Genomic DNA, 113,409 nt, shown 5'->3' with positions numbered 1-113,409 from the left:
AACCATAATATAAGGCTTTACTCCCAGTTTCCCGAGGCTATTCCTTTCCATAGGGCAGGTTACCCACGCGTTACTCACCCGTTCGCCACTTTCCAGTTCTAATTTCACCCGAAGGATCATTCAAAACTTTCTCGTTCGACTTGCATGTGTTAAGCATACCGCCAGCGTTCGTCCTGAGCCAGGATCAAACTCTCAATAAAAAGTTTATCGTTAGCCTTTCGGCTTCTTGATCTGGTTCATTTGATGATTTTTTGAAGTGTTCATCGCACTTGCGTTTTATCCTTTGCTGATTTTCATCAGCTGGAATTTCAGGTTTTATGGTACTATTCTCTTTTCTATGACCCTTTTTTTCTTTCGACAATCATCTGATTGCTGCGTTGCCCGTTTTTTCTTGCTCGGTCACATGCATCGGCATGGTCCCTCACGCGTTTAAACGCGCGCTTTGCACTCTGCTGATTCTCTTCAGAAAATTTAAAGTTTTTGTTCGGCTTTCTCAAGCGAACTTCTTTAGTATACCGCGTTACCTTTGTTCTGTCAAGCACTTTTTAAAATTTATTTTTTAAATTCCTCAAGCGCCGGACTGAAAGCCCTGCGGTGCTGTACTCTCCAAGACAGCTTACTTAGTATACCCCGGACCTTACCCTTTGTCAAGCGCTTTTTAACATTTATTTTAATCTTTTTTGATTTTATTTTAACCTGGACGTTTTACATGATTCTGTTATTAAAAAAGGACCGGCGATTCTGCCAGTCCTTTGGTCTTTTCATTAATCATCCAATGGCTTCATGGTCGGGAAAAGGATGACGTCACGGATGCTGTGCTGTCCTGTAAACAACATAACCAGACGGTCAATACCGATTCCAAGGCCTCCTGTGGGCGGAAGGCCCACTTCCAGCGCATTGATAAAGTCTGCATCATACGGGTGCGCTTCATCATCGCCATCAGCCTTTTTCTGCACCTGCGCCTCAAAACGGCCTTTCTGATCAATGGGGTCATTGAGCTCAGAGAACGCATTGGCACATTCGGCACCGTTGATAAACAGCTCGAAACGCTGAGTATATCTCGGATCGGTGGGTTCACGTTTAGATAAAGGTGAAATTTCTACCGGGTGCATGGTTACAAAGGTAGGCTGAATCAGCTTATCTTCCACATATTCATCAAAAACTTCGGCAATGATTTCGCCGATGGAGTGTTTATCTTCTACGTCTACATGCAGCTTTTTCGCCGCTTCCTGTGCTTCTGCCAGATCGGTCATAACATCAAAATTAACTCCGGTGTGTTCTTCCACCAGATCTACCATTCTTGCACGTTTGAAAGGCGCTGCCAATGAAATATCATGGCCTTCGTATTCCACGGTATCCGTGCCAAGGATTTCTTTTGCCAAAAATCCATACAACGCTTCTACCATATTCATTACATCATCATAATCCGCATAGGCTTCATATGTTTCAAGCAGGGTGAACTCCGGATTATGGGTCGCGTCCATGCCTTCGTTACGGAACACACGGCTCAGTTCATATACTTTATCAAAGCCGCCGACAATCAGGCGCTTAAGGGGTAATTCCAGAGCGATACGCATATAGAGCGGAATATCCAGAGCGTTATGATGGGTCACAAAGGGACGGGCGTTCGCACCGCCTGCCAGATTGTATAAAACCGGTGTTTCCACTTCGATAAAGCCGCGGTTGTCTAAAAACTCACGGATCTTGCGGATGATTTGAGAACGCAGGATAAAAACATTTTTAACTTCAGGATTTACAATCAAATCGACATAGCGCTGGCGATAGCGCAGCTCAGTATCCTTTAACCCGTGATATTTTTCGGGTAAAATCTGAAGAGATTTGCTAAGCAGCGTCAGCTCTTTTACGCGAACTGAAATTTGTCCCTTCTGTGTTTTGAACACCTCGCCTTTTATACCGACAATATCGCCGATGTCATAGGTTTTGATTTCATCATAGTTTTCCAGCAAATCCTTTTTTAAGAACATCTGGATTTTTCCGGTGCTGTCCTGAAGGTCATAGAAGCCGACCTTTCCCTGACCTCTTTTAGACATGATACGGCCCGCCATAGAAACTGGCTTTTCTTCATAGGCCTCAAAGTTTTCATTGACATCATCTGCGTATGCAGTCACGTCATAACGTGTCATCTCGAAGGGGTTCTTTCCTTCCTCCTGAAGCTTCTTCAGCTTTTCACGTCTGACAGCTAGTACTTCACTTAAATTTTCTTCGCTCACTGGGCTCTCCTATCTTCTGATATCTAAAATTTCATACTGAACTTCACCGTCCGGAATCGGGATGGTCACAACCTGCCCGACTTTGGCCCCAATCAAGCCTCTGCCGACAGGTGATTCGTTCGATAATTTATTCTGTGCAATATCGGATTCTGCTGAACCGACAATTTTATATTCTTCGGTGTCGCCAAACTCAAGATCCTTCACTTTTACAATGCTGCCGACACCGACATCCTCGGTATGAATGTCATTATCATCAATGACCTTGACCTTTTTAATTTTGGCTTCAAGTTCAGAAATTTCGCCTTCCACAAAGCCCTGTTCGGATTTCGCTTCATCGTATTCGGCATTTTCACTCAAATCGCCATATTCTCTGGCTGTTTTAATACGCGCCGCAACTTCGTAACGTTTAACGGTTTTTAAGTACTCTAAACGTTTCTTTAAATTATCAAGACCCTCCTGGGTCATTACTAATTCTTCATTCAAATGATCAGTCATTTTTGTTTCCCCTTTATTTTGTACAGAATGTATTTAATTCCATACGTATTACTTAAAATCATGTTTGATATTATAATTTTTTTAGACGATTCTGTCAAGTCAACCATTTGATTTTACGTCTTTTGTATACAATTTTACGGATATTATCGAAAAACCACCTGAAACAGGTGGCTTTCGGACTGTTTGATTTTATATTTCACTAAATTGTATTGATGTCTACCAGGTCAATATCGGCCATTGTTTTATTGGATTCCAGGCAATTGAGCAGCGCTCTGGCGGTGTCGAGAGAAGTTAGCAGACTGATGGAGCTTTCAACAGCCTTTCTTCGCATCTTAACCTCATCCTGTTCTGGCTGACGACCTTTTGTAGAGGTGGAGATAACATAGGTTACCTGACCGCTTTCTAAAAGATCGCCAATGTTAGGCGCTTTCTCTGCCATACGCTTAACAACCTTTGCCGGCACATTGTTTTCATTGAGTACCAGCGCAGTGCCGACAGTCGCGAAGATCTTAAAGCCCATTTCATGGAAACGGCGTCCGATATCCACAATTTCGTCTTTATCGCGGTCACGCACGGTCAGAAGCACCCCGCCGGTGCGCTCCATTTTATATCCGGCAGCTACGAGCCCTTTGTAGACAGCATCCTCGAATTTCTTTCCAACGCCCAGAACCTCACCGGTTGATTTCATTTCTGGTCCAAGCTGGGTATCGACATCCTGGAGCTTCGCAAAGCTGAATACCGGTACCTTGACCGCCACGCAGTCTTTAACCGGATGAAGCCCGGAGGTGTAGCCCATTTCCTTTAAGGTTGACCCCATCATAATCCGGGTTGCAAGGTTAACCATTGGAATATCGGTCACCTTGGAAATATATGGTACGGTTCTTGAAGAGCGCGGATTTACCTCGATGACATAAACTTCTCCCTCATAGACAACGTACTGGATATTTACAAGGCCGATAACATGAAGCTCTTTGGCGAGCTTGCCTGTATAGTCAATGATTGTATCCTTAATTTCCTGAGACAATGTCTGCGGCGGATAAACCGAGATGGAGTCCCCGGAGTGAACACCTGCTTTTTCAATGTGTTCCATGATCCCCGGGATCAGGTAGTCTGTTCCGTCACAGATCGCATCGACCTCTACCTCTGTGCCCATGAGGTACTTATCGATCAGCACAGGATTTTCAAGCTCATGTTCCGTAATAATGTTCATGTACTCCATAACATCGGCTTCTTCATAGGCGATGATCATATTCTGACCGCCGAGAACATAGGACGGACGCAGGAGCACAGGGAAGCCCAGCCGTTCTGCCACTTTTACAGCTTCTTCGGTTGTATAGACGGTTTCTCCCTTTGGTCTCGGGATAGCGCAGCGTTCCAGCAGATCATCGAAGAGTTCGCGGTCTTCAGCGGCGTCGATGTATTTTGGGTCTGTCCCCAGGATGCCAACGTTAATTTCATCCAAATGTTTTGTCAGCTTAATGGCTGTCTGTCCACCGAACTGGACGATGGCGCCGTCAGGCTTTTCCGTCTCTACGATTGAGCGCACATCCTCTGCTGTCAACGGCTCAAAATACAGACGGTCTGAGGTGTCAAAATCTGTCGATACGGTTTCTGGATTGTTGTTGACGATAATCGCCTCATAGCCCAGTTCTTTTAACGCCCAGGCGCAATGGACTGAGCAGTAGTCAAACTCAATCCCCTGGCCGATACGGATCGGACCAGAGCCAAATACAAGGATCTTCTTTTTATCATTTTTGTGCTCATCCAGGAAAATTTCCGCTTCGTTTTCCTTATCCATCGTAGAATAGAAATAAGGTGTTTCAGCCTTAAATTCTCCAGCGCAGGTGTCAACCATTTTAAAGGAAGCATACTGTCTGCCTGTCGGGATCTTTTCACCAGTCAGGCGCTCAATGGTGGAATCCATAAAGCCCAGCTCACGGGCCACCGCCAGACGTTCCATACCACGTTCATCGCTCAGGCCCTTTTCGCGGAGGTCGCGTTCCATCACTGCCAGGTGGCGGAGCTTGTCGAGGAACCACATATCAATCTGGGTGGCTTCCCAGATTTTTTCCATATCCAGCCCGCGGTACAGGGCTTCATAGACAACGAAGCAGCGTTCATCATCCTTGCGGCCAACCGCTTCCATAATTTCATCATCCGGGGCCTCACGGTATTTTTCGACGCTCAGGGTATCAAAGCCCAGCTCAACCGAACGAACGGCCTTCATCATCGCCTGTTCAAAGCTGTTACCGATGGACATGATTTCACCGGTTGCCTTCATCTGTGTACCCAAGGTACGCTTAGCGTAAACAAATTTATCGAAGGGCCATCTCGGGAATTTAACAACAATATAGTCGATGACTGGTTCAAAACAGGCTGGTGTTTTACCTGTGATGTCATTTATAATTTCATCCAGTGAGAAGCCCACAGCGATAAGCGATGCGATCTTGGCAATCGGGTAACCGGTTGCCTTTGAAGCCAGCGCTGAAGAACGGGATACTCTCGGATTCACCTCGATAACTGCGTAATTGAAGTTTTCCGGGTCCAGTGCGAACTGGCAGTTACAGCCGCCCTCTACACCCAGAGCAGAAATGATCTTAAGGGCAGAGGTTCTGAGCATCTGGTATTCCTTGTCGCTCAATGTCTGGCATGGCGCTACAACGATGGAGTCGCCTGTGTGGATGCCGACTGGATCAAAGTTTTCCATGGAGCAGACCGTGATAACATTCCCCTTGCTGTCACGCATGACTTCAAATTCGATTTCCTTCCAGCCTGAAATACCACGTTCAACCAAAATCTGGGTAATCGGTGATAAGCGCAGGCCGTGGGTGGCAATTTCATGAAGCTGTTCAGGATTATCGGCAATCCCGCCGCCGGTTCCGCCTAATGTAAAGGCCGGACGGACAATGACAGGGTAGCCCATGGTAGAGGCAAAATCCAGGGCATCATCAACTGTTGTAACAACTTTTGAAGGAATAACCGGTTCTCCGATCTCCTTCATCATATCTTTAAATTCCTGGCGGTCCTCTGCCTTGTCGATGGTCTCGACGTTAGCTCCCAGCAACTTAACGTTATGTTCATCTAAAAAGCCTTCCCTTGCAAGCTGCATGGATAAGGTCAGACCGGTCTGTCCGCCAAGGGTAGAGAGGATACTGTCTGGTTTTTCCAGAAGAATAACCCGTTTAACAACGTCCAGCGTCAATGGCTCGATATAGATTTTATCGGCCATTGCCTTATCGGTCATGATGGTGGCCGGGTTTGAGTTGATGAGAATAACCTCAAGGCCAACTGCCTTCAAGGCTTTACAGGCCTGAGTACCGGCATAGTCAAATTCTGCCGCCTGGCCAATCACGATCGGGCCAGACCCGATGACAAGTACACGCTTAATATCATTTCTTAAAGGCATCCCTGTTGTCCCCTTTCCATTAAATCCGAAAAACGTTCAAATAAATATCCTGTATCATTGGGGCCTGCGCTGGCCTCTGGATGAAACTGCACTGTAAAGGCAGGTATATTTTTATAGGCAATCCCCTCGCAGCTGCCGTCATTCATATTGACATGAGAGATCGTTCCCACATCCTCTGGAATACTTTCAACGGCATAGCCATGGTTCTGGCTGGTAATAAAGACCCGGTCCTTGGATAAATCCTTAACCGGCTGGTTCAGCCCGCGGTGTCCGTATTTCATTTTGCGGGTTGTCCCACCCATTGCCAGCGCCAGCAGCTGATGTCCCAGACAGATGCCAAAAATCGGTTTTCCATATGCGATAAAGTCCTGAATGTTTTTAATGATTTCCACATTGTCTTCAGGGTTGCCAGGTCCGTTACTCAGCATGATACCGTCCGGATTCAGTCTTCGGATGTCATCGACTGTCGAGCTGGCCGGCATAACCGTCACATTACAGCCCTGCTGCAAAAGCATTCTGAGGATATTATGCTTGTAGCCATAATCCATAAGTGCGACATGGTTCGCGCGGTTTTCACGGGTATAGAACCATCCCTTTTTCTTCTGAGTTACAACCTGTACTGGATTGACAACCTTGTAACTCCGGATCTGTTCCAGCAGCTCCTCTCTTTTCTCGTATACATCCTCGGTGGTGATGGCGCCGTTCATGGTACCAAACTCGCGGATCTTGCGTGTCAGCGCGCGGGTATCAATATCCCAGATACCGATTTTCCCCTGCTTTACAAGAAAGTCATTGATAGTGGCTGTGGTTCTGAAGTTTGATGGCTCTTCGCACCATTCCTTTACAATGTAGCCATTTACCCAGCTCTTTTCAGACTCCATGTCGTCGTTATTGACCCCATAATTTCCAATAAGCGGATAGGTCTGAAGCACGATCTGTCCATAATAGGACGGGTCTGTCAGGACTTCCTGATATCCGGTCATTCCGGTTGTAAAGACAATTTCCCCAATGGTGGTGCCTTCGCAGCCGAAATTGTAGCCTTCGAAAACCGTTCCGTCCGACAGCAAAATGCAGGCGCGCTTGTCACGTTTAAAATAAGACATTTTCTCCTCCTCTATTTTTCCTTCAACTTTTATACTTACAAAAAGAGAATAATGCAGGCAGCATTATCCTCTTTAAAATATTTCGTTTCCCTAAACAGCTAACTCTTCGCGATCTGGGCCAACGCCGACGTAACCAACAGTGGTTCCGACCAGCTCTTCAATTGTCTTAATATATTTTTTCGCATTTTCCGGCAGGTCTTCAAGCCTCCGGATTTCTTTGGTGGAACACATCCAGCCCGGCAGTGTTTCATAAACCGGTTTTACACGTTCCAGCTCTTCGGTGTTCGGGAAATAGTCAATGACCTCACCATCCAGCTCATAGGCGACACACACCTTAATTTCTGGAAGGTTATCCAGCTTATCAATTTTACACAATGCCAGCGTATCAAATCCGTTGATTAAATTTGTATATTTAAGCACCGGGATATCCAACCAGCCCAAACGTCTGGAACGTCCGGTTCTGGCCCCGAACTCATCATCCGGTTTGTCGCCTTTTCCCCGGATCAGGTCAATGTCCCCTTCAAATTCCTCTGTCGGGAAAGGTCCTGCTCCTACAGCGCTGGAAAAAGCCTTGGCCACACCGATGACATGATCAATTTTTTTAGCCGAAAAACCGCCGCTTACAGCCGCATAAGCCGCTGTTGGATTAGACGATGTCACATAGGGATAAATCCCCAGATCAATATCTTTCATGGCAGCCAGCTGGCCTTCAAATAATATATTCTTATCAGCGTCAATATAGCTGTGCAGGTAACGGATCGGGTCCACAATCATGGATGCAAAGCGCTCTGCCCATTTCTCACATTTTTCATAGAGAAAATCGACCGTATAATCCTCAGCGCCATAGGCCCTCATCTGATTGTTAATCACCGGAAGAATGGCCTCCAGCTTCTTTCTTGCAGAATTTAAATTGAGTAAATCCTCAAAACGCAGGTTTTTGCGCAAAGCCTTATAGGAATAAGCCTGGCCAATCCCGCGTTTGGTGGTGCCGATACCACCGGCTACTTCCATCAGCTCATCCAGTTTCTGATGATACGGCATTAAAATATGCGCCTTACCGGAAATTTTCAGTCCGCTCATTCTGACACCGGCATCTTCAATCTGTTTGATTTCATCTTCCAGAACATCCGGATTCACCACGGTACCGGTACCGATCAAGCACTCGCCACCTTTATTAAAGATACCGCTTGGAATCAAATGCAGCTTGAACACACCGTGCTCGTTGATAACCGTATGTCCGGCGTTATCACCGCCCTGGAAACGGACGATTAGATCACAGTCCCTTGACAGGTAGTCAATCATCTTGCCCTTACCTTCGTCGCCCCACTGTGCTCCAACTAATACAGAAATTGACATTGTATCATTCCTTCCTCAATATAAGAAGCAGCTCCTTATATCATTCGATTCATTTGCATATTCATACATAATTTATGCATCTCTTTTGAGACCGCACATATTATACCACATAATTTTTTCCTTGTCTCTAAAAACCTCTCAAAATCTGAGCCTTAAGACAATTTTGAAAACATTTAATATGGCCGGAAGACCATTTGCCCACGATTTTTTTGAAAACGGGCACTGCATAGTTATTTATGAACCGGCCGGGCCGGCGGTTCCATCTGGCTACCTATTTATATGTGTCATAAAATATGCGCCATAAAAAAGGAGGCTGTGGTTTCACAGCCTCTTACACGTTGTCTCTTCCCCTCTACTCCACCGGATCGTGGCTTAAAAGAAACAATGTCAGGATTTCTTCCGCATAGCAGACGCGACAGGAGCGAATGAGCAAAAGCTATCCATTATCCGTCCGTCCTTTCGGAAAATAAAAACTGCGCATGGCAGCTACCCACACACAGTTAAGAAAGTTCAAGAAAAAACTCAACAATAACACAAAATTAAGAACAGCTATTGAATAAAGAAAGAAAATAGCATATAATTAACTTTGCGGTACTCCTCAGGAGGTGTGGTGCCCAGACACCGCATTGCCGTATTGTGGTAGTGACACAGTACGGATGCCGCAATTTTTATTTCTATATCCTTTATTATAGAATAGATTGAAATAATATGCAATTCTTATTTGTTTTTTCAGGCTAATAGTTTTTTTCGTATGCTATTTTGTCTTTCAGCGTTTTACTGTTTTTGATTCCCTCCTCTCCTCAACGCCAGATTTCGCAGTGGTCAAACTGCTGATCCGGGTACTCGATGACCCCAAGCCCCAGCGCCCGGGCCGCGGCGGCCACCTCGTCATAGGGCACGCCGGGACAGTACAGGTCGGCCGCATGACCGGACAGGTGCCAGGAGGCCGCAATGCCGCCCACCTCCGCATTGCGCCTTTCACAGCGAACGCCTGAGGTGATGATGATGGGCTGGTCAAAATAACACCGCAGCGCCTCGATTTTCTCTAAAAGTTCTTGGTCCATGGCTGCGGGCCAGCCGTCACAGTAGCCCGCGCAGTCACAGGCATACTCGTCCATGAGAAAGTGGGCCGAGGCCCAGGGGCCGTCGGTGAGGATGGGGTCCTCGGGCAGCGGGTGGTCGATGACGGCCCCGTCCTGAGGCGTTTCCTGTGGCTCCGGCGCTGGTACGGCTGTTTCTGGCCCCTGCGGCTCTGTTTCCGAAGCTGATGGCTGCGGCGCTTTATCCGGTACCTCCTCCAGCGCAAAGCCCAGCCCTGTGAGAAAAACGCAGGAAATCAGGATCAGAATTGAGAGGATTAATCTTCGGCTGATGGTTTTATAAAAATTTTTCATTTGGGTTCTCCCTTCTTGAATGTGTGGATGGCGGATCCTCAACGATCCACTAAAAAAAGGGGGCTTTCGCCCCCTTTTTACTCAACGGCTACGTCGGTAGTGGTGGTGTCCACGCGCTTGGCGCCGGACAGCTTGGTGAGGGCGAAGCCCTCGGGCTGGAAGATGTTGTCGGCTACGATGCCGGCCGCCGCTGTTTTTATCTCCGCATCGGTGATGCCCTCTCGGTAGTCTGGGATGGTCATTCGGTACTCTTTACCGCTTTCGGTGGTAAAAATCAGGTTCAGGTCTTTTTTTGTGGTTATTGCCATGGTTTATCTCCTTTTCTTATCCTTGCTTTTATCTGTTTTCGGCTGCTGTGTGCTTTCTTTTTTACTCGGTTTTTGTAATGTCGCTGGCGGTGATGCGCTCACAGCCCTCGCCAATGGGCTCCTGCATGGAAATGATGTGCCCGTAGGCACTGTCCAGCTGTTCCTTGGTGGCGTCATGCCTGACGTCGCCGTAGGTTTTGCTTCCGCGTTCAATTTTTCCTTCTTTTTCGCCATAGTTTACCTTTACTTTGAGTTTTGTGTCCTTCAGGTTTTCTTCGACTGCCATGTGTATTTCTCCTTTTTGGGGTTGTATTTTGTGTGGCGTTTTGCCCTACACTATATACATACTTTTTTTTTTGAAAATATCAACGCTTTTCACAAAACTTTTTTTATTTTTTTTAAGGCGCGGTCGCGGCGCTGGTTTACCGCCTGGGGACTGATGCCTTCTGTTTCGGCGATTTCGGTCTGGGTCATGCCCTCGTAGTAGTGCTTTTCCAGCACGCTGCGGTAGCTGGGACTTAAGCGGCTCAGCCCCCTGGCGAGCTTTTTCCGGCTCGCGCTTTTTTCCTCGCGCTGGATATAATCGGCCTCGAGGTTTGTCGCTTTATCGGGCAGCACCTCGGCATAGGTCAGGCCCTGTCTCCCCGGCACCTGATCGTCAAGGGTTGTATCGGGTTTGACGGAATGGTTAAACTGGCCGTGCTGCCACTTTCTGTAATACTGGCGCAGGTGCGCCTGGATAAAAGCGTTAAAGCTGGCGCCACGCCTGGGGTCAAACTTTTTCAGGCCCTCCATAAAGGCGATGACGCCGTCCTGAAAGGCGTCCTCGAACTGGTCGTCATGGATCCCTGAGCGGCTGAGGGTGCTTAGTATCAGCGGCCTGAAGGCCATGACCAGCAGCTGTCCCGCGGTACTGCCGCTTTCTCTTTCCGGGCTGCCGTCCGGATATTCTTGCCCGTTTTTACAGGTTTTTACCAAATCGTCAATCACCTTGTAGTTACTCAAATAAGCCTCCTATTCGTCCTCATAGACGTCTGTAATCTCAAGCACAATGCCGGGAAAGCGGTCTTCGACGGCGGCGCTGAGGTCGTTAAACAGGTCCTCGGCCTCCTCGGCGCTGCGGGCGTAAAAGCCGGCTTTCATAAGGCATTCGGCCTCGACCATGTAGCTTCTTTTTCTGCGGACCAGACCGGGTCCGGTGCCGTATCGGTTCATGTGGTTTCTCCTTTCTGCTTTGCCTCTCTCGCGGCCCACATGGCGTTAAAGGCGGCCACACTGTCACCGGGATACAGGGCCTGGATGGCGGCTTTCTCGGATTCGGTGAGCGGCGGGAGCAGGTTAAAGCCGTGGATGCTGTGGGTATTGGGCGGCTCCTCCTGATTATAATAGAACAGAGATGCCTGTTTAGGGTTTATATTATTTATATACGGTTGCGCCCCGTGTCCGCTTTCTGTAGCGGTTTGTGTCCATACGAGCGTCGGCTCCTGACGCTCTCCGGCGGCGATGCTGGCCGGGGCCAGGCCTTTGTCAAAGGGGATCAGGCGGTATTGTCCCGCCCGGTTTCCCGCGTCGGGAGTGTACGTCACGCGCTGCTTCCGGATCAGCGTCTGCCTTTGTGTCCAGAGGGCCTGGCGGTTTTTAAGGCCCAGGGCGTCCTGAAACAGCTTGTTGGGCACCCGGAATTCCACCGGCCAGTACCAGAAGCCGTCGGCGCCCTTTATGGCGGCGCGGTTATTAAAGTACATGAGGTAATGCCAGAAGGCCTGGAGCAGAGGGCTCAGGCGCTGCTGCTCCATCCAGCGGAAAAAGGCGAGCAACTCGGTCAGGTAGTTCATGCGGACGCCGCCTCCTTTTTAAGCCTGTCCGCAAAATAGACACAGCCGGCCGGCGTCAGATAAAGCCTGCGCCCCGGACAGGCTGCTGTCTGGTTTCCGATTCTGAGGATTCCCATGGCCGCCGCCCTTTGGCTCACCTGGTTTAAGGTGCCGGGCGCGTTCTTTCTCAGGTAGCCTCTGGCGCGCAGCCAGCGGAAAAAATCGTGCTTGCTTATGATGATGCCCTCTGCCTTCATCCTTCTTAAAAAGGCGCTGGTCTCGGTAAGCGGCTCCATGCCCAGATACCACTGCCCGGGGTTTCTTTCCGGATTGGCGGCCAGGTGGATATCCACCACGATGTGCCCGGCGGCCCCACCAAGTGTGAGCTGTGCCGGGGCCTGGAATTTTTGGGCGCACGAAGCACACCTGCCTGCCCCTGCTTTTTTTGCCGTATCCCTGTTTCTTTCGCGCATTTGTTTACGATTCATTGTAAACCTCCTGTAAATTAAAATGATTTTGTTTCCGGTACGCTCGGTACCGCTCTTTATCTTACAGGTATCATTCTAAAACAAATTTTTTACTTTTACAAAGCGCGAAAATAGAATTTGATAGTTATTTATTTAACAATATAGATTTTCAAAATAGCGCTTCCGCCACCGGTAAACTGTGGAGTATTCGCCATAAAAGGGCACCTCGTGCCAGGGGCGGCCACGTCTGGGCAGCAGCCGGCCCGGGCTGCGCAGCTCCTCTCTGGTAAAAAGGGTATGCAGCACTTCGGCCACGGTGTATAGGAGCACGCGCATCCAGCGCAGGATAAAAAAGGGGAACACCCGCTGGTTACGGTCACATTCCAGGCAGGTTTTGCTGCATACCCAGAAAAGATAGAGGGTTCCGTCCCCGGTTTCGACCTCCTTATAAAAGCCATTGACGATTTTAAGCCGGCCGTCTTTTTCCTTTATGGAAAGGGTTTTTTCCGCAAGCTTACCGCCGCAGTGAATGCAGACATGCTTTTTATGGCCGTGATAAATCCACTCTTTCACAGGCTTTTCGCCGTTCCTGCTCCGGTATCCGGTATCGACCTCCTCAAAATCCCCGGGGTGCTTCGCGATGTACTTTGCCAGTGCCTTTGCCGTAATTCTCTTTTTCATCCTGGACTCCTCTCCATAAGACCAAACAAAAAAACACCAAAAGCTCCAATGAGCCTTCAGTGTTTTTTATTCAGGGTGACAACAATTGTCCCTGTTTTTTATTTAATTGTCCTGTTTCCCTATGAACCGCGCCAACTGTTCGGGGAATAATTTTCTTCTTTCAGTACAATTATAACCGTTTTCAATCAATAATGCAATCCTTTTCTGTCGTGCGTAAAAAAGGCTCTCAAGCGTTCTGTAACACGCTTGAGGGCCTTTTGGCGCTAGCTGTCCGCCTGGCAGCGCAGCAGCGTCCTGATGGTGTTTTCCTGGATTTCCTGAACCATTTCGTCGAACATGGCAAAGCCTTCTTTGGTATATTCCTTTACGGGGTCGTTCTGCCCGTAGCTTCTGAGGCCGATTCCCTGCTTTAGCTGGTCCATGTTGTCGATATGGTCCATCCAGGCCATGTCCACGGCTTTTAAAAGCACCTCTCTCTCAAGGGCGTCCCGTGTTTCCCGGCCGATTTTGGCCGAAAGTTTTTCAAGATGGCTGCTGAAAAGACTGCCGAGAGCCTGCTCCAGCGCCTCCCGGCTCTTTAGCGTATCGACAAACTTAAAATCGGTCTCTGGAAAAAAGGATTTGCCCAGGGCCTCCTTCAGTCCCTGGATATCCCAGTGGTCAGCGATGGGATCGCTCATGAAGATGTCCAGCACTGAGGCGAAGATACGCTGCCCCATGGCGAGGATCTGGTCGTGTATATTCTCGCCGTCCAGAACCTGCTGGCGCTGCTTGTAGATGATCTCACGCTGCCGGTTCATCACATTGTCATATTTCAGAACGTTTTTACGGTCGTCAAAATTCTTGCTTTCCATTTTTTTCTGGGCGTTTTCAATGCCCTTTGTCAGGATTTTGCTGGTGATGGCCTCGCCCTCCTGAAGGTCGATGACCTCGCTGAGCTTTTTCATCCGCTCATCGCCGAAGATCCTCAGCAGCGGGTCCTCCAGGGATAAATAAAAGCGGGACTCTCCCGGATCACCCTGACGGCCCGAACGCCCTCTCAGCTGATTGTCGATGCGGCGGCTCTCATGTCTTTCTGTCCCGATCACGTATAAGCCTCCCAGCGCCTGAACCCCTTCGCCCAGGCCAATGTCTGTGCCGCGGCCGGCCATGTTGGTCGAGATGGTGACCGCGCCGGCCTGGCCGGCCTTTGAGATGATCTCAGCCTCCTGCTCATGGTATTTGGCATTGAGCACGGTGTGCTCAATCCCTTCTCTCTGAAGATAGCCGCTGAGGGCCTCGGACTTTTCGATGGACACGGTGCCGATGAGAACCGGCTGGCCCTTTTCATGACGCTTAAGGACGTCCCGGGTCACTGCCTCAAATTTCGCCGCCTCGGTCGCGTAAACCGCGTCCTCATGATCGGTCCGGATCATGGGCTTATTGGTGGGGATGGTGACCACGTTCAGATTGTAAATAGAGGAGAACTCGTCCTCCTCTGTTTTGGCTGTGCCGGTCATGCCCGCGAGCTTATCAAACATACGGAAGTAGTTCTGAAAGGTGACGGTGGCAATGGTCTGTGTCTCGGCGTTGACCGGGACATTTTCCTTGGCCTCGATGGCCTGATGCAGCCCGTCTGAGAACCGGCGGCCCGGCATGGTGCGGCCTGTAAACGCGTCCACAATCACCACTTCCCCGCCGGCCACGATATAATCCCTGTCCCGCTGCATCAGCTTATGGGCGTAAAGCGCCTTGTTAATACAGTGAAAAAGCTCCATGTTGACAATATCGGCAAGGTTGTCCACGCTGAAGAACATCTCTGCCCGCTGGATTCCTTTCTCGGTCAGCTGGACGGCTTTCAGCTTTTCGTCCTTCTCGTAATCCTCTGGCCCCAGCAGCTTGACAAAGCGGTTGGCCAGGCGGTAGAGTTTGCTCTCGGGGCCGCCCGGCCCCGCGATAATAAGGGGCGTCCGGGCCTCGTCGATGAGCACGCTGTCCACCTCGTCGATGATGGCATAATGGAGGCTCCGCTGAACCTGGCTGTCGAGGCTGAGTGCCATGTTGTCCCGCAGATAGTCAAAGCCGAACTCATTGTTTGTTCCGTAGACCACATCAGCCGCATAGGCGGCTTTCTTTTCCTCCGGCGTCTGCCCGCTGACGACAAGGCCGACCCGCAGGCCCAGAAACTCGTGGATCTTCCCCATGAGCTCCCGGTCCCGCCTGGCCAGATAATCGTTGACGGTCACCACGAAAACGCCCTTGCCCTCCAGGGCATTGAGGTAGGTGGGCAGGGCCGCCACCAGGGTTTTGCCCTCACCGGTTTTCATCTCGGCAATATTGCCCTCGTGCAGGACGAGCCCGCCGATGAGCTGAACCGGAAAAGGCTTCAGGCCGATGGCCCTGTACGCCGCCTCCCTGACCACCGCAAAGGCCTCGGCGGTCAAATGATCCAGCGGCTCTCCGTCCTTAAGCCTTTTCCGGAACAACGCGGTCTTATCTCTGAGGGCGCTGTCGCTGAGCGCGGCCATTGCGTCCTCCAGGGCCAGGATCCTGTCCGCTGTTTTCTGAAGCCTTTTTACATCACGCCTGGATGGGTCGAAAATCTGATTTAAAGCTGCCAAAATACGTCTCCTTTGTCAATTGTGATTCTTTTTACCGGTCAGTCTACATACTCGGTTTTATATTGAAATTCTTTGCAGTAGTCGTCAACCTTTGAGTTTCTTTTGCAGTGTACCACCGTGTTGCCTCTGTTAAAAAGCCAGTCGCCCATGACCTCGGGATCATGGAGCAGCACCACCTTTTTCAGCCGCGGGCAGCCGTGAAAGGCCCACTTCTCAATGCGCCTGACGCTTTCGGGAATATGGATGCTCTCGAGAAACTTGCACTTTAAAAACGCGCTGTCCCCGATGGTCACCAGCCCCTCTGGCAGGGCCAGGGATTGAAAGCAACAGCCGACAAAGGCTTCCCGGCCGATGATTTTCAGCTCTGGCGGCAGGGTGACCTGCTGCAGCTGCTTGCAGCCATAAAAGGTGCGGAAGGCGATCATCTCGATCTGCCTGGGAATGACCACCGTCTGGAGGCTGTCGCAGTCGATAAAAGCGTTCTCGCCAATTTCCTCAAGGGCTTCTGGCAGCTCAATGGTCTTGAGGGCCCGGCACAGCTTAAAGGTTCTTGGCCGGATTACCCGCAGCTTTTTGGGAAGATTGATCTCACGCAGCTTGCGGCACTCCATAAAGGCTGCCTCGCCGATTTCCCGCACACTGCCCGGCATCTTGACCGCCACCAGCTGTGTACAGCCCCGGAATGCGTTTTCTCCGATGGACATCACCGAGGGCGCAAGCTCCAGCCGGTGGATTTTTGTGATATTCATGCAGGCCTTTGACCCGATGGTGCGGTACTCACCGCCAATGACCAGATGCCTGACCTTATTCTGCCTGGCAATGGCCGTTGTGTAGACGCCCCGGTTTTGGCTGTTCGGCTCAGGGGGCCGCTGTCGGGCACTGCGCTCCCTTTGGTTTGTGCTTTTGATGTTTTCTGCCATTTCATTTCCTTCCTCTGTGTAATGTATATTTTTTATGCCGCTGCGCTGTCTCCAACACCGTACAGCGGCCATGAAAGCGCCTGACACAGGCATGGGGATATTTTTTTAAGATTTACCGGCTGATCCGTTCTCGATCAGGCCGTATTTTACCTTGATCCGTTCCAGCTTTTCAATCAATGGCCTGGCTCCAAAAAACAGGAAAATGACCGTTGAGCAGGCGTAAATCAGATTAAAGGGCGCACCTGAAAAATATAAGGGCAGCGCCGACCACCAGGTCACCTCACTCTGGTACATAAGCACACTGGCCGTATCCATTAAAAAGCCGTAGATAAAGAAAGTGGACATAAACCCAAAGAGGCAGAGGGGCCCCTTTTTCATCGTTAATCTTCCTTTTTTAAACAAAAGCCCTGCCAGAAACCCGATGATGCCCGTGGCAAACATCTGCCAGGGGGTCCAGGGGCCCTGTGTCAGAAAAAAATTGGAGGCAAACATGGACACTGCCCCCACCAAAAATCCGGATTCGGCGCCAAAACATACCCCTGCCACAATAACGACGGCGATGACAGGCTTAAACTGCGGCAGCATAAAAAACGCCGCGCGCCCCGCCACCGCAATGGCCGCTAAAAGTGCCAATATGACCAGCTCCCGGGCCTGGGGCCTCCGGCCCTCAAATACCATCACAAAGGGCACCATGGAATAAACCATGATCATCATACTGATAAAGAAATACTTGCGGTCCCCGATGCGGATACCGATAAAAATCGTGAGGGGAATGAGCACAAAGATCATCAGCAGCGCCGCCCATGTCCGTTTTGACAGCTTCCTGCTCTCTGGCTTTTCCACCAGGCTGCCATCGGCTGGCGGCACCCAGAGCTCGCGGTCACTCCGGACTGGGGCCGCATCCTCTCTTTTTTTTACCTCATACTTTTCTTTTGGCTTGCCGCCCTCCAGAAAATCATCCAGAAACCGGTCTAAAGATTCATTTGGCAGCATGTGATCACATCCTTCACGGTAATGGCATTGTCAAACAAATGCCGGGACAAGCGGTTGGCCGAGGTCGTATAAAAGCTGTTTCCCGAAAAAAAGGCTCTCGGGGTGTTGGCGGTCACAATACTGCCCTCAAAGAACAGGCCGCAGGTGTCGGCGTATTGGGCGCAGAATTCCACATCGTGGGAAACCATCACGATGGTCACCCCATGCTCCTGGAGGCGCTTGAGAATTTCGGCCAGCTCCCGCTTAAAGTGGTTGTCCAGCCCCTTTGTCGGCTCATCCATCAAAAGAATACGCGGTTTTAACAGCATAATTTTCGCAAGGGCCAGTCTTTGCTGCTCACCGCCAGAGAGATCATAAGGATGCTGCTGCATAAGATGTCCGATGTGCATCAGTTCCGCCATTCCCTCAACCGCTGTGCGTTTGTCCATGTCGCTGTCAAATTCGGAGCGCCTGCGCTCATTGGTACCGCCAATGGCCTCAAACAGGTCCAGCTCCACTGTCTTTTTGACAAAAAGGCTCTGGGGATTCTGGGGCAGAACGCCCAGAAAGCCATGAAACAGCTCCTTATCCGAATATTTTCGAACTTCCCTCCCTTCAAGCTTTACCTTTCCCCGGTATGGCCGGTTAATACCTGAGATCAAGGACAGGGTGGTGGTTTTGCCGGTGCCGTTGCCGCCTACCAGGGCATACAGCTGGCCCCGCTTGATCTCCAGTGACAGGTCGCGTACCACATCGGGAAGATTTTTATCATACCGGAACCAGACATCTCTCAGCTCGACAACGGTCTCCGCTTCTTTAAAATGGTCTGCCTCAATGGGAATACTCTTTTTCTCGACAGGCTTTCCCTCAAACAGCTCCGACAGCCACTGCCTTCCCTCCCGCACAGTCAGCGGGCAGGGCATTTCATTATCGATTCCAGCATAAATCTGCATGGGCGCAGGCATGGACAAAAACATATCATGCCCCATACCCCGCAGTTCTTTTCCGATTTCCCGCGGAAGCCCCTGAGCGATAACCGAACCCTGGTCCATGACAATGACCTTATCCGCGGCTGGAAAAATATCCTCAAGCCGGTGCTCTGTCATGATAATAGTAGTGCCCAGGTCACGGTTAATCTTTTTGACAGTTTCCAAAAAATCAGAAGCCGCAATGGGGTCAAGCTGCGAGGTAGGCTCGTCCAGAATCAGCAGCGACGGGTGCATGGCCATGATGGCCGCCAGGTTTAACAGCTGCTTCTGCCCGCCGGACAGCTCGTTCACATTCCGCCGGAACCATGCCTGAATCCCAAAATAAGAGGCCATTTCCGCCACTCTCAAGCGAATAGTCGGCGTGTCATAGCCCAGGCTCTCAAGCCCAAAGGCCAGCTCATGCCACACCTTATCCGTCACAATCTGATTGTCTGGATTTTGCAGCACAAAACCAATTTCCGAGCTCTGTGTCCGGATATCCACCTCAGAAAGCGCGCGCCCTTTAAAAAGAATCTCCCCTGTCCGTGTTCCGTGGGGCGTGAGCACTGTTTTAAAATGCCGCAGCAGCGTACTTTTGCCACAGCCGCTCTTGCCGCACAAAACGACAAAATCCCCGTCATTTATCTCCAAATTGATGCTGCAAAGCGCCGGATTCTCCATCTCCGGATAGGTGAACATCAAATCCCTTATTTCTACTTCTGCCATATCTTTTTAAGCAGCTCTGCTGCTCAAGCCTCCTTTATTTTTTGTACAGTGCTGATACCTTGGTCTTTAGCCCCGCTTCACGGGCCATTTTCAGAGTGACGGAATTTTCCGGGCACTCCAGAACCGTCCGCGACGCAAAGCTCTGAGGCGAAAAATACGTGACGCCGGCACCAGCCTTTACATACTTAATCTTCTTACAGTTTGTAAAAGCATTTTTTTCAATAATTGACACACATTGCGGCAGACAGAACGAAGCCAGCGCCTGGCAGCCGTAAAAGGCATATTCGTTGATCCTCAAAAGCCCGCCGGGCCAGTTGACCTGCTCCAACCGTTCACAATTTTGAAAGCACCCCTGGTCAATGAGTCTGATAGTTTTCGGCAGGTCCACTGCCTTTAAGCGCCTGCAGTCCCGGAAAGCCCGGGCCGGCAGAACAGTGAGCCCCTCTGGCAGCCGGATTCTTTCCAGGCTCCGGCAGTTCGCAAAGCAGCTGTGCTCCAGATGCCTCAGGCTGTCCGGAAGCACCACCTCCTCCAGCGCGTCACAGTTAAAGAACGCGCCCGCCCCGATTGTCTCTGTTCCCTCTGCGATCACGATTTTGCGAAGCCGGCTCTGGCCGGCATACTGAAAGCTTTCAACCTGCTTTCCGATATGCCGCACCGACGGCTCCACCAGCGCGCCGGGCGGGGGAACGCTAACCACCTGACGGTAGTGCGTGAGCCTTAAGGCTTTCCAGGCTCCGGCATCGGATACCGCGTAGCCCATGCTTTTGAAAAAAGCGATCATTCCCTCCTCCTCTGGCTGGCAAAGCAGCGTGACCGCCTGCATAAGAAAGGGTCTGAGCGCCATGCCGCGGTGCAGATAAAGCGCCTTGACGGCACTGCCTGCAAAAACCTGATTGTCCAGCTCAGCCTTTCCAAGAAAATCGACACGTCTCAGGCGCTTTGTGTCCCGGAAGCTGAAACGCTCAATACACGCCACATTTTCCGGAATAATCAATTCTTCCACAGGGCATCCCTTAAAAGCGCCCTCACTCACGGTTTTCAGACTTTTGGGAAAAGTAACCTCCCCCAGGCTCTTACAATCTGCAAAGGCTTTTTGCCCAATGCACTCCACGCCCTCGCCGATGAGTACTTTTCTGATTTTTTCACGGCCGCAATAGCCTCTTGGCGGTATCTCCCGGATGCCAAAGACCAGGAGAAATGTATCCTTGGGGTAAGTCTCGAATTCGAGTACTGCTGTTTCAGGGCAATGGTACAGATAGAGCGCGAAGCCGTCCTGTTTTCGGCATAATTTAAATCCCCGGGCTTCCATCAGAAGCCGGGAATCCTGATTCCAACGACAAACAACCCGTGCGTTTGAAGGGAAAGCGGCCGGTCCGAATGCAGGGACCCCGCCTTGAAATATTATTTTTGTTAAATGCGCGCAGCCCGCAAAGGCATAGCTGCCGATGGCCAAAAGGGATTTTGGCAAAACCAGACGGCGCAGCCTGCCGCAGTGCAGAAAGGCTCCGTCCCGGATCTGCTCGAGCCCCTCCGGCAGAAACAGCTCTCTAAGCCCGGCGCCGTCAAAGCAGTGGCTCTTCAGGCACTTCACCGTGCCTTTAAAACTCAGCTTTTCCAATCTCTCGCAGCGGTAAAAGGCGTAGACCCCGATAGCTTCAATTTTCCCGCCAAATTCAATGGCTGCCAGAGACCGGCAGTTCCAGAACGCGCCATCCTCAACGCACCGTACAGATCTGAGACCTGTCACAGTTCTGAGCTTAAGGCAATTTTTAAACAGCTCCTTTGAAATAATCCTGAGTCCAGAGGGAAGCCGTACATATTCCAACGACTTACAGCCGTAAAAGGCTTCATCTCCAATGGACTCCACCCCATCGGGCAGCATAATCTCCTCAAGTCTCTCACAACCCCAGAAGGCCCGCTCATCAATATGTAAAAGCGTTTTGGGCAGGACAATCCTTGTAATATTTTTCATGTCTTTAAAGGCCGATACCTCAATATCCGTAAAGCCTTTTGGAATAACGACCTCACCACTCAAATGGTTGTTGAGCACATAGCTTCTCTGCAAAACAGCCCGGGGCGAGCTCCGCCCAAAGCCAATCTCCACTGTCTGCCGGATCAAATAACCTCAACTCCTTCGTGCCGCGCCTCTGCTTCAGGAATGCGTCTCTTAAGCCACCACCACTTGAACTCAGCCACACCGTCGATAATGACCGGCATCATACAAAAGATAAAATAAAACAGATAGGTAAAAAAGCTGCCCAGTGACAATGGCTGAAGCCCGGACATCTTAATCTGCGGGTTATACTGCGCAAAGGCAAAGCCGTGATACACCCCGGCAATCACACAGGCCAGGACGGCCAGCATAACGACAGAAGCCACTGCGTCGCGGCGGTCAAAGCGGTAAATGGAGAAAGCAGTTCTGCCCTTAAGCCCATATCCCCGCGCCTTCATGCTGTCTGCTGTCTCGATGGCGTTTTCCAGCGCCCAAGTAATCATGATTGACAAAATAGTCACCCCGTGCCGGGCCCGCTCAAAGATACTCCCATTGCTCAGATCCCGCCCGATACATTTCTGTCCATTGCTGATCACCTTGATCTCCGCGATAAACTTCGGCACAAAGCGCAGTACCATCGAAAGGATCAGGGACAGGGCGGGAATGATGCGCCCGAATAAAAAGATAAACTTATCCGAGGTCATCACCTTGCTGTAGCAGGAAAACCAGATGAAAACCGTAATCAGCGTTATGCCCATGAATATCCCGTAGACAATGGATTCCATCGTGATGGGGTTGCCGTTGTTAAGATAGAAAAGAATCGTAACGCCATAGTGGTTAAACAGGGGGTTGATCAGCATCACGATGATGATCACCGGCAGGCAGAGCAAGGCGGACTTCAGCGCTTTAAGCCATCCCTTCAGGATGCCTGAATAGACAAAGGCCGCAAAGAGCGATATCAGTAAAAACACTGGGTGAAGGATAAACATGCTAAAAAGAAGCACCGCGACAAAATAACCGAAATTAATGACCGGATGATAACCGGAAAAAGAATCTTCCATATCGATCTCCCCTCGATTGTTATAAGATAATCCTTGGCGGAAGCAGAGGTGGCCAGCTTCCGCCGCGTGCCATCACATCCTTTGTTCTTATTTGTGTAATAATTAAGAACGATGGTTTCTGAATGAAGCGGTGCAGGCGCGCGCCCGAATGCTGCCCGTACGATTTCACCGCTTCACCCAACATAGAAAAGATAGGGATGACAAGACACTTAAAAGAGCCGTTGTATGCGAAAGCTCCTCTAAGCGCCTTTTTAAAAGTTTGCAAAGAAGCCCTTAAAAAAGCGCTCAGCTAAAAGCTGGCGACAGAGGGGCAGACTGTCCCCTCCGTCACCTGTTTTATGGTTTTACCACATGCTGTTATCGCCAACGTCACGGCCAAGATCACAGGTATAAACCCAATTGATCACATCGCCGTTTTCGACGGTATACTGGCTGCACCCATAGTTCGGGAACCAGCCGTTGACGTTATACATCCAGCCAGAGAGCTCGCCGCAGTCAAACTCATAGAGCTGATTGATACCTTCCACGTAGGCCGAATTATAAGCCGGCGTAAAGCTGGATTCCATATGAATCCCCTTGTCACGGCATACCCGCTGCAGCACATCATGGACACTTTCTCCCTCATTAAACTGAACCGTCGTTGGTTTTAAAATCCAACCATCTGAAGGCACAAAGCTTTCTTTACCGCTTTTTAGATTGCCCATGTTGTTAAGAATGGTCGAACAGCTGATGGAAATGGTACAGCTGCTGCCGCTTGAGCTTCCAGAACCAGTATTTCCGCTGTCACCCGGTGTTGTTCCGTCAGGATTTCCAGCCGTCGTTGTGGGAACCGGCGCGATGGTTTTCCCGGCTACGATATAATAATCCCCGCCAGTTTCCACGATGTTCACTGTCATCTTTGTGGTTTCTGCGCTGTTGTCAAAGGTCACATTACTCATTTTTGCCGGCTGCCCGTTGTTCAGCTTGCAGAAAACAGCCGAATCTGCATCCCATTTTTCCGGCAGCGTAATGGTGAGCTGCGGCACGGTGATGAGCCCCTTGTTGCCCGTCAGGGTGATGCCGAGGCCATAGGCGGCATCGCCGGCCGCTGCCTTGACATTGTTGAGTGTATTCCCCTCTGTCGTAAAATCGACCTTGAGGTTCTGATCCTCCGGATTGTGAATATCCTTGCCGTTAAAGCTCCAGCTGTACTGGATTCCGCTCATGGTGCTGCCATCAAAGGTCACCACCTTGTCCTGCCCCTGGATGGAGCGGAACTGCGCGGCTGTCACAACGCCATTTTCCGGCAGCGGGTTTGTATCTGCCAGCTGAACTACCTCTTCATCAGAGCCGCCCTCTGTCAGCCCGCTGATGGGGTCCTTGCACCCTGCCAGCGTGAGCACGGCCAGCAAAAGCATTGCCAATAATAAAACACCCTTTTTCTGAATACCTCTTTTCATTTTTTCTCCCTTTCTTTTATTGTTTTCGGCCTTTAATGATACAGGCCGAATTTAATCTTTACCCGCTCCAGCTTCTCAATCATCACCGGCCCAAGCAGCGCTCCAAAGAAGGCGGTGCCCAGACCATGTACCGCGTCGTAGGGCGCGCCGGAAATATAGAGCAGCTTCATGGAGCCCCAGTCAAGGCCCACGCCAGAGCCGGAAACACTGGATGACATGACCAGCGCGGCGATGTTCATGATACCGCCGTAGATGATAAAGGTGGCCAGAAAGCCAAAGACCGCCAGCGTCAGCCGGTCCACGGGCAGGCGGCGGCGCTGGAGCAGCACCCCGGCCAGCAGGCCAATGGCCCCAAAGCCGTAAAGCCACCAGCCCACAAAGGGCCCCTGGGCGTCTGAGACAATCCAGATGCCAAAGCCCAGCGCCAGCGATACCACGATACAGATGAGCGGCCCCATGACCACCTTAAAATCGACTTCCTTTTTTGAGAACTCCTGATCCCTGTTAAAGCAGAGCCCGCCGAGAAAGCCCAGAAGCCCCCAGCAAAACATCTGCCAGGGCGTCCAAGGTCCCTGACTGGCAAACATATTGATGACCAGCCTTGCCATAGCTCCTGTCAAAAAGCCTTCCTCAGGCCCCAGGCATATTCCTGCAATGATCACCAGCGCTGTTCCCGCCTGAAATGGTCCCAGCATGAAAAACGCCAGATTCCCGCAGGCCGCAATAGCAGCCATCACAGCAATCACAACAATCTCCCGCGCGTCGGGCCGGCGCCCCTCAAACCGCATGACAAAGGGAATGGCTGTGTAGAGAATAATCAGCAGACTGATAAACAGGTATCTCCGGTCATCCAGAAACCGGATGCCAAACCAGATGGTCAGGGGGATCAGCAGAAAGATGATCATCGCTGAGACAAGGGTCCGTTTTCTTTTTGCCGTTTGTGTGCGGATATCCGCAGCTGCTTTATCCATCATGGCTTCTTAACCAGCTTCGGCCAGAGCGCGCATCCGGTAATATACAGTGCCGCCATGGCAGCCGCCGTACATCCCAGGACAACCGCGGCCTTTTTCAGCTGCTCCTTACCCGACGGCGTTTTGGACACACTTCTGCTGTATGGCAGCATGGCCCCGTCAAAATCCCAGGGCTTAAATTCATCCTCAGCCTTACTGGCCGTCTTTCCAGAGGCTCTGGCGGTCATACCGTCGCTGCCTGCTTTACTGCCTTTCTGCATTCCCAAACGCCCTTCAACAGGCGCCGCCTCTCTGACAGGCTCCGAGGTGCCGGTCAGGGCCATGAGGTGCCCCCGGTCATTCCGGTAATAGATGGTTCCGTCCGCGTCACAGTTGAGACTGGTGGTGGTATATTCCTGCTCATCACCCGGGGCGCGGTAGATCACCTCGGCCTGCGGCGTGGTATTACCTGCCCAGTCCTTTACCCGGACAATGGCGCCGTCGTGGTTGTTTACCGTGATATAGAGGTAAACTGTCTGCTGGCCGTCAGCCGTATAAGCTGTTGTAAGCAGTGGTGAGGCCTTGGACGGGCCGCCGATATCTGTCTGATAGATCATGCTGAGAGAACCCGCGTCCAGAACCGCCAGCTTTCCATTTTCCGTATTGCCCTGGTCAATGACCGTGGCCTTGTTATAATCCTCCTCATGGCCCGAGCCATTCGCCTTCTGAGTGGTGACATACACACGGCCATTGTAAACCACCGGCGATGTGGTTGACGCTGCCGGAAGTTCGGCAACTTTAGCTCCTGTGTAGTGCCCGTCACTGGTAACACCGAGCTTAAAGACCTTCCCGCCGCCAGTGATCCCATTGGCGGTGGCGCCGCCGCCCGCTGTAAAATAAAGGGCGCTGGTTCCGGCGTCATAGGCGATACACGAACGGATAACGCCGCCAGTGGCGTACCGGTCAATGAGCGCCCCCGTCGATTTGTTACGGGACTGCACCACGCCTGAGTCCCCGCCGAAGATTACCGCGTCGCCAACCACCGTGGCGCCGCTCCAGTAATAGCCGCCGTCATCGTCCGAAACCCACCGCGCACGCCGGATACCATTAGTCTGGTAAATCTCGCCGTTACTCGTGGTGTCTATACAGAAAAAGGTTCCCTTGTTCGTCGAGCCGCTCCAGGTACCTGAGTAGATAAAACCATCGGCATAGGTAACCTGGCAGTTGCTCTGCCCGCCAAAGCTTTCGGTGCGCCAGAGCGAATCCAGGGTATCGGCGTTAAAGGCCTCAATGGTACCCTCTTCCTCTGGCACGAAGATCATGCCGTCGCCGTAGGTGGCATAGGAGAAAAACTCGACTTTTTTCGCGAGCTTTGCCTCTTTGACAATAGCGCCGGTGTTTTTATCCAGCTTGTAGAGCTTGTTGTTCTGGGTAGCGACAAAAATATAGTTGTCCACCACCAGCGGGGTGCCGGCAGTCATCTGCTTGCCCCCTGTGTTGATGTCGCTGTTTATCCACTTTTCGGTCAGGTTGTTTCCCGCGTTTGGCAGGCTGGCGTCCACAATGGCCATGTTGCTGTTGTTCTTCCTGAAGGTTGGCCAGTAGCTCTCAAAATCCACATAGCGGTTCATCTTTACCGTCACCGTACACTGGTTTTTAATGCCGCACACCTCAGCGGTAATCACTGCTGTCCCCTTAACATGCCCGGTGACAATGCCCTTATCGTCCACACTGGCCACGGACGGGTCTGAGGAGGTATAGGTCAGTCTGTTTTTATCCGTTGTATCATAGGGCTTAAAGCTCAACACGCTCAGTTCAAAGCTGGGATTTGCAATATCCAGTAAAAGCGTTTTTTCTGTATCACTCAGTATAAAGCTTTCAATGGCAATGCGGCTGTCGGATACCACTGTAAAGGTCGAAAAAGCGTCTGTCGAAAAGCTGAAGCGCTTATTCTGAGCATCGTAGGTGACCAGAGCATTCCCCTTTTCATCTACAAAACCGATGCGCTCGCCGTTATGCAGGAGGGTCAGCTGGCCGTGCTCGCCAAGCCCCGGCGCCGTGTAACCGCCGGAGGGCATCGTGATTTTAAAGCTCTTGCCCTGGGTATCATATTCCGGTATGGCGTCCGCGCTTTCGGCAGCGGCAAAGTCCCTCAGCCTGATTTCATACTGGCTCTCAACGGCCGGCTCCAGATACCGGGCGTCCGCCTCGAGGGCAGCCCGCTGCTCTGCTGTGACCTCAACCGCCTGCGCCACCACCTGCACGGTCCAGGGCAGGGTCAGGGAACGCCCTTTAACGGTAACGCCGTTATCCGATGCGTTGGTCACCGTTAAGGCACCCGTCACCTTTTTCATTTTCTTTTCAACCTGATCATAGATTTCCTGATCCTTGGTCAAGAAGCCATCGTAATCGCCTATGGCATTCAGCGCTTTTTCGGCTTGAACCAGATCAAAAAGACTTTGGTCGTCGGGTTTTCCACCGCTGTCGATGACGGCCTGAACCGCATCTGCCGCAGGCTCGCATATCGCCACCACCCGAGACAGCACCTTGCTGTAGCCGCTGTTAATGGCGACCTGTATATTGGCATCCTGTTCTGGTGTTAAAAGCGACTGCTGCGCGCTTGTCAGGTTATTATAGGCATTCTCAACCACTTTAACCTCATCCAGAGACGGGCTGGCATTGGTGTTCAGAATCGCCGCCAGCCGAACCACTTCCTTGGCCGCGGCAATGTCCTCATCGGTAATGTCCGGCGGATCGACCGGGTCGTCCTCTGTGACAGTAACCCGGCAGTCCGCGGTAAAGCTGCCCACCTGCGCCGTGATCACAGCCTTACCCTTGGCCACCGCTGTAATACGGCCATTTCCGTCCACTGCCGCCACCTGTTCGTTGTCCGAACGCCAGGTAACGGTTTTGTCATCCGTCGTATCTGCCGGGCTATAGCTGACCTTGAGCGCAGTGGTCTTACCCTTGCCCAGGCTTACTTCAGATTGATTCAGGCTGATGCTCTGCAGCGGCTTTTCGGCGCTCTCTTCACTTACAGTGACCTCACAGCTGGCGGTGAAATCGCCGAGGGTGGCGGTGATGGTGGCGGTGCCGACGCCAGTAGCATACACAATTCCTCCATCAACATATACTATGCTTTCATCACTACTGCTCCATACTACCCCTTGTTCTACCCTGCAATCTTCAGGATCATAGATCACCTGAAGTTCTCCCTCCGTTTCATATTGGAGATTCATTTTTTCCTGGTTCAGTCTAATTCCCTGTAAATTCCGTGCATCTACAGCTGTTTTTAAATACGCAAGAGCACTGTCTACGCTTGATTGATCCAATGTTAAATCCTGGATAATCTTCATAGCATTATCATAAGCATCCTGAATGTGTTGGATAGATAAAAGCACATCTTTATCTGCCCGTCCGTTAAACTCTGCAATGTACTTCGTTAACGCATCTCTGTTTGCAATAAATATTCCACTGCCATCATATTTATCACCCACATCTTTCCCTGTTCCCCAGAGCGTAAATTGATATCGGACAACGTCGCCATCCTTTGGAATATAATATCCCATTCCCTGTTGTGGAAATGTATTATTTACCATGTACATCCAACCAGATTTTTCAGAATAAGAGAATTCTCCAAGCCCTGGGTAATGTTTATTGCCGTCATTTTGCTCATTTGTTACCCGGTAACCACTCATTTCCTGAATATACATAGGTATATCCAAGACACCAGCATCTGCATTTTTTATAACTGCCAGGTAAAAACCATATGAGGAATTTTCTTTTGTCTCGTAAGCATCTGGTCCGCCCAAAACACGGTCCAATAAATCTGCCCCTGTATCCCCCGCATAGATCGGAACTTCCTCCGGCTCAATAAAATATCCTTGCCCCAGAGTAAAACGCTCAACACTTACTGTTACTGTTCCAACCGGCGCGTCCGCTTTTACGGTGGCCGTATTTACAAAACACGACAGTATTAATACGATGCATCCAATTGTAAAAGCTTTAAATATATTCCTTTTTATGTTTTCCATTTTCTCTCCTCATACAACAATTCTTTATAGTAAGGGTATTCGTTACTGCTCCCTGTTACCAGGAAGCAGGGGCTTACACCCTTTATTTATTTGCTATGCATTAAATCTTTTCCTGTAAGCAATTAGCCCCGCTATTGCCAAAATAAGGAAACCAACTGCTACCGCCACGCTACTGTTGCCGTCCTGAACAATGCCTGTATTCGCGTTGTTTCCAGAAGCATTCGTACCTGTCGCATTATTCACAGTGTCAGCCTTATTATCACCGCTTGGATTAGTCCCCGGATTTTGTTCTTCCGGTTTCATCATACCAACCACCGCAAATTCAGAAAAGCTCTTAACCTGAAGGGTAAGCTTATTATCCTTTGGTGTTACAGCAGTCCAAATAAACATACCGGTTTCTTCATCCTTATGACCAATATAATACAAATCATAACCCATCTGTTTTTCAGTGAGAGGAATTGTCAATGTAAAGGTGCCATCTGCATTTTCAATCACCTCAGGCTTAATGTCTGCAAGGAATAAAATATCCGCTTTCTTAGCATCTGAGAACTCAGAAGCGCTGTCAATTGCTTTTTGTGCTTCTGATAATGCTTCTTTATCTGCCATCTTGTCCGTTACAATAATCTTTTCACCTGCTGGTAAACCGTTAACTGTTACACCAGTCTTTTCATCCGTGGCGATGGTCACCAGCTTAGAGACGGCGGCATTCAAATTCGTGGCCACTGTATCTACCTGCTGCTGTGTGCTGTCATTCAGGTTTCCGGCAACCTTTTCGGCTGCGGCTAAGGCTTCCTTTACAACGGCAAAGCTGTCCGCGGTGTAATGACTTTCATCTAATTTTTTAGCTGTTTCAACCGCTTTGGTCAGGTCTTCGGTTTTTGTTGCCTTTTCCATTAAACCCTTTGTCGCATTCTGCAAGTCGGTCAATACCTTGTCCGCTTCTGCTGCCGGCACCTGGCCTTCTGCCAGCCGACCTGCCATGGCATCCGCATTTTTGAGGGCTTCCGCTACCGCTTTCCAGCTGCTGGTGGTGTAAGCTTCTTCCTTGAAGGCTTCGCGCACCTGCGCAACCGCTGCGTTAAAGGCGTTTTCGTCTGCTGCAATCACCAGCTTGGCGACCGCGTCATTCAGGTTTTTAACCGCTGCGGAAACCTCAGCATCTGTGGCATTTTCCTGGCCGACCAGTGCTTTTGCCGCATTCAGGGCTGTCTGCACATTTGCCTTGGTTTCGTCCATATAGGTGACATCTTCGCGCGCAAGCGCTGCTTCTGCCGCCTGGATGCTGGCCGCCAGCGCCGCCTGGTCACCCTTGGCGCTCAGGGCCGCAATGGCGGTCTTAACCGCCTGAGCCGAGTCCGCCACGGTTTTCTGGTTTTCCGCGTTATCCGCGAGATCCGCGTCCAACACGCTCTGGGCGTCGGCGACCGCTTTGGTCAGGGCCGCGTAGCTGTCCGGTGTGTACAGGGCTTCATCGTAGGTTTTGGCTTCATCGACGACTGCTTTTAAAGCCGTTTTGTCAACCGCTTTAACCAGCTGCTTTATGGCATCATCCAGCGCCTTAACCTGCGCCGCAACTTCGTCTTTTGTATTTTCTGTGGTTATTTCCTTTGCCGCCGCAATGGCTGCTTCCAGGTTTTGATAGCTTGCCGCGGTGTACAGGCTGCTGTCAACGGCTTCCGCTTCGGCGATTTTGCTGGTCAGCTCGGTGATGTCTGTTGGCGGAGCCGTGATCAGTATCTCTCCTACATTGTTCGTAACTGTTGGTATTACTTCAGTTCCGTCAAGGTTGCCATCTAGTAAATACATATCTGTGACTTTAGCTTCAAAGTTCACTTTCCCAGTAACATCTTCTTTTGCTTTAAATACCATAGTCATGATGACGGTATCAGGTGCCACAATGTCAGAACCCAATTGACTTATATTAACCATGACAGCAGAAATATTTTTGTTATCGTTAACCATATTACTGCCGGTCTTTATAGGCGTTTCGTATGATACGCACTCAACCTTACTGCTATCGTAAACCACCTGGGCATTCATAACACCAAATGATTCTGCACAATTCAAGGTCAGTGTAAACTCTTTCCCTTGCTCGATTTTTTGTTCGTTGTTTCCGCCTTGCATATTTAAGGAAACTACTCTTTTGGGGGTGTTCTCTTCCGCAAAAACCGGCGAGATACAAGCCATAACAAGACAAAAACTGAGGAAAATCGCTGTTAGTTTGCTGAATTTTCGTTTTTTCATTATTCTTTCACCTTTCAAAATGTTCTTAAGCCTACGTTATGTTGCATAATCCAAGTAACATCTAAAGCATTTACTTTCCCATCATTATTAACATCCGCGGCCTTCATAGCCTTTTCATCTAAAGCCCGGGATCCAACATTGTACTGCATAACCCATGTAACATCCAGTCCATTGATTTTTCCATCTCCTGTAACATCTCCGAGCATCACATCTTCTTCCAATCCATTAAATGCGTTGTCCAGCCCTTCAATGGCGCTTGTAACCGCGCCGCCGTCAGCATCGTTGCTTTCAGCCACGTCTTTTGCCGTACTCAGCGCATCCTCCAGCGTTTTCCACTTTTCCGCAGAATAATCTTTCTCATCGAGAGCCTTCATCTTTTCTGTGATCTCTGCGATCTTGTTGTTCAGCTCCGTTTTATCCGGCTGTTCTTTGAGGGTATCGTTCACATAACGCTCCAAAGTAATCTGAGCATTTGCAAGCTCCTGAACTGTGGATGTTTGTACGTCTACTTTCTCTGCGATGGTAATATACTGTCTGGCAGCTTCTATGCTGGATGCCAGATACTTATCTGTTTGAGCAAGCTGTTCCTTGGCCGCTGCAATAGCTGCTTTAAGACTGTCTCCCGCCGCTTCCAGGCCCTCAACCGCTGTAACGTTGGACAAGAGCGTATCTCTGTTTTTAATTCTTTCACGAGACTCGTCGTATTTCAGCTTATCATAAAGGTCCTTCGCTGTATCTACCGGCTTACGGCCTTCAAGGGTTGTGAAGGGTTTGATCTGGTCAATGGCAGTCTCAACCTTTTTCATATCCTCCGCTTCCGTGGTGACCAACGCTTCCACTGCCTTTCTCAGCTTACTGGCCTGCTCGGCTTTCTGCTCAGAAGTCGCCTGGGTATCTTTCTGAACCTTCTCAGCTGCTTCAACTGCCGCTTTCAGATTGTTAATACTGTCCTGAGTATAGATTTCAGACACATTGCTCTTACTTAATTCTGTCTTCGCAAGCTCCAAAGCACTCTCAAGATTTTCATCTGGATAGAATTTTTCATAGATGGCCTGCAGTTTTTCTTTGTTCGTATTTGAAATATTCGATTTTTGCGTATCGTTCAGCTTGTTGTACTGTTCCCAGCACTGGTCAAAATCCTGGCGTTTTTCTTCGGTTATGGCTGCCGCCTCCGGCAGAGCGCCAATGGCGTTATTAATCTGAACCGTAGAGTCTTCAACGTCGCGGCAGTCAAACAAATTATGAGGGTTTTGTTCATAGGCTCGTATAATGGAATTTAAACCACGTGCTACCTGGGCGGATTCGCCGCCTTTTACATCACCTCCGACCTGGCCCCCTTCAAAGAAAGAAACAGCACGTGTGATCAACGTATTTCCGTTTTTGACAAACCGGGCGTCAAAGGGGTCGATCCCGGCCAGCCCAACACTGATCTGAACCTGGGCGTTTGTCCAGGTGTTGGTAATATCATACTTTGGCTTGCCGGTAGAATCCGCTGAGTTGATGTATCCTCCCCAGCAGTTACCCATATAGGTCTGTGCTGCCGATATCTGGTTTAAGCCATCTTCCACAAAAAGCTTAAGGTCATACCATTCGCTGCCCTCCTGTGCGTTGGGATCATAGAAAAACATAAGAGGCTGCCAGGCCATTGTCCACATATCAGCTGCCTGGTCTTTTTCAACCTTTACGCCGTCCGCATCCACCTCAATGGGCGTGACCTTTGATTTTACATAGTCCGCCATGCTATAGCCGTACTGGCTTTCATCAAAATCGTTGGAATACATGGCGAACGCAGCTGTCTGGCTGGCAAAGTAATCCCTGTCGCCGCTGTGGTTAATGATGACGTCCAGCAAGTCATAGCCGCCGACATTTCTGGGATCATATCCAATGGCACTGATGGCCAGAACATCTTTCGCGGTATCGGAGGTGTCGAAGCCATCCACCTGTCCCTGCGCCTTATAGGCCGCGTAGCGGGCTTCATACTGCTTGTATACCTGGTCCCAGAAGCCATCTGGCACCTTATAATTACAACGCGCCGCAGAAAAAACAAGCCATGAGTCGCTGGCCACAGTCGCCGCATCGGGAGTACTGCCCAGCTTGTAGTCAAAAATCAAATCGCAGGCCTTTTTAGCCTGGTCAATAAGCTCCTGTTTTTGATCGTCGGACAGGACGGTCCCATCCTGGGTGAAGCTTCCCCAGGCCTCTGCCTGCTTGCGGTCAGCGTATTTATAAAAATCCGAAGGCAAATAGTACTCTGCCTCATCATTTTCGGTATACTTTACCTCGACCTTGTCAAACTGGGCCAGGCCCCGCGCATGATCGCCCATCATACCAACATAGAAGGTGTTTTTGGTGTCTGGGGTCTCCTCATAATCAATGGTAACCTGATGTGGATTACCGCCCAGATCGGTCTTTATTTTGATATCCTGCACACGGGTTAAGGTGGAATCACCGCCAAGGGCTTCGCTGTAGACGCGAGGCTCCAGCACCACCTCTGTATCCAGGATCACCTTGTCCTTCAAAATGGTATAGCCCGTGTTCAGTACTGGGTGATCGTCGCCCATTTTCCAGATTTGTCCAAAGTCCCAGCCTTTAAAGGTTTCCTGACTCCGCATCTTATAGGTAGGTACCTTTTCACCCTGCGCATTTGCAGGCAGTGTGCTGATCTTTAGGCTGTCAAAATAACAGCTCTCCATATTTTCGTTTGCAGTCGACATCCGCGCCAGCGGCTGAGAGATTTCCTTATTAACCTTGCCCTTAAAGCTCCCGGCAAAGAAACAGTTTTTGAGGACTTGCACCCCTGGGCCCATTCCATAAAAACTGGCTGATGACTGGGTGTTGTTGGTAAAAACAACGGTGGAATAAGAATCCTCAATAGTACCTTTGTACTCACTGCTGTTGGAGACGTTCGCTTCCTTGGGAGGATTAGCGAAACCAACCATTCCACTAAAGCCTACATATCCCTGATAATCACTCTGGATGGTGACAGAACCCGTGGTCGCGCAGCGCTGTATCCAGGCGCCCGGCATCATGTTGGCAATAACACCGTAAGTAGAAGACCGGAGTTTTTTTGTGTCCTTTGTAAAATTCACATTGGCTTCAACGGTCAGATTACCAATCTGTGCGCCTGGCGCCAGAACATCAAACAGGCCGGAGCCGCTGTCTTTAAAGTTATAAATCTTATGCCCCATACCGTTGAGCTTCCCTCTGAAAATATAGCCGAAGAGACCTTCGCTTGTAGTGTAGGGCTCATCGGTTGGGGGCAGCTCTGGATAAGGGGTCAGGTTCCCGGCGTCAATATCGGCTGTCAGCAGCAGGTGTTCGTTTTCATACTCAATATCCTTGACAATATCCGCCCTCAGCGTATTCAGATCCTCGACAGACCCGATAAGGTAGTTGCCCTCGGCGTCCTGCTTTAAGGACGGCGTCCCCTTTTCCTCAGACACTGCCTGTGCTTCCGGCTGTGCAGTGTCTGCCAGCACGGTGTTTCCAGCTTCCTGACTGGTGTTTTCCTCTGCCCTGGCAAAGGGGGTAAAACAGGTCAGTGTCAGCAGCAGCGCCAGAAAAAAGCACAGCCATTTTGCGGGCTTGGTTTTCCTTAAACCTTCCATTATTAATGTTCCTTTCGTACTCAAACCTTTTATAAAGATAAGCATCTCTGTTACACGTACCAAAAGAACACCTGATTTAGGTGTCCTTTTGGTACACACGAAAGCAGAAGTCTGCTTTCTGGTCAACTTGTTATTTTATTTTTTACCAATCCGCTTTCTGCTGACTGCAATGCCGCCTGCGGCTGCCAGCGCCAGCAGTCCCACAGCAAGGTAAACCCCTGTGTTGTCTGCGGCGATACCGGTATTGGTGTTTTTTGTTCCTCCTGCGGTGGCTCCAGTACCTGCGCTGTTGACAGAATTCTGGGACTGGCCGCCGTTTCCGGTGTTATCCGGATTGACTGGCTGGCCGCCGCCCTGGGTATTTTTAAGACCCACAATTCCAAAATCCGACAGGGTGCTCTCAAAGGTCAATGTATTCTGATCTTTGTCGAAAGACACGTTTTCAAGGTATTCTTCCCGTTTGTCTGCAGGCTTGTGGTAAATAACATAGCGGTCGTAACCCTGGGCTTCTTTCGGTATCTTAAGCGTGATTTTAAGCTTCATACCGTCGGGCAGGGCCGGTTCTGCTGTGATGTGGAACAAGGCTGCCAAAGTACCATTTTCGTACTTCTGGGCTATCGTGTTCTGCACCGCTCCGATGTCTCCGGCTTTTTCTACTGTCAGCTTCGTGCCGTCCGGAACCTCCGTAATTACCTCATAACCGTCAAAAGTTTCCTTGACAGGCATCCTCAGGCCTGTCAGAGCTTTGCTTAAGGCCGACTCCGCAGATGCGACCATTTCCTGGCTGGTATCTGGGTTTGCAAGCGCTGTCTCGGCCGCTTTAATGGCCTGTGCCAGGCTGGCGTAAGTAGCTTCGGTATAGGCTTTTTCATCCTTGTCCTTTGCCTGGTCATACAGCACCTGCAGGTTTTTGGTATCTGCTCTGAGCTCGACGTTGTCCCTGGCTGTGTTCAGCTTTTCGATGGCTTCAGACACCTCCGTCTCTGTCAGCTCGTTCTTCTTTAAAAGAGTCTCCGCTTCAGCCAAGGCCGCCTCATAGGGCGCGTAGGTCGTTGGTTTATAGCTGTCCTTATTTTCAGGATTAACCGCTTCTCTCGCTTCTTTCACCGCTGTTTCCAGAAGCTCCCTATCGCCCAGTTTATTCATGTCAAGGGCTGCCTTGGCTGCGATTAAGGCATTGGCCGTGCTGTTGGTTTCTTCCTGGGTTATGTCTCCTTTGGCGGCAGTTTCAGACGCTTTGGCCATCACCGCCTCAAATTCGGTCCAGGCGGCTGTGGTGTAGTCCGACGCCTTTAAGCCGCTGTATTCTTCCAGCAGCTGGTTCAGGTCTCCCACAAAAACCAGACGCGCTTCGGCTGCCTTCAGGTTTTCTACAGCCTGATCGACTTCTTTTTGCTGATCCTTTTCGGTATCCGCGCTGTTCAACTCGCCAGCGGCTTCCAGAGCTGCCTTAAAGGCCGCGTAGGAATCTGCGCTGTAGCTGTCCTTTTTCTGAACAAAGCTGTCCGCTTTTTTGATTTCAGCCTGAAGCACGGTAATGTCCGCGGCTTCCTTCATTCCTTCTAAAGCCGTGTTGAGCAGGGTCTGCTGTTCTTCCACCATTGTCTTGCTGGCCTCAGGATTTTCATTGACAGCCGAGGCTGCTTCCAGAGCGGTCCGCAGGCCGGTATAGCTGGAGGCCGTGTAGCCTTCCTCCAACAATCTGGCCTCTGCCTGGGTGATCAGAGCCTGCAGTCCGGCTTTGTCCGGCACTTCAATGAGCCCGTCAAGGGCTGTCTGAAGGGCCTGTACCTGATCGTCAACAGCTTCCTGGGTAGCGTCCAGGTCGTCCAGCACCGCCTCGGCGGAGGCGATGGCTGTCTGAAGCGCCTCAAAGCTCGCCGGTGTGTAGCTGGCTTCTGTTTTGCCTTTAGCTTCGTCCAGCTTGGCGCTCAGCGCGCTGGTATCCGCCTGGTCGGTAAAGGCCCGCAGCATTGGGAACTCGCCGTCCACAATCTTCCAGGTTTCCTTTGGCCATTCGGCAAAGGTGGCTGCTTTTTTCAGCTCCTCACCAGCTTTGGCATATTGGGCGTCTTTTCCCTCAGAGGCTCCGATGATATCCGAGTTATAAAAGCTGTTATTTATTTTGACGTTTTCATGTGAATAAGACGCTTCAAATATCCCCAGAATCCGATCTGCTTGAATCGCTCCATTGACCAGACAGTTTTCAACTGTCAGCCCCTCGTTCGAGCCTAAAAAGACATACGCACCCTTTGCTGTTATGTTGGGGGCAATCAGACAGTTGCGGTACTGTCCCATAAAAGTTTTAGCGACGACAGCATATACAGAACCGTCCTCATTTTTTATCTGCCCGTCAATCCAGCAGTTTTCCACCAAGGTCTCCTGGCTGTATAAGTCTGAGGCCAACGGCGCGTAACGATACCTCTGATTTGACCCGTCATAATATTTCGGAATGTTATCAACATTCACATTGAGATGAAGATTCCTGACGACTGCCGGTTTTCCTCCGTATTCATCAGAATAATCCCGGAGTCCCAGCTGATAGAACAGGCCCACATGGTTATCATGAAAATTCAGGATACTGTGCCCCTGGCCGTCAAAGGTACCGGTAAAAGCACGGTTATTATACTCGCTTCCGGAGCTATCTTCGAGCACTTCCAAGGTTAGCAGTCCGTCACCCGCGGCGTTGATATCATTGTTGAGCACAACGGTCTCACCGTCAAAGGCGTAGTAATTCAGATACATGCGGAAAGCGTTGAGATCGTCCAGGGTACTGATAACAAACTCGCCCCTTTCGGCGTGGAAGGTGTTGGCCGGGTCCGTGGTGACCAGCTGGACGCTGGCGTTAAGCAGGTCGGCCGCCGCCTGGTTTACCTGGGCCTGGCTGGCTGCCGGAACGTCCTGGTTATTGTAGGCCTCTGCGGCTTCCAGCATGGCTTTATAGTGGTTCAGACTTTCATCGGTGTATGGCCGTGCCAGAAAATAAGCGGAGCGTTCAATCTGATTCTTCAGATCGGTGATATCCGCCGCGAGCACCAGTGCCTCCCGCGCTGTGTTCAGCGCCTCGACCTGGGCGTTGACTACGGACTGGCGGTCTACCGCCGGGTCTTCGGACACTGCCTTGGCCTCAGCTATCTTTTCCTTAAAGGCATTGTAGCTTGTGGCTGTGTAGAGGCTGCTGTCCAGAGCTTCCGCATTGCTGATGGCGCTGTCCAGAGCTTTTTTGCTGACTGGCGCCAGGGCCAGTGTGCTCTCGGCTGTTTGGAGGCTCTTCAGGGCTTCATCCGCTTCTTTTTTAAATAAAGGATTCTTGGCCGCTGTTTTTTGGGCTGACTCCAGAGCGCTGGCGTAGGCCTTATAACTGTCCGCCGTATAATCCACCTGTGGGTGGCTGGCTTCAGAAGCCGCGATGGTCTCTGTCAGGGTTTGTTTATCTTTCTCTCCCGCATACTCCTTGGCGTCGAGGGTATCCTTGGCGTCTATGAGCGCTTTGTAGGCTTCCGCGATCTCCTCACCCGAAGGATTTGGCTTATTGGCTGTTTCCTCCGCCTTTGTGAGGGCGCTGTTAAAGGCATCGACCGCTCCTTCTTCATACTGATCCTTGTTCAAAGTAAGGCCTTTATATTCGTTTACCTTGTCCTTGAGCATCTGCTGGTCAACGTTGTACTTCAAGCCGTCCATTGCCGACTGGAGCGCCTCGGTCTGTGCCGCCACCTCGGTCTGCTTGTAGGTATCGCCCGCCGCTGTAAAATCTTCGGCCCCTTTTATGGCTGCCTGAAGGGCGGTAAAGCTTTCATCCGTGTAGAGCCCGCCGTTGTTGCTGATTTCTTTGGCTTTGGTTACAAGTGAGAGAAGGCCGTCAGCCGAGCCGAACTGGTTCAGGCTGGGGTAGTCCCCTTCCTTAAAGAACCAGACCGAATCGTCCCAGTCCCTGTACAGGTTGTTCTTGGTTTTTAAAACCATCAGCTCCTCGCTGGTTTTACCCGGGTCTGTATAAGCTGCGCCGGTCACCTTTGTGCTGTCGTAATAGGCGCTGGTCACCGTGCTGGTATTCATGGTGAGCCCGCGAATCGTCTTTCCAGCTAAGGTTCCCACAAACAGGCTGTTTTCAGCCTTGATCGCGCCGACTGCGTTCAAACCGCCAACGCTGTAGGTTGTATCGACGTCGGCTTTTACCAAACAGTTTTTGACGGTTGGCTGACCTGTGATATTTCTGTCAAGCGTTCCGATCAGACCGCCCGCGTTACAGGTTGAGCCCGTCACAGTCAGCTTACCTTCCACGGTGCAGTTTTCAATGAGGCTGTCACCACTGTAGATGGTATTGCAGAGCAGGCCAAAGGCTGCTCTCGACTGGGTTGTATCCCTAATGCTCCAGTTCAGCCCCAGATTTTTGATAGTGCCGGCCTTTCCGGTTTTCCCCAGCGCCTTAAAAAGACCGGTGTTCTTTTCACTGCTGCTGGAAATGGTATGGCTCTGGCCGTCGAAAGTACCGCAGAACCCATAGGAAGAAGCCGCAACCTCAAACTCCGCCGAGCTGGCGTCGATATTTTTCAGCAGGATGACCTGCTTTCCATCATAGTCGTTTTTTTCAAGACTATTCATAAAATTCACCAGATCACTGGCGGTGCTGAGCTTATAGACGCCATCTGCAGGATTGGGATCCCATGTATCGCCCGAGGGCTCAGCGGCTTCAAAAAGCTTGAGGGCCGGGTAACTGCCTTCCTTAAAGCTCCAGACCGAATCGTCCCAGCCTGCATACAGATTATCCTGGGTCTTTAAAACCATCAGCTCCTCAGTGGTTTTACCTGGATCTTTGCAGGTCGCATTGGTTACCTTTGTACTGTCGTAATAAGCATTGGTCACCATACTGGTATCCAGGGTGAGCCCGCGCACAGTTTTTCCTTCCAGTGTTCCCGTGAAAAGGCTGTTTTCAGCGTTAATCGCGCCAACACTGTTAAGGCCGCCTGTATTAAGGGTTGTGCTGACTTCTGCCTCCACAAGACAGTTCTTGACGGTTGGCTGACCCTTGATATTTCTGTCAAGCGTCCCGATCAGGCCGCCCGCATTACAGCTTGCACCGGTAACTGCTATTTTTCCTTCAACAAAGCAGTTCTCAATGACGCTTTCACCGCCATACACCGTATTGCACAGCAGTCCATAAGCTTTTCTGGCAGCAGCGTCCTTAATGCTCCAGCTTAAGCGAAGATTTCTGATGACGCCAGCCTGTCCGGTGTCCCCCATCGACTGAAAAAGCCCTGTGGTCTTGTCCTCGGTACAGGAGATGGTGTGCCCCTGACCGTCGAAGGTACCGCAGAATTTATAAGAAGCCGCCATACTGTCGTAAACGACGGCGCTGTCATCAATGTTGATATCTGTTTCTAATTGGATGGTTTTATCTCTGTAACCACCATTCTTCTCAAGGCCATTCAGGAAATTCACCAGATCGTCCGCTGTACTGATTTTATAGACATCCCCTGACGGGTTCCATGTACTGCCCGTCTCCGCCAAGGCCATGCCTGGCAGAAGCCCACCGAGAATGATGCTGAGTGTTAAGAGTAAACTGATTACCTTTTTTCGCATATTCTTTCCCTCTACTCTACTATTGCTGTAAAAGGGTATAAGCGGGAGACGGAACCGTCCCTCGCTTATACCTGTTTTTATTTCAGATTAAATGTTATGGAATACTTAGTTGGCTGATGGCCACACGATAGGAGTGCCAGCATCGGCTGCTTCTCTAATACTTGTTAAAGTATAGAATTTTGTGCCGTTGTTAAAATGCTGTAAACCATTCACCCAATCGTATTCCGGACCGTAGTCGCCTTCTTTGATAATGGTCGGCAGGTCTACTGCGTTCATGCCAATGTCTGCGCCCATGTTGATGGAGTATTCAAAATGGATAACGCCGTTATCTGGAATGTTGGCAGCGGTGGTGTCCGCGTTGTAGTACTGGTTAGTGCCGTAGGTAGTCGCTTCGTTTACTGAGAACATCCAGCCGGAAACGCCGGAGTATTCAGAGCCTGCCAGGTAGTTGTCGCTCAGGCTTGGATAGATCATGGAAGCGTCAAAAATCGCGTCGGTATAACCATTGGCTGCCTTATAAGCTGCCTGGTCAAAAGCAGGCGTAGCGGTATCTCTGAACGCGGAAATATAGGTACCCCATGTAGAAGCAGAGTACTGGATTGGTTTTGCGTCTGTCGGAGCCGCGTCATAGTTGCTGGCTACCTTTAAGATATCAATGATTTTGGCGTCTGAAGGAACATTGGTTACTTTAACTGGCCCGATCAATTCTGGATTGGAAGCACCAAACACTCTTCTGTCTACCTGTACATAGACCGTTTTGGTGCCCGCGTCTGCGGTCTGTACCTGTGCTGCGAATGTCGGAGCTGCGAATCCTACCATCATTGCTGCTGAACCTAAAAGTGCTAAACCTCTTTTTGCTGATTTTGCAAATGCCATAATTTAATCTCCTTTAAAATTTATTTTTTGTTTTTGAACCGGGCTTTCCTTAAAAGGATTGCCCAAGGGCCGTAAATGAGATATAATTATGAAGTCTATATGGAATTATCAGACTCCACGGGACCGTTTGGAAATTAGGCCTTCCAGCGGTCCTTTTTCCTGCCCTTTTAACGGCGGGCAGGCACCTCCTTCACACTTTTGCCTTCTTCGATAAAGCTCACTCCTTTCCCATTTTCACAGCATAATATTTTTGAAATATTACTATTTATCTTTCTGCTGTGCTCCACTCTGGAACAAGCATTGTAATCCCTGCTACGCCAGCGCTTCCGCCCAGGCTTTATCAATCGCGTACTCACCCTCTTTTTCCTTAAAGCAGGGGGCCAGTCTCGGCGAGTTGGCCAGGGCTTTGTAGTCGGCAAAGGGGGTGTCTATAAAAATCTGCTTCCCGGCGTTGTTGAGCGCCCCGAACACCACTTTTTTCTTCTGGAACTCAAAGCTTCCAAACAGCACCTTATCAAGAGCGATGGGCGAGTTTTCAGCCCTCAGCTTTGCGGATACGTCCTCGTATATTTTATGATCCAGATAGGTGATGATCTTATCATTCAGGTTGGACTCAAAAATATGAATCTTTTCCAGAAGGTCCATCACATCCTTCACAATGCGAATCCGGTAATTTGGAAACATCTCTAAGACCTCCTCCGCCATGGCCGCTGTATCAATGTCGCCCATATCCAGAATCACCATGTACTCTTTTTCCATGTCCTGATACTTGAGCGAGTAGGGCGCTGAAATATCCTCACCGCACGCTGGACAGGTGTGGCGAAACAGCTCTGTTTTAATGAGCTTTTCCTTCAGCGCCTCGTCCAGACTGGCGTTTATGGTATCATATCCTTTAATCTCAAAGGCTTCGCGGCACTTTGGACACTCGATGGTAATGGTTTTTGTTTTTGCCATGATACGGCCTCCTCTCTGTTCCTTCTCAAAATTTTGTATACAAAAAGGGGCTCCTATCATAGAAATTCAACTCAAATAAAACCATACACCACCAAAACAATGGATGTTTTGATTCGTACAATAATTTTGATTATGAATATCTGTGATAGAAGCCCCAGAATAGCCGTAGAGCGTCTATATTTTCGATGAATAACCCTAGTGACGAGGATTAATTCCATCAAGACTGTAACAAACAGGTTTCCGACTCGTCTTTACCAGTGGTTTCCGGCAAGCATCACGATAGCGGCTCTGTACTAGGATTCACACCTACTTCCCTCAGGCATCTTGATAAACTCTCAAAAACACCCTAGCTGCAGATAATCAGAATGATTATCATGCGGCAATTCATTACAGTTATTATTAAATTTCACAAACGAGTCGTTCTTTTAAAGAATAGCTACAATTGATACAATTTGTTGTCATCTCGTTTACAATGCTTATTCTAGCATTATAATTTATTTTTTGCAACCTCTATTTTTGAGTTTTTTTTAATACAGTTGCTAAAAGTACCATTTCAAGGGCTTTTCCAGCGTTTTTTATTTTTTGAAGATATCCGCTGAAGGGTTTGATTTATCATCAAAAGGCTATTATTATTTTAGACTTATCTTATAAAATCTGCGGCAGCCTATCCCGATACACATCAAGAATTACTGAGGATTTTTACTGGAAATAGCGGACTTTATAATCGTATAGCTTACAATAACGGTCGATCTTGGAGCCCTCAAAACAATGTACGGTTACATCATTTCGGTTAAAGATCCACTCGCCCACTTCATCGGGGTCGTGTCTTATTTCAACTGTTTTTAAATTAGGGCATCCATGAAACGCCCATTTTCCAATGATTTTTACACTTTCTGGCAGCTTTAGCACTGTGAGCTTCTTGCATTTCAAGAAGCCGGATTCATCAATAACCTCCAGGCCCTCCGGCAGCTGGAGCTGCTGGAAGCTGCAGTTTACAAAGGCTTCCTTGCCGATATACTTCAAATTTTGCGAAAACCGGATGGATTCCAGGTTTTTGCACATATAAAAGGTTCTAAACGGCAGCTTTTCAATGCCGTCCGGAAGCTCAATATATGCCAGCTTATCGCAATTGTAAAAGGCGTTTTCCCCAATCCGAGTGAGCTGTTTAGGCAGTGTTATATGCTCCAGCCCTCGGCAGAATTTAAATGTTCGGTCTTTTATGACGTGTATGCCCTCGGGAATCTCGAGCGATTGTAATCTGCGGCACTCCATAAAGGCGGCTTCTCCCAGCAGCTTAAGCTCTGATGGCATACTGACGGCTGAAAGCATTGTGCAGCCCTCAAAGGCGTGGCCGCATATTTCCCTAACCGATTCTGCAATTCTGACTTCCTTCAGCTTTGTCATATTTTTAAAGGCGTTAACACCAATCCGCTCAAAACCTTCCGGGATATCGACACGTTTTATGTTTGTCTTTGTCAGTTCTTTTTTTGAAAAAGTCTCGACTCTTTTTGTACGCTCACTCATTATTCTCTCCAAAATCACATCTTTTATCAGGCTTTCCAGTACACCGCTTTTATTTTAACGGCAGCAGGCCTTATATAAGTTTTTACAATATCCGCACGACCAATCTGCCGCAGTTTCAACAAAGTGCTTTCGTCTTTTAAATCACCACTTTAATAATCGAGCTTATTCTAATGCACCAATTATATTTTAAAAGCTATAAAACCCAACATCAGAACCTATTGTAGTCTGTTTTTACGATTTTGTCAAATAAACGAAAATATTTTAAAGATATTCATATTTTTTTCTTATGCTTTTAATCCAAATACAAAAATACATATAGGGGGTATGTGTATAGCTTAATCTATTCTTTTTTAAAAAAATTCAACTTTATCCATTGACATTATGACATAAGGTGTTATAATTAAAAGCGTAGTCGGTTCTCCGGCACACTTTAATGGTTTCCATCATAAGCGATGGTTAAAGCATAATTGGGTGTAAATCCCAAACGGTCCCGCCACTGTGAGACGCAAGTCGAGTCAGGATGCTGATCATTAAAACTGTATTACATTTGGTTACGAGGAGATAGCTGAGTGTCTGGACGAAATTAAAAGGTTTCAGGATTCATTATTTCGTACTTTCACCGCTTATCTGCCCGATAAGCGGTTTTTTTCGTGCTGCTGCGCAGCCTGCTTGAATCGTAGCCCGGTAAAATTCATTTTTCGAGGAGGTAAAAATGACAAAGAATCAAAGAAGGATTGTCACACTGCTTGGCGCGTGGGCGCTTGTATTCGGGATTGTACCCGCCGCAAACGCAATGCACATTATGGAGGGCTACCTTCCTGTGGGGTACTGTATTGCATGGGGTGTTATCTGTATTCCATTTTTAGCTGCTGGTTTTTTCTCGATTAAAAAAACCCTGACCGGCAACAGAAGATCCATTACGTTATTGGCCATGGCAGGCGCTTTTATTTTTGTTATTTCATCACTGAAGATCCCATCTGTAACAGGCAGCTGCTCCCACATGACAGGTACAGGCCTTGGCGCCATCTTGTTTGGACCGAGCGCTGTCAGTATTCTTGGCATTATCGTTTTATTATTTCAGGCCATTCTGCTGGCCCACGGCGGATTGACAACGCTGGGCGCAAACACTTTTTCAATGGCAATTGCCGGTCCCTTTGTCTCTTTTGGTATCTACAAGCTCTGCCAGAAAATGAAGGTTAACCGTAAGGTTGGCGTTTTTCTGGCCGCTGCACTGGGGGATCTGTTCACTTATTGTATTACCAGTATTCAGCTGGCGATGGCTTACCCGTCTGAACAGGGTGGTGTAGCCGCTTCTGCGGTAAAATTCCTGGGGGTTTTTGCGCCGACCCAGCTGCCGCTTGCTATTATTGAAGGGATTTTAACGGTTATTATCGTTATCGCTTTAGAAACGTATGCAAGCCCGGAACTCAAGTCCATTGGTTTTTTAGCATCGGAGGAAGTGTAAAATGAGTAAAAACAAAAAATTAGTGATTGTTCTTCTCGTAATTGTCGCTTTACTGGTTGTCGTACCGCTATTTGCCCTCCAGGGCGCTGAATTCGGCGGCTCTGACGACGCAGGCAGCACAATGATTGAAGAGATTCAGGGCGGCGAATATGAGCCCTGGTTTACGCCTGTGCTTGAAACCATGATCAACGGTGAGCTTCCTGGTGAAGTGGAATCCTTGATCTTCTGTCTCCAGACTGGTATCGGCGTCGGTATTCTGGCTTTCTTTATGGGCCGCTTGGTTGAACGGAAAAAGCTCGGCAAGGAAGAGGCTGAGCTGTAGACCTTGTTTTGTACAAATAAATAAACAAAAATAAAACACGCCGTGCAAGCGTGTTTTATTTTTTGAAAGTTATCTTCTGTTTATATAATAGACTAAACAACTCCGGCAAAAAACATTTTCATTTTATTCTCCAGTTTATCCATTCTCTTGTCTCTTTTCGTCTTGTTTAGTCTTGTTTATGAATGGCGCACCACCGCCCCCACTACTGCCTGTCCTAGTGCCTGTACTAGTGCCTGTACTACCGCACCAACTGCCGAGATGTTTTCCCAGTAAAATCCCCTCACATTCCGCGCTCATTAAGTGTAATGCTGATGGTCAGGAACCAGACCTATCTTATACAAAGGATTAAATTTCCGCAATCCGGCGAACACGGGCCAGCCCCTTCGATACCGATGGAACCGCCAGTAAAATCATTGTCAGTGCGCCCTCCGAGAAAATATAGACAGCATTATATACCATTGAATAGGGCAGTGCCCCCCAGCCTTCCCAGGCCATGGAGCCAAAAAACAGCCAGCCGGACAGCACAGCAAATACGTAGCGGCCACAGATTCCAGCCAGGTAGCCCTTTATGAGCCCGTTCTTTGACTGGCTGAAAAATCCAGATAGGCCAAGCGCGCCAAAGGCAAGTACATAATCGACAAGCACCTGCAGAGGATATAGAATATAAGGGTCGATCACCATCTGCAGAATGCCATAGGCGATTGCCGCCAGAACCCCTGTCTTGGGACCGTACCAATAACCTGTCAGCGTGATAAAAAGCATACTAAACAGTGTTACAGAACCGCCGGTGGGCAAATGAAAAATCTTAATATTCGATGTGACCACCGCCAGAGCAATGGCAGCGGCACAAAAGGTCAGATGCCTGGTGCTGATCTGGCGGCGTTCGTTTTTCCCGGCAACAAGCGATGCGATGACCAGCACAATTGCCATCAGACCGATCAGCACCGCATATCCTGCACCTGTCGGCATATAGCTTACACCACCGTCAGCCGTTACAGGCTTTATAAAAAATTCCAGCATGGTTCTTTCCCTCCAAATATACAGTATTCTGAATTACAAACCTGATTTTATTATACGTTTCGTCAAGTAACGCTGTCAACCCGGCCCTGACCATAAAACGATTCTTAAAGTTCATAGAAGGGCTTAATATTCACAAATTAAAGATTTACCTTTGCTCAAAAAAATGATAAAATCAATTATATACTGCAAAAAAAGAGGATTTAATCTTATGGATGAAAAGAATTTACAAGATCAGCGCGAGGAGCGTACCCCCGAAGAGCAGGCGATTGAAAACGCCTCTCTTTTTGAGCGTCCCGTCCCTCCGGAAGATGAGGTCATCATTGATGAACCTGCTGCGCCGGAGGCCCAGGAGGAAACCATCATTGATCCGCCTGAGCCGCCAGAGGGCGGAACTGAAAATGATGACGATGCGGCCGGCGAGGTTCTCACCTTTGATGATGACAGCACTGCCAATGATTCCCTTGACGGCGGGGAGCCACCGGATTCTAAAGAAAAGAAAAGCCATAAAAAAATCTGGATTGGTATTGGTGTCGGCATTGGCATTATTCTGGCCGTTTATCTCGCCTTAAGCTTTTATTTCAGCACACGGTTCTACTTTAACACGACCATGAACGGCTTCAATGTCACTGGCAAAACCGCCGCTCAGGTTGACGAAGAAATGCAGCAGAACGCAGCGACACACACATTGACACTGAAGGAACGCGGCGGAAAAACCGAAACGATCGCTGCAGACCAGGTGAATATGCGCTATATTTCTGACGGTAAAATTTCCCAGATGTTAAATGATCAGAATGCTTTTGCCTGGCCGATGTCTCTGGTGCCCTCAGGACATCAGGACCTGGAAGCGACCTTCAGCTATGATGACGCTCAGCTTACCAATGCGCTGAACCAGCTTCAGGCTGTGTCGGGGGCGGAGGTCGTCAAAGTTGCCAATGCTTATCCTAAATTTAACGGTACAGGCTACGTGATTGAGCCAGAGGTCAACGGCAATGAGCTGGACCCTGCCAAGCTCAAGGAAGCCGTAAAAAACGCTATTTTATCCGGTGATACCGAGCTGGATCTGGAATCGGCCGGCTGCTATAAAACGCCTTCCTTTACCAAGGATTCTTCCAAGGTTAAGGCGGCCATGGATACCATGAACAAATATCTGAACGCAACAGTTACCTATACCTTTGGCGACGCAACAGAGGTACTTGATAAAAATACCATTAATACCTGGCTGGCTGTGGACGGCAATATGGACGTCCAGTTTAATCAGGATCTTATGACCACCTATGTGGCCAATCTATCGGATAAATACGATACCTACGGCATCACGCGAAGCTTCCGGACAAGCGGCGGCGGCAGCGTCAGCATTGCCGGCGGCGATTATGGCTGGCTGATCGACCAGGATGAAGAGGTCGCTGCACTCATTCCAATTATCCAGGCCGGACAGCCTGTAACGCGTGAACCGGTTTACGCGAAGACAGCCGCAAGCCATAACTCTCCAGACTATGGCAACACCTATGTTGAAATCAGCCTTGGCGGACAATACATGTGGTTTTATAAAAACGGCGGTCTGGTCGTTGGCACTCCTGTTGTCACAGGAAGCCTGAGCGGCGGCTTTGCCACCCCAAGCGGTGTTTACGACCTTGACTACAAGGCAATGAATGTTACCTTAAAGGGCGAGGGCTATGCCTCACCCGTTACCTTCTGGATGCCCTATGGCGGCGATATCGGAATTCATGACGCCTCCTGGCGCACGGATTTCGGCGGCAGCATTTATGTAAACAGCGGCTCACACGGCTGTGTCAACACACCTTACGCAGCGGCTCAGGCCATCTATAACGGCATCGAGGACGGTACCCCTGTTATTGTCTATTAATGCGGTTAAGGCGCTTAAAGCACCTGAGGCGTTCCAAAACGGAACGCCTCAGACTGTCATAGAAGTGGTACAGCCCGAGACTGCGCCTTTTATCCAGATAAGAAAAAAGGTCCAGGCGCTGCGAATAACGACCAGGAATCGAGCCGAAATACCGGAACAGCCGGACACTGGTGAGATCAAGCCTCCACTTTAGCGGAAAAGCTATCCATGTAAAGTCAGTGTCCACAGGACGCCTTTTTCTTCCTTAGGTAAAAGGCTTCGTCTCTCAAGTTTTTTGACACGCTATGGCGTTCCAAAACGGAACGCCTTTATTATTTTAGAAGGAGGGTCCTATGTCGATCACCTGGAATCCCTGGCATGGCTGTCAAAAGATCAGCACCGGGTGCCAGAACTGTTATGTCTACCGCATGGATGAAAAATACGACCGCGACAGCCATCAGGTCTCTAAAAATTCCTGCTTTGACCTGCTGCTGAAGAAAAAACGCGATGGAAGTTTTAAAATCCCGCCAGGCGAATTGGTCTATACCTGCTTTACCTCCGACTTTTTTCTGGATGCCGCAGACGCCTGGCGGCCTGAGGTGTGGGCCATGATGCGTGAGCGCTCCGACTTAAGCTTCATGTTTATCACAAAGCGTATCCACCGCTTTTATGAGTGTATTCCAGAGGACTGGGGCGACGGTTATCCCAATGTCCATATCTGCTGTACTGTCGAAAATCAGGCCATGACCGACTATCGGCTGCCGCTTTTTAAAGAGGCGCCCATCCGCTATAAAAGCATTGTGTGCTCCCCTCTGCTTGGTCCCATCGACCTCACTCCCTGGCTCGATCATTCCTGGGTATGCCAGGTAACCGTCGGCGGCGAATCCGGACTCAATGCGCGTGTCTGCCATTACGACTGGATCCTGAGCCTGCACAGGCAGTGTGTTGACGCCAGGGTCGCCTTTCATTTCCAGCAGACCGGCGCCCGCCTCATAAAAGACCATAAACTCTACCAAATCAAGCGAAAGGACCAGCATTCCCAGGCAAGAAAGGCCGGAATTGACTACACTCCGTAAAAAAGACCAGCTGCATGGCTGGTCTTTTTGAGTTCTATCCTGTTATTTCTCTTTCAAGTCAAGGATAGCGGCAAGTATTGCCTCTGTTCCCTCGATGGTCTTCATCATCTGTGAAATTTTAACCTGCTCTTTGGGCTGGTGTGCCCATTTCTCTTCGGCATGAGAATATCCAATGGTCGGAATTCCCCGCAGTCCTGCGGTATATCCACCATCTGTCCCAAATTTCCAGTAAAAGCATTCAGGCTTTTGACCTGCGTTCTCCAATGCATCCAGGGCCTTTTTTACAACAGGTATCTGCTGGTCTGTCGCCCAGGGCGGATGATATTTATTAACTTCACAGGTGTAGCCTGTATAAGTTTTCTCACAGTAAGTCCGCGGATGCACCTCTGCCTGAAATTCCGGGTCCTTTTCTGCAAAATCATCAAGCACAGCCTTAAGCTGACACACCACGTCCTCCAATGTTTCATCCGGCGAATAACGCCGGTCAATGGATATTTCACATTCGTCAGGAATAATGCTCTGTGCTCCCGGCCGAACAATACAGTCGGTTATTGTAACAGAGTTATCCCCCAAAACAGGGTGTCCCTTAAGAGTTTTTGGCATCTCCTCGAAAATATACTGCATAACAGGCAGCATTTTTTCAAGGGCGTTGATGCCCTGCTTTGGCTGAGAGGAATGAGCCGTCTTTCCCATTGTTTTAACGACAAGCTCCACCTTTCCACGATGCCCCAGCGCCACTCTTCCTGAACTCGGCTCACACAGAACACACAGATCGATCTTTTCACCTTCAAGGGTATGATCAATGAGGTACTGCATTCCCAGCATTTCCGCTGCCTCTTCATGTACGACCGCCGAAAAAATAACCTTCCCCTTTAAAGAAGCACCTGCATCCAAGGCCTGCTTAATCCGCTTAAATGCAAAAAACTGCGCTGCCAGCCCTGCTTTCAAGTCACTGGCGCCTCTTCCGATCAGAACGTCGCTTTCCACAGCTGCCTTAAAAGGGCTGTAGGGTTTCCACGCCTCCAGACTTCCTTCTGGCACCACATCAAGATGTCCGTTCAGCAGGACGACTGGCCCCTCTCCACAATTGATTACTCCGTAGACATTGCCGGCTTCATCGACTTTAGGTATGACACCAATCTGATCTAAAGCATTCTGAATAAATACTGCTGCTTCGCCTTCTTCTCCGGAAAGAGAAGGTATTTCAATCAATGCTTTTAAAAACGCTACATACTCCTTTTTCATTTTACAATCATCTGACATTTTGTTTCCTCCTGATATTAATTGCTTACGTTTATCAGTCGGTTAACGCTATTCAAAATGAAAAGACCAGCAGCTCAAGCCCAAAGGACCTGCGATTTTAACAATATCCAGGTTTTATAAGGCTTTTGAAGCTGCTGGTCTCACCTCGTTTATAAATTATGAAACTCATATTTTAATTTGATTTTATCTCCGCGAAAGACAACCTTCGAATACTCATAGGGCGTATCATCCTGCGCAAAAAGAATATCCTCAAGAATCAGCAGCGGATAGCTCTCTTCCACACGGAAAAGCTGGGATTCTTTTTTAGACGCCTTGACCGATTCCAGCGTTTCCTGTATACGCGTAGGTAAAAGCTGGTATTCTTTCTCAAGGATAACACATAACTGCTCATCGACAAGGTCATGCTTCTCGATGCCCTCGCATAATTGTACCGGGATATAAGAATAATGCAGACTGATCGGTTTTCCCTTAAGATAACGCAGACGCTCAATCAGCATAACCGGCGCAGCCTCTGGAATACGCAGCTTTCTCGATACACTGCCAGAAGCCTGAATAATGGCAGAATCCAACAGTTTTGTTGTCGTTTCGTACCCCATACGCTCAAGCTGCTCCCGAAAGCCCATGTAAGCTAAAGACTCTGTCATAATCTTAGGCTCTGATACAAAGGTACCCTTCCCCGGAACACGGTAGAGCACGCCTTCCTGAACCAAATTCTGACAAGCCGTCCGAATGGTCATACGGCTCAGGTCATACTCTTTGCTCAGCTCGCTTTCAGAGGGGATTGCATTTTGTGGTTTCCAAATGCCGGTATCTATATTATTTCGGATCAGCTCTTCCAGCTGAACATAAAGTGGCTTTGGATTATTTCTTTCAATACTATTCATCTTTAATCCTCCTGAAAGTGTGTGTCTATATCATACCATAATCTTAAACGCTTTTTCAATATCGTAAACCACTTTGTTATAACGCAAACTTTCTTATGGCTCCAATTCAAACCGGAATGGCCTTAGAATTCCAGTTTTTTTATTATTTTACTCGCAACATCTTCCATAATGCCAAGGGCCTCGGCCATCCACAGTGCATTGTAACGGCCGCTGCGCGTTTCCTTTGCAAAGTACAGACTCTTCACCAGCTCATCCTCATCAATCTGTAACTGTTTTGGGTGCCATGGGCCGCCCACTTTCTTTAATTTTTCAATAAGAGCTTCGGAGGTTGGCATTGCCTCAAACCGTCTGGCCAGGGCTTCATGATGTTTGATAATCTTTTCTATTTCGTTTTGTCTCGCTGCTTTGTCAAAGGAGTGGTTTTCTGCCTGTAATTCCAGAATGCTTTCTGCGCCTTCACCATAAACCGCCCGGATTTCCTTCTCCCACTCAGTTCTGTCCCAGATTTTTTCAACGGCCTTTTCAACATCGAAGCGCTCGAAATCAATGTCCATAATTTCTTCCCAAATCATGGTGTTGATCACAGCCCCAACACCGACCTCCTGGCCATGCATTGATTGCGGCACACCTTTTTCATCCTGACATTTAATCCAGAAATGGTTCAGCTGGTGCTCAGCGCCGGAGCCGCAGGGTGATGAATCATACCACGCCATTGCCACCGCGCTTTTATACAATGCGTCTGTTAAATTTTCAATGGCTTTTTTCTCTCCTGGCACAATGCCCTCTATTGTCTCATCCGCAGTTCCCTCGGAAATACATTCGCCCATCATTGCCTCTACCCGGTCACAATAATAAATATCCTTGATCAATTTTCCTGCATACCAGTCCATACCTGCGCTTATTTTAGAGATCACCTCGCCCACACCGGCAGCGTTCATAACGCTCGGCGCTTTTGCAATGATATCGGAATCGGCCAAAATCAGGCTGGGATAATTGAGATAATATGTCACCTGAAGCCCATCGACAATGATAATGGACATGTTTGTAAAAAAGCCGTCCATCGTCATAGCCGACGGGATCGAAACACATTCTAAATTCAGGCGTGTTGCCGCATAACGGACGACATCCGTGACTGTTCCGCCCCCCAATGATACGATGTAATCAGCGTCAAAAGGCGTATTGCAGATAACATTTCCAACGGTGTACTCATCTGGACGGATACGGCCTTTGAGCACATAACATTCAATCTTCAGACCCTGCTCCTGCCAGTATGCATAGATCTCTCTGCCAATGGACTCAAAAATCACCTCGTCTGTTACGAGTATGCCTTTTTTACCAAGCTCAAGCGCTTTGACATAATAAGGCAGTTTTCTGGCGGCACCCGAAGCGATCACAACTTCTCCAATCGGCATCTTATGATGCCTCCCACATTCACAGTCAAAATCATGCCTTTCATAAATATTAAAACCGCTTTTTTGCATATCCATTTTTTCCTCCAAAATAAAATACTGGCCAGCATTAACCTGGCCAGTACGTATATGTTTTTTTATTAGAATATACGGTTGTCCAAGGCGTTATAAACGTTGATAAAGCGCTGATAAGCTTTATCGTAAGCTGCAAATTTTTCTGGATCAGGCTCAAAAACTTCAGTCAGTTTAACTGCTTTTTCAGCTGCGTCCCGGCAGTTTTCATAAGCGCCCACGCCAATACCAGCGTACAGAGCTGCTCCTAAGCAGCCTGTTTCACCTGCACTCAGCAGCTGGATCGGCAGTTTAAAAATGTCAGCCAGCATCTGACACCACATCGGAGATTTTGCGGCGCCGCCTGTCAGGCGAATGGAGTTAATTTTAATTCCAGCTTCCAGTTCGGCGTTGATAATATCATATACCTCAAAGCTGATGCCTTCCATTACCGCTCTTGCCATATCGGCTTTTTTCGTTCCAAGGGACATTCCGATGAAAACACCGCGTGCCTTATCGTTGATTTTAGAGCCTGACGCCCCCTGCAGGTATGGTAAGAAGGTTATGCCATTTGCTCCTGGCGGGACATCTGCGATCTGTGCATTGATGAGTTCATAAGGATCTGTTTTGACCAGCTCAGCCGAGAATTTTTCAATGTCACAGAAGGTATCCCGATACCAGCGGTAGCTTGAAGCGGACGTATTTGAAAAGGCCTCGATGGTATAATTGCCAACCCCATGATTCCCTTTAACGACCAGTCTTCCCTTTGGATCACGAATCGGTTCATCACTCACGATAAAGCATGAGCCGAAGGTACCCATTACCACAACTGCCGTTCCGTCATCCACACCGCCTGAACCGAAGGTGTTACAATTCTGGTCATGTGCGCCAACGCAGATTGGTGTTCCTTCTGCCAATCCGGTGAGCTCAGCGACATCTTTTGGAATATGTCCGACGACTTTTCCCGGTTCGTCTACCAGCTCAGCTCTTTTTTCCAGCGGAATTCCCAACATATCATGCATACGCTTCGACCAGCATTTATTGTTGATATCCATCATACCCTCGCGGCTTGCAGATGAAAAGTCTGTATAATATCCGTCTGCGCCGAGCTGCTTAAGAAAATAGTCCTGATGTGTGGAGAACATGGCTGTTTTATTCCAGTTTTCCGGCTCATGATGTTTAAGCCATACCAGCTTCGCAATACTAAAGCACATTCCCAGCGGATCGCCGGTCAGCTGATAATATTCTTCTCTTGGAATCTGATCCGTAATCCATTTTATTTCTCCCTCGCTGCCTCGAAGATCCTGCCAGCCTACAAATGGCCGGATCAGTTCGCCATCTTCATCTAAAAGACCGATAACAGACCCCTGGGAAGAAAGCCCCACAGCTATGATATCCTTTGGATCTACCTGCGCCTTACGGATGGCTTCTTTACAGGTTTTGAACAATGCCGGTGTCATGTCCTCCGGAATTTGCTCTACCCAGCCTTCATGCGGGTAATAACATGGGTATTCACGGTAATCGCTCCCAATAAGGTTTCCTTCAAGGTCAAAAACGCATACTTTACAGCCGGTCGTTCCGGCGTCCATACCAACTAAATATTTTCCCATTTTATTTCTCCTCTATAACTTAGTTTTAGTTTTTAATATTAAATCTCTGATCAAAGTCCCCCAACTCTGATTTTTGGCAGTATGTTTTTGTTTTATCCCTGGTATGCGGGAATTAATCCAATTTTCCGTAAATCATCAACACCGTCTAAAATTTCCTTGCCGCCCTGAGTTCCGATCAATTCTGCTCCGGCTAAAATAAAAGCAAACGCATTCTGCGGACGCGGCGCCTTAACCCCGGCAACCTTTACCTTCGTGTCAGAGCCTTCGAGGGCTTCTACCATCAGGATAACGTCTGAGACACTTGGTCCTGCATATTGCCCTGTTGAGGTCTTAACCCAGTCGATGCCCGCTTCAGCCACCAGCTTGGTAGCGGTTACAATTTCTTCTTTGGTTAACATACAGGTTTCAATGATCATTTTAGTCATAGCCGGACCCGCTGCTTTTTTATAGTCCTTGAATTCCTGTAAAACCTTGTCGTATTTGCCCTCTTTTAAATCGCCAACATTCATGCAGTTATCCAGAACAGTCGCCCCCATACGGACGGCTTCTTCTGTTTCAAAGCATTTTACAGCGCTGCTCTGCTGACCAAAAGGAAAACCTATTCCCGCACCGACCAGCAGATCTGTCCCCTTTAACTCTTCGGCAACGACCGGTGTCCAGTAAGAGGATGAAAAACAGAAAGCCTTGCAGTTGTACTCAATGGCAGTCCTGCATCCCTTGCGAATATCTTTTTCTGTTGAGTCTTTGCCCAAAACAGAAAAATCAATCAGCTTCCCCATGTCATGTTTTGTCATTTTCGATAAATCAACCATTTTTTTACTCCTTTATTTTGTAATTATTTTTATCCTTTATATTTTGGAACAACGCCAATTTCGCGCATCATATCCAAAGAATCAATGATCTGCGGCGCCTGGCGGGTACCAATCAACTCTGCTCCGCCCATCAAGAAACAGTAAGCGTTCTGTGCTCTCGGAAACTTAACACCCGATACTTTTACCTTTGTATCACTTCCTTCAAGCGTTTTAGCCATAATGCGTACCTGCTCCATCGTCGGACCTTCCCACTGTCCTGTTGATGATTTAGCCCAGTCCAAGCCTGCTTCTGCAATTAGCTCACAGCCAATACGAATTTCTTCATCTGTCAGCATACATACTTCCAGAATCATTTTTGTGATCGCCGGGCCTGCTGCTTTTTTATAATCTTTAAATTCCTGGAGAATCTGGTCGTATTTTTTGTCTTTCATCAGGCCAACGTTCATGACATTATCCAATACCGTTGCTCCCATTCTTACAGCTTCTTCTGTTTCAAAGCATTTAACTGCGCTGGTCTGCTGTCCAAACGGAAATCCAATCCCTGCTCCGACCAAAATATCGGTTCCCTTTAATTCTTCTGCAACCACCGATGACCAAATTGAAGAAGAGAAGCAGAAGGCTTTTACATTGTATTCAATGGCTGTTTTACACTCTTCCCGGATAATCGCTTCTGTTGTGTCTTTTGGGCCAATGAAATAGTCAAAACATTTACCAACATCTTTTTTTGTCATTTTTGAAAAATCAATCATTTTTTTACTCCTTGTCCTGTTTATCCTTTAATTTATATCCTGGCTTATCAGCTGTCTTATCCTTCATAAGGCGGCAGTAACCCAATTTCCCGCATCTGATCCATCGAATCAATAATTTCCGGCGCAGACCGTGTTCCAATCAGCTCTGCCCCTGCCATAATAAAGGCCCATGCATTCTGAGGTCTTGGAAACTTAACGCCAGAAACCTTCAGCTTAACATTGGAATCCGCGATTGTTTCTTTCATAATCAAAACCTGCTCCATCGTCGGCCCCTCAAACTGTCCTGTCGCTGATTTTGCATAATCAAGACCAACTTCCTTAATCAGCTCGCATCCAGCCTTTATCTCATCATCTGTGAGAAACGCAACGTCTAGAATTCCTTTTGTCATACGTCCCTGAGCCGCATTTTTAAAATCAACAAGCTCCTGTTTGACAACATCATATTTTTTGTCTTTTAAAGCTCCTATGTTGATGACCATATCCAGACATGTACAGCCTGCCTTCACAGCCATTTCTGTTTCCATGGCTTTTACAGCCGAAGGCTGTGAACCGAAGGGAAAACTGATCCCTGTCGCAATGTTAACGTCCGTATCTCCTAATTCTTCTACCACAATGGGTGTCCAGTAGGGTGAAGACGAATAGAAAGCCGCGCAGTTATAAGCCTTTGCCTCACGGCACCCATTACGGATGGCTTCTTCATCGGTATCTTTTGGCAGAATGGCATAATCAAAGAGCTTTCCGGCATCCCACTTGGTTAACTTTTTTAAATCGATCATTTTTTTCTCCTGGTATAATCTGTTGAATCCACTGCTTTACTTTTGAAGCGGCGGTACAATGCCAATCTCACGCATCTGGTCTAAGGCATCTATAATCGCCACAGCTGCACGGGTTCCAATTAAATCTGCTCCTGCCAGTAAAAACGCGTAGGCATTCTGAGGTCTCGGAAATTTAACACCGGCAACCTTCAGCTTAATGTCGGTATCCTTCAATGTTTTTTTCATGAGTAAAAACTGATCCATCGATGGCCCTTCAAACTGTCCTGTTGATGTTTTCGCATAGTCAATCCCCGCTTCTGCAATTAAATTACAGCCTGCAATAATTTCATCATCGGTTAAAAAGTTAACGTCCATGATGCATTTCGTCAGGTTGCCTTCAGCCGCTTTTACAAAAGCATCCAGACCTGCCTTCACTTCCTTGTAATTCTTGTCTTTGAGGGCGCCGATATTCATGACCATGTCCAGCGCCGTACACCCGAGTCGGACAGCCTCTTCGGTCTCGAGTCCCTTCATTTTTACCGTTGACGCGCCAAAGGGAAAATCCAAGCCTGTGGCGATATGGATGTCTGTTCCTTCGAGCTCTTCCTTTACCACAGGTGTCCAATAAGGTGATGCTGAATAGAAAGCCGCGCAGTTATAAGCCTTTGCTTCCTGACAGCCTCTGCGAATATCCGCTTCTGTTGTGTCCTTGGGCAGTACCGAATGGTCAAAACACTTTCCTAATGACCACTTATCCATTTTTGATAAATCAACCATCGTCTTCCTCCTATATTCTCTTTTTTAAAGGAGCAGTTCCTTTATTTCACTCATTGCATCCACCATATAGGCCGGTCCCAGATCCTTCAGCACTTCACTGCTGCCGTATCCATAGGTTACCGCACATACATCCACACCTGCGTTGTAGCCTGTCATAAAATCTGTTTTTGTGTCCCCCACCAGCACTGCCTGTTCTGGCTGCATCTGGTAGTGTGCCAGTATTTTTTGAATACATTCCGGGTGAGGTTTTGGGTTTTCAACATCATCTGCGGTTACCAGATAGTCAAAATACTGTTCAAACGCCAGGGCTTTCATAATTTTTTCTGTAGCGCTTCTGATCTTATAGGTCGCCAGAGCCATTGGCCTGCCCATTTTCTGGTAATGGTCCAATATTTCCTTAACGCCGGGATACAGGCTGGTGTACACGGCACAGTTTTCTTCGTAATATTTTTTAAACAGCGGCAAAATCTCACTGTCGATTAACGCTTCTTTATCCTCTCCAAGACTCTTTAGAAGAACATTGCGTGCTCCGCCGCCAATGCAGCTCCGTATAAAAGTGTCTGATTTTGGCTCAAATCCATATTTCTCAATAATATACTTAACAGTCGCCACAATATCCGCTGCAGAATCTACCAACGTCCCATCCAGATCAAAAATAATCAAATCATAATGTTTTCCCATTTTTTCACCTACAGTCTGGACAACAGCTCATTGCTGTAAAAATACTCTGGCGTAATGCCGCATTCGCCAATGTTCCGGACTTTTTTGCTGGACTTTTTATAATCTGCGTGGTAGTCTGAGCCTCCGGAAATGATCGCAACCTTGTCAGTGTAGTCTCTGCGTACCTGCTCTATGATTTCTTCCTTTGTCAGCGAGCCATTATAGGTTGTTTTGTCATAGGTATAGGAGGCCTCAATGCCGTCCAGCCCGCCCTTGATCAGGCGGTCAATATATTCAGCTCTCGAACATTCCAGGGCCTTTGTTTTAACCCTCTCGTCAATGAGATAGGGGTGCGCCAATATGACGATTCCTTCCGCGCGGTGTACAATATCAATAATGGTCAGGGGGTCTGGCTTTTCACGTTTCACACTGTATTCCGGTGTGTTGCGGATCATCAGCTTGGCGTCACTCCAGGTTTCAGTATAGCCTTTCTCGGCCATAAGGTTAAAGATGATTTTCTTCTGCACATCCTCTGGCTTTCTCGGGATATCATTGTAATTGAGCACTTCCTCCCATCTGATGGGAAAGCCCTTCTCTGTCAGCAGTTCAGTCAGCCTCCTGTAGGAATCAATTTTACTTTGAACAATAATCCGGTTCATGGCCAGGATTTCAGGGCTAGAGTAATCACAGCCAAAGGCTACCAGATGCACATCCTCTACCTCTGTTTCACAGGAAAACTCAATTCCCTTTAAAACCTTCATGCCTTTCTTCTGGGCATAGCGTTCCACATCAACCATGAGCCCGCCTACTTCAATCTTCTCCGGCGGCAGCACATCATGGTCTGTAATGGCTACGACCTTCATCCCCAGGGCTGCCGCGGTATCCAGAAATTCCTTTGGGGTATCATTTCCGTCTGAGCGGGTTGTGTGGCTGTGCAGATCACAGAGATAATTTGGTTTGTAATCCATATGCTCACTTCCTAATCTTCCAATAAACTGAACAGTGTGATGTGATTTCTAACCACTTCTTTGACCTTATCTTTTACAAAGGCATCCAGCTTCAGTGGGTCATTTTCATCAGGCCGCAGCTTTGTATAGTCTCTCATACCGCCGCAGTAGGCAATCTTGATCGCTGTTGAAATATTGACTTTTGCCGCACCCAAACTGATCAGCCGTTTAAAGGTGCCTGTACTCAGACCGGTACCGCCATGCAGTACCAACGGGCAGGGCGAAAAGCTGTTGATGTTTTCAAAAAGGTCGTAATCAATTTTAACCTCGCCTTTATATACACCGTGGGCTGTACCGATGGCCGGGGCAAAGGCATCAATTTTTGTCTCTTCCAGATAAACCTTACAGTCCTCCGGATTTGCCAGAGCACTCTGGTCTTCATCGACCACAATATCGTCTTCCACGCCCACGATAGCTCCAAGCTCACCTTCGACGGTAACATCTTTTGCGTGGGCGGCTTCCACAATTTTTTTGGTGTTCCCAATATTTTCTGGCAGCGGCAGTTTTGAGCCGTCGTACATAACAGAGCTCCATCCGCCGTCAATACAGGCGATTGTAAAATCCACATCGGTCGAATGGTCAAGATGCACCGCCACATCTACCTTTGCATTTTCCACAATCGGTTTTAAAAACTGCATCATTTCTTCAATTCCAAATTGCTTGACGGTTTTAACCGAGGTCTGAAGAATGATCGGGCAACTCAGCTCTTCTGCCGCTTCCACCGCCGCCTTTGCTGTCATTTGATTGACAATGTTGAAGGCGCCGACAGCGTACCCGCCTTTTCTGGCATCCTTCAATATTTTTTCCATGTTTACATAACTCATTTCATGACCTCATTTCTTATTCTGATTTTATTTTGCGCCGTTGGCCGCGTTCATAAACCGGCGCTGATAGCTGATTACTTGGTTGCAGGAGGTAAAACGTGCCAGATAGTTTGGCTCTGCGGTGATAACTACACGGTTGACCAGATCACTGAATTCGTCCTCGACTAAAAGCTTGTCGATATCCGGGTAATTGAGCGGCCCTTCCATACTGCAGATAATCAGTCTTGAATCGTCCAGGTTGGTGTTTTTAAACCATCTCAGGTTATGTCTTACACTGTCCAGGCCGTCAGATCCTTCATGGTCTTCAAAGTGCCGGTACTTAAGCAGATCCTCGGCTGCCTGCTTGACGCTCAGCAGATCCATTTCCTGGCCTTTGCACAGGTAGTCTTTTTCGATGAACATTTTTTTTATGTCTTCCAGATATCTGGGGTCGCGTGTTGCATCGTAAGCCGCAAGGCCTTTTTTCATGATTTCGGACTGCATGAAGCGGTGGCGGACAAAGCTGTTGATAAAATAAGGCTTTGCCTGCAGCGCAAGTGCTGTCTGGTAGGGCTCAAACATTAAAGTAAAATTGACCCGGTAGCCATTTTCCTGAAGCATCAATGCGATGTTGTGGCCTCTCAGCGCTTCGGCTGTACCAGGTGCGTCGCAGGGGATTGAAAATTTCTTGTCGCCTGTAAGGAGCTGGTCAACGGTTTCCTTGCTGACTGGTCCGGTGTGCGGTACCTTGATGACGACGCGGTATTCGGACAGCATCTCTTTAAATTTAGCGGCTTCTTCCAGAATCTCTGCGTCCGATTTGCCAAAGGGGTCGTTCAGCTCAACGCTGATGTCTGCTCCAGGGCCCAGAATCCTGCCGATTTCTGCCATAACCTCGTCTCTTGTTTTAAACTGGCTGCCGACATTTGCTTTTGGATTATTGATGAACAGATCATAGATGATCCCAGGGTTACAGGTCAGATTGGCAAGAATATTTTTGATGGGCGCTACTTCGTAAGGATTGGCGCTGTCTGCTGAAAACAGGACGTTGGTCGGGCGTTTCACCCCATTTTTGTCATAGCTGATATCTCTTACCAGGTCTGCCCTGAGGGCCCCGTCCTCCTCCAGCTCGTATTCTACCCGGAAGCCTGCCGGGGTCTGGCCTTCTGATACGTCAAAGGTGTCAATGACCTTTTTAAATCCATCGGTCACACCAATGGATTTCACGTATGGCTTTAAGGCCTGAAAGGTCTCAAACGCCATTGGCTGGTCGGCCACTCTGCTGATGTACGCCTTCTCGCTGTCAATGAATGTGACGTCTGTTTTCTTGAATGTGTTTAAACTGCATTTAATCTCCATGTCTCTCTCCTTATGCTAAATTATGAATGTAAGTTTCAATGGTCTCTGTCAGCTTATCAGCGCTTAAACCATAATAATCTAAAAGTTCACGGTATGGCCCCGTCTGAGTGGACCCGGCCTCAATGCCCAGTACGTGAACCGGTGCGTGGTGCGGCATATCTGAAAGAAGCTCCAGCACACTGCTCCCAAAGCCGCCGGTGGTTATGTGCTCCTCGACTGTGCACATAAGCCGGCAGTTTTTATAAGCGTCGCGGATCAGCTTTTTGTCCAGTGGCTTAACGGTTGTAAAATTAAGCACCTTGACTCTATAGCCCTTTTCTGCCAGCCGCTGTCCTGCTTCCAGCGCGTCAACGCTCAGTGTCCCTGTAACCAGAATGACCACGTCATCGCCAGTGTCCAGAAGATTCTCTCCCTTGCCGATTTCAAAGCTGCGCTTTTCCAGATTCACAGGCATTTCCATGGCGTTTCGCGGCATCCGGATATAAACAGGCCCTTTGCAGGCCACAGCCTTTCTGAGCGACATTTCTACCTCATAGCCGTCGCCGGGATTAAAAATCACCATATTCGGCACTGTTTTTAAAATTGCCATATCCTCCAGCGCCTGGTGTGTAGAGCCCAGATTAGAATGGGACAGACCGCTGCTTGAGCCAATGATCTTTACGTTCATGTTCGCGTAGCCCACATCATTTCGTATCTGTTCAAAGCACCGCATACTGATAAAGGGAGCGATGGCTGATACCACCGGCACTCTGCCGGATTCCGCCAGACCGGCACAAATGCCGATGGCGTCCTGCTCGCTGATCCCAACCTCTAAATACTGTAAGGGCAGCGCCTCTTTAAAAGAATTCATGCCGGAGCCCGCGCCGGAATCACAGGATACCGCCATAACGCGTTCATCTGTTTTTCCAATTTCCAGAAGCACTTCGCCAAAGACATCTCTTGGGTTTAACTTTATTCCTGCCATTATGACCACCCCTTTGCTTCCTGATAGCTGCGTAAATCTTCCAATGCCTGTCTGGCCTCCTCAGAATCCTTTCCAGGATTCCAGTGGTGATACTTCACGTTATTTTCTGCAAAGGACATTCCCTTGCTCTTGACAGTATTGGCAATAACCATCGTTGGCTTTCCTGCCTGAGCAGGCGTCTGTTCAAAAACCTTCAGCATTGCCGCCACATCATGGCCGTCCACAATCTCTACCGCCCATCCAAAGCTTTTATATTTTTCCGCAAGATCTGCGCTGTTGAGCACCTCTTTTGTTGTACCGTTAATCTGAAGACCGTTCCGGTCGATAATGGCAACCAGATTGTCAAGTTTATGGTGGGCTGCAAACATTGCGGCTTCCCAGTTAGAGCCTTCTCCCTGCTCGCCGTCGCCCATGAGGACAAACACACGGCTGTCGTGGTCTTTAAGCTTTGCGTCCAGAGCCATACCGCAGCCAATTGGCAGCCCATGCCCCAGAGCGCCGGAGCTGAAGTCCACACCCCGGAACTTTTTCATATCCGGATGCCCCGGCACGATTGTCCCCAAATGGTTATAGCTATGCAGTACCCGTTCACTCTCAAATCCCTTTTCAATCAGCGTCCCGTACAGCGCCAGGCATTTATGTCCCGCGCTCAGGATAAGTCGGTCTCTTTTTTCCCATTTGGGTTTGTTAACATCGACTTTCATCACTCCAAAGTACAGTGTCGCCAGAATGTCCGTACAGGACAGGGACGGTCCGGCATGACCATCACCATTCTCAATAATGGTTTTTACAATATCATTTCGGATATTAAACGCCTTTCTCTCAATTAATTCGATTTTATCCACAAGTAATTCCCCCTCGGTCATCATTAGTGGTCATGACCAGTTAAGACTAGTATAGTTGCAGTGTAACCGATTGTCAAGCCTTTTCGACCCTCTTAAATTGTCTATATTTTAACGATTTTAACTGGTCATGCTCTTCCAAGACGTAATCTGGTGCTTTTTCTTTTAACCCGTCATGGTGTAAAATTTTTTGGAAACCGACATTAAATTTTTAAGCTTTTTATTAAGAAAAGAGGACCGGCAAGCTTTGCCGATCCTCTCAGAAACCTTTATTTAACAGCAGCAATCCAGATCATTGCCGCATTTACAATTTGACATTTTCTTTTGCATGATGGTTTTTACCAGTTCTTCCTGGCTTAATCCCGACCAGTCCAGCAGCTCTTTGTTGGATGGATACTCGCCGCTCTTGACAATTTTTCCGTCCAGCATTACTGCCGGCAGAGCTTCTATTCCCTTCTCATCCATAAGCTGCCGGATCTCAGGCATCTCCTTATAGAGTGAGGGCTCCTGCATAGGGTTGTAACGGATAATGTCTTTTCCCGCTATTTTCAGATTCTCTACCATGGTGGTGATCCGCATGTATTCTTTATTGCCCATGGGCTCACACTCGCCGGCATAACACTGGATATCCGGATCAAAAATTTCTATATGATGCATCATTATGACACCTGCTTTCGTTTTTTCTTTCTAGATACCCCAAAGCAACAGGACGAAACGCTTTCTGAGTGTTCTTAAGGCTCACACTTTCCGCCAAACACTTCTTCCAGCTTATTGAGGGGAAAGGGTGTCCTCGCCAGCGGCTTAACCGCAATGGACATGAGCAGCGCCGGATTGTCATCTGCCGCGATGCGATTTGAACTGAGCGCACCACACAGACGGCACCTGTGAATAACCGCCCACTCTCCGTTTTTCCGGACCCAGACGCTCACTGGCTCCATAACACCATGACATAAGGAGGCGCGGTCCCCGGGCTTTTTATCGACATGGAGGCTTGACAGGCATTTGGGGCAATGGTTCCTGTGCTCACTGCCAGCTCCTTCGGGTGCAACGTGAGCACCGCACACCTTACACACAAAGCTTTCTGTGCAGGCTGTTCGCCTGTAGTCTGGCTTCTGCTGCAGCTTAGACGGTTTCTCTCCCATACTTTGATAGGCATCGTACCGTTCTCTTTCAACAGACTCCTCCCGAAGAGCCTGCAGCACCGCACAGCCTTCCTCATGTGTATGCGTACAGCTGCTGAACGCGCAATGATGGACCAGCCGGGCAATTTCTGGAAAGGTGGTATTTTTTTCATTCTCTGCAACGGCCTGCAGCGCAAAATCACGAAAGCCCGGGGTATCAATAAGGCAGGTATTTTGAGGGCCATACATCATCTGGCTGCTGTGCGTGCTTGGAAATTTTATCGGGGTTTTCACTTCCTCCGAGAGCCTGCTCAGAATTTTATGGATCAGGGTCGATTTACCGCAAGACCGGTCGCCCACGACCACCCCTGTTTTATTTGACACTTCCTCTATCATGGCTTCTATCTCAGCCTGTCCTGACCCGGCAAAGACCAGGTCTGCGGTTTTCCGGTAAAGGTTTATTTTTTTCTCGAGCAGTTCCTTTTCTCTTTTACCGACCAGATCCAATTTGCTGATCAAAATAATGATTTTAACCCCTGCCCGTCTGGCTGCAATAACAGCAGATTCCAGATAACCTGCCTGATGCCTGAAATACTCGGCTGTCGCAACGGCCAAAAGATAGTGCACATTGGCAGCTATTATTATCCTTTCTCCCGGCAAACGCCGGCTTCCCCTGAAAACCTCTGTTTCTCTTGGCAGCACTTCAGATAATCTATACGTATCGTTATCCACAGAGCTTATTGCCACACGGTCTCCAACCACCAGCGCATTTTTCTTTGAAACCATCGTCTGTGGCAGCAGACAGGTCAACAGCTTGTCCCCAGCCCGGACCTGCGCCTGCTTATTCATTATTTTTACAACGGTTGCCTTTATCATTTCTCTCTCTGCATCCTGTATCGAAATGTTTTCTTTTATTTTTTTCTTTTTCATTTGTTTTTCTCCAATCTTTTTTCAGGAATTGCCCCTTTTCTGCAAAAACATTATACATGCTCTTAAATTGGCACAACAACCGCCTTTATTTTTCTGAAATAAAAAAGCGCCGCAGGACTTTTAGCTGCGGCACTCTTATCACTGGTTTTCCAGCTTACATTTTGCAATAATTTTATGTATACTTTTGGGAGACAGGAAATAAATCTCCGAAAGACGGGCGGCGGACACCCCCTCCGTATACTGCTGGTAAATTTCCCGGTTTCTCAAAAGCGTTTCCTGTTTTCGATTGGTATTCTGCCCCCAGCCTTTTCTGTTTGTCTCTTTACGGGGCACATATATGTATTCTCCGTCAATATAATCCTGAATTTTGTCAACAAGTTCTTTTGGCAGCACGTCGCCTGCCTTGATATAGCTCATTATGCTCCTCCTAATTTATTTTTTAGGATTAAGCAAGGGCTATACACAACTCATTATTCTGATGTCATGCGATAACCCCTGCTAAGCACAACGATCCGAAGCGTACTTCATAAACTTTCCCTTTCGTCGTAAATTTGAACACAAAAAGCCCGCGGCCAACACACCACACCTCTAAAGATGCAGAACGCTCCTGCGGGCAGTATAAATCAAATATAAAACCGTACAACCGCAAAAGCCGCTGCACCGCCATGATTCGATAAGTTGAAGCCGTCTGTCTGGTATGTTTCTAAAAAGGTCAACGAAACAAAGGGGTTTGCCCCCATCATCACTGTACCCTTTCAACTGTATTTAGTTGAGAACCCTGTAAACAGACAAAGCCGACATCAACACACCTCTTTCAATCATTTTTCTAAATTATAACATCCGGGCCGTTTCTTGTCAAAACCCTTAAATCTTGGCCGCAATGCATGCCATCCGCTCTGCCTCCTCCACATAGACCAGGTGCAGGGCCGTGCGGTATACGGCACTCAGCGTTTTTTCACTTAATATATCGCTTACTGTGCCTGTTAACATGTGCCCGTCCCGGTCCAGGATGCCTGCCTTCCCCTCAAGCAAAATCGGCTGGTCCGGGTTATGGGTAGTCATGATAACTGCGTAATCCCGGCCACACAGTTTTTTGATGAGCCGCATAATGTTTAATTGATTGCCGTAATCCAGCGCGGAGGTCGGTTCATCAAAAAGAATAATTTCCGGCTGCTGAACGATGGCTCTGGCAATACATGCCTGCTGCTTTTCACCACCGCTGATCTGAGTGCAGAGACGGTGCGCGAGGTGTTCAATGCCGAGCAGCGAAATGGTTTCATCTACAATTTCGTAATCTTTTTTCTTTGGTGTCACCAGCATTCCCACATGCGCGGCCCTTCCCATGGCGATGTAGTCCCGCACAGAGTAGCCGTAGGTTATCTCCGTGGTCTGAGGCACATAGGCAATTTTAAAGGCCGTTTCTCTGGAGCTCATTTTATCCAGACGAGCACCGTCCACCAATATCTCCCCGGTTGTCAGAGGCGTCAAGTTTGCAAGGGAATTAAGGAGCGTTGACTTACCCGCTCCATTTGGGCCAAGGATGGTAAAAATCTCTCCCTTTTCCAGTGTGAATGAAATATCGGTAAAAACATTTTCCCTAGTTGGATAGGAGAAGCCAGCTTTTTTCACTTCCAGTAAGGCCATATCACGCACTCATCCTTTGCTTGATCAATACCCAGGTAAAGAAGGGCGCTCCGATAAAGCCGGTTAAAATACCAAGGGGAAGCTCCCCACCGGTAAGCGTCCGGGCCAGGGTATCAATGATGATCAGAAATGCGGCGCTGAGCAGTGTGGTGACCGGCAGCAGCCGCACATTGTTACTGCCCACCACCATTCTTCCAAGGTGAGGCATAACAAGCCCGATCCATCCAATGGTTCCGCTCATACATACTGCCGAAGCCGTCAGCACGGTAGAGCAGATGATGGCAATCCCTCTCTCAAAGCGCAGGTTAACGCCCAGAGACCGCGCCTCATTATCCCCGACAGATAAAATATTAATCCGCCACCGCATGATAATAAGCACTGCGCCGCTGATGATCATAATCGGCGCAATGGCCATAAGCGTGGGATAGGTGACCTTCGCGATGCTCCCCAGCTGCCAGTAGGTCATGTCAGGCAGTTGGGTATCCGTATCTGCAATGTATTTTGTGAGGCCAATGATCGAATTCATAAATCCGCCTACGATCACACCGGCCAATACCAGCATCATGGTTGAATTACGGTGCATCAGCTTTGGAATAGAGGTGGTGACAAACACGGTTAAAAGACCGCCCGCAAAGGCCAGCACCTGTGTCATTCCACTCCCCAGACTCATCAGGATTGCAACAGCCGCGCCCACACAGGCTCCGGCGGAAACCCCCAGAAGATCTGGCGATACCAGAGGGTTTTTAAACATCCCCTGATAGGTGGCCCCGGCCAATGCCAGGGAACCACCGACCAGGACAGCAGCCAGTACACGCGGCAGCCGCAGGTTGATAATAACATCATACATTGTCTTATCCCAGGTTGGGGTGATGGGGAATATCTGGGACAGCAGTATTTTGACAGCCTGTATTACCGGCACATGATAACGCCCCACACACAGCGCTGTTAAAATAAGTACAATAACCGCCGCCAGTGTCAAAACCAGTCCAAGCGGCCTGTCTTCCGGATTTTTCACCCTGTTTTCTTTTATATCTCTCGCCATACAGTTTTGTCCTTTTATTTTCAAAAAAGCCGCCGGGCAATCGGCGGCTTTGACTGTTTATTCTTTCATATTATTTCTTTATGCCCTTTAATCCGGCTTAGCGTCCGTCCGGGGCATTTTTGCCAGCTAAAATCGCATCCGCATATTCATCTGAAAGATCATAGCCTAAATAATCTTTGTAGAAGGAAATGGTTTCCTTTTTCATGTCAATGTCCTCGAATTTATCCGGATATAGGGTTTTAGCCACCCAAAGCACCTGCAGCGCAGACTCTGAACCAAAGCGGTCCCACTGGAAGGTTCCCTGCGGGTTGCGGTAAACCTTACCGTCCTGAACCGCCTTCAGGTTTGCCAGTGAAGCGTCGCTCATCAAGGCATCATAGGCGTCTGCCTGTCCAGTTCCGCCAACAATGATCACATCCGGATTAATGCTCAAAAACTGCTCCGGTGTAATTTCCTTGCTCATTCCTTGAAGAATCCCATCAGTGGATAATTTTCCACCAGCCATGGTCAGCCATTCTTCCTGCATTGTACCGTTTCCGGTTGTTTTGTAAGGACTGGTGCCGCTCTGTCCATCGACATAGTGTACAACAGGCTTGTCCTCATCTTTTACGTCCTTTAAACGGTCCTGAACCAGCTTAATGTTCTTTTCCAGATACTCAACGTACTTGTCAGCCCGTTCCTTTTCGCTGGTTCCCAGCGCTTCACCGGTTTTTAAGACAGATTCCTTTAAACCTTCATAATTATTGAACATCATACACGCTGCGTTAAGCCCTGCAGCACGGTAAGCTTCGGCGTCCTCATCACTGGAGGTAATGACCAGATCCGGTTTCAGGTTCAACAGCTCTTCAGCGGTCACGTCGCCATTTCCGCCGACTGTCTGTTTTTCCATAATGGCTGGATTAACGATCTGCATCCAGGTAAAGCTTGGCTTCTGCAGGGTGGCCATGTAGGCAGTCTGTTTATCCTGCCCTCCCAGTGTGATCATAATCTGGTTGCTGGACGGCCAGAGGTTAATAACCGACTTCACTTCTGCCGGAACCGTCACCTCAACGCCTGACATATCGGTAATGGTGCGGTCTCCGTCCGCATTGTCTGACTTCGCTGTATCACCGTTGTTTTGTGAACAGCCAGCTGCAGCAAAGCTGAGAAGCACCAGCACCAGCAAAACAGATAGGGTTTTTTTAAATTTTTTCATTTCTCACATCTCCTTCTTTCCCTATATTTTATATATAAAAAAGGGCATACTCCGTTTAAGAATATGCCCGTTTGGTATCAAACAGCTCAATTGCATTCTTCTCAAATACGGAAAGCGCAGGCGTTTCCCCCTACACTCATCGGTCCGCAGCCATGGGACTTCCTTTAGGCCTGTAGACTCGAATGCATATTTAATTTTAAAGCTCCAGTTTTCCCGGTTTCCACCACATGACGTAGGTTTCAGTCTCACGCCTGAAAGAGACGCCGCCTCCCGGTAAATCCGTAAGCCACTCATCCACGTTTTTCCTGAAAACTTTTTCCCGATCTTCCGGTACTGGATGCAGGGTTCTCAAATCATTGTAGGCTGCTTCCCGGCTTTCGTAATCGCAGTGAAAGCCATCTGCCACAATTTTAACGTTAGGGTTTACGCCCATATCGTAGAGCAGATTAAAATTCACATTATATCCAAGCAAACGGTTCATTGGAGGTATTGGCCTCAGCGCATCATCCACACCGTAAAACAAAGCGTCGTGCACATGCTTCAAGCTGGGGTTTTTGGCCCAGCAGAGAATAAAGACATATTTATTTGCCAGTGCATTCAGCTTGATGAGATCAGCGAGGGCTGTTGTCCGTGACGCGATGACAATATCGTGCTTTTCGATATTTTCCCCGGGCTTCACATCATCCCAATTCAAAAGCCGGGTGGTCAGATTTGACACACCGGCAGCGGCAGCGTTTTCCTGACACTTTTCCAGCATTTGCTGGGACACATCCAGGCTGGTGACACTTTTCGCCATACCGGCAATCGGCACAGAAAGCCTGCCAGGCCCACAGCCCACGTCCAATACTGTATCTTCCTTTGTAATAATCAAAGCGTCCAGCTGATTCTGTGTGTACTCTCTTTCCAGCTGTGCCATTTTATTGTACATACGCGCAACCGCGCCCCACATTTTTGCAGGGTCGCTGTTCATTGGGCTCGCCTTGCCTGCCGGATGGCTTAATTCTGAAATTGCCGCCCAGTTTACTAATCCATTCATAGCTTCACCACATTTCCTGTTTTACTGGATTATTTTTTTAGTTGATTCTGAAAATATTTCCTATTACATTTTATCTCTTTTATTTAAAATTGTCCATGCTGTTTCCAACAAAGACAATTTTTTACCCTACTTTTCCATTTTCTAAATTTCTGTCATTTTCTCCAATGCCTTGATGATCGTCTGGAAAATCTGTTCATTAGACGGCATGCGGTTGGGCGCTCTGCCCTCCCCGTTTTCAACAAAAATACAGCCATCTTCCTTTAAAGTCTGGATATTCCGCTGCACACTGGGCTTGCTGTACATCATCGGATTAATGTTATTGGCAAACACAATGGGGGCTGTGGTGGAAAGAATGGTCGTCGTCAGTAAATTATCCGCTATGCCATTGGCCGCTTTGCCAATGGTATTGGCCGAGGCTGGAGCGATCAGCAGCAAATCAGACTGGTCAGAGGTTTTGTGCTCAGGATCCCATACCTTTGGTTCCTCAAACTGGTCGATTTCAACCGGATTCCCCGACACGCGCCGCAATGGAAGCGGTGTAATAAAATTAAGGGCATTCGGGGTTAATATCACCTTTACCTCTGCTTTTTCATTTCGCAGCATCCGGATGAGTCCAGGAATCTGGTCAACCGGCGTACATGCCGTAATCCCAATGGTTATGTTTTTTCCAATCAGCATTTTCATTTCTCCTGTAAACATTTAAATTTTCTCATTCATTATAGCACAGATAAAACAGAAGACGTAAACCGCTTTCAAATTTATATTAAGAATACCCTTATATATATAAAGGTATTCCTTTATCATTCTCTAGTTATTTTTACGAATGTATGCATAATAGTAAGCGCATGGTACGATTATGGCGCCGCCGATAATATTGCCGAGTGTGACAGGCAGCAGATTGTTGATAAACATCTGCCCCCAGCTGACATCTGCCCCCAGGAAAATTCCAAGAGGAATATAGGTCATATTGGCAACACTATGTTCAAAGCCCGCAAAAACAAAAAGCATGATCGGAAACCAGATCGCAAAGATTTTGCCGATCATATCCTTTGAGCCGGCCTGCATCCAGCACGCTAAAACAACCAGCATATTACATAGAATACCGCGGATAAGCGCTGTTGAAAAAGGCATCCCAGCCTTTGCCTGTGCAACGGCCACCGCTTTTTCCAGCACCGCGTCTGCATAAAGACCGCTTTTGGCCAAAACAAAAGCCAACAAAATCGATCCGATTAAATTGCCGATATAAACAACCACCCAGTTTGTCAGCATCCCTTTGATGGTAATTTTTTTATCCATCAGGGCCAGTGTCATCAGGTTATTGCCTGTAAACAGCTCTGCGCCGCATAATATTACCATCATCAAGCCTGCCGGGAATACCGAAGCGCCAATAAACTTAGCGAGCATAGCCTCGCTTAAGGCGCCTTTGCCAATTCCTGTCGCCAGTAAAAATCCATGGGCGCCAAAGCCAATAAAAATACCTGCAAAAATGCCGAGAATCAGCATTTTACCAATGGAGAGGGAGGCCTTTTTCACACCATTCCCAACCCACACTTCTCCGATCTCCGCCGGAGAAAGAAAACCATTCATTTCACGCACCTCCTGAATGTTTATTTCAGAATTATATCATAACTTCAAGCGTTGTAAAAGTATAAATTTTTATCCTATTTAGCCTTATTTTTATATTTTAAACATTATAAAATAGCATCAAATCGCTATAACGTTAATTTTTAAGAAATTTTTATAAGTTAAATATAAAAATAACTTATATTTCAAAACACAAAAAGCAGAACCGCATGGTCCTGCTCCATTCAGCAAAGGATTCAAACGGCCGCCGAGGATGCGACGGCCCTTTGACTTGGTAGATTATATAGATTAGTGCCTTTTGTTTTTAATGACAAAAGGCAGCAGGAGCTCATGGATAAAATAACCATCTTTTGAAAAATCATTAAAAAAGGGCATACTTCTCCCGTGTCGAAATATGCCCCTGAAAATTTTCAGGAATCATCTGCATTCTTCTCAAACACGGAAAGCATATCCGTTTCCAGATATACTCATCGGTCCCCGGCCATGGGGGCTTCACTTCCTTTAGGCTTTTGGACTCGAATGCGGTTATTTTTTTGTTTATTTCTTCCAGATAAACTGAAACCAATGTTACGTTTATTATAAATCATTTCCAGCATGAAGTCCAGCCTTTTCTTTCAGACATTTTCAAACAAAATACTGTATCTTCTTGACATACTGTGTATAACACACTATAATGTGATTAACAGCAAATAAAGGAGGGCCGTCATTTGGAAAAGGATAGTGTTTTGTCAAGTATGGTATCAGAGCTGCGCCGGGGAACACTGGTGCTCTGTGTTTTAAGCCAGCTGAAAATACCCATGTACGGCTACAATCTGGTAAACACACTCAATGAAAAGGGTATCGCGGCAGAGGCAAATACGCTCTACCCGCTGCTCAGACGCCTCGAAAGCCAGGAGCTTCTCGAAAGCTCCTGGCAGACAGACGGACCAAAGCCGCGAAAGTACTACCAGACGACTGAATTCGGCAATGAAATTTGCCGGCAGTTAAAACAGCATTGGGATAAAACAGTCAGCAGCATAAATCAGATTTTTGAGGAGGAATAAAAATGAAAAACGAACTGATTGATCGGTATGTCTACGCGGTTACAAGGCGGCTGCCTGCCCGACTGCGAAACGATATTGACAAAGAGCTGCACTCGCTCATCGAAGATATGCTGGAGGCCCGGTGCGATGGTCTGATGCCTGAAGACCGTGATGTCCGGGTCATTCTCACGGAGCTGGGAACCCCGTCAGAGCTGGCCATGAGCTATATGCCTGAAGGCCGCGACCACCTTATCGGCCCTGCCTATTACAGCCAATACAAAATGGTTACCGGCATCGTTCTGGCTTCTGTGACCTTCGGGCTTGTTCTTTCTGGATTTATCTCATTTTTCACGGACAGTCACGAGGCACTGTACATTACCCTTTTCTCATGGATTGGTACACTGATCACTGGCCTTATCGCTGCTTTTGGCGCGGTTACTTTTATTTTCGCGGTCTTTGAACGAAAAAATGTCGCCCTTAATTTTGGCGGCAGTGAGCTTGACAGTCTGCCCCCGGTTCCAGAAAGAAAATCTGTTATTCCAAAGGGAGAGCCCATCGCCGGCATCATTTTTTCTGTGATCTTCTGTGTAATCTTTCTGGCCGCTCCTCAGATTATCTGCGCAAAATTCAGCGCAGATCAGCCTTTTATCCCTGTGTTTAACGTAGACCGCATTCACCAGCTATGGTATGTCTTCGCAGGCTTCACGATCCTCGGCATTATGAATGAAAGCTTTAAACTCTATGAAGGCCGTTACACTAAAAGGCTGGCTATTGTCACAGTGGTCTCAGGTGTCCTGAGCGCAGCTCTGACGCTGATCCTTCTGTCTGATCAGCAGATTTTAAACAGCGCTTTTATCGCAGCGATTTCCAGCAGCTTGTCGAATGCAGCCGTCACAGGCTTTCTAACCCATTTTAACCTGTACTTCATGGCGATCATTCTTTTTGCGCTCCTTCTTGAAATGGGTGTCACCCTGTTCAAAGGCTTCTGGTATGACCGTTAAGGAATTGCAGCAGACCTGGCAGCTTCTGCCGGGTCTATTTTCTTTATAACTTTTCATAAATTTCTTGTTAAAAATATATAAATTTTCCGATAAAAGGGTATAAGTATTCGAAACATTCGTGTCCGCAGTGTTTTGCAACACGGAGGTTGTCTTTTAATACACCAAGAGGAAAAGTAGAGGATTAAAATGAGACACTTAAAAAAATCGACAGAAATTCCTGTTAGCCTGGGCGCTGCCATTGTAGCCCTTGGCGTCGTCTACGGTGATATCGGCACCTCGCCGATGTATGTTATGAAGTCGATCATTGCCGGCAACGGCGGCCTGAACGCCATCGATGACAACCTGATCCTGGGAGCCCTGTCCCTGGTGATCTGGACCGTCACACTCCTTACCACAGTCAAGTATGTTCTTATCGCACTCAAGGCCGACAATCACGGCGAGGGCGGTATTTTTTCGCTGTACAGCCTGATTAAAAAGTACAAGGCCTGGCTCATTGTCCCTGCCATGGTGGGCGGCGCGGCGCTTTTGGCCGATGGGATTCTCACCCCGGCTGTCACAGTTACAACTGCCATTGAAGGACTTCGGAGCCTGCCGTTTATCTACCGTTTTCTGGGCGATGAGCAGAGCCGCATTGTCATGATTACACTTGTCATCATAGCGATTCTGTTTTTTGTCCAGCGGGCTGGTACCAAATCCATCGGTAAGTCTTTTGGCCCGGTCATGACCGTGTGGTTTCTCTTTTTGGCCATTTCAGGCATTGCCAACATGGCTGGCAACTGGGAAATTCTGAGGGCCTTTAATCCTCTCAGAGGCGCCGCCATTCTGTTCAGCCCAGACAACCAGGCCGGCGTCATGATTCTCGGCAGTGTGTTCCTGGCGACCACCGGGGCCGAGGCGCTCTATTCAGACATCGGCCACGTGGGAAGGGGCAATGTCTATGCCAGCTGGCCCTTTGTCAAAGTCTGTTTGATCTTTAACTATCTGGGCCAGGGCGCCTGGCTCATGGCAAACAAGGGGAATACCACACTGGGCACTCTGCCTGATCTCAACCCTTTTTTCCAGATGCTCCCAGACAATATCCGTATTTTCGGTGTGCTTCTGAGCACTCTGGCAGCCGTTATCGCATCTCAGGCTCTGATCACCGGCACCTTCACACTGGTATCTGAAGCGATCAGCCTTGACCTTATGCCGCACATGCGCATCACCTATCCCTCTGAAACCAAGGGACAGCTCTATATCCCTCTGGTCAACCTGATCATGTGGCTGGCCTGCAGCGGCGTCATTCTCTATTTCCGTTCCAGCGCGCGGCTTGAATCTGCCTACGGGCTGGCCATTACGCTGACCATGCTCATGACCACACTGCTGCTGTTTATGTATCTGCGCTGCCTGAAAGGTCTGAAAATTCTTCCTTTTATCTTTCTGGTCTTTTTTGGCGGGCTCGAGGGGACCTTTTTTCTCTCAAGCCTTTCAAAATTTGAAAGTGGCGGCTATGTGGCGCTGCTCATTGCGGCGATTCTTTTTGCGGTTATGGCCGTATGGCACCGTGGAACAGACATCGAGCGCTCTCAGGCCCTTAAGCTGCATATTTCGGACTATACCGCCATGTTTGGAGATGTTCACAGTGACAACAGGCTCATCACAGTATCGGATAATCTGGTCTACCTGATGAACGAAACCGAGGGTGACACCATCGACCGCGACATTTTATATTCTATTTTCGACAAAAAGACAAAGCGAGCAAGAGCCTACTGGTTTGTCAGCGTCAGTGTGACTGATGAGCCCTACACCCGGGAGTATACCGTTGACAGCTTTGGCACTGATTATCTTTTCAGGGTAAAACTGTACCTCGGCTTTAAGGTAGACCAGCGTATCAATGTCTATCTGCGCCAGATTGTCGGCGATCTGATCACCAGCCATGAGCTCCCGCCACAGCAGCGCCGGTATTCCATTGGCGACAACAGCACTGTAGGGGATTTCCGGTTCTGCATTCTGCGCAAAATGCTGGTACCCGAAAGTGACATTCATCCCTCTGACTGGGCCGCTGTTTCCTTAAAATATATGATCCGCCGCGTCGCCGGTTCTCCGGTGCAATGGTATGGCCTGGAAAACGCTTCGGTGATTGTGGAGTATGTACCGCTCTTTATCAAAATGAAAGCGTCCAATCCCTTAAAACGGGTAGACGTATGACCCTGTTTCAAACAAAAAAGAGAACCGCGATTTTCCGGTTCTCTTTTTTATTTTTAATACCATCTGGTCATCGGCAGGTCGTTATTCACGCCTTTGGTCATCAGAATCTGGCTCAGGTCGATGATCCCATTGTGGAAGGTTGCGGCGCAGGAGCAGAGGTATAGATCCCACATTCGGATAAATTCATCGTCAAACATTTCGCGCACCTCATCCAGATGCTCTCTGAAGCCCTTGTCCCAGCAGAGCAGAGTCTTGGTATAATGCCGTCTCAGGCTCTCCACATCAATGACGTAAAAGCGGTGCGAGGCAGCCAGGCTGATCATTTCTCTGAGCGAGGGGATCATGCCGCCCGGGAAGATATACTTTTTAATCCACGGGTCACCCGGATGTTCCTCCAGAGCACTGATATAATGCAGCAGAAAGAGCCCTTTGGGGTTCAACACCTTATCCGCGCAGGACAAGAAAAGATCATAATTGTCTCTTCCCACATGCTCGACCATGCCCACGCTGACAATACGGTCAAAGGTCTTTCCATATTTTGGCAGATCCCGGTAATCCATCAGCTCTGCTGTCAGCTGGCCTTCCAGCCCTTCCTCTGCAATGCGCTCGCTGAATTTTTTGTGCTGCTCAAGACTCAGGGTAATGCCCACGCCGTTGATTCCGTATTTTTTGGCGGCCTCGATCAGGAGGAATCCCCAGCCGCACCCAATATCCAGAAGGCTCATTCCTTCTTTCAGGTACAGCTTTTCAAGGATATAATCGACCTTATTGACCTGAGCGTCATAGAGGGTATCGTCTGGATTTTTAAAATAACCGCAGGAATAGCTCAGCGTATCGTCCAGCCATAGCCTGTAAAAATCATTGCCGATATCGTAGTGGGAGGATACCTCATCCTTTTGGTTTTTCTTGGAATTTGAGGTGAAGATCAGCTTTTTCAGGGCAGTTTTATCCAGAGAAAATTTACCCATCTGACCAAGAAGCTGGTCAAGCGCCTGGAAAAGGTCGCCTTCCACTTCGATATCGCCGCGCATGTAGGCTTCGCCCAGTGCCAGCGAGGTGCTGCGTCTGAGCTCCTTTATGTCCAGACTTTTGTTAAACCGGACCACAAAGGCCGGTTTGCCCTCGCCCACTAAAACTTCTTTTCCGTTTATTTTAATCAAAAACGGATTTTCGTCAAACTTTTTCAAAAATTGAATCATCAGATTGTCTTCAAGCTTCATGTTCATTCTCCTTATATCGTCATAGCTCAAATGCACGGTTGGGCGCGTAACATTTCAGAGCTTTACTTTATAAATTGTACACCCCTTTAAGAAGTATTGTCAAACTAACATATTTCAATAATTTTTACCCGTTTTATGCGATTTTAAACGTTATATATAATTAATTTTTATATTAAAAAATGTTTTTATTTTCGCTGAAAACGGATTCTTTTTTGACAGGACTATTTTTTATCTCTATCCCTTTTCCGCACTGCCTGTTACTGTGCTATAATAAAAACAAAAAGGAATGAATCAAAATGGCTTATCTAATTGCCCGACAATTCGACAAACCCGGCTGCATCGCCATCAAATCTGAGGCTGGAGACGCACTGAAGGAGCAGGCCCGCCGCCTGGCAAAAATGACCATTCACACCGGCGTACAGGTCAGCGTCGTCTATAACGAAGAGGATTTTGAGGAGTATGCTCCTCAGACCATTTACGAGGATCATGACGCCTTTTTTACCGAAGTGCTGGATCTGGCGGAATGGTAGCGCTCTTCACAAAAGCTTTTCTTAAGCTTTTTTAACAACCGTTTCAAAAAGTTTCAATCCATTATTTTTATTTCATTGAACGTAAAATTGCAACCGGATTCAGCAAAATTCCTCTAAATTGACGTTCTTGTTTTTTGTCTTTTATTCCGTTATCATATTATTTATAAGTGATCAATAAAGGATTGGAGGAATACTGCTTGACATTAAATAAGACGACGGTAAAAGCCGGATTTAAAACCTTCTGTATCAATACAGCACGTTTTGCGTTCATCCTTCTTTTTATCAGCCTTTTCGCGCATTTTTTTGGTCAGGAAAATCTCCTGCCGTCCATTGCCATTATCGTTGCCCTTTTGACCTTTCCGGCCTGCGATATGGAACTGAAACCCGGTTCCATGACCTTTCTGCTTTTCTTTTTCTTTGCAGGCTCAGGTCTGGTTTCTGCCCTTTCTCTTATCAACGTGTGGGCAGGCCTTCTGCTGAATTTTGTTTTTATTTATCTGATGATGGCCTTCTGCTCGGAGCCCTCTGTGCTCAGACCGCACATTATCTTTTTACTCTGCTATATTTTCTGCCAGTCCACCCCTGTGACAGGACACGCCTTTGTCCTCAGGATGGCCGGGCTTTTAGCCGGCGCTGCCATCACAGCCATTGTCACTGCTGTTTCCTGGAAAATAAAGGGCTTTGATCCTGCCAGGCAGCGCAGCCTGAAGGAGCAGGCCCAGCTCTGCCGGAAAAAGGACCATGCTTTTATTCTGAAGATGACACTGGGCCTTACACTGGCCATGTTTATCGGGATGGCCTTTGGCCTTAAAAAGCCGCTGTGGATCAGCATTGTGGTGATGTCGCTGACGCAGATTGATTACAGCGAAACCCTCACACGGATCAAGCACCGTTCCATCGCCACACTGGCGGGAATTGTTCTTTTCGTGCTGCTGTTCCAAATGCTGGTGCCCGAAGGATATGGCGGCGTTCTGATCCTGGTTCTGGGCTATATCGGCAATTACCAGTTTGCCAAGCCCTATAAATATCAGCAGCTCATTAACTTCATGAGCGCTCTTTTCGCATCGCTGGTGCTCTTTGACCTTACCTCGGCCATTATCAACCGGGTGCTTTGCCTGCTGACAGGCATTCTGATTGTTGTCGCCATCCGCCACCTTGGGGCTTTTGCCCGAAAAACCTTTTTCAGCCCAATGGCGCCGGGCCCCGAAAATCAGTGACTTTATATAAAGGATGGGTATGCTCCCATCTTTTTTTATTTCCAATTGAAAATCGGGACAAGTTCTGATAAGATTAAAGTTACCCACAACATTTAGGAGTAAATGCTGATGAAACCACTAAAACTATGGAAACGAATGGCGCTGCGCGGTAAAGTACTTACCATTATTTTACTGCTTCTGCTAATTTCTGCTATTGTCGGGATTGGCGCTGCCGTTTATCATATACCGCTGTTGGTTCAAAACCGGGCGGTTCAGTCTGTCAACGCACTTTTTACTGAAAACGATGCGGGGCTGGCCGAAGGCGTTGCACAGAATACCGGCCAGATCTCTGACAGCATTAAAAAGGCCAATCAGATCAAGGATGAGGCTATGCGCAGCTTTCTGCTGCAGCGCACCGCCACTGCCCAGAAAATGGCCGATGTCCTTAACGGGGTTTCTGCCCTTTATCAGACAAAGGAAGATGGGTCCCGCCTGGTCGTGAGGACCATACAGCCATTCCAGGTCGACAACATCAATAAAAATCTGACCGAGCTGGACGCTATGGGAAAAACAGATTTCACGGCAGCGGTTCGACAGGATTTTGCCGATGCTCAGAACCAGTACAATATTTACAAACAGATCAACGACCTGCTGAACGCCCAGTTTACAGACGGATCCGCCCGAAACGCGCTTTCTGAGGATGCCTCCTCGGATGCCTGCGATGAGGCTCAGGAGCTGGTGGCTCAGCTTGAAAACCCCGATACCCAGACGGATATGAATTTTGCAATCGGCCAGGTGAGAAAAAAGGTTGAGGAGCAGGAAGCCGCCCAGGAGGCTGCCCGCATCGCTGAGGAAGAAGCCCGCGAGGCCGAACGAAAGGCTGAGGAGGAGGCTAAAAAGGCCGAGGAAGAAGCGAAAAAGAAAAACAATCCTGCCGAACAGATTAAGGATGCCATCAATTCAGTCATAAAACCCAATAAAACGGAATAATCAGAGCCTCCCTTATCGGAGGCTCTTTTTTGTTTAGAACGGCTCAAAATGGATATATTAAACAAGAATCTTTTTAAATCCAATAAAGGAGTGAATGACTTTGACAGAAAAAGAACTGATTGAAAAAGGCTATAAAAAATACACTGGCAAGGATATTGACGTTTTCTATAATAAAGACATGTGCTGCCACTCAGGTAATTGTACCCATGGCAACGGAGAGGTGTTCAAGGTCTGCCGCAGGCCCTGGGTTCTGCCCGACAACGCCGCTGCCGAGGAGGTAAAGGCTGTTGTGGAAACCTGTCCCAGCGGCGCTTTACAATACATTATGAAAAAATAAATTTCTGAAACTGTTCTCATCTTTACACGGACAGTGCGTTCCGTTATAATGGTCTCAGGGCGATGGAGTTCGCCTAAACCGCATAATGCTGATGACTCCTGTTTCTTACAGAAGCAGGAGCTTTTTAATTTTTTGACAAGGAGTGTAACATCATGTTTGAAGTTTTATCCGTAGGCGTGGGCGGCTTTGTAGGCGCTGCGCTCCGTTATCTTATCTCCAGCGGTATTGCCCGCTTTATGGACAGCCGGCTGCCTCTTGGAACCCTGTGCGTAAATGTGTTTGGAGGACTGCTCATGGGCTTTATTATGCAGTGGAGCCTCCAGAGCGCCGGCCTCCCGCCAAGAATGCGGCTCTTTCTGACCACCGGTCTTTTAGGCGGCTTTACCACCTTCTCGACCTTCAGCTACGAGACCATGAGCCTGATCGGCGAGGGTGCCTGGATAACCGCAGCGGCCAATGCCGGGCTCAACCTGATTCTGAGCCTCGCTGGCGTCATCGCCGGACAGCTGCTGGCAAAAACAGTCCTTTCCTCTTAGCCCGAGTCCAGGGACTGTACAAATTTTTTCTTTAAAAAAACATCCTCAAAAGACTCAAAAGGCCCGGGAATTTCCCGGGCCCTTATTTTTTATCATCCTCTGGCGGCTTTTCTACCTTTACAGATACCTGAAACAGATAATCATCCGGGTTCTGGACAGCGATCTCGTCCAAGATGGATTCCCGGTAGCCGCAGCCGTCAATGACCAGGCCATTCTCCTCAATATACGCATTGATCTGCTCATACAGCTCATCAACACTGTCATAATTTCCGTAGATGTAGCCCACCGCGTAATAGCCCGCGGGCCTGAGGCCAATGTGCGGCAGTGCCATGGGTTCATCAAGTCTCGCAAAATACCAGGTTGGAAAATGCCACTCTCCCCGCAGCAGGCTTTCCATGGACACAATATCCCCTACCGGATAGCCATAGCTGATGTTGTAGAGCGCGCAGTATTCATAGAATTCCTGGATAATATCCCAGATCGACTCATCATCGACATTTGAGATGTCCGGGCTGATAAAAATACGCTCGGCCGGCATATACTCTACGGAGATCTTGCCCGTATCAATGGTACTGCTCGCGCGCGTCATCTCGATTCTGGACCCCATCATATCACTGATCCTCTTGAGGCTGCAGATCTCCGCGTCAATCTTGTCCTTCCGCTCCTCAAAGAGCGCCACCAGCCTTTCAGGGGTCCTCTCATCCAGATAAATCTTGATATCCTTTAAGGGCGTCCCGATTTCCTTCAGAGCGTAAATCGCACTGATAACATCCAGCTGTGGATAAGAGTAATACCGGTATCCGCTTTCAGGATCCACTGTCTCCGGGCAGAAAAGGCCAATTTTATCATAATATATGAGCGTTTTTCGGCTGACACCCGCGAGCTTTCCAAACTCACTGATGGTCAGCATTCCCTTGTTTTCCATGCTTTAGCCTTCCTTAAACCTAATTTTTTTCGTTTTTCTACTTGACTGTACAGTTACTCTACAGTTTATAGTAACATACATCGAACCGGAGTACAATACCTATGGGAAGGAGACAAAATGACTCGATTATTCAAATTTATAATTCCATATCGTAAAACACTCATCCTTGTCGTTGTGCTGCTGTTTCTGCAGACACTGGGAACCCTCTATATCCCGACCCTCACGGCAGATATCGTCAATAACGGTATCGTCTATGGGGATATTCCCTATATCATCAGAACCGGCGGCATCATGCTGCTTTTTGCCGTATTGACTGGGGTTTTTGCTATTTTAGGCACCTGGTTCTCGGCCATTCTCTCGTCCGGCACTGGCCGGGATATCCGAAACGCGCTGTTCAGAAAAGCCCAGCGTTTTTCAATCAACGATTTTAACAGCATTGGCACCGCGTCCATGATCACACGCAATACCAGTGACGTCAACCAGATTCAGCAGGCCCTGATCATGGTGCTCCAGATGATGCTGCCTGCCCCGATCATGGCCATCGCAGGCCTGATCCTGGCCTTTTCAAAAAATGCCTTTATGGGGGGTATCATCGTGGTGACCATGGTCATCTTTATGATTCTGGCGGTCATCATCGAGCGCAAGACCATGCCTTTGTTCGGCCTGCTGCAGACCGGAATGGATAAAATCAACCGATTTATGCGGGAATACATTACCGGGGTGCGGGTTATCCGCGCCTTTAACCGGACCGATTTTGAGCGCAGGCGTGTCAACACCTCCTTTGAGGCTTATGCTCAGACCGCTATCCGCATCAACAAAATCTTCGCTGTGGCCATGCCTCTGGTGCTCATGCTCTTAAACCTCTGCACACTGGCCATTATCTGGTTCGGGGGTATACAGATCGGGCAGGGCGCCATGGAGATTGGCGATATTATGGCTGTGATCGAATACGCCATGCTCATCCTGTTTTACCTGGTCATGGCTGTGATGGTCTTTACTATGATTCCAAGGGCTGAAGCCTGCGCCAAGCGTATCTCTGAAGTTCTTGAGCTTGATCCTGAGATCGCCGACGCCCCGGCCGAGCTGACCGCTGAGCTTTCTGAAGAAAAGCTGGCTTTCCACCACGTAACCTTTTGCTATCAGGGCGCGGAGGAGCCTGTCTTAAGCGATCTGAATTTCAGCTGCAGAGCCGGGGAAACCACTGCGATCATCGGCGGCACCGGCTCAGGTAAATCGACCATCGCCAGCCTGATCCCCCGTTTCTATGACATTCAGGCTGGCACCATCACCATCGACGGGGTGGATATTAAAACCCTTTCCCAGAAAGCCCTCCGGGATAAGATCGGCTTTGTCCCCCAAAAGGCCTTTTTATTTTCCGGCACCATTGCCGATAACCTGCGCTATGGAAAGGAGGACGCCACCATGGATGAACTGCGCCGGGCAGCCCGTATCGCCCAGGCAGACGCCTTTATCGGCGATTTGAAATATGGCTATGAGACACGCGTGGCCCAGGGCGGCAACAACTTTTCTGGCGGACAGAAGCAAAGGCTCGCCATTGCCCGGGCTCTCGTAAAAAAAGCGGATGTCTATATTTTTGATGACAGCTTCTCCGCGCTGGATTTTAAGACTGACGCCAACCTCCGTGCCGCTTTAAAGGCTGAGGTCCACGGCGCTGCCATCATTGTGGTGGCCCAGCGGGTCAGCTCCATTGTGGACGCAGACCAGATTATTGTACTGGACAACGGCGTCATTGCTGGAAAGGGCACCCACCGCGAGCTGCTTGAAAATTGTCCGGTCTACCGTGAAATCGCGGAATCACAGTTAAGTAAGGAGGAATTAGCATGAGCGAACATCAGGAAACCGAAGTCCTTTCCTTTGACGGCGGTATGTCCGCCGAGAAGGCACGCTATGCCGGGAAAACAGCCAAGCGGCTTTTTTCAAAGCTCTTGGAGCAAAAGGGAAAGCTGATCATTGTGCTGATTTCTGTGGTTTTCAGCTGCACCTTTACCCTGGCTGCCCCTATGGTGATCGGCCAGGCCATCAACCAGATTTTTGACAGCGTCCGCCACGCCGTTGAGACCGGCACCACCTTCACCATTAATCTGGGAGCCATGGGCCAGATACTGGGGCTGCTGCTGGGCTTATATGTTCTCAGCGCTGCCTTTAACTATCTGCAGCAATACCTTATGGCCAGCGTATCCCAGAGGCTGACCCTGACCCTGCGGGAGTCCCTGAGCGCCAAGCTTGCGCGGATGCCCCTGAAATATTTCGACAATCATAAAAAAGGCGATATCCTGAGCCGTACCACCAACGATCTCGAAAAAGTCGCGGACACGCTCCAGGAGGGACTGATGCAGTTTATCATCACAGTGGTCACCATCATCGGCGCGGTGATCCTGATGCTGTCCATCAGTCCGCTGCTGACACTGATCGCCTTTGTGATGATCATTATCGGCATGGTCATTACCGCTCTGGTGGCCCGCCGCAGCCAGCACTGCTTTGCCAGAAACCAGAAAACCCTCGGCGAATTAAACGGCCATATCGAGGAATTCTTCACAGGCCAGGTGGTCATCAAGGCCTTTAACCGGGAGGACGCCTCCACCCAAACCGTCGAGGAGGTCAATGAGCGCCTCTACACAGCCAGCCGCAACGCCCAGTTTATCACCTTCGCGGTCAACCCGCTGATCCGCCTCATGAACCAGATCGGTTATGTACTGATCGCGGTCCTCGGCGCGTTCTTTGTTATCCAGGGACGGCTGTCCCTTGGGGTTATCCAGGCTTTCTTCCAGTATGTCAACCAGGCCTCTGAGCCGATTACCGAGGCAGCTTATATCTTTAACTCCATGCAGGCTGCCATCGCCTCGGCCGAACGTGTCTTTGAGGTGCTGGATGAGGAGGACGAGGTGCCCGACATCGCTCCGGCCAAATCACTCACTGATCCCAAAGGCGATGTCCGGTTTGAGCATGTCCGGTTCGGCTACAGCCCTAACCGTCTGCTGATGAAGGATATCAGCATTGATGTAAAGGCTGGGGAAAAGATTGCGATTGTCGGCCCGACCGGCGCAGGCAAGACTACGCTGATCAATCTGCTCATGCGCTTTTACGAGCTGGACGGCGGACGCATCCTGATCGACGGCATTGATATCCGCGATCTGCGCCGTGGCGACCTGCGCTCACAGTTTGGCATGGTGCTCCAGGATACCTGGCTCTTTGGCGGGACCCTTGAGGATAATATTGCCTACGGGCGGGGCGCCGCCACCAAAGAGGAAATTGTGAGCGCTGCCAAAGCCGCCCGGGCAGACCACTTCATCCGCACCCTGCCAAATGGCTACCAGACCATCCTGAATGATGAAGCCTCAAATATCTCTCAGGGGCAAAAACAGCTGCTGACCATCGCCCGGGCCATTCTGGCAGATCCGGCCATCTTGATCCTGGATGAGGCGACCTCCAGCGTCGATACGCGGACCGAGCTCGAAATCCAGAAGGCCATGGACCACCTGATGAAAGGGCGCACCAGCTTTGTCATCGCCCACCGGCTGTCCACCATCATCGACGCTGACCACATCCTTGTGATGAAAAACGGGACCATCGTGGAACAAGGCACCCACCAGGGGCTACTTACACAGAACGGCTTTTACGCCGACCTGTACAACAGCCAGTTTACCGTCAAGGCGTCCTAACGCTCAGACAAAAGCTCTCTGCTGAAATTTATTAACACACCGCCCCTTATGCTCAAAAGACTCAAAACCCTGCTGTTTAAGGTTTTGAGTCTTTTTTGAGTCTTTTGAGGACAGGCTTTCTGTTTTAAAAAAACTTTTCCACCCGCCGGTTGGGAATAAACCAGATGATAATGACCACATAGCAGCCGACAAGGGTGAGTACAGGGTTGATAAAGGCAAGCCCCAGCGAGATACCGTTGATCACAAGTGTGACCGGGACCTTCCAGTCATGCTCGATGGCCTTGTAAACCGCCGAGTCCACACCGCCTGCTGAAGCCAGGATATGGTTCAGAAAAAAATAGGAAATACTGACGAGCATAAAAAGCACTCCGTAGGTGATCTCCGGGGCAAAGCCGCCCATAAAGGTTCCCACCCAGCTGGTTGCCGCTGGAATCAGGGACAGGAAAAAAAGCCAGAAAGAATTAGCCCACATGACCTTTCCGTTAATCTTCTCTGCGAGCTGGAACATATGGTGATGGTTGTTCCAGTAAACCGTAAAGAGCAGAAAGCTGAGGATATAGGCAAAGAGCTGCTCCTTTATTTCAAAAAGCGCCTCAAAAGTAGGCTCATCCGGAATTTTGATCCCTAAGATTAAAATCGTCATTAAGATGGCCAGCACTGCGTCAGTGTAGGCTTCTAAACGTCCTTTTTGCATGCGTTTCTCCTTAATCGTATTGATTAAGGATTACCCAATTTTTTAAAATCAAACCTCAGGACACCGCCTGGCAGACACCCTCCAGTGCCTTCAGATCCTTAACGCCGACATTCTCAGGGCAATAGACCGAATAGGCAAAGTTGTCTGGTGTTACCCAGCAGGCCAGCGCCTCACCCGTATCCTTGCTGACTGGGGTAAAGTAAACGTCGATGGTGCCTGTATTGGTGAGGATATCCCCTTTCTGCAAAAACACCGCCTGGTCGCTGAAACTCGTGTAAACCCCGCTGATATCCGCAGACCGCGAATAATGGGCCTTTCTGACAATGTAAGTCCGGTTGTCACGGATAAACTGCACCTGAGCCACTGCCCCGTCCACCACCGAGTAACGGGCGGCCCCCATATTTTCCGGCAGGCTGTCAAATGTAAAGTCCAGGCCGCCTTCATTTTGGAACGCCTCCGCGTTTGCCAGCTTTTCAGTATGCGGGTCACTCTGCTGTGACGGGCCGCAGGCCGACAGGATAAAAACCAGGACCACTGCCATGAACAGACAACAAAATTTTTTCATCTTACCGCTTCCTTTTTTCTGTTTCAGGATTAAAATTTCTTTTCTCTCATCATAACAGCCCTCAATCGGGCTGTCAATGAAAGCCTTTAAATTTTTACCTCTTTAAGGAACAATTTTTTACCTATTCTCATTTATAATGGTTATATTTTACTCCTGAACACAATTTTCTATCCTCGCTTTTCCTTGTTGGCAGAGTGTTAGAACAGTATAATTATACTGTATACTATTTACGAGAAGTTATTTTAGAAAGCGAGGGGACAATATGTACCATTTCAAGGAAATGCGTGATCAGCTGATCAAACAGGCCCAGACTAAAAAAGCCGTTGTGGCCGTTGCCGCCGCCGGTGACCTGCCTGTTTTACAGACGGTTAAAATGATGAATGACTATGGCTTCGGAACCGCCATTCTGGTGGGCGACGCGGCCAAGATCGAGTATTTTGCCAGGGAAACCGGATGCAACCTGGAAGAAAACACAGTGGTTGACATAAAGGATGAAAGCCAGGCTGCCAACGTGGCAGTAGGGCTGGCCCGCAACGACGCGGCCGACATTGTCATGAAAGGGCTGCTCCAGACCAAAACCTACCTGAAAGCCATCCTGAACAAGGAGCACGGCCTGCGGACCGGCAAGCTCTTAAACGCCGTTACTGCCTTTGAAGCCACTGCGCTGGGCCGGGTTTTCCTGGCAACAGACTGCGGCATGATCGTGTCCCCTACCCTTGAGGATAAAGTTGAGATGATCGGCAACGCCACCACCCTGGCCAATGCCCTGGGCTGTGAGATGCCGAAAATTTCCTGTCTGAGTGCCGTCGAGACCGTCAACGCCAACATGCCTGACGGCTACGACGCGGCAGTGCTCTCAAAGATGAACGAGCGCGGCCAGATCAAGGGCTGTATCATCGACGGCCCCCTGTCCATGGACCTTTCCATCTCCGAAATGTCCGTTGAGCACAAGGGCATCACAAGCCCTGTGGCCGGCAAAGCCGACGTACTGCTCATGCCCAACCTCCAGGCAGGTAATATTTTCTGGAAGACCATGACCTACCTGGCAGGCGCCAAGAGTGGCGCAGTTGTCATGGGCACCGCCAAGCCCGCCGTCCTGACCTCCCGCGCCGACACGGCCGAGGCCAAACTCAACAGCGTTGCCATGGCACTGCTTCTGGCCGCCCATCAAAAGCGCTGAGGTTCAGCTTAAACCATTCGATATAAAAAGCACTTCTCCAAAAAGGGAAGTGCTTTTTCTTTACTCTGCGTCTGTCTTTAACATAAAAGACAGTTTTTCCTTTTATGTTTTTATTATACAAACAGAGTTGCTCTGTTTTGCAAACTCTTTCTAAAAGCGTGAGATTCGCTTTTTCTTTTCAATCGTCCCACCATTTCATTCTAGTATATTTTATCCTTAAAAGTTGCTTTAAACATTTACATTTCGCGTTATATTTTAAAAAATGATGGGTAAGTAATAATTGAATTCATTTTAAACAATCACCAAAAAAGGAGTTTTCTTTATGAGTAGCTTTAACCCATTTGACGAAAAAGGTATTCCTGTTGAAAAGCAGGCTGAAGACTGGAAGAAACTGACACCGATTCCCTACGAAAAAGATCAGATCGACCCTTACACCAAGACGCGCATTATCCTGATGAACGGAATCGAAGTGGAGGCAGCCCTGTTTGCCCACCAGTTCCACCGGAACTGCACGGACAACGATCTGCGCCGGGAACTGGCCATGACACGCCGTATTGAGCAGCAGCAGCAGAAAATGATCAACTGGCTGCCGCCGGCTGATGAATCAGTTCTGGAGATGGCCATCGGCTATGAACAGCTGGCCGTTGACCTGACCGCCTGGCTGGCACAGAATGAACCGGACAACTATGTGAAGCAGGCTCTGGATTTTGCCCTGCTGGAAGATTTTGACCACTTGTACCGCTATGCCGATCTGTTGGAAATGGACAAGGGCATCAAGGCCGAGGAGCTGGTCGGCGGCTATACCGAACTCATGCCCGGCCGCCCCACTATCGCCCACCACAGACATCCCTTTGACACCATCAACCGTCCCATCGACTCCAAGACTGCCGACATCCAGACCAAGCTCAACACCATGATCATCGTGGCCGGCGAACAGCAGACCATGAACTTTTACATGAACGTGGGCAACCGTTATCCGGACGATCTGGGCCGCAGCCTGTACCTTGAAATCGGTATGGTTGAAGAACAGCATGTCACCCATTACGGCGGCCTGCTGGACCCCAACTGTACCTGGCTGGAAAATCTGCTGCTTCACGACTATGTTGAAGCCTATCTGTACTACTCCTTCTACCGTGAAGAAAAGAATGAGATCATCAAGCTGTTGTGGGAAGAACAGCTTCAGAAGGAAATCGGCCATTTACACAAGGCCGCCGAGCTTCTGAAAAAATATGAAAAGAAAGAATGGAACGAGGTCGTCGACGGGCACTTCCCGAAACTTCTGCACCTGACCTCCAATAAAGAATATGTCCGCGACGTCCTCGCCAAACAGGCGAACCTGGGCAAAAAGGGCGAAGATTATGAAGACAGCAGCAAGCTGCCCAAGGATTACCGCTTCTTTAAATACCAGGAAATGGTCAACGGCGACTATGTGCCGTCCCATGAAGTCATTGAAAAATACATTGACAAAAACGGTGAGGATTACCGTTATGAAGACAAGGAATCCCCTGTAAAAGCACTCCGCGACCGCAAGCATGACAACACTGAAGTGGGCCGCGGATAGGATTACCTCCTGCAGAAACATCTCCTAAAAGAGAAGGCCTCCGCAAAGCTTTGCGGGGGCCTTTTCTTTTTTAATGGAGAATTGAAAATGGAAAATGAAAGACCCCTTTTGCTGCGGCAAAAGCGCGTGGAACCTCCTTTAATCGCAGATCATTTTCACAAGAAGTGTTAAAACGTTATGAAACCTAAGAGACGAAGCTTTTTACCTAAGGAAGAGAAAAGCGTCCTGCAGGCACCGCACATACAATTGCAGCTTCTTTACTAAAGCTGACGCTTGATCTCGCCTGTGTCTGGCTGTGCCGATAGTGCGGCTCGATTCCTGGCCGTCACCCACAGTGCCTGGACCTTTTTTTCTTATCTGGATAAAAGGCGCAGTCTCGGACGACGCCACTTTTATTTTTACAGCAACCGTACCCGCCTTACCAAAATAAAGACCCCCATTTCAGAGAGAATATGGTACAATAGACCCGTCCCTGAAACAAGGGGCAAATTTTGCAGAAGGAAACATTCATGAAACGACTTTTATCACTCTTTTTAATCATATCCGCCTCCGGGCTCCTGATCACAGGCTGCTCGCCGGCTCTCACCCTGTCCCAGCTCTTTTCTCCGGTCACCTTTACAGGCTATGTGCTGGAAAGCGATGACGCCACCCTCACCCTCCTTTACCGGGCTGAGGACGCCCAGGAGCCCGTGACCAGCGTTTTCGACCTTACAGCCCTCCCGCAGGGCCCCCTGCCCGAAACCGGCGCAGAGGTCAAAATCACGTTAAAAACCGGCACCGATCCCGAGAGCCTAAAGGCCGGGGATACCCCTCTCCCCGCCAGAAAACTGGAGGTCCTGACAGCTTCAGACGCGGCCGAGAAAGCCTTTTACAGCCTGCGGGCAGATAAGCTCCTGGCTGGCATGAGCCTTGAAGAAAAGGTGGGGCAGATGTTCTTTGCCCGGTACCCCGGCCCTGCCGCCCCCGAGGACGAAAAAACCTGGCAGTTTGGGGGCACCATTCTTTTCGGGCGCGACTTTAAGGATAAAAACCCCGACCAAATCCGGGCCGAAATCAACGCCTGCCAGGACGCGGCAAAGATCCCTATGCTGGTGGGTGTTGACGAGGAGGGCGGCGACGTGGTGCGTGTCAGCGGCAACCCCGCGCTCCGGGCCGAGAGCTTCCCCTCTCCCCAGACCCTGCTGCAAAACGGCGGCATGGACGCTGTCACCGCCGACGCTCACGAAAAGGACGCGCTGCTTAAATCCCTGGGCCTCAACGTCAATTTCGCCCCGGTCTGCGACGTTTCGCAGAATCCCGCAGACTATATCTACTCCCGGACCACCGGAAGAGACGCAGCCACCACGGCCGACTACGCGAAAGCCACAGTAAGCGCCATGGACTCAGACGGCATGGGCTCTGTGCTCAAGCATTTTCCAGGCTATGGCCCCGGCGCTGATACCCATAAGGATTTCTCAAGGGACAGCCGCCCCCTTGAGACCTTTGAAGCCCAGGATTTTCTTCCCTTCAAGGCAGGCATCCGGGCCGGCGCGGGCAGTGTTCTGGTCAACCACAATGTCATTGAGGCCATGGACCCGGACCACCCGGCATCCCTGTCCCCAAAGGTACACGAAATTCTGCGGGACGCGCTGAGCTTTGACGGCGTTATCCTCACTGACGACCTGGATATGGAGGCCATCACCAAGGCCTACGGCGCCGATACCGCGGCTGTGCAGGCAGTGGCCGCCGGCAACGACATGATTCTGAGCTCCCGCTATACCATCGAGATCCCCGCGGTGATCGAGGCTGTAAAAAACAAAACCCTCTCCGAAGATCAAATCAATGCCTCCGTCAAACGGGTGCTCACCTGGAAAATGGACCTGGGCCTCATTGAAAATTAAATCTGTTTTTAGAAACACCCGCTCAAAAGGCTCAAAACCCCATGTGATTCAGGTTTTGAGCCTTTTGAGCATAACATGCTAAACTTCTCTGACATAAAATCTCCCACTGGCGTAAGCATCGCCAAAGGTCTTGATTACACGGTAGCTGCCCGGCTGAAGACGCCCGTAATAAGTCCCGATATCCAGCGTCTCCTCGTTCGCTGTATTTGGCGGAAGGAATACCATAGCCTTTTCAAAGGCTGCGCCGGGAAGCGGGGACACCGGAAGCCACTGGCTGTTCTCTTCCCGCTCCAGATAAAAAATCCGGCCATAGGTCTGGTTTTCTCCGCTGTGATTGATCACGTAAACGCTGAGCTTTCCAGCGTCCTGTGTGATAGCCTTTTCCGCAACAGACAGGACAATACTGGCGTTGTCCTCGGTATACTTTTCCAGGGAAAAAGAGGTTGCTTTTACCAGCGAGGGCGTTGGTATTTCTGTGGGAAAGGCGAGGCAAAGGTACAGCAGCACAAGGGCGATTCCCATAGAAGCGGTTATTTTTCTCATTTTAACTCCGTTCTTAAAATCAAAATCTCTGTCAGAAAGTTTCTTTTTACTATTCCAAGTTTACCAAATTTAAGCGGATACGTCAAACAGATAACGTTGGTATTATCTTCATGCTCAAAAGGCTCAAAACCCCCAATTCAAAAGGGTTTTGAGCCTTTTGAGCATGTATTCTCTATTTTAAATTTTAAAGACACCTTTCTTAAAATCCGCTTCAGTCTGCCAGATAGGTGCTGTTGTCCAAGACTGCGCCTTTTATCCAGAAAAGAAAAAAGGTCCAGGCGCTGTGGGTGACGGCCAGGAATCGTGCCGGATGCCTCAGGCTGTCAAAAAAGTTAAAGGAAAAAGCCGTTTTAATGGAGAATGCAGAATGCAGAATTACAGGTGCAAATGTGCGTTGCACATTTGATGAGATAGCGGCCAGAGGCCGCTGATTCACTCGCTTTCGCCTAAGCGAAAGGGTTCGTTCATTCTCCATTCTCAATTTTTCATTTTCCATTAGCCCTTCTCTTTTTAACGCTTCACCTCTTTATGATAACATTTGTCGACAGTCAAAACAGGCACCCTTTCGGATGCCTGTTTTTATACATTAACGATCACTGTAATTTTTATGCACCAGCGCCTGAACCTTCTTATAAAATACTTTGTCGTCACTCAGGTGCATGATGATATTGCTGAGTTTCAGGATGATTCTGTCGGGAGACACTCTGTTTTCGAGCATTTCAATCGCGACGGATTTCAGTTCCCCGTCGACTTCCCTGAGGGTTTCTGCTCTTTGAATCTGTTCAGCTTCCAGCGCTTTGCCGGCGTTTATGTCCTCGAGAATGTTTTTAACCGTGCTTTGTCTTTGATTTTGTTGCGGCACGCAGGCTGCCTCTGCCGTATGGGCCGGGGGCCTGCTGCCCTGTTGTTTTAATGAGGTATCATAAACGGCCATCGCATCGGTATTGTTCATTAAACCGTCACCGCCCTTTCCTCCTGTGTAAAGTCCTCCGGTTCTGCCGGTGTGATCACAGGCACGAGGGCATTGTGGTCCTCTTCCCTGGCGGCTTCTGTTTTGAGGAGTCCGGGGTGGATAAAATAACGGATGCTCCGGCGTCCGGTTCCGGCGTACTCGGCCGGTACGGGCACCAGATAGTGGTGGGCTGCCAGCAGCGCCAGCGGCGATTCCACATCGTCTGCGTGCATGCCCTTACCCTTACAGCGCTGAGCGATCTCCCGTTTGGTCAGGCTGTCTTTGCCCGCGGTCAGGGTCCGTTTGAGGACGTAGGCCGCGGCCTGGGTTTCGGCGTCGCTGCTTGTCATGTTAAAGATCCGCAGCTTTTCTGCCAGATAATATTCTGCCAGGTCAATGGCTTTGGCCACGGTCGAACGGCTGATTCTGATCTCAGACGCCCGGCTGTTTCTGGTGCCGACAAGGCTGTCGGGCATGGCGTACAGGAACCGGCCTGTCAGGCCCAGCTCCTGAAATTCTTTCCTGGCCTCAAATTCACACACCACATGGGGCTGTACAGCCATCACCATGGTGAGGTGGGCGTCTCTTAGGATGCGGGTCCGACGGCCAACCCGGTCGACGGTCATCTTGTCCTGTGAATAGGCGTTGAGGAACACGTCGATATTGACCGCGCCGCTGTAGCGGCCGCTCATGGTGCCAAAAAGGCCCCCCTCTGCCGCAAAAATCGCCATGCGCTCGTTGTTCTCTTCCAGAAGGTTGACCAGCACCTCGGGGGTCACATCGCCTGCTGTCAGGCGCAGAGGGCGCGTTGGCTTAAGTGCTGCCAGCTCTTCTCTGGCCTTCTGGGCATCGGTGTAGTTAATGACACCCCGGGCGGCTTTTCCTTCCAGATACTTGATCTTCTTTTTAAAAAATTTCTCCTGATTATCGTATTCCTCGATGTCTTCGGCCATCTTGGCATTGACCATCTCCTCGTAAAGCTCGAGGGGCTTGGTCATTTTACGCATAATCGGGGATTTCCGCTCCGATGAGCGGGCAATCAGCAGGATGTAAAGGCACAGGGACTCTGTCCAGTCTTCCTTGGCTTTCACCTTGGCCTTCTTCTGCAGTGCGGCTGCCAGAACGCCCAGGGCCGCGCTGCCGGTCATGGCAACCGGCACCCCGATGCTGGCAGCAGCCGCCAGGACAAAGTCCTGTACTGCGCCGGGCAGGCTCTCCACTGGAAAAGCCGGCACAGCGCTTCCTGCGCTGTCGTCCAATGGGATAATGGGCTTGAATTCAATGCTTTTCTTGGTCTCTTCAATGATCAGATCTTTTCGCTCCTCTTCGGTTAAGAGGCCTTTCATGGCCTCAATGTCGTCTGTATTATGTCGCTGTGTTCTATCGTTTTTCATACTGTATAAGCTCCTTTCTTTTATACGCGCGGTAAAGCGCCACCCTCTCGGATGGCGTCCCGCTGTCCAGGATATCCAAATAGTAGGATACCACGGGTAATTGAAACACGGCCTCGACATACTTGTCTTGGACGGTTTCCAGTGAATTGCAAGGCTTATATTTCTCAGTATTTTCGCATAGTTCACGGTGTAGTCTGCTATAGTATGCTTCCATATCCGCCAGCCGGTCCCGGAGCGCCGCTGCCAGTACCGCCTCCGCGCTGTCCGTCGGAGCCGTCATACGCAAAGGGCTGTACAGGCTGTCCGTTGGTTTCGCTCCGCGCTGTGCGCTTTTCGTCCCGTTCGTTTCCTGCTTCACGCTTCTTGTATCCGCCTCTCCTTTCGCCGCAACGTCGTTGGCCTTATGGCTTTGACCTCTGACCTCCACCTTTAGATTGAAATCTTCCTGAAGCTTAACTGCCGCTTCTAATGGAGAAATATGGAAAATCTGCATCACCAAATCAATAACGCTCCCTCTGGCCCCACAGGCAAAGCAGGTAAACCGGTTGTCTTTAAAAGACAGACTGGGGTGATGGTCGCTGTGAAATGGACACAGCGCCCTCCCATGCCGGTCAACTGCCATCCCGTAAAAGCGGGCAGCCGTCACAATATTGGTTTCTTCCCTGACCACGTCAAAGATTGATCGATAGTTTTTTATCAACACATCCCTTCAAAATCGTTTTATATCCGACCGTCGTCGTGATATGGTTTGCATTATATAATGAATCGCTGTTTAAGTCAACAATTGTTAAAAGTTTAACTGATGGATAATCATTTGTTATCAGATTATTTTTTTATTATATTATGGAAAACCTGCTCAAAAGGCTCAAAACAGCCATTTTTATCCTTTTGAGTCTTTTGATCACATGTTTGAATAATATTTTATTCTTTTTATGTAAAAGCCTTAATTTTTTACAATATGCGGTTGACAAAAGCTAAAATAAACAAAAACCTCTGCGCCCTTAACCTCAAAAGACTCAAAACCACCACGACGGCTGTTTTGAGTCTTTTGAGCATCTTTTTTACAGAATGATTTTAAAATTCCGGCTGGTACAGCACGTGCAGGAAGCCGCTTTTCGCGTTCTTTATCACCTCGGCCTGAATCTCGTAGACCTCCCGGATAAACGCCGGGGTCAGCACAGCATCGGGCGGGCCGCTTTTGATGATGCGGCCTTCTTTCATGACATGGATCTCGTCACAGTACATGGCCGCGATGTTGAGGTCGTGGATGGCGGACACGACGGTAAGGTTCAGCTTTTTCACAATGCTCATGAGCTGCAGCTGATACTTGATGTCCAGATGGTTGGTGGGCTCATCCAGAATCAGGCACTGGGTGTCCTGGGTCAGGGCGCGGGCGAGGATCACGCGCTGCTGCTCGCCGCCGGACAGGGTAGAGAAGTTCCGGTCTTTCATGGCCTCCATGCCCACAGTTTCCAGGGCTTTCTGGGCCAAGGCGTAGTCCTCGGCGTAGTTGCGCTCCATGAGCTTTTTGTGCGGGGTCCGGCCCATGAGCACCACCTGCTCCACTGTAAAATCAAAGTTATAGTAATTGTGCTGGGCCACCACAGCCACTTTTCTGGCCGACTCCTTATAGCTGAGGCTGTCCACTGCCTCTCCGTCAAAATAAATGACGCCGCCGGTGGGGCGGGCTGTCCGGTACAGGCACTTCAGAAAGGTGCTCTTTCCGCTGCCGTTGGGACCGATGATCCCAATGAATTTTTTACTCTGGACGTCAATGCTCACGCCCTTTAAAATCTCGCAGCCGCCCAGTGTCTGGGTAATGTCCTGGGATCTGATTTCCATTATTCGCCACCTCCAAAACCGTAGCTCTTACGCATCATCATATAAATAAACACCGGTGCGCCCACCATGGACACGAGAATCCCGATGGGCACCTCGGTCTCGGGCAGCAGGGTGCGGGCCAGCACATCGGCCCAGATCAGAAAAATGCCGCCGGTCAGGGCGCTCAGGGGCACCAGCTTGCGGTGGTCGGTGCCAAATACCATGCGCACCGCGTGGGGCACCACCAGCCCGATGAATCCAATGGTGCCGGATGCGTACACACACAGGCCAATAATGAGCGAGGTCAGGACCAGGTACACATGGCGGTAGGTGTTCAGGTTGGTGCCCAGGGTGATGGACACATCGTCGCCCAGGAGCATGAGGTTCAGGGGGCGGTGCTGGCTCCAGAAAAAGAGGGTGCTGGCCGCCACCACGACAAAGATGACCAGTGTGGGGCCCCACTTGGCCCCGGACAGGCTGCCAAGCATCCAGAAGGTGAGCTGCTGGGTGGTGTTGGGGTCGTTGGCCATAAAGACCATAAAATTGGAGAAAGCCATGCACAGGGCGCCCAGGGCCATGCCGGAAAGGATGAGCTTGACGGAGTTGGCCGGCCCGCCAATGTTGGCCACTGCCACCACCAGCATGGAGATCAGAAAGGCCCCGATAAAGGCGCACACACCCACACCGCTGCCGCCGAGCACAGCGCCCAGCCCAAAGAACAGGGCTGTGGTCGCCCCCAGCGACGCCCCGGAGGAGATGCCCAGCACATAGGGCTCTGCCAGCGGGTTCTTGACAATGGCCTGCATGACCACGCCGCAGATGGACAGGCCCATACCCACAGCCAGCCCCATGACTACCCTCGGAAAGCGGATCAACCACACCACGTTGTGGGCCGCGCCCCTGGCGTAGGCACTCAGGCTGTCCAGATGGAAGAGCTCGTAGCCGATGACGCTGTACACATCCCGGATGGACAGGTCCATGGAGCCGATGGTAACCGCTGCCAGGGCCGAGAGGATCAGCAGCCCCAGCATGACCACGCATACAAACACATAAAAGGGCTGGCTCTGGAGCCGCCCTTTATCTTTGATCAGTGCGCTTTGTCTCATAAAAAAGCCCGCTGACTAGTTCAGGTTTAAATCTGGGTACATCCCATTCGCGATGGTATGAATGCCGTCGATGGTACGCACACCGCTGCAGTACATCTGCCCCAGCTCGATGGGGATCACCCGGTTGTTCTTCACTGCGTCGATGTCGGCAAAGGCCGCGTTGTTCATGATGGCGTCCTTTGTCTGGGCGGCCATGTCCTGGTCGTCACGGTCCATATAGACTGCGAAGATGACTTCCGGATTGGCAGCGACCACGTCCTCCTCGCCCAGCTTGGACGCGTCCGGACTGGCCAGTGTGCCCTTAAGCTTGGTGACCATATCGCCTGCCAGTGTGGTGGCCCCATAATTGACAATCTGACCGCTCTGGTCCTCCATCACCAGTACTTTGGGGCTCTTGTTTTCCTTCTGGGCATAGGTCTCTGTCTGTTTCACAGCGTCCTTGATGGCGTTCACCAGTTCCCCGGCCTTATCCTCCACGTCAAAGATTTTGCCCAGGTTCTCAAAATCCTGGTACTCGTTATCCAGTGTTTTAGGGGACACTGCGCCGCTGTTGAGCATGTTGTAGCTGTTCACGCCCTGGCTCTGCCACTCCTTCATGCTGCCCAGGTTCTTGTCGGAGAACAGGGAGGTCCAGCTCAGGATCATATCCGGTTCCAGAGCAGTGGCGGCTTCCTTGCTGGGTTTGAATTCGGACAGATAGTTGACCTTGGCGAAAGCGTCCTTGTACGCTGGCTTCACCTCGTGATCCAGACCGCTGGCAGCCACAATTTTGTCCTCCAGGCCCAGGGCCAGCATGGTCTCGATGGCGTTCTGGTATACGGCCAGCACCTTTTCAGGCGCCTTTTCAAAGGTCATTTCCACAGGCTGCTTGTCGTAATCGTAGGTGGTGATGGTGACCGGATAATGGCCGTCTGTGCCGGCGCTCTGGCTGGCGCTGTCATTTCCCCCTGCGCTGCCGCACCCTGCCAACACGCCTGCCGCCAGCACTGCGGACAGGGCAATCCCTAAAAACTGTTTCTTCAAGCTTCTCATTTTTCTACCTCTTTCTTAAAAAATCATATAAAAAGAGCCTGCCGACACATCGCCGACAGGCTCCCATTTACCTATCTCAGGTTCTCCCAGTGACAATCCCCTCACCGGACAAACACGCGTAACACTAAAGGCAGGTCTCCTGACTCACAGCTCCTCCGCACTCCGCTCCCTTCCCGGCCCGAGGCCAGTGGTTTACTGCGGCGCGTCCCTGTTTACAGTGATGGGTTCGTACCGGATTCACACCGGTTTCCCTATTCTCCTTTTTCAAGGCACCCTCAATGGTTTGATTCAATTGTTAATATTAGTATAAGCGAACTTTTCAAAATTGTCAACTGCCGGCGCCCTGAATTTCCTCAGATTTTCCTGAGCACGTTCCAGAACGCCATGCCCAGCCCGTGGGGTACCACCTTGCCAAACACCCGCAGCCCGAAGCTTGCAAGGCCCGGCGTGGATACGGCCGCGCCCAGGCGGCTGTCCCTCATAGAGCGGCGCACAACCGTCTGGACGGTGCCCGCAAAGGGCAGGTGGCGCACCGCGGAGCGGTCCGCGTTGGCGCTGGCCCGCGGCACAAACTCGGTATTTTTGATCCAGTAGGGGCAGACCGCTGTCACCCTTATGCCCCGGCCGAACAGCTCCCAGCGCAGAGCTCTGGTGTAGCTTAGGAGGAAGGCCTTGGAGGCCGCGTACAGGTTCATGCCGGGCAGGGGCATAAAAGCCGCCACCGAGCAGATCTGCAAGATTCTCGCGCCTTTCTGCATGTACGGCAGTACCCTCAGGGTCATATCGACTGCTCCCCGGCAGTTTAAATCAATGAGGGCATTGCTGTCCGCTTCGGTCACCTCGGCGTAATTTCCCAGCTTCCCCATACCCGCGGCATTGACCAGCAGCCGCACGTCCGGCTGCTTCTCGGCCATCAGGGCTGTCAGCTCCGGAAAACTGCTGGTGTCTGTCAGGTCCATGACTACAGGCCTCACCGGTGTTTTTACTTCCCTGGCCAGCGCTTCCAGCCGTTCCCGCCTCCGGGCAACGGCCCAGATCTCATCCAGATGCTCACGTTCACTGATCTGTTTTACAAACTCGCGTCCAAGCCCGCTGGACGCCCCGGTCACTATGGCTATTCTCATAATCGCTCCTTCTTTCATCAGTGCTTCGGGCCTGCCTCTGGCAGCACCCTTTTTATGTACATACCACTTTCAGAAAAAAATAACCGAGCGCGCCTTTTTTATAAGAATCCCCCAAGATACAGGCTCAAAAGGCTCAAAACACCTTGGATACGTGTTTTGAGCCTTTTGAGATTCAGATCTCAGTCTGCTTTTTATATTTACAGCGGCAGGTCCTTCCGCCTGAAGACCAGGATGCCCAGGGTATACAGCACCACCGAGACTGCCGCCAGGGCCGCCATGCACAGGCCCACGGTGTCGCCTCCAGCGATGATCTCGGCAGGGTCAAACAGGCTGTACAGGGTCGTGTAGCGCACAACGTCCAGGTCCTCGCTGACGCCGGAGAGCATCATGAGCACCAGAAACAGAACGGGCAGGCCCCCGCCCAGGGCCAGGGACAGGCGGCTCTCGTTAAACAGGCAGGAGGCAGAGAAGCCAATGGCGCTGACGGCCAGCTGCATGAGCAGGGCGCCTGCGTTGACGAGCAGAAAGGCGCGGATGTCCAGATCGCCCGGGAACAGAGCCTGGCTGACCGCGATCCCCATAACGGTCACAAAGACCATGAGGAGGATATTGGACAGGATCAGGGCTGCGGCCTGGGTTGCGATGACCCTGGTCCGGGAATTAGGCGCGGACAGCAGGCAGGCCATGGCGCCGGAATCCACCAGCTTTGCCGCCGCGTTGTTGCTGGCGATAATGTTAAAAATCATGGGCACCATGATGACAATAAAGCCGTAAAAATAGGAGCCCAGAAAGCCCACAAGGCTTGTCTCAGCGCCAACGTCCAGGTTCATGGCGTTTATCATCTGCTGGGGCAGCATGTCCATCATCTCTTTTATGCCGTCCATGGAATCCGGGTTGAACATACTGATCTCAACACCCATATACATGGCCAGAATGGCCGCGAAGATGACAAGTATCCTGAGCTGTGATTTAAAGGTTTTTCTGAAAAGCGGCCCGCTAAGCATGATGTTTACCTCCGTAATACTGCATAAAAATATCCTCCAGATCCTGGGAGACCGTGTCCAACGCCATGACGTGGTAGCCGGTGAGCATTTTCAGAAAGCTGTCCATGCTCCCTGCCACCCGCACCTCCACAAGCTGGGGGTGCTCCCTCAGCTGGCGGGTGCCGTTGCACCGGGCCGCGAAATCTCCGGCCTCTTTAGCGGTGGCGAAGCTGACCTGGTAGATCTTGTGGCGCTCTGCCTTGAGGGAGGCCACACTGTCCAGGGCTGCCAGCTCCCCGGCGCGGATAATGCCCACCCGGTCACAGGTCCGCTCGACCTCCTCAAAGCTGTGGGAGGACATGAGAATGGTCGTGCCCTTTTTCTTCTCGTTCTGGATCAGGCGGATAAACCGGTTCTGCATGAGGGGGTCCAGCCCGCTGGTGGGCTCGTCGAGGATCAGGACCCCGGGGTCGTGCATGAAGGCGGACACCAGGCCCAGCTTCTGCTTGGTGCCCTTGGACATCTTACGGATCTTCCCTTTTGGGTTCAGGTCGAAAAAGCGGATGAGCTTTTCCATTTTCGCACGGTCCTTCATGCCACGCATCTCGGCCATAAAGTTCAGAAACTCCACGCCGGTCATGCTGTCGAAAAAGGCGATCTCCCCGGGCAGGTACCCTAAAAATTCCTTGATCTCAGCCGCTTGCTTAAAGCAGTCCAGGCCGTCGATCGCGCAGGTGCCGCGCTTGGGCGAAAGAAAGCCCATCAGATGGCGGATGGTCGTGGTTTTCCCGGCGCCGTTGGGGCCCAGGTAGCCAAAGACCTCGCCCTTTTTTACCTCAAAGGACAGGTCAAAAATCCCGCGGCCCTCGCCGTAGTCTCTGGTCAGGTGCTCGATTGCGATCATTGTAATGCCTCCTCTTTGTAGCAGTGCTGTCTTATAAACAGAACGTGCTCGGTATACTCGGAATTCAGCTGTTCAATGTCTACTCTGCCAAGATCGCTCTGGCGCTTCATAAAGCCCTCGGCCGCCCAGATCAGCCAGCGGATCACCTTCTCGGGCGGGGTCTCCTCCCTGAACTTGCTCCGGTCGATCCGGTCCAGGATCAACGCGGTGATGGTGGTCTCCAAATCGCTGTAAAAGCTCATATTCCCCGCACTCTCCGGCGCCTTGTCATAATAGACCCGGATAAAGAAGTCCATCAGGTAAGGGTTGCGCATCATGATCTCGGATTTAGCCCGCTGGGACCGCAGCCAGATCTCAAAGAAATCGGACTCATCGGAAGGCAGCAGCTCTCTGATACGCCTGAACATTACGTCGTTACCATACCGGAACAGGTACTCGTACAGTGTCTGCTTGTTGCTGAAGTAGTGGAACAGCAGCCCCTTGGAAATACCTGCTGCGGCGGCGATGTCGGCTGTGTTGGCCTTTTTATAAGGGTTCTCGGCAAAAGCCTTAAATCCCGCGTTGACAATGCGCAGCTGCTTCTCCTCCGGCAGCTTAAAAAACTTATCATTCATTCCATTTTCCTTTCATTAACCCAATCGGTTAATACCATTATAGACCGTTGACCCGATTGTTCAAGGCCTGTTAAGAAAAATTTATATAAAAAGGACCCGTACCGTGGCGATACGGGCCCTTTTGTATCAGATCCTTGAGAAATACTCAATGACCTTGGACAAATCCTTTAGTGTTTCCTCGGTATTTCCATGCTCGATGCTGTCCTTGACGCAGTGGTGCAGATGCCCCTCCACAACCATCTGCCCCACCTTGTGCAGGGCCGATTTGGCAGCGTTGATCTGAATCAGGATCTCATTGCAGGGGACATCCTTTTCCATCATGTCCGAAATGCCGCGGATCTGGCCCTCGATGCGTTTCAGCCGCGCCTGCAGTTTCGGTAAGTCTTCCATACATTCTCTCATCGTTTCTCCTTTATCTCGGCTCGCTTATTTCTCTTTAGCTATTTATCCTATCACAATTCTGTGAGAATAGCAATGGAGAGGCCGAAAAGTTTCTGCCAGGCTTTCAGGACCTGTCAAAATTAACATTTTCACTCTAATAACAAAATAGTTTTAATACTTTTTGTCCGTTTTATATAAAAATAACTTTAATATGATAAAAATGTAAGAATTTTTTAATGTTCATTTATCGGGTGTTGTGGTAAAATATTATTCGGTTAAAAAATCAATACGTAAGGAGTTATCTATATGTTTTTAGAACTGCTAAAAGCGGCCTTTTTCGGGATCGTTCAGGGGATCACGGAGTGGCTGCCCATCAGCAGCACAGGCCATATGATCCTGTTTGAACAGTTTATCCATATGAATGTATCCAAGGATTTCTGGGACATGTTCCTGGTGGTCATCCAGTTTGGATCCATTCTGGCCGTTGTTCTGCTGTATTTTCATAAACTCAATCCCTTCTCACCTAAGAAATCACCGGTGCAGAAACGGGATACCTGGTCTCTCTGGGGCAAGGTACTGGTGGCCGTCATTCCGGCTGCTGTTATCGGACTTTTATTTGATGATTTTATCACCGACAAGCTCTACGGCTATGTGACCGTCGCCATCACCCTGATCGTTTACGGGATTGCCTTTATTGTGGTGGAAAACATGGACCGCACCAAGCATCCGACCATCCGTAATTTTGAGCAGCTGGATTACAAAACGGCCCTGTTCATCGGCGTGTTCCAGATCCTGGCCCTGATCCCAGGGACTTCCCGCTCCGGCTCCACCATCATTGGCGCCACCCTGCTGGGCTGCTCCCGCTATGTGGCTACGGAGTTTTCTTTCTTCCTGGCTGTGCCGGTCATGCTGGGCGCCAGCCTCTTAAAAATCGTGAAGTTCTTTGTCAAAACCGGCATTGGCTTTACAGGTACAGAGATCGGTATCCTTTTAGTGGGGATGATCGTGGCTTTTGTGGTCTCTGTCTTTGCTATCAAGTTCCTCATGGGCTATATCCGCAAGCACGATTTCAAGGCTTTCGGCTACTACCGCATTGCGCTGGGCATCATTGTCATTATCTACGCGGTGATGTTTGCATAAAAACTTAAGATACATGCTCAAAAGACTCAAAACTTCCACGCTGTGGGGTTTTGAGTCTTTTGAGTTTGCGCCCCTATGTTACAAAATTGTAAGCATATTGTAAGCCTGTGTTTAGGTTGCGGGGACGGTTCCATGATAAAATAGGCTTATTCAAAAGAATTGATGAAGGAGATACCAATGTTTTTAGAATTTTTGAAAGCCGCCTTTTTTGGCGTTGTTCAGGGGATCACGGAGTGGCTGCCGGTCAGCAGCACGGGCCACATGATCCTGTTTGAGCAGTTTATCCACATGAATGTCTCTAAGGATTTCTGGGACATGTTTGTGGTGGTCATCCAGTTTGGTTCTATCCTGGCGGTCGCCCTGCTTTATTTTCACAAGCTCAACCCCTTTTCTCCCAGTAAATCCCCCATACAGAAAAAGCGGACCTGGTCCCTCTGGGGCAAGGTGCTGGTGGGCATTATCCCCCTTGGCCTCATTGGCCTGCCTTTCGACGACCTGGTGACAGGAAAGCTTTACGGCTATGTCACGGTGGCCATCGCGCTGATCGTCTACGGAATCGCCTTTATTGTTGTTGAGAACCGGAACTGCGCTAAAACGCCCGCTATCCGGAGCTTTGAGCAGCTTAGCTATAAAACGGCTCTGTTCATCGGCCTTTTTCAGGTGCTGTCCATTGTGCCGGGAACTTCCCGCTCTGGCTCCACCATCCTCGGGGCTTCCCTGCTGGGCTGTTCCCGCCATATCGCGGCTGAGTTTTCTTTCTTTATGGCTGTGCCGGTCATGCTGGGCGCCAGCCTCTTAAAAATCGTGAAGTTCTTTGTCAAAACCGGCGTTGGCTTTACAGGAATGGAAATCGGCATCCTGCTCATTGGCATGGCTGTGGCCTTTGTGGTCTCTGTCTTTGCCATCAAGTTCCTCATGGGCTATATCCGCAGGCACGATTTCAAGGCCTTTGGCTGGTACCGCATTGTGCTGGGCATCATCGTGATCCTGTACGCGGTCATTTTCGCATAAACGCTTGAAAGGCAGGCTCAAAAAGCTCAAAACTTCTATGCTGCGGGGTTTTGAGCCTTTTGAGTCTGTGGCCTGGGACGCGGATAAATTTTGTTCTTTAACTTTAACAATTTTTTCCTTGACAAATTCCTTTAAAATGATTATGATTATCACAACACATTGATGAGGAATAGTAAGATCCCCGGAACATCCAGAAAGCTGCTGGTTGATGCGAAGCAGTTGGGAAAGGTATCTGAACTGGCCTCGGAGTGGCACCCTGAAATCCACGAGAGTAGGCGGCGCCGGTTCCTGACCGTTACCCCAGGAGGATATAAGGCCGAGTGCGGTCCGTATCTGCCAACGAGGCAGCGTTATGCTGCAAAATTAGAGTGGTACCACGTAGGATAAAATCTTTCGTCTCTATATTCTTAAGTGAATATAGAGATTTTTTTGATGTTTTGTCCAAATTTTTTATAAAAAATTTGGCAGCGAGTAAGGAGCGTTAGCGGACGAGCGGCAACAAAACGAACGTCTTTTCATTCGATCATTCTCCTGAGCAGTGTCAAAATGATTGTATGAAAAGATGATCCTTTAAACTGTCCAAATTTTTTATAAAAAATTTGGCAGCGAGTAGGGAGCGTTAGCGGACGAGCGGCAACAAAACGAACGTCTTTTCATTCGATCATTCTCCTGAGCAGTGTCAAAATGATTGTATGAAAAGATGATCCTTTAAACTGTCCAAATTTTTTATAAAAAATTTGGCAGCGAGTAAGGAGCGTTAGCGGACGAGCGGCAACAAAACGAACGTCTTTTCATTCGATCATTCTCCTGAGCAGTGTCAAAATGATTGTATGAAAAGATGATCCTTTAAACTGTCCAAATTTTTTATAAAAAATTTGGCAGCGAGTAGGGAGCGTTAGCGGACGAGCGGCAACAAAACGAACGTCTTTTCATTCGATCATTCTCCTGAGCAGTGTCAAAATGATTGTATGAAAAGATGATCCTTTAAACTGTCCAAATTTTTTATAAAAAATTTGGCAGCGAGTAAGGAGCGTTAGCGGACGAGCGGCAACAAAACGAACGTCTTTTCATTCGATCATTCTCCTGACCAGCTTCAAAATGATTGAATGAAAAGATGATCCGATTAAAATCTGAAAAAGGAGAACTTACCATTATGATGAACCCCAAGAAATACAAACGCGGTTATTTTATGCCCCCGGTCGAATCCACTGACTGGGTGCACAAAGAGTATATTACCGAGGCGCCGATCTGGTGCTCTGTAGACCTTCGCGACGGCAACCAGGCACTCATTATTCCCATGAGCCTGGAGGAAAAAATCGAGTATTTCAAAACCCTGGTCGCTGTGGGCTTTAAGGAAATCGAAGTCGGCTTCCCGGCGGCCTCCGAAACGGAATATATCTTTTTGAGGACCCTGATCGAACAGGACCTGATCCCGGACGACGTCACCATCCAGGTGCTCACCCAGGCAAGAGAGCACATTATCCGCAAGACCTTCGCGGCCCTGGAGGGCTGTAAGAGATCCGTTGTCCACCTGTACAACTCCACCTCTGTGGCCCAGCGTGAGCAGGTCTTCCGCAAATCCAAGGAAGAGATCATCCAAATCGCTGTGGACGGCGCCGTCATGCTGAGGGATCTGGCGGCTGAAACCGAGGGAAACTTCCAGTTCCAGTATTCCCCCGAGAGCTTTACCGGCACCGAGGTCGATTTTGCCCTGGATATCTGCAACGCAGTGCTGGACGTATGGCAGCCCACCGCGGACAGCAAGGTCATCATCAACCTGCCCGTCACGGTATCCATGTCCATGCCCCATGTGTACGCCAGCCAGATCGAGTACATGTGCAAAAATCTAAAATTCCGGGAAAACGTCATTGTCTCCCTGCACCCCCACAATGACCGCGGTTGTGCAGTGGCCGATACCGAACTGGGCCTCCTGGCCGGCGCGGACCGCATCGAGGGCACCCTCTTCGGCAACGGTGAGCGGACCGGGAACGTGGACATCATCACCCTGGCGCTGAACATGTACACCCACGGCGTGGACCCCAAGCTCCACTTTGACAACCTGCCCGAAATCACCGAGGTCTATGAGCGCACAACCCGGATGCATGTGTACGAACGCCAGCCCTACAGCGGCGCCCTCGTTTTTGCCGCCTTCTCCGGCTCCCATCAGGACGCCATCGCCAAGGGCATGCAGTGGCGCGAGGAAAAACACTGTGACCAGTGGACCGTGCCTTACCTGCTCATTGACCCCACCGACCTTGGCCGCCGCTACGAAAAGGACGTGATCCGCATCAACAGCCAGTCCGGCAAGGGCGGCATCGGCTATGTCCTCGAACAGAAATACGGCTACGACCTGCCAAAGGGTATGCGCGAGGACCTGGGGTACACGGTCAAGGATGTCTCCGACCACAAGCACAAAGAGCTCTCCGCCGAGGAAGTCCGGGATATTTTCGAGAAAACCTATGTCAATATCCAGCACCCGGTCACTCTGCCCGAATACCATTTTGAACAGGTGAGCGAGCACATCAAGGCCACCATCACCATTGAGCGTGACGGCCAGAAAACCATGGTGTCCGCGGAAGGCAACGGCCGCTTCGACGCGGTCAGCAACGCCCTCAAGGATTACCTGGACACCCCCTACACCGATCTGATCTATAAAGAACACGCGCTGGAAGAGGGCTCCACCTCCCAGGCCGCTGCCTATGTGGGCATCACCATGCCCGATGGCCGCACTGTCTGGGGCGCCGGTATCCACAACGACATCATCGTCGCCTCGGTAACTGCCCTGGTATCCGCCATTAACCGTGCCCTTTAAGGGGAAATTTATTATTACTGAGAGCTGCCCGGATGGCAGCTCTTCTTTTTTCTTTTCGCTTGTGGTTTAGTTTTTTTAGCGGTATAATAACATCAATATACTGCTTTTGAAAACGCTGTCTGTGTTTTGGAGAGCTGTTTCCCCCATAAAGTGATTTTGAGGATAGTCACGATTATAATTCGTTAGAAGAGGTGTAAGGATGAGCATCGATCGCAAGACAAGGGCCTTTGTCAAGGAATTACAGCGGGCCTATTTTGAGATGAGGGATACCGAAAAAATTCTCTCGATGGCCACAGAGGATGTGCTTTGGTCCGGCCTGTATCACAGCAATATACATGAGAGCGGAGGGCTGGAGGCTGTTCTGGAAGCGGATTTCTCCCGCTTTCCCTATCCCTTTACCATTTTGGACACATCTGTCGAGACCCGTGTCCTGTCCAATACCCACTGTCTGGCAGACTGCCAGCTGCGTCTGCGCGCAGGCACCCCGGCTTCGACCGCGCCAGAGGTCCAGCTTTCCGGCAGCCTGGTCTGCAGCCTGGTTGACGGCGTGCTCCGGCTCCGTCAGCTGCACATTGCCCGCATCGACAGCAGTGCCCACCTGCCTGGGCTCAGCCAGAGTATACTCACGGCCTCCGACCCCCGTATCCAGCGCTTCATTGAAAAAACCACCCGCGAGCTGGAGGCCCGGAGCCAGGATTTGCAGCAGCTGACTGAAAATATCCCAGGCGGTATTTTCCGCTGCCTTTACGACGAAAAGCTGACCATTCTCCAGGTCAACGACGGCTTTCTGTCCATGTTCGGCTACACCCGTGCCGAGATCCGGGAGCGCTTTGACGACAGCTTCATGGCCATCATCGACCCCCGCGACCGCTCCTCCACGCTGCTGGAGGTCAAGCGCCAGCTGCGGCAGAAAAGCACCAAGCAGATCGAATACCGCGCGACGCGCAGCGACGGCAGCACGATCTGGATTCTGGACAAGGGGCAGCTCATCAAAAGCGAGAGCGGCCCGGATTCTTTCTACTGTATTCTCATCGATGACACAGCCGGAAAGGAGGCCCAGGAAAACCTGCGGCTGAGCCTGGAGCGCCACGAGATCATCATGGACCAGACCACCGACATTATCTTTGAGTGGGACATCCAAAAGGATACCTTTATCTTTTCCCACAACTGGCAGAAGAAATTCGGCTATGAGCCCATGACTGAAAACATCAGCACAGGCACCATCGCCCATTCGCATATTCTGGCCTCGGACATTCCGGCCTTTACCGGCATTCTCGAGGACATCCGGCAGGGCAGCCCCTATGTGGAAACCGAGGTGCGGATCAAAAAAGCCAACGCTCTGTATATCTGGTGCCGTATCCGCATCACCGCCCAGTACGACGAAAACTGTGAGCCTTTCAAGGCTGTGGGCGTGATTGTGGATATTGACAGTGAGAAGCGGCATTCCCAGGAGCTTATGCAGAAGGCCGAGCGCGACACTCTCACAAAGCTGTACAATAAAGGCACCACTGAGAGTATCATTGAGAAGCACTTGTCCCGCTGCCCGGAAAACAGCCTGTGCGCCCTGCTGATCATCGACATTGACGACTTTAAGAATGTCAACGATACCCGGGGGCATCTTTTCGGCGACGCTTTTCTGATGGAGATCGCCGGCAAAATCCAGACCCTGTTCCGGAGCGGCGACGTGGTGGGCCGCATCGGCGGCGACGAATTCATCGCCTTTATCCGCGATATTCCGGATATCCAGGTCGCTACTCAAAAGGCGCAGCAGGTCATCGAGAATTTCCATAGCCTCGATGTGTTTAATGAAGACGACGCCGAAACCTCCTGCAGCATCGGTATTGCCTGCTACCCAGACCATGCCAGAGATTTCCACGAGCTGTACAAGCGCGCAGACTACGCCCTCTACCAAGCCAAGCGCCAGGGGAAAAACCAGTATGTGATCTTTGACCGGGAGCTGGAGGTCATGGCCCTCAAAAACGCTGCCATGGGCGTCTACAGCGCTGTGAACGAGCGCATCGACTCGGACAGCGAGGTGAGCCCGCAGGCGGTGAACAGCCAGCTGGTGGAGTATGTTTTCCGGATTTTGTACAAATCCATCGACATCGAAAGCGCCGTGCACTCCATCCTCGAGATTGTGGGGCGCCAGTTTGATGTCAGCCGCGTCTATATTTTTGAGAACAGCGAGGACGACACCCACTGCGCCAATACCTTTGAGTGGTGCAATGACGGCGTGGCGCCGGAGATCCAGAACCTGAGCCATGTGTCCTACGCGACAGACCTGGGCGGCAGCTACCTTGACAATTTTGACGAGAACGGTATCTTCTACTGCCGGGACATCGCCAGTCTCCCAAAGGCTCAGTTCGAGGTTCTGGCACCCCAGGGCATCAAATCCATGCTCCAGTGCGCCATCCGGGATAACGGCTGCTTCAAGGGCTATGTGGGCTTTGACGAGTGCCGCAACAACCGCTTCTGGACCCAGGAACAGATTGCCGCCCTGTCCTTTATCTCAGAAATCCTGAGCACCTTCCTGCTGAAAAAGAGGGCTCAGGACCGGGTTGAGCAGTCCGCTGCCGCCATGAAAACCGTGCTTGACAACCAGAATTCCTGGATTTACGTCATCGAGCCCGGCACCTGCAGGCTTTTATACATCAACCAGAAAACAAAGGATCTGGTCCCATCCTCAGAGGTCGGTATGTACTGCTACGAGGCCTTTTTCGACCGGACCGAACCCTGCGCACGCTGCCCTGCCCGCAGTGTCGGGAGCGCCAGCAAAAACTGTACCATGGAGATCTACAACCCAATGCTGCGCGTGTGGTCCTCAGCCGACGCTTCTCTGATCACCTGGAAGAACCGCCCCGCCTGCCTGCTGTCCTGCCACGACATCACCCGCTACAAAGAAAATCAAACATAAAACAGAAGTTTCAAAACAAAAGCTCAAAAGCCTCAAAAGCCCCGTTCCCGGGGTTTTGAGGCTTTTGAGCCTGTACTATTAAATGATACTATTTTTTCACACTCCGATAAAAGCCATTAAAAAAGCGGCCTGAAGCCGCTCTGTCATTCAAAATGCGCAGCATTTTTCTCCTGTAATTTTCCATTGAAAAAGTCCGCACTTTCAGCCTTTTTTAAACCGCTCCCAATGTACCACGCCGCCCCGCAGCACCCGCAGGTCCGTAAAGCCCTCCTGCTCAAGCAGCTTCTGGGCTCTGGACGCCCGCATACCCGACCGGCACACCAGCACAATGGTCTTGTCCTTAAAGGGCGTGAGCATTTCCAGCTGTGAGGGCAGGAGCTTCAGCGGAATGTTGACTACACACTCCTGATCCTCAAACTCATTGTGAATTTCCATTTTGTCCCGAATATCCAACAAGACCGTGTTCCCGTCATTTTTTTCCAGTAAAGCTTCCAATTCGTCCGGTTCAATATTTTTTAGTTCCCGACTCATGTCATTCACTCCTTTATGTTTTCAATTTTAATTTATGAATCTTCCAAATCCTTAACCGTGATGGTCTCGTTCTGTTTGGCCGCCTGCTTTCTGGCAATCCGGGCATTGGTCAGGGTCCGCACCACAGAGTACAGCACTGCGAATCCCGGTATGCCCAGGATCATGCCCGTAAAGCCGAAGAAGCTGCCGCCCAGCAGCATGCCGATCAGCACCCACAGGCCCGAGATCCCGACCGAGGTTCCCACCACCTTAGGGTAGATCACATTGCTCTCCACTTGCTGCAGACAGATGATATAAATGATAAAGATCAGGCAGTACACCGGATTGACCACCAGCAGAATCAGCCCGCTGGGCACAGCGCCCAGAAAGGCCCCGAAGATGGGAATAATGCTTGTCACCCCCACCAGCACGCCGATGAGCAGCGCATAGGGTACCCGCAGGATCGCCAGCCCGGCAGCGCACAGGGTTCCGAGGATAAAGGCCTCGGTAATCTGTCCGGCGATAAAGCCGTGGAAGGTCTGGTTGGCCGTATGGCCTACCTCATTGATGAACGCCCTGGCCTTATCCGGGATATAGGCGTACATGAGCTTATCCTTGAGCGCCAGCAGGCGTTCCTTGTCTGCCAGCATATAGACAGAAATGATAAAGCCCATGAGAAAATTGAACACGCCCTGGGTAATGCTGACCGTTGTGTTTACGATCTCAGGCATGGCCCCGATCAGGCTGCTGCTTATTTTGGGAAACAGGTCCTGCCACTGGCTTGAGATCTGGTTCCAGGCATCCTCAGGCAGGTGCAGCCATTCCAGAAGCTGGTTGACCCAGAGGTTAAAGCTGGCCACATAGCCTGGAAATTTGGTAATGAGCATCTCAACGCTTTTCTGGAGCTGGGGGATCACAAAGGTGACGACTCCGGTGATCAGAAGCCCGATAAAGATAAAGGTCAGCACAATGGCCGCGGCCCGCTTCCCCTTTTCCCGGAGCCTCCTGCCCCGTATCCGGTCCATGAATTTAAAGACATAGCGTTCGCAGAAGCTCATTGGGATATTGAGCACAAAGGCAATGGCGATCCCGATGAGGATCGGCATTGCAATATCCACCAGAATCCCCAGGCCATTCCAGATATACTTGATATTGACAAGGGCCATGAGCAGGCAGACAGCATACGTGATCAAAAGGATATAGTCCTTCAAATTTTTCTTCTTAAACACCATCTGCCGCTCCTTTCATTTTTCTTCTCTCTCTAGTATACCCACTTTGTATTAATTTTGTCTGAGAAAAACGGGCGGAAATACCAGCAGCGTCTCGGACTACAGCGCCTATACCCAAAAAGAACCCGTATCGTCGCGATACGGGTTCTCTCTTTTTTATATTAATTTCGTCGGTCTCTTCTTCTGTCAAGTTCGGATAAAATCTTCTTTCGGATACGGATATCCGTGGGGGTGATCTCAACCAGCTCATCATCATTGATGAATTCCAGAGCTTCTTCCAGCGTGAAGATCTTAGGATCAATGAGTTTTAAGGCCTCATCCGCTCCCGAGGAACGGGTGTTGGTCAGCTTCTTGTTTTTGATGGGGTTAACCACCATGTCGTCGCTGCGGTTGTTAATGCCAATGATCATCCCCTCGTAAACGGGGGTTCCCGCGCCCACCATCATGGTACCGCGGTCGCTCAGGTTAAACAGCGAGTAGGCCATGGTCTCTCCGGAAAAGCCGGAAATCAGCACGCCGTTCTGCCGCTGTGGAATCTCCCCGAAATAAGGCTCGAAGGAATCGAAACGGCGTACCAAAGTGCCCTCGCCGTGGGTGTCGTTGATAAATTCGCTCTGGTAGCCTAACAGGCCACGGGTCGGCACCAGGTATTCCAGCTTGGTCCATCCCTCCTCGGCGGCCATGCTCACCATGCTGCCCTTACGCACGTTCAGCTTGGAGATAACTGTTCCGGAGTACTCGTCCGGGACGTTAATGATCACGCTTTCCACAGGCTCCAGCTTGTGGCCCTTTTCATCGCGGTGCATGATCACCTCTGGCTTGGAAACCGCCACCTCATAGCCTTCACGGCGCATGTTTTCAAGCAGAATAGATAAGTGCAGTTCGCCCCTGCCCGATACACGGTAGCCCTCTGTGGTGCCCTCCAGCGGCTCAACGGTCATCCCGACATTGATCTCCAGCTCCTTCTCAAGGCGGGCCTTGATGTGGCGGGTGGTCACGAATTTACCGGTTTTTCCGGCAAAAGGAGAGGTGTTGACCAGGAAGTTCATGGACAGGGTCGGTTCCTCGATCTCGATGAGCTCCATGGGCTGTACCTGGTCCACTTCACCGATGGTTTCCCCGATCATAATGTCCGGAATCCCGGAGACCACGACGATGTCACCGGCCTTTGCCTCCTTGACCTCAACCCTCGAGAGGCCGCGGTATACAAAAATCTGCCCGATCTTTACCCGCTTAAAGCTGCCGTCACGCTTGGAGACCTCCAGGCTGTCCCCGGTGTGAATGGTTCCCTTGTCGATGCGGCCAATGCCCAGACGGCCGATATAATCGTCATAGCCAAGGGTGGATACCTGCATCTGCAGCGGTTCCAGGCTCATATCCTCTGGAATACCCACATGCTTTACAATGGTTTCAAACAGCGGGGTCAGGTCTGTGCTGTCGTCATCCATGTCATATTTGGCAATTCCCTGCTTGGCAACCCCGTAAAGAATCGGGAAGTCCAGCTG

Annotated in this window: 93 protein-coding genes, 1 rRNA gene, 5 riboswitches and 1 other annotated feature (1 of these 100 only partly in view); of the genes, 21 read left to right on the top strand and 73 right to left on the bottom strand. The window is 49.7% G+C overall.

Annotated elements, in window-relative coordinates; all coding sequences use genetic code 11:
• From FYJ53_RS02945 to FYJ53_RS02805, 29 genes are all read right to left on the bottom strand, one after another.
• Positions 1–200 (bottom strand): 16S ribosomal RNA (locus FYJ53_RS02945); the annotation flags it as partial.
• 564 nt (positions 201–764) lie between these two features.
• Entirely contained in the window at positions 765–2,231 is a 1,467-nt protein-coding gene (gene lysS, locus FYJ53_RS02940) for a lysine--tRNA ligase (RefSeq protein ID WP_013382133.1), read from the bottom strand.
• Positions 2,232–2,240: 9 nt separating this feature from the next.
• Complete coding sequence (gene greA, locus FYJ53_RS02935; RefSeq protein ID WP_013382134.1) at positions 2,241–2,726, bottom strand: transcription elongation factor GreA; 486 nt, start codon at positions 2,724–2,726, stop codon at positions 2,241–2,243.
• A gap of 199 nt (positions 2,727–2,925) precedes the next feature.
• Entirely contained in the window at positions 2,926–6,132 is a 3,207-nt protein-coding gene (gene carB / locus FYJ53_RS02930; protein ID WP_073383525.1) for a carbamoyl-phosphate synthase large subunit, read from the bottom strand.
• Complete coding sequence (gene carA, locus FYJ53_RS02925; RefSeq protein ID WP_013382137.1) at positions 6,123–7,235, bottom strand: glutamine-hydrolyzing carbamoyl-phosphate synthase small subunit; 1,113 nt, start codon at positions 7,233–7,235, stop codon at positions 6,123–6,125. Before carA ends, carB begins: the two co-directional genes overlap by 10 nt.
• A gap of 90 nt (positions 7,236–7,325) precedes the next feature.
• Positions 7,326–8,591 (bottom strand): adenylosuccinate synthase, encoded by a 1,266-nt coding sequence (locus FYJ53_RS02920; RefSeq protein WP_013382138.1) that lies wholly within the window; start codon positions 8,589–8,591, stop codon positions 7,326–7,328.
• 800 nt (positions 8,592–9,391) lie between these two features.
• The gene (locus FYJ53_RS02915; RefSeq protein WP_073383523.1) at positions 9,392–9,985 is read right to left on the bottom strand and encodes a D-Ala-D-Ala carboxypeptidase family metallohydrolase; all 594 of its coding nucleotides are present in this window, start codon (positions 9,983–9,985) and stop codon (positions 9,392–9,394) included.
• A 77-nt stretch (positions 9,986–10,062) separates the two neighbouring features.
• A complete protein-coding gene (locus FYJ53_RS02910) occupies positions 10,063–10,293 on the bottom strand; it encodes a DUF2922 domain-containing protein (RefSeq protein ID WP_073383520.1) in 231 nt (76 codons plus the stop codon).
• 61 nt (positions 10,294–10,354) lie between these two features.
• On the bottom strand, positions 10,355–10,579 hold the full coding sequence (locus FYJ53_RS02905) for a hypothetical protein (protein WP_013382142.1): 225 nt from the start codon (positions 10,577–10,579) through the stop codon (positions 10,355–10,357).
• Between the two features lie 89 nt (positions 10,580–10,668).
• Positions 10,669–11,298 (bottom strand): sigma-70 family RNA polymerase sigma factor, encoded by a 630-nt coding sequence (locus tag FYJ53_RS02900; protein ID WP_073383518.1) that lies wholly within the window; start codon positions 11,296–11,298, stop codon positions 10,669–10,671.
• Between the two features lie 9 nt (positions 11,299–11,307).
• Positions 11,308–11,508, bottom strand: coding sequence for a hypothetical protein (locus tag FYJ53_RS02895; protein WP_013382144.1), 201 nt, complete (start codon positions 11,506–11,508; stop codon positions 11,308–11,310).
• Entirely contained in the window at positions 11,505–12,128 is a 624-nt protein-coding gene (locus tag FYJ53_RS02890; protein WP_073383515.1) for a restriction endonuclease subunit S, read from the bottom strand. The genes FYJ53_RS02895 and FYJ53_RS02890 overlap by 4 nt, the downstream gene beginning before the upstream one ends.
• Positions 12,125–12,595 carry a phage antirepressor KilAC domain-containing protein gene (locus FYJ53_RS02885; protein ID WP_073383512.1) on the bottom strand — a complete coding sequence of 157 codons (471 nt, stop codon included), beginning with the start codon at positions 12,593–12,595 and terminating at the stop codon, positions 12,125–12,127. Before FYJ53_RS02885 ends, FYJ53_RS02890 begins: the two co-directional genes overlap by 4 nt.
• Before the next feature lie 132 nt (positions 12,596–12,727).
• Positions 12,728–13,255, bottom strand: coding sequence for a hypothetical protein (locus FYJ53_RS02880; RefSeq protein ID WP_073383510.1), 528 nt, complete (start codon positions 13,253–13,255; stop codon positions 12,728–12,730).
• A gap of 263 nt (positions 13,256–13,518) precedes the next feature.
• On the bottom strand, positions 13,519–15,855 hold the full coding sequence (secA, locus tag FYJ53_RS02875) for a preprotein translocase subunit SecA (protein ID WP_073383507.1): 2,337 nt from the start codon (positions 15,853–15,855) through the stop codon (positions 13,519–13,521).
• 38 nt (positions 15,856–15,893) lie between these two features.
• Positions 15,894–16,775, bottom strand: a complete 882-nt coding sequence (locus FYJ53_RS02870) for a leucine-rich repeat domain-containing protein (RefSeq protein ID WP_227929961.1) — start codon at positions 16,773–16,775, stop codon at positions 15,894–15,896.
• A gap of 105 nt (positions 16,776–16,880) precedes the next feature.
• Entirely contained in the window at positions 16,881–17,768 is an 888-nt protein-coding gene (locus FYJ53_RS02865) for an ECF transporter S component (protein WP_013382150.1), read from the bottom strand.
• A complete protein-coding gene (locus FYJ53_RS02860; RefSeq protein WP_013382151.1) occupies positions 17,747–19,441 on the bottom strand; it encodes an ABC transporter ATP-binding protein in 1,695 nt (564 codons plus the stop codon). The genes FYJ53_RS02865 and FYJ53_RS02860 overlap by 22 nt, the downstream gene beginning before the upstream one ends.
• A 34-nt stretch (positions 19,442–19,475) precedes the next feature.
• Positions 19,476–21,563 (bottom strand): leucine-rich repeat domain-containing protein, encoded by a 2,088-nt coding sequence (locus tag FYJ53_RS02855; protein ID WP_073383502.1) that lies wholly within the window; start codon positions 21,561–21,563, stop codon positions 19,476–19,478.
• The gene (locus FYJ53_RS02850; RefSeq protein ID WP_073383500.1) at positions 21,560–22,498 is read right to left on the bottom strand and encodes an energy-coupling factor transporter transmembrane component T; all 939 of its coding nucleotides are present in this window, start codon (positions 22,496–22,498) and stop codon (positions 21,560–21,562) included. Before FYJ53_RS02850 ends, FYJ53_RS02855 begins: the two co-directional genes overlap by 4 nt.
• Positions 22,499–22,842: 344 nt before the next feature.
• On the bottom strand, positions 22,843–23,937 hold the full coding sequence (locus FYJ53_RS02845; RefSeq protein WP_073383497.1) for a DUF4430 domain-containing protein: 1,095 nt from the start codon (positions 23,935–23,937) through the stop codon (positions 22,843–22,845).
• Between the two features lie 32 nt (positions 23,938–23,969).
• Positions 23,970–24,911: an ECF transporter S component gene (locus tag FYJ53_RS02840; RefSeq protein ID WP_073383495.1), complete on the bottom strand. Its 942-nt coding sequence runs from the start codon at positions 24,909–24,911 to the stop codon at positions 23,970–23,972.
• A complete protein-coding gene (locus FYJ53_RS02835; RefSeq protein ID WP_073383492.1) occupies positions 24,908–28,921 on the bottom strand; it encodes an Ig-like domain-containing protein in 4,014 nt (1,337 codons plus the stop codon). The genes FYJ53_RS02840 and FYJ53_RS02835 overlap by 4 nt, the downstream gene beginning before the upstream one ends.
• 93 nt (positions 28,922–29,014) lie before the next feature.
• A complete protein-coding gene (locus FYJ53_RS02830; protein ID WP_154556943.1) occupies positions 29,015–31,165 on the bottom strand; it encodes an FIVAR domain-containing protein in 2,151 nt (716 codons plus the stop codon).
• Between the two features lie 14 nt (positions 31,166–31,179).
• The gene (locus tag FYJ53_RS02825) at positions 31,180–34,773 is read right to left on the bottom strand and encodes a dockerin type I repeat-containing protein (protein ID WP_073383487.1); all 3,594 of its coding nucleotides are present in this window, start codon (positions 34,771–34,773) and stop codon (positions 31,180–31,182) included.
• A 135-nt stretch (positions 34,774–34,908) separates the two neighbouring features.
• Positions 34,909–40,353 carry an FIVAR domain-containing protein gene (locus FYJ53_RS02820; RefSeq protein ID WP_148430239.1) on the bottom strand — a complete coding sequence of 1,815 codons (5,445 nt, stop codon included), beginning with the start codon at positions 40,351–40,353 and terminating at the stop codon, positions 34,909–34,911.
• Positions 40,354–40,458: 105 nt separating this feature from the next.
• Complete coding sequence (locus FYJ53_RS02815; RefSeq protein ID WP_073383483.1) at positions 40,459–41,229, bottom strand: hypothetical protein; 771 nt, start codon at positions 41,227–41,229, stop codon at positions 40,459–40,461.
• A 312-nt stretch (positions 41,230–41,541) separates the two neighbouring features.
• A complete protein-coding gene (locus FYJ53_RS02810) occupies positions 41,542–42,183 on the bottom strand; it encodes a CpXC domain-containing protein (protein ID WP_073383480.1) in 642 nt (213 codons plus the stop codon).
• A 699-nt stretch (positions 42,184–42,882) separates the two neighbouring features.
• Positions 42,883–43,707: a leucine-rich repeat domain-containing protein gene (locus tag FYJ53_RS02805; RefSeq protein ID WP_073383478.1), complete on the bottom strand. Its 825-nt coding sequence runs from the start codon at positions 43,705–43,707 to the stop codon at positions 42,883–42,885.
• 417 nt (positions 43,708–44,124) lie between these two features.
• Positions 44,125–44,254, top strand: a riboswitch (cobalamin riboswitch).
• Positions 44,255–44,419: 165 nt separating this feature from the next.
• Here FYJ53_RS02805 and FYJ53_RS02800 point away from each other — a divergent pair.
• Both FYJ53_RS02800 and FYJ53_RS02795 read left to right on the top strand, forming a co-directional pair.
• Positions 44,420–45,172, top strand: coding sequence for an energy-coupling factor ABC transporter permease (locus tag FYJ53_RS02800; protein WP_038353672.1), 753 nt, complete (start codon positions 44,420–44,422; stop codon positions 45,170–45,172).
• Position 45,173: 1 nt separating this feature from the next.
• Positions 45,174–45,494 carry an energy-coupling factor ABC transporter substrate-binding protein gene (locus tag FYJ53_RS02795; protein WP_013382165.1) on the top strand — a complete coding sequence of 107 codons (321 nt, stop codon included), beginning with the start codon at positions 45,174–45,176 and terminating at the stop codon, positions 45,492–45,494.
• A 345-nt stretch (positions 45,495–45,839) separates the two neighbouring features.
• On the opposite strand, the gene FYJ53_RS02790 is transcribed toward FYJ53_RS02795, so the two are convergent.
• Entirely contained in the window at positions 45,840–46,514 is a 675-nt protein-coding gene (locus FYJ53_RS02790) for an energy-coupled thiamine transporter ThiT (protein WP_090414960.1), read from the bottom strand.
• A 208-nt stretch (positions 46,515–46,722) separates the two neighbouring features.
• Between FYJ53_RS02790 and FYJ53_RS02785 the strand changes: the two genes are divergently transcribed.
• Both FYJ53_RS02785 and FYJ53_RS02780 read left to right on the top strand, forming a co-directional pair.
• A complete protein-coding gene (locus tag FYJ53_RS02785; RefSeq protein ID WP_159435644.1) occupies positions 46,723–48,378 on the top strand; it encodes a peptidoglycan binding domain-containing protein in 1,656 nt (551 codons plus the stop codon).
• Positions 48,379–48,710: 332 nt separating this feature from the next.
• The gene (locus tag FYJ53_RS02780; protein ID WP_073383472.1) at positions 48,711–49,433 is read left to right on the top strand and encodes a DUF5131 family protein; all 723 of its coding nucleotides are present in this window, start codon (positions 48,711–48,713) and stop codon (positions 49,431–49,433) included.
• A gap of 42 nt (positions 49,434–49,475) precedes the next feature.
• On the opposite strand, the gene FYJ53_RS02775 is transcribed toward FYJ53_RS02780, so the two are convergent.
• The 23 genes from FYJ53_RS02775 to FYJ53_RS02665 all read right to left on the bottom strand — a co-directional run bounded on the left by FYJ53_RS02775 (position 49,476) and on the right by FYJ53_RS02665 (position 71,933).
• Positions 49,476–50,696, bottom strand: coding sequence for a M20 family metallopeptidase (locus FYJ53_RS02775; protein WP_073383469.1), 1,221 nt, complete (start codon positions 50,694–50,696; stop codon positions 49,476–49,478).
• 149 nt (positions 50,697–50,845) lie between these two features.
• Entirely contained in the window at positions 50,846–51,580 is a 735-nt protein-coding gene (locus FYJ53_RS02770; protein ID WP_073383467.1) for a GntR family transcriptional regulator, read from the bottom strand.
• A 122-nt stretch (positions 51,581–51,702) separates the two neighbouring features.
• Positions 51,703–53,067, bottom strand: coding sequence for a sn-glycerol-1-phosphate dehydrogenase (locus FYJ53_RS02765; protein WP_073383464.1), 1,365 nt, complete (start codon positions 53,065–53,067; stop codon positions 51,703–51,705).
• Between the two features lie 62 nt (positions 53,068–53,129).
• Positions 53,130–54,650, bottom strand: coding sequence for an FGGY-family carbohydrate kinase (locus FYJ53_RS02760; RefSeq protein ID WP_073383461.1), 1,521 nt, complete (start codon positions 54,648–54,650; stop codon positions 53,130–53,132).
• 92 nt (positions 54,651–54,742) lie between these two features.
• On the bottom strand, positions 54,743–55,462 hold the full coding sequence (gene deoC, locus FYJ53_RS02755) for a deoxyribose-phosphate aldolase (RefSeq protein WP_073383459.1): 720 nt from the start codon (positions 55,460–55,462) through the stop codon (positions 54,743–54,745).
• A 29-nt stretch (positions 55,463–55,491) separates the two neighbouring features.
• Positions 55,492–56,211 carry a deoxyribose-phosphate aldolase gene (gene deoC, locus FYJ53_RS02750; protein WP_013382175.1) on the bottom strand — a complete coding sequence of 240 codons (720 nt, stop codon included), beginning with the start codon at positions 56,209–56,211 and terminating at the stop codon, positions 55,492–55,494.
• A gap of 56 nt (positions 56,212–56,267) precedes the next feature.
• Positions 56,268–56,987, bottom strand: a complete 720-nt coding sequence (gene deoC, locus FYJ53_RS02745) for a deoxyribose-phosphate aldolase (protein ID WP_013382176.1) — start codon at positions 56,985–56,987, stop codon at positions 56,268–56,270.
• Between the two features lie 36 nt (positions 56,988–57,023).
• Positions 57,024–57,743, bottom strand: coding sequence for a deoxyribose-phosphate aldolase (deoC, locus tag FYJ53_RS02740; RefSeq protein WP_013382177.1), 720 nt, complete (start codon positions 57,741–57,743; stop codon positions 57,024–57,026).
• A 24-nt stretch (positions 57,744–57,767) separates the two neighbouring features.
• Positions 57,768–58,424 carry an HAD family hydrolase gene (locus FYJ53_RS02735; RefSeq protein WP_073383456.1) on the bottom strand — a complete coding sequence of 219 codons (657 nt, stop codon included), beginning with the start codon at positions 58,422–58,424 and terminating at the stop codon, positions 57,768–57,770.
• 8 nt (positions 58,425–58,432) lie between these two features.
• Positions 58,433–59,371, bottom strand: coding sequence for a PHP domain-containing protein (locus tag FYJ53_RS02730; protein ID WP_073383454.1), 939 nt, complete (start codon positions 59,369–59,371; stop codon positions 58,433–58,435).
• A gap of 11 nt (positions 59,372–59,382) precedes the next feature.
• A complete protein-coding gene (locus tag FYJ53_RS02725) occupies positions 59,383–60,234 on the bottom strand; it encodes a class II fructose-bisphosphate aldolase (RefSeq protein WP_073383451.1) in 852 nt (283 codons plus the stop codon).
• Between the two features lie 27 nt (positions 60,235–60,261).
• Entirely contained in the window at positions 60,262–61,572 is a 1,311-nt protein-coding gene (locus FYJ53_RS02720; RefSeq protein ID WP_073383449.1) for a transaldolase family protein, read from the bottom strand.
• 10 nt (positions 61,573–61,582) lie between these two features.
• A complete protein-coding gene (locus tag FYJ53_RS02715) occupies positions 61,583–62,536 on the bottom strand; it encodes a transketolase family protein (RefSeq protein ID WP_073383446.1) in 954 nt (317 codons plus the stop codon).
• Positions 62,536–63,381, bottom strand: a complete 846-nt coding sequence (locus FYJ53_RS02710; RefSeq protein WP_227929955.1) for a transketolase — start codon at positions 63,379–63,381, stop codon at positions 62,536–62,538. Before FYJ53_RS02710 ends, FYJ53_RS02715 begins: the two co-directional genes overlap by 1 nt.
• Before the next feature lie 270 nt (positions 63,382–63,651).
• The gene (locus tag FYJ53_RS02705; RefSeq protein WP_013382184.1) at positions 63,652–64,038 is read right to left on the bottom strand and encodes an arsenic metallochaperone ArsD family protein; all 387 of its coding nucleotides are present in this window, start codon (positions 64,036–64,038) and stop codon (positions 63,652–63,654) included.
• A 71-nt stretch (positions 64,039–64,109) separates the two neighbouring features.
• Positions 64,110–65,429, bottom strand: a complete 1,320-nt coding sequence (gene rsgA / locus FYJ53_RS02700) for a ribosome small subunit-dependent GTPase A (protein WP_148430736.1) — start codon at positions 65,427–65,429, stop codon at positions 64,110–64,112.
• A gap of 138 nt (positions 65,430–65,567) precedes the next feature.
• Positions 65,568–65,846: a CD3324 family protein gene (locus tag FYJ53_RS02695; RefSeq protein ID WP_013382186.1), complete on the bottom strand. Its 279-nt coding sequence runs from the start codon at positions 65,844–65,846 to the stop codon at positions 65,568–65,570.
• A 447-nt stretch (positions 65,847–66,293) separates the two neighbouring features.
• Positions 66,294–67,073, bottom strand: coding sequence for an ABC transporter ATP-binding protein (locus tag FYJ53_RS02690; RefSeq protein ID WP_013382188.1), 780 nt, complete (start codon positions 67,071–67,073; stop codon positions 66,294–66,296).
• 1 nt (position 67,074) lies between these two features.
• On the bottom strand, positions 67,075–68,115 hold the full coding sequence (locus FYJ53_RS02685; RefSeq protein ID WP_154556942.1) for an iron ABC transporter permease: 1,041 nt from the start codon (positions 68,113–68,115) through the stop codon (positions 67,075–67,077).
• A gap of 97 nt (positions 68,116–68,212) precedes the next feature.
• A complete protein-coding gene (locus tag FYJ53_RS02680; protein ID WP_013382190.1) occupies positions 68,213–69,310 on the bottom strand; it encodes an ABC transporter substrate-binding protein in 1,098 nt (365 codons plus the stop codon).
• 78 nt (positions 69,311–69,388) lie between these two features.
• A riboswitch (molybdenum cofactor riboswitch) is annotated at positions 69,389–69,506 on the bottom strand.
• A complete protein-coding gene (locus tag FYJ53_RS02675; protein ID WP_073383439.1) occupies positions 69,507–70,346 on the bottom strand; it encodes a class I SAM-dependent methyltransferase in 840 nt (279 codons plus the stop codon). It abuts the riboswitch before it with no gap.
• A 141-nt stretch (positions 70,347–70,487) separates the two neighbouring features.
• Entirely contained in the window at positions 70,488–71,024 is a 537-nt protein-coding gene (locus FYJ53_RS02670) for a flavoprotein (RefSeq protein ID WP_243143930.1), read from the bottom strand.
• 129 nt (positions 71,025–71,153) lie between these two features.
• Positions 71,154–71,933 (bottom strand): formate/nitrite transporter family protein, encoded by a 780-nt coding sequence (locus FYJ53_RS02665; protein WP_073383434.1) that lies wholly within the window; start codon positions 71,931–71,933, stop codon positions 71,154–71,156.
• 406 nt (positions 71,934–72,339) lie between these two features.
• Positions 72,340–72,463: riboswitch (molybdenum cofactor riboswitch) on the bottom strand.
• A 174-nt stretch (positions 72,464–72,637) separates the two neighbouring features.
• Between FYJ53_RS02665 and FYJ53_RS02660 the strand changes: the two genes are divergently transcribed.
• The 3 genes from FYJ53_RS02660 (at position 72,638) to FYJ53_RS02650 (ending at position 76,140) form a co-directional block, all read left to right on the top strand.
• Entirely contained in the window at positions 72,638–72,973 is a 336-nt protein-coding gene (locus tag FYJ53_RS02660) for a PadR family transcriptional regulator (RefSeq protein WP_090414986.1), read from the top strand.
• Between the two features lie 2 nt (positions 72,974–72,975).
• Complete coding sequence (locus FYJ53_RS02655; protein ID WP_073383431.1) at positions 72,976–73,953, top strand: hypothetical protein; 978 nt, start codon at positions 72,976–72,978, stop codon at positions 73,951–73,953.
• A 186-nt stretch (positions 73,954–74,139) separates the two neighbouring features.
• Complete coding sequence (locus FYJ53_RS02650) at positions 74,140–76,140, top strand: KUP/HAK/KT family potassium transporter (protein WP_073383428.1); 2,001 nt, start codon at positions 74,140–74,142, stop codon at positions 76,138–76,140.
• A 53-nt stretch (positions 76,141–76,193) separates the two neighbouring features.
• Here FYJ53_RS02650 and FYJ53_RS02645 read toward each other — a convergent pair whose 3' ends face one another.
• A complete protein-coding gene (locus tag FYJ53_RS02645; RefSeq protein ID WP_083591184.1) occupies positions 76,194–77,360 on the bottom strand; it encodes a cyclopropane-fatty-acyl-phospholipid synthase family protein in 1,167 nt (388 codons plus the stop codon).
• 296 nt (positions 77,361–77,656) lie between these two features.
• On the opposite strand from FYJ53_RS02645, the gene FYJ53_RS02640 reads away from it, so the two are divergent.
• The 5 genes from FYJ53_RS02640 (at position 77,657) to crcB (ending at position 80,949) form a co-directional block, all read left to right on the top strand.
• Positions 77,657–77,890 (top strand): DUF6718 family protein, encoded by a 234-nt coding sequence (locus FYJ53_RS02640; RefSeq protein WP_013382202.1) that lies wholly within the window; start codon positions 77,657–77,659, stop codon positions 77,888–77,890.
• A 197-nt stretch (positions 77,891–78,087) separates the two neighbouring features.
• Positions 78,088–79,107 carry an FUSC family protein gene (locus tag FYJ53_RS02635; protein WP_073383423.1) on the top strand — a complete coding sequence of 340 codons (1,020 nt, stop codon included), beginning with the start codon at positions 78,088–78,090 and terminating at the stop codon, positions 79,105–79,107.
• 108 nt (positions 79,108–79,215) lie between these two features.
• Positions 79,216–80,076, top strand: a complete 861-nt coding sequence (locus FYJ53_RS02630) for a hypothetical protein (RefSeq protein WP_143163952.1) — start codon at positions 79,216–79,218, stop codon at positions 80,074–80,076.
• A 100-nt stretch (positions 80,077–80,176) separates the two neighbouring features.
• A complete protein-coding gene (locus FYJ53_RS02625; RefSeq protein ID WP_013382205.1) occupies positions 80,177–80,413 on the top strand; it encodes a (4Fe-4S)-binding protein in 237 nt (78 codons plus the stop codon).
• A 49-nt stretch (positions 80,414–80,462) separates the two neighbouring features.
• Positions 80,463–80,521, top strand: a riboswitch (Fluoride riboswitch).
• Positions 80,522–80,565: 44 nt separating this feature from the next.
• On the top strand, positions 80,566–80,949 hold the full coding sequence (gene crcB, locus FYJ53_RS02620) for a fluoride efflux transporter CrcB (protein ID WP_013382206.1): 384 nt from the start codon (positions 80,566–80,568) through the stop codon (positions 80,947–80,949).
• 82 nt (positions 80,950–81,031) lie between these two features.
• Here the strand turns inward: crcB and FYJ53_RS02615 are convergent, their stop codons facing one another.
• Complete coding sequence (locus FYJ53_RS02615; protein ID WP_154556940.1) at positions 81,032–81,874, bottom strand: MerR family transcriptional regulator; 843 nt, start codon at positions 81,872–81,874, stop codon at positions 81,032–81,034.
• A 117-nt stretch (positions 81,875–81,991) separates the two neighbouring features.
• On the opposite strand from FYJ53_RS02615, the gene FYJ53_RS02610 reads away from it, so the two are divergent.
• Entirely contained in the window at positions 81,992–83,719 is a 1,728-nt protein-coding gene (locus FYJ53_RS02610) for an ABC transporter ATP-binding protein (protein WP_073383419.1), read from the top strand.
• Positions 83,716–85,554, top strand: coding sequence for an ABC transporter ATP-binding protein (locus FYJ53_RS02605; protein WP_073383417.1), 1,839 nt, complete (start codon positions 83,716–83,718; stop codon positions 85,552–85,554). Before FYJ53_RS02610 ends, FYJ53_RS02605 begins: the two co-directional genes overlap by 4 nt.
• 124 nt (positions 85,555–85,678) lie before the next feature.
• Here the strand turns inward: FYJ53_RS02605 and FYJ53_RS02600 are convergent, their stop codons facing one another.
• Both FYJ53_RS02600 and FYJ53_RS02595 read right to left on the bottom strand, forming a co-directional pair.
• On the bottom strand, positions 85,679–86,248 hold the full coding sequence (locus tag FYJ53_RS02600) for a TMEM175 family protein (protein ID WP_013382210.1): 570 nt from the start codon (positions 86,246–86,248) through the stop codon (positions 85,679–85,681).
• Between the two features lie 55 nt (positions 86,249–86,303).
• Complete coding sequence (locus FYJ53_RS02595; RefSeq protein ID WP_073383414.1) at positions 86,304–86,813, bottom strand: hypothetical protein; 510 nt, start codon at positions 86,811–86,813, stop codon at positions 86,304–86,306.
• 262 nt (positions 86,814–87,075) lie between these two features.
• Between FYJ53_RS02595 and FYJ53_RS02590 the strand changes: the two genes are divergently transcribed.
• The 3 genes from FYJ53_RS02590 (at position 87,076) to FYJ53_RS02580 (ending at position 91,434) form a co-directional block, all read left to right on the top strand.
• Complete coding sequence (locus tag FYJ53_RS02590; protein WP_013382212.1) at positions 87,076–87,993, top strand: bifunctional enoyl-CoA hydratase/phosphate acetyltransferase; 918 nt, start codon at positions 87,076–87,078, stop codon at positions 87,991–87,993.
• 322 nt (positions 87,994–88,315) lie between these two features.
• Entirely contained in the window at positions 88,316–89,554 is a 1,239-nt protein-coding gene (locus tag FYJ53_RS02585; protein WP_154556939.1) for a hypothetical protein, read from the top strand.
• 509 nt (positions 89,555–90,063) lie between these two features.
• A complete protein-coding gene (locus tag FYJ53_RS02580; protein WP_073383412.1) occupies positions 90,064–91,434 on the top strand; it encodes a glycoside hydrolase family 3 protein in 1,371 nt (456 codons plus the stop codon).
• Positions 91,435–91,512: 78 nt separating this feature from the next.
• Here the strand turns inward: FYJ53_RS02580 and FYJ53_RS02575 are convergent, their stop codons facing one another.
• The 13 genes from FYJ53_RS02575 to FYJ53_RS02515 all read right to left on the bottom strand — a co-directional run bounded on the left by FYJ53_RS02575 (position 91,513) and on the right by FYJ53_RS02515 (position 102,309).
• Positions 91,513–91,977: an immunoglobulin-like domain-containing protein gene (locus FYJ53_RS02575; RefSeq protein WP_073383409.1), complete on the bottom strand. Its 465-nt coding sequence runs from the start codon at positions 91,975–91,977 to the stop codon at positions 91,513–91,515.
• A gap of 211 nt (positions 91,978–92,188) precedes the next feature.
• Positions 92,189–92,473, bottom strand: a complete 285-nt coding sequence (locus FYJ53_RS02570) for a hypothetical protein (RefSeq protein WP_073383407.1) — start codon at positions 92,471–92,473, stop codon at positions 92,189–92,191.
• A 90-nt stretch (positions 92,474–92,563) separates the two neighbouring features.
• Entirely contained in the window at positions 92,564–92,929 is a 366-nt protein-coding gene (locus FYJ53_RS02565; RefSeq protein ID WP_073383404.1) for a hypothetical protein, read from the bottom strand.
• Positions 92,929–94,323 carry a YfjI family protein gene (locus FYJ53_RS02560; RefSeq protein ID WP_187368014.1) on the bottom strand — a complete coding sequence of 465 codons (1,395 nt, stop codon included), beginning with the start codon at positions 94,321–94,323 and terminating at the stop codon, positions 92,929–92,931. Before FYJ53_RS02560 ends, FYJ53_RS02565 begins: the two co-directional genes overlap by 1 nt.
• Entirely contained in the window at positions 94,310–95,023 is a 714-nt protein-coding gene (locus FYJ53_RS02555) for a CHC2 zinc finger domain-containing protein (RefSeq protein ID WP_073383399.1), read from the bottom strand. The genes FYJ53_RS02560 and FYJ53_RS02555 overlap by 14 nt, the downstream gene beginning before the upstream one ends.
• A gap of 374 nt (positions 95,024–95,397) precedes the next feature.
• Complete coding sequence (locus FYJ53_RS02550) at positions 95,398–96,165, bottom strand: ABC transporter ATP-binding protein (protein ID WP_013382221.1); 768 nt, start codon at positions 96,163–96,165, stop codon at positions 95,398–95,400.
• Entirely contained in the window at positions 96,165–97,250 is a 1,086-nt protein-coding gene (locus FYJ53_RS02545; RefSeq protein WP_073383397.1) for an iron ABC transporter permease, read from the bottom strand. Before FYJ53_RS02545 ends, FYJ53_RS02550 begins: the two co-directional genes overlap by 1 nt.
• A gap of 15 nt (positions 97,251–97,265) precedes the next feature.
• Positions 97,266–98,282 (bottom strand): ABC transporter substrate-binding protein, encoded by a 1,017-nt coding sequence (locus tag FYJ53_RS02540; protein WP_073383395.1) that lies wholly within the window; start codon positions 98,280–98,282, stop codon positions 97,266–97,268.
• A 111-nt stretch (positions 98,283–98,393) separates the two neighbouring features.
• Positions 98,394–98,574: riboswitch (cobalamin riboswitch) on the bottom strand.
• A gap of 61 nt (positions 98,575–98,635) precedes the next feature.
• A complete protein-coding gene (locus FYJ53_RS02535; protein WP_073383392.1) occupies positions 98,636–99,406 on the bottom strand; it encodes an SDR family oxidoreductase in 771 nt (256 codons plus the stop codon).
• Between the two features lie 197 nt (positions 99,407–99,603).
• The gene (locus tag FYJ53_RS02530) at positions 99,604–100,410 is read right to left on the bottom strand and encodes an ABC transporter permease subunit (protein WP_073383390.1); all 807 of its coding nucleotides are present in this window, start codon (positions 100,408–100,410) and stop codon (positions 99,604–99,606) included.
• Entirely contained in the window at positions 100,403–101,299 is an 897-nt protein-coding gene (locus FYJ53_RS02525; RefSeq protein WP_073383387.1) for an ABC transporter ATP-binding protein, read from the bottom strand. The genes FYJ53_RS02530 and FYJ53_RS02525 overlap by 8 nt, the downstream gene beginning before the upstream one ends.
• Entirely contained in the window at positions 101,290–101,907 is a 618-nt protein-coding gene (locus tag FYJ53_RS02520; RefSeq protein ID WP_073383384.1) for a TetR/AcrR family transcriptional regulator, read from the bottom strand. The genes FYJ53_RS02525 and FYJ53_RS02520 overlap by 10 nt, the downstream gene beginning before the upstream one ends.
• A gap of 126 nt (positions 101,908–102,033) precedes the next feature.
• Positions 102,034–102,309 carry a metal-sensing transcriptional repressor gene (locus FYJ53_RS02515; RefSeq protein WP_013382229.1) on the bottom strand — a complete coding sequence of 92 codons (276 nt, stop codon included), beginning with the start codon at positions 102,307–102,309 and terminating at the stop codon, positions 102,034–102,036.
• A gap of 285 nt (positions 102,310–102,594) precedes the next feature.
• On the opposite strand from FYJ53_RS02515, the gene FYJ53_RS02510 reads away from it, so the two are divergent.
• The 4 genes from FYJ53_RS02510 to FYJ53_RS02495 all read left to right on the top strand — a co-directional run bounded on the left by FYJ53_RS02510 (position 102,595) and on the right by FYJ53_RS02495 (position 110,165).
• Positions 102,595–103,428, top strand: a complete 834-nt coding sequence (locus tag FYJ53_RS02510; protein ID WP_013382230.1) for an undecaprenyl-diphosphate phosphatase — start codon at positions 102,595–102,597, stop codon at positions 103,426–103,428.
• Positions 103,429–103,605: 177 nt separating this feature from the next.
• Complete coding sequence (locus FYJ53_RS02505; RefSeq protein ID WP_073383382.1) at positions 103,606–104,439, top strand: undecaprenyl-diphosphate phosphatase; 834 nt, start codon at positions 103,606–103,608, stop codon at positions 104,437–104,439.
• A gap of 150 nt (positions 104,440–104,589) precedes the next feature.
• Positions 104,590–104,843, top strand: a binding site (T-box leader).
• 749 nt (positions 104,844–105,592) lie between these two features.
• The gene (locus FYJ53_RS02500) at positions 105,593–107,251 is read left to right on the top strand and encodes a 2-isopropylmalate synthase (RefSeq protein WP_013382233.1); all 1,659 of its coding nucleotides are present in this window, start codon (positions 105,593–105,595) and stop codon (positions 107,249–107,251) included.
• Between the two features lie 199 nt (positions 107,252–107,450).
• Positions 107,451–110,165, top strand: coding sequence for a diguanylate cyclase domain-containing protein (locus tag FYJ53_RS02495; protein WP_148429193.1), 2,715 nt, complete (start codon positions 107,451–107,453; stop codon positions 110,163–110,165).
• A gap of 201 nt (positions 110,166–110,366) precedes the next feature.
• Here the strand turns inward: FYJ53_RS02495 and FYJ53_RS02490 are convergent, their stop codons facing one another.
• The 3 genes from FYJ53_RS02490 to typA all read right to left on the bottom strand — a co-directional run.
• Positions 110,367–110,696: a rhodanese-like domain-containing protein gene (locus FYJ53_RS02490; protein ID WP_073383377.1), complete on the bottom strand. Its 330-nt coding sequence runs from the start codon at positions 110,694–110,696 to the stop codon at positions 110,367–110,369.
• Between the two features lie 32 nt (positions 110,697–110,728).
• Positions 110,729–111,907 carry an AI-2E family transporter gene (locus FYJ53_RS02485; RefSeq protein ID WP_090415020.1) on the bottom strand — a complete coding sequence of 393 codons (1,179 nt, stop codon included), beginning with the start codon at positions 111,905–111,907 and terminating at the stop codon, positions 110,729–110,731.
• 158 nt (positions 111,908–112,065) lie between these two features.
• Positions 112,066–113,409, bottom strand: partial view of a translational GTPase TypA gene (typA, locus tag FYJ53_RS02480; protein WP_013382240.1) — the 3' portion only. Its footprint extends 474 nt past the window's final position; only the last 1,344 of its 1,818 coding nucleotides appear in the window; the start codon falls outside the window, past its right edge; the stop codon is at positions 112,066–112,068.

The organism is Eubacterium sp. BL-380-WT-2B (assembly GCF_009696115.1).
Taxonomy (GTDB): Bacteria; Bacillota; Clostridia; order Eubacteriales; family Eubacteriaceae; genus Eubacterium; species Eubacterium callanderi.
Note: the sequence above shows the minus strand (reverse complement) of the source record. Positions and strands in the feature narration are given on the sequence as shown.

Bases quoted from the DNA above. Each gene is read 5' to 3' on its own strand.
- greA (WP_013382134.1), bottom strand. From the start codon at position 2,726: ATGACTGATCATTTGAATGAAGAATTAGTAATGACCCAGGAGGGTCTT.
- carB (WP_073383525.1), bottom strand. From the start codon at position 6,132: ATGCCTTTAAGAAATGATATTAAGCGTGTACTTGTCATCGGGTCTGGC.
- carA (WP_013382137.1), bottom strand. From the start codon at position 7,235: ATGTCTTATTTTAAACGTGACAAGCGCGCCTGCATTTTGCTGTCGGAC.
- FYJ53_RS02920 (WP_013382138.1), bottom strand. From the start codon at position 8,591: ATGTCAATTTCTGTATTAGTTGGAGCACAGTGGGGCGACGAAGGTAAG.
- FYJ53_RS02915 (WP_073383523.1), bottom strand. From the start codon at position 9,985: ATGAAAAATTTTTATAAAACCATCAGCCGAAGATTAATCCTCTCAATT.
- FYJ53_RS02910 (WP_073383520.1), bottom strand. From the start codon at position 10,293: ATGGCAATAACCACAAAAAAAGACCTGAACCTGATTTTTACCACCGAA.
- FYJ53_RS02905 (WP_013382142.1), bottom strand. From the start codon at position 10,579: ATGGCAGTCGAAGAAAACCTGAAGGACACAAAACTCAAAGTAAAGGTA.
- FYJ53_RS02895 (WP_013382144.1), bottom strand. From the start codon at position 11,508: ATGAACCGATACGGCACCGGACCCGGTCTGGTCCGCAGAAAAAGAAGC.
- FYJ53_RS02890 (WP_073383515.1), bottom strand. From the start codon at position 12,128: ATGAACTACCTGACCGAGTTGCTCGCCTTTTTCCGCTGGATGGAGCAG.
- FYJ53_RS02885 (WP_073383512.1), bottom strand. From the start codon at position 12,595: ATGAATCGTAAACAAATGCGCGAAAGAAACAGGGATACGGCAAAAAAA.
- FYJ53_RS02880 (WP_073383510.1), bottom strand. From the start codon at position 13,255: ATGAAAAAGAGAATTACGGCAAAGGCACTGGCAAAGTACATCGCGAAG.
- FYJ53_RS02870 (WP_227929961.1), bottom strand. From the start codon at position 16,775: ATGGCAGAAAACATCAAAAGCACAAACCAAAGGGAGCGCAGTGCCCGA.
- FYJ53_RS02865 (WP_013382150.1), bottom strand. From the start codon at position 17,768: ATGCTGCCAAATGAATCTTTAGACCGGTTTCTGGATGATTTTCTGGAG.
- FYJ53_RS02860 (WP_013382151.1), bottom strand. From the start codon at position 19,441: ATGGCAGAAGTAGAAATAAGGGATTTGATGTTCACCTATCCGGAGATG.
- FYJ53_RS02850 (WP_073383500.1), bottom strand. From the start codon at position 22,498: ATGGAAGATTCTTTTTCCGGTTATCATCCGGTCATTAATTTCGGTTAT.
- FYJ53_RS02845 (WP_073383497.1), bottom strand. From the start codon at position 23,937: ATGAAAAGAGGTATTCAGAAAAAGGGTGTTTTATTATTGGCAATGCTT.
- FYJ53_RS02840 (WP_073383495.1), bottom strand. From the start codon at position 24,911: ATGATGGATAAAGCAGCTGCGGATATCCGCACACAAACGGCAAAAAGA.
- FYJ53_RS02835 (WP_073383492.1), bottom strand. From the start codon at position 28,921: ATGGAAAACATAAAAAGGAATATATTTAAAGCTTTTACAATTGGATGC.
- FYJ53_RS02830 (WP_154556943.1), bottom strand. From the start codon at position 31,165: ATGAAAAAACGAAAATTCAGCAAACTAACAGCGATTTTCCTCAGTTTT.
- FYJ53_RS02825 (WP_073383487.1), bottom strand. From the start codon at position 34,773: ATGGAAGGTTTAAGGAAAACCAAGCCCGCAAAATGGCTGTGCTTTTTT.
- FYJ53_RS02820 (WP_148430239.1), bottom strand. From the start codon at position 40,353: ATGCGAAAAAAGGTAATCAGTTTACTCTTAACACTCAGCATCATTCTC.
- FYJ53_RS02815 (WP_073383483.1), bottom strand. From the start codon at position 41,229: ATGGCATTTGCAAAATCAGCAAAAAGAGGTTTAGCACTTTTAGGTTCA.
- FYJ53_RS02810 (WP_073383480.1), bottom strand. From the start codon at position 42,183: ATGGCAAAAACAAAAACCATTACCATCGAGTGTCCAAAGTGCCGCGAA.
- FYJ53_RS02805 (WP_073383478.1), bottom strand. From the start codon at position 43,707: ATGAGTGAGCGTACAAAAAGAGTCGAGACTTTTTCAAAAAAAGAACTG.
- FYJ53_RS02800 (WP_038353672.1), top strand. From the start codon at position 44,420: ATGACAAAGAATCAAAGAAGGATTGTCACACTGCTTGGCGCGTGGGCG.
- FYJ53_RS02795 (WP_013382165.1), top strand. From the start codon at position 45,174: ATGAGTAAAAACAAAAAATTAGTGATTGTTCTTCTCGTAATTGTCGCT.
- FYJ53_RS02790 (WP_090414960.1), bottom strand. From the start codon at position 46,514: ATGCTGGAATTTTTTATAAAGCCTGTAACGGCTGACGGTGGTGTAAGC.
- FYJ53_RS02785 (WP_159435644.1), top strand. From the start codon at position 46,723: ATGGATGAAAAGAATTTACAAGATCAGCGCGAGGAGCGTACCCCCGAA.
- FYJ53_RS02780 (WP_073383472.1), top strand. From the start codon at position 48,711: ATGTCGATCACCTGGAATCCCTGGCATGGCTGTCAAAAGATCAGCACC.
- FYJ53_RS02775 (WP_073383469.1), bottom strand. From the start codon at position 50,696: ATGTCAGATGATTGTAAAATGAAAAAGGAGTATGTAGCGTTTTTAAAA.
- FYJ53_RS02770 (WP_073383467.1), bottom strand. From the start codon at position 51,580: ATGAATAGTATTGAAAGAAATAATCCAAAGCCACTTTATGTTCAGCTG.
- FYJ53_RS02765 (WP_073383464.1), bottom strand. From the start codon at position 53,067: ATGGATATGCAAAAAAGCGGTTTTAATATTTATGAAAGGCATGATTTT.
- FYJ53_RS02760 (WP_073383461.1), bottom strand. From the start codon at position 54,650: ATGGGAAAATATTTAGTTGGTATGGACGCCGGAACGACCGGCTGTAAA.
- deoC (WP_073383459.1), bottom strand. From the start codon at position 55,462: ATGGTTGATTTATCGAAAATGACAAAACATGACATGGGGAAGCTGATT.
- deoC (WP_013382175.1), bottom strand. From the start codon at position 56,211: ATGATTGATTTTTCAAAAATGACAAAAAAAGATGTTGGTAAATGTTTT.
- deoC (WP_013382176.1), bottom strand. From the start codon at position 56,987: ATGATCGATTTAAAAAAGTTAACCAAGTGGGATGCCGGAAAGCTCTTT.
- deoC (WP_013382177.1), bottom strand. From the start codon at position 57,743: ATGGTTGATTTATCAAAAATGGATAAGTGGTCATTAGGAAAGTGTTTT.
- FYJ53_RS02735 (WP_073383456.1), bottom strand. From the start codon at position 58,424: ATGGGAAAACATTATGATTTGATTATTTTTGATCTGGATGGGACGTTG.
- FYJ53_RS02730 (WP_073383454.1), bottom strand. From the start codon at position 59,371: ATGGATTACAAACCAAATTATCTCTGTGATCTGCACAGCCACACAACC.
- FYJ53_RS02725 (WP_073383451.1), bottom strand. From the start codon at position 60,234: ATGAGTTATGTAAACATGGAAAAAATATTGAAGGATGCCAGAAAAGGC.
- FYJ53_RS02720 (WP_073383449.1), bottom strand. From the start codon at position 61,572: ATGGAGATTAAATGCAGTTTAAACACATTCAAGAAAACAGACGTCACA.
- FYJ53_RS02715 (WP_073383446.1), bottom strand. From the start codon at position 62,536: ATGGCAGGAATAAAGTTAAACCCAAGAGATGTCTTTGGCGAAGTGCTT.
- FYJ53_RS02705 (WP_013382184.1), bottom strand. From the start codon at position 64,038: ATGATGCATCATATAGAAATTTTTGATCCGGATATCCAGTGTTATGCC.
- rsgA (WP_148430736.1), bottom strand. From the start codon at position 65,429: ATGAAAAAGAAAAAAATAAAAGAAAACATTTCGATACAGGATGCAGAG.
- FYJ53_RS02695 (WP_013382186.1), bottom strand. From the start codon at position 65,846: ATGAGCTATATCAAGGCAGGCGACGTGCTGCCAAAAGAACTTGTTGAC.
- FYJ53_RS02690 (WP_013382188.1), bottom strand. From the start codon at position 67,073: ATGGCCTTACTGGAAGTGAAAAAAGCTGGCTTCTCCTATCCAACTAGG.
- FYJ53_RS02685 (WP_154556942.1), bottom strand. From the start codon at position 68,115: ATGGCGAGAGATATAAAAGAAAACAGGGTGAAAAATCCGGAAGACAGG.
- FYJ53_RS02680 (WP_013382190.1), bottom strand. From the start codon at position 69,310: ATGAAAAAATTTAAAAAAACCCTATCTGTTTTGCTGGTGCTGGTGCTT.
- FYJ53_RS02675 (WP_073383439.1), bottom strand. From the start codon at position 70,346: ATGAATGGATTAGTAAACTGGGCGGCAATTTCAGAATTAAGCCATCCG.
- FYJ53_RS02670 (WP_243143930.1), bottom strand. From the start codon at position 71,024: ATGCTGATTGGAAAAAACATAACCATTGGGATTACGGCATGTACGCCG.
- FYJ53_RS02665 (WP_073383434.1), bottom strand. From the start codon at position 71,933: ATGAATGGTTTTCTTTCTCCGGCGGAGATCGGAGAAGTGTGGGTTGGG.
- FYJ53_RS02655 (WP_073383431.1), top strand. From the start codon at position 72,976: ATGAAAAACGAACTGATTGATCGGTATGTCTACGCGGTTACAAGGCGG.
- FYJ53_RS02650 (WP_073383428.1), top strand. From the start codon at position 74,140: ATGAGACACTTAAAAAAATCGACAGAAATTCCTGTTAGCCTGGGCGCT.
- FYJ53_RS02645 (WP_083591184.1), bottom strand. From the start codon at position 77,360: ATGAAGCTTGAAGACAATCTGATGATTCAATTTTTGAAAAAGTTTGAC.
- FYJ53_RS02640 (WP_013382202.1), top strand. From the start codon at position 77,657: ATGGCTTATCTAATTGCCCGACAATTCGACAAACCCGGCTGCATCGCC.
- FYJ53_RS02630 (WP_143163952.1), top strand. From the start codon at position 79,216: ATGAAACCACTAAAACTATGGAAACGAATGGCGCTGCGCGGTAAAGTA.
- crcB (WP_013382206.1), top strand. From the start codon at position 80,566: ATGTTTGAAGTTTTATCCGTAGGCGTGGGCGGCTTTGTAGGCGCTGCG.
- FYJ53_RS02615 (WP_154556940.1), bottom strand. From the start codon at position 81,874: ATGGAAAACAAGGGAATGCTGACCATCAGTGAGTTTGGAAAGCTCGCG.
- FYJ53_RS02610 (WP_073383419.1), top strand. From the start codon at position 81,992: ATGACTCGATTATTCAAATTTATAATTCCATATCGTAAAACACTCATC.
- FYJ53_RS02605 (WP_073383417.1), top strand. From the start codon at position 83,716: ATGAGCGAACATCAGGAAACCGAAGTCCTTTCCTTTGACGGCGGTATG.
- FYJ53_RS02600 (WP_013382210.1), bottom strand. From the start codon at position 86,248: ATGCAAAAAGGACGTTTAGAAGCCTACACTGACGCAGTGCTGGCCATC.
- FYJ53_RS02595 (WP_073383414.1), bottom strand. From the start codon at position 86,813: ATGAAAAAATTTTGTTGTCTGTTCATGGCAGTGGTCCTGGTTTTTATC.
- FYJ53_RS02590 (WP_013382212.1), top strand. From the start codon at position 87,076: ATGTACCATTTCAAGGAAATGCGTGATCAGCTGATCAAACAGGCCCAG.
- FYJ53_RS02585 (WP_154556939.1), top strand. From the start codon at position 88,316: ATGAGTAGCTTTAACCCATTTGACGAAAAAGGTATTCCTGTTGAAAAG.
- FYJ53_RS02580 (WP_073383412.1), top strand. From the start codon at position 90,064: ATGAAACGACTTTTATCACTCTTTTTAATCATATCCGCCTCCGGGCTC.
- FYJ53_RS02575 (WP_073383409.1), bottom strand. From the start codon at position 91,977: ATGAGAAAAATAACCGCTTCTATGGGAATCGCCCTTGTGCTGCTGTAC.
- FYJ53_RS02570 (WP_073383407.1), bottom strand. From the start codon at position 92,473: ATGGAAAATGAAAAATTGAGAATGGAGAATGAACGAACCCTTTCGCTT.
- FYJ53_RS02565 (WP_073383404.1), bottom strand. From the start codon at position 92,929: ATGAACAATACCGATGCGATGGCCGTTTATGATACCTCATTAAAACAA.
- FYJ53_RS02560 (WP_187368014.1), bottom strand. From the start codon at position 94,323: ATGAAAAACGATAGAACACAGCGACATAATACAGACGACATTGAGGCC.
- FYJ53_RS02550 (WP_013382221.1), bottom strand. From the start codon at position 96,165: ATGGAAATCAGATCCCAGGACATTACCCAGACACTGGGCGGCTGCGAG.
- FYJ53_RS02545 (WP_073383397.1), bottom strand. From the start codon at position 97,250: ATGAGACAAAGCGCACTGATCAAAGATAAAGGGCGGCTCCAGAGCCAG.
- FYJ53_RS02540 (WP_073383395.1), bottom strand. From the start codon at position 98,282: ATGAGAAGCTTGAAGAAACAGTTTTTAGGGATTGCCCTGTCCGCAGTG.
- FYJ53_RS02535 (WP_073383392.1), bottom strand. From the start codon at position 99,406: ATGAGAATAGCCATAGTGACCGGGGCGTCCAGCGGGCTTGGACGCGAG.
- FYJ53_RS02530 (WP_073383390.1), bottom strand. From the start codon at position 100,410: ATGCTTAGCGGGCCGCTTTTCAGAAAAACCTTTAAATCACAGCTCAGG.
- FYJ53_RS02520 (WP_073383384.1), bottom strand. From the start codon at position 101,907: ATGAATGATAAGTTTTTTAAGCTGCCGGAGGAGAAGCAGCTGCGCATT.
- FYJ53_RS02515 (WP_013382229.1), bottom strand. From the start codon at position 102,309: ATGAGAGAATGTATGGAAGACTTACCGAAACTGCAGGCGCGGCTGAAA.
- FYJ53_RS02510 (WP_013382230.1), top strand. From the start codon at position 102,595: ATGTTTTTAGAACTGCTAAAAGCGGCCTTTTTCGGGATCGTTCAGGGG.
- FYJ53_RS02505 (WP_073383382.1), top strand. From the start codon at position 103,606: ATGTTTTTAGAATTTTTGAAAGCCGCCTTTTTTGGCGTTGTTCAGGGG.
- FYJ53_RS02500 (WP_013382233.1), top strand. From the start codon at position 105,593: ATGATGAACCCCAAGAAATACAAACGCGGTTATTTTATGCCCCCGGTC.
- FYJ53_RS02495 (WP_148429193.1), top strand. From the start codon at position 107,451: ATGAGCATCGATCGCAAGACAAGGGCCTTTGTCAAGGAATTACAGCGG.
- FYJ53_RS02490 (WP_073383377.1), bottom strand. From the start codon at position 110,696: ATGAGTCGGGAACTAAAAAATATTGAACCGGACGAATTGGAAGCTTTA.
- FYJ53_RS02485 (WP_090415020.1), bottom strand. From the start codon at position 111,907: ATGGTGTTTAAGAAGAAAAATTTGAAGGACTATATCCTTTTGATCACG.